At 53.7% G+C, this 115,343-nt stretch carries 111 protein-coding genes and 1 tRNA gene (1 of these 112 running past the window's edge); 46 read left to right on the top strand and 66 right to left on the bottom strand.

Annotated elements, in window-relative coordinates; genetic code table 11:
• Together AB4K05_RS01645 and argO are read right to left on the bottom strand one after the other, a co-directional pair.
• A protein-coding gene (locus tag AB4K05_RS01645; RefSeq protein ID WP_368478322.1) for an oxidative stress defense protein crosses the window boundary here: on the bottom strand, positions 1-508 show its 5' portion. 239 nt of this gene lie to the left of the window's left edge; 508 of the gene's 747 nt are visible here — the first part of the coding sequence; its start codon is at positions 506-508; its stop codon lies beyond the left edge, outside the window.
• An 86-nt stretch (positions 509-594) separates the two neighbouring features.
• Complete coding sequence (gene argO, locus AB4K05_RS01640; protein ID WP_368478321.1) at positions 595-1,230, bottom strand: arginine exporter ArgO; 636 nt, start codon at positions 1,228-1,230, stop codon at positions 595-597.
• Positions 1,231-1,505: 275 nt separating this feature from the next.
• Between argO and dctP the strand changes: the two genes are divergently transcribed.
• A complete protein-coding gene (gene dctP / locus AB4K05_RS01635; RefSeq protein WP_368478320.1) occupies positions 1,506-2,549 on the top strand; it encodes a TRAP transporter substrate-binding protein DctP in 1,044 nt (347 codons plus the stop codon).
• Between the two features lie 53 nt (positions 2,550-2,602).
• Here the strand turns inward: dctP and mscS are convergent, their stop codons facing one another.
• From mscS to epd, 9 genes are all read right to left on the bottom strand, one after another.
• The gene (gene mscS / locus AB4K05_RS01630) at positions 2,603-3,460 is read right to left on the bottom strand and encodes a small-conductance mechanosensitive channel MscS (protein WP_368478319.1); all 858 of its coding nucleotides are present in this window, start codon (positions 3,458-3,460) and stop codon (positions 2,603-2,605) included.
• Between the two features lie 183 nt (positions 3,461-3,643).
• A complete protein-coding gene (locus AB4K05_RS01625) occupies positions 3,644-4,186 on the bottom strand; it encodes a 4Fe-4S dicluster domain-containing protein (protein ID WP_368478318.1) in 543 nt (180 codons plus the stop codon).
• Positions 4,183-4,779: a molecular chaperone gene (locus AB4K05_RS01620; RefSeq protein WP_368478317.1), complete on the bottom strand. Its 597-nt coding sequence runs from the start codon at positions 4,777-4,779 to the stop codon at positions 4,183-4,185. The genes AB4K05_RS01625 and AB4K05_RS01620 overlap by 4 nt, the downstream gene beginning before the upstream one ends.
• A 44-nt stretch (positions 4,780-4,823) precedes the next feature.
• Entirely contained in the window at positions 4,824-5,597 is a 774-nt protein-coding gene (locus AB4K05_RS01615; protein WP_368478316.1) for a dimethyl sulfoxide reductase anchor subunit family protein, read from the bottom strand.
• Entirely contained in the window at positions 5,590-6,216 is a 627-nt protein-coding gene (locus AB4K05_RS01610; protein ID WP_368478315.1) for a DMSO/selenate family reductase complex B subunit, read from the bottom strand. Before AB4K05_RS01610 ends, AB4K05_RS01615 begins: the two co-directional genes overlap by 8 nt.
• A 12-nt stretch (positions 6,217-6,228) precedes the next feature.
• The gene (locus AB4K05_RS01605) at positions 6,229-8,652 is read right to left on the bottom strand and encodes a DMSO/selenate family reductase complex A subunit (RefSeq protein WP_368478314.1); all 2,424 of its coding nucleotides are present in this window, start codon (positions 8,650-8,652) and stop codon (positions 6,229-6,231) included.
• A gap of 424 nt (positions 8,653-9,076) precedes the next feature.
• Positions 9,077-10,156, bottom strand: coding sequence for a class II fructose-bisphosphate aldolase (gene fbaA / locus AB4K05_RS01600; RefSeq protein WP_368478313.1), 1,080 nt, complete (start codon positions 10,154-10,156; stop codon positions 9,077-9,079).
• Positions 10,157-10,243: 87 nt separating this feature from the next.
• Positions 10,244-11,407 (bottom strand): phosphoglycerate kinase, encoded by a 1,164-nt coding sequence (pgk, locus tag AB4K05_RS01595; protein WP_368478312.1) that lies wholly within the window; start codon positions 11,405-11,407, stop codon positions 10,244-10,246.
• Between the two features lie 21 nt (positions 11,408-11,428).
• Positions 11,429-12,475 carry an erythrose-4-phosphate dehydrogenase gene (gene epd / locus AB4K05_RS01590; protein ID WP_368478311.1) on the bottom strand — a complete coding sequence of 349 codons (1,047 nt, stop codon included), beginning with the start codon at positions 12,473-12,475 and terminating at the stop codon, positions 11,429-11,431.
• Positions 12,476-12,847: 372 nt separating this feature from the next.
• Between epd and AB4K05_RS01585 the strand changes: the two genes are divergently transcribed.
• The 5 genes from AB4K05_RS01585 to AB4K05_RS01565 are packed head-to-tail and all read left to right on the top strand — an operon-like array spanning position 12,848 to position 15,904.
• Entirely contained in the window at positions 12,848-13,267 is a 420-nt protein-coding gene (locus AB4K05_RS01585; RefSeq protein ID WP_368478310.1) for a PPC domain-containing DNA-binding protein, read from the top strand.
• Between the two features lie 23 nt (positions 13,268-13,290).
• Positions 13,291-13,869, top strand: coding sequence for an ECF transporter S component (locus AB4K05_RS01580; protein ID WP_368478309.1), 579 nt, complete (start codon positions 13,291-13,293; stop codon positions 13,867-13,869).
• A gap of 6 nt (positions 13,870-13,875) precedes the next feature.
• On the top strand, positions 13,876-14,583 hold the full coding sequence (locus AB4K05_RS01575) for an energy-coupling factor transporter transmembrane component T (RefSeq protein ID WP_368478308.1): 708 nt from the start codon (positions 13,876-13,878) through the stop codon (positions 14,581-14,583).
• Positions 14,571-15,248, top strand: coding sequence for an ABC transporter ATP-binding protein (locus AB4K05_RS01570; RefSeq protein ID WP_368478307.1), 678 nt, complete (start codon positions 14,571-14,573; stop codon positions 15,246-15,248). The genes AB4K05_RS01575 and AB4K05_RS01570 overlap by 13 nt, the downstream gene beginning before the upstream one ends.
• Entirely contained in the window at positions 15,242-15,904 is a 663-nt protein-coding gene (locus AB4K05_RS01565) for an ABC transporter ATP-binding protein (protein ID WP_368478306.1), read from the top strand. Before AB4K05_RS01570 ends, AB4K05_RS01565 begins: the two co-directional genes overlap by 7 nt.
• On the opposite strand, the gene AB4K05_RS01560 is transcribed toward AB4K05_RS01565, so the two are convergent.
• The 7 genes from AB4K05_RS01560 to tkt all read right to left on the bottom strand — a co-directional run bounded on the left by AB4K05_RS01560 (position 15,882) and on the right by tkt (position 23,583).
• Positions 15,882-16,634 (bottom strand): nucleoside/nucleotide kinase family protein, encoded by a 753-nt coding sequence (locus tag AB4K05_RS01560; RefSeq protein ID WP_368478305.1) that lies wholly within the window; start codon positions 16,632-16,634, stop codon positions 15,882-15,884. The genes AB4K05_RS01565 and AB4K05_RS01560 overlap by 23 nt on opposite strands.
• On the bottom strand, positions 16,631-17,140 hold the full coding sequence (locus AB4K05_RS01555) for an MltR family transcriptional regulator (RefSeq protein WP_368478304.1): 510 nt from the start codon (positions 17,138-17,140) through the stop codon (positions 16,631-16,633). Before AB4K05_RS01555 ends, AB4K05_RS01560 begins: the two co-directional genes overlap by 4 nt.
• A 15-nt stretch (positions 17,141-17,155) precedes the next feature.
• A complete protein-coding gene (gene glpX / locus AB4K05_RS01550; RefSeq protein ID WP_368478303.1) occupies positions 17,156-18,127 on the bottom strand; it encodes a class II fructose-bisphosphatase in 972 nt (323 codons plus the stop codon).
• Entirely contained in the window at positions 18,124-19,401 is a 1,278-nt protein-coding gene (locus AB4K05_RS01545; RefSeq protein WP_368478302.1) for a zinc-binding dehydrogenase, read from the bottom strand. Before AB4K05_RS01545 ends, glpX begins: the two co-directional genes overlap by 4 nt.
• A 23-nt stretch (positions 19,402-19,424) precedes the next feature.
• Positions 19,425-20,804: a PTS mannitol transporter subunit IICB gene (locus AB4K05_RS01540; protein ID WP_368478301.1), complete on the bottom strand. Its 1,380-nt coding sequence runs from the start codon at positions 20,802-20,804 to the stop codon at positions 19,425-19,427.
• Positions 20,805-20,831: 27 nt separating this feature from the next.
• Complete coding sequence (gene cmtB, locus AB4K05_RS01535) at positions 20,832-21,275, bottom strand: PTS mannitol transporter subunit IIA (protein ID WP_368478300.1); 444 nt, start codon at positions 21,273-21,275, stop codon at positions 20,832-20,834.
• Positions 21,276-21,591: 316 nt separating this feature from the next.
• Positions 21,592-23,583, bottom strand: a complete 1,992-nt coding sequence (tkt, locus tag AB4K05_RS01530) for a transketolase (protein WP_368478299.1) — start codon at positions 23,581-23,583, stop codon at positions 21,592-21,594.
• A 269-nt stretch (positions 23,584-23,852) separates the two neighbouring features.
• On the opposite strand from tkt, the gene AB4K05_RS01525 reads away from it, so the two are divergent.
• On the top strand, positions 23,853-24,611 hold the full coding sequence (locus tag AB4K05_RS01525; RefSeq protein ID WP_368478298.1) for a M48 family metallopeptidase: 759 nt from the start codon (positions 23,853-23,855) through the stop codon (positions 24,609-24,611).
• 388 nt (positions 24,612-24,999) lie between these two features.
• Positions 25,000-26,268: an OprD family outer membrane porin gene (locus AB4K05_RS01520; protein ID WP_368478297.1), complete on the top strand. Its 1,269-nt coding sequence runs from the start codon at positions 25,000-25,002 to the stop codon at positions 26,266-26,268.
• A 103-nt stretch (positions 26,269-26,371) separates the two neighbouring features.
• Here AB4K05_RS01520 and AB4K05_RS01515 read toward each other — a convergent pair whose 3' ends face one another.
• The 14 genes from AB4K05_RS01515 to AB4K05_RS01450 all read right to left on the bottom strand — a co-directional run bounded on the left by AB4K05_RS01515 (position 26,372) and on the right by AB4K05_RS01450 (position 39,079).
• Positions 26,372-28,012 (bottom strand): thiamine pyrophosphate-binding protein, encoded by a 1,641-nt coding sequence (locus AB4K05_RS01515; RefSeq protein ID WP_368478632.1) that lies wholly within the window; start codon positions 28,010-28,012, stop codon positions 26,372-26,374.
• 13 nt (positions 28,013-28,025) lie between these two features.
• Positions 28,026-29,495, bottom strand: a complete 1,470-nt coding sequence (locus AB4K05_RS01510; protein WP_368478296.1) for an aldehyde dehydrogenase — start codon at positions 29,493-29,495, stop codon at positions 28,026-28,028.
• 9 nt (positions 29,496-29,504) lie between these two features.
• The gene (locus tag AB4K05_RS01505; protein WP_368478295.1) at positions 29,505-30,275 is read right to left on the bottom strand and encodes an aspartate dehydrogenase; all 771 of its coding nucleotides are present in this window, start codon (positions 30,273-30,275) and stop codon (positions 29,505-29,507) included.
• A gap of 9 nt (positions 30,276-30,284) precedes the next feature.
• Positions 30,285-31,079, bottom strand: coding sequence for an SDR family oxidoreductase (locus AB4K05_RS01500; protein WP_368478294.1), 795 nt, complete (start codon positions 31,077-31,079; stop codon positions 30,285-30,287).
• Positions 31,063-31,833 carry an alpha/beta fold hydrolase gene (locus tag AB4K05_RS01495; RefSeq protein ID WP_368478631.1) on the bottom strand — a complete coding sequence of 257 codons (771 nt, stop codon included), beginning with the start codon at positions 31,831-31,833 and terminating at the stop codon, positions 31,063-31,065. Before AB4K05_RS01495 ends, AB4K05_RS01500 begins: the two co-directional genes overlap by 17 nt.
• A gap of 9 nt (positions 31,834-31,842) precedes the next feature.
• Entirely contained in the window at positions 31,843-32,373 is a 531-nt protein-coding gene (locus AB4K05_RS01490; protein WP_368478293.1) for a cupin domain-containing protein, read from the bottom strand.
• 10 nt (positions 32,374-32,383) lie between these two features.
• Positions 32,384-33,640, bottom strand: coding sequence for an MFS transporter (locus tag AB4K05_RS01485; protein ID WP_368478292.1), 1,257 nt, complete (start codon positions 33,638-33,640; stop codon positions 32,384-32,386).
• 26 nt (positions 33,641-33,666) lie between these two features.
• The gene (locus AB4K05_RS01480; protein WP_368478291.1) at positions 33,667-34,854 is read right to left on the bottom strand and encodes an NAD(P)/FAD-dependent oxidoreductase; all 1,188 of its coding nucleotides are present in this window, start codon (positions 34,852-34,854) and stop codon (positions 33,667-33,669) included.
• Positions 34,851-35,777 carry a VOC family protein gene (locus AB4K05_RS01475; RefSeq protein ID WP_368478290.1) on the bottom strand — a complete coding sequence of 309 codons (927 nt, stop codon included), beginning with the start codon at positions 35,775-35,777 and terminating at the stop codon, positions 34,851-34,853. The genes AB4K05_RS01480 and AB4K05_RS01475 overlap by 4 nt, the downstream gene beginning before the upstream one ends.
• Positions 35,778-35,865: 88 nt before the next feature.
• Positions 35,866-36,654, bottom strand: coding sequence for an IclR family transcriptional regulator (locus AB4K05_RS01470; RefSeq protein WP_368478289.1), 789 nt, complete (start codon positions 36,652-36,654; stop codon positions 35,866-35,868).
• A 14-nt stretch (positions 36,655-36,668) separates the two neighbouring features.
• Positions 36,669-37,418 carry an SDR family oxidoreductase gene (locus AB4K05_RS01465; protein ID WP_368478288.1) on the bottom strand — a complete coding sequence of 250 codons (750 nt, stop codon included), beginning with the start codon at positions 37,416-37,418 and terminating at the stop codon, positions 36,669-36,671.
• Positions 37,418-38,440 (bottom strand): Rieske 2Fe-2S domain-containing protein, encoded by a 1,023-nt coding sequence (locus tag AB4K05_RS01460; RefSeq protein ID WP_368478287.1) that lies wholly within the window; start codon positions 38,438-38,440, stop codon positions 37,418-37,420. The genes AB4K05_RS01465 and AB4K05_RS01460 overlap by 1 nt, the downstream gene beginning before the upstream one ends.
• 10 nt (positions 38,441-38,450) lie before the next feature.
• Positions 38,451-38,759, bottom strand: coding sequence for a recombinase-like helix-turn-helix domain-containing protein (locus AB4K05_RS01455; RefSeq protein ID WP_368478286.1), 309 nt, complete (start codon positions 38,757-38,759; stop codon positions 38,451-38,453).
• On the bottom strand, positions 38,756-39,079 hold the full coding sequence (locus AB4K05_RS01450; protein WP_368478285.1) for a Rieske (2Fe-2S) protein: 324 nt from the start codon (positions 39,077-39,079) through the stop codon (positions 38,756-38,758). Before AB4K05_RS01450 ends, AB4K05_RS01455 begins: the two co-directional genes overlap by 4 nt.
• Positions 39,080-39,497: 418 nt before the next feature.
• On the opposite strand from AB4K05_RS01450, the gene AB4K05_RS01445 reads away from it, so the two are divergent.
• Positions 39,498-40,709, top strand: coding sequence for an MFS transporter (locus AB4K05_RS01445; RefSeq protein WP_368478284.1), 1,212 nt, complete (start codon positions 39,498-39,500; stop codon positions 40,707-40,709).
• 3 nt (positions 40,710-40,712) lie between these two features.
• Here AB4K05_RS01445 and speB read toward each other — a convergent pair whose 3' ends face one another.
• From speB to yqgB, 3 genes are all read right to left on the bottom strand, one after another.
• Entirely contained in the window at positions 40,713-41,633 is a 921-nt protein-coding gene (gene speB, locus AB4K05_RS01440) for an agmatinase (protein WP_368478283.1), read from the bottom strand.
• A 215-nt stretch (positions 41,634-41,848) separates the two neighbouring features.
• Entirely contained in the window at positions 41,849-43,825 is a 1,977-nt protein-coding gene (speA, locus tag AB4K05_RS01435; RefSeq protein WP_368478282.1) for a biosynthetic arginine decarboxylase, read from the bottom strand.
• A gap of 8 nt (positions 43,826-43,833) precedes the next feature.
• On the bottom strand, positions 43,834-43,965 hold the full coding sequence (yqgB, locus tag AB4K05_RS01430) for an acid stress response protein YqgB (protein ID WP_368478630.1): 132 nt from the start codon (positions 43,963-43,965) through the stop codon (positions 43,834-43,836).
• A gap of 649 nt (positions 43,966-44,614) precedes the next feature.
• Here yqgB and metK point away from each other — a divergent pair.
• From metK to ruvX, 8 genes are all read left to right on the top strand, one after another.
• Complete coding sequence (metK, locus tag AB4K05_RS01425) at positions 44,615-45,769, top strand: methionine adenosyltransferase (RefSeq protein WP_368478281.1); 1,155 nt, start codon at positions 44,615-44,617, stop codon at positions 45,767-45,769.
• A 377-nt stretch (positions 45,770-46,146) separates the two neighbouring features.
• A complete protein-coding gene (locus AB4K05_RS01420; RefSeq protein ID WP_368478280.1) occupies positions 46,147-47,541 on the top strand; it encodes a sugar porter family MFS transporter in 1,395 nt (464 codons plus the stop codon).
• Between the two features lie 75 nt (positions 47,542-47,616).
• The gene (locus AB4K05_RS01415) at positions 47,617-48,117 is read left to right on the top strand and encodes a SprT family zinc-dependent metalloprotease (RefSeq protein WP_368478279.1); all 501 of its coding nucleotides are present in this window, start codon (positions 47,617-47,619) and stop codon (positions 48,115-48,117) included.
• A gap of 94 nt (positions 48,118-48,211) precedes the next feature.
• Positions 48,212-48,919, top strand: a complete 708-nt coding sequence (endA, locus tag AB4K05_RS01410; protein WP_368478278.1) for a deoxyribonuclease I — start codon at positions 48,212-48,214, stop codon at positions 48,917-48,919.
• A 77-nt stretch (positions 48,920-48,996) separates the two neighbouring features.
• Positions 48,997-49,728 carry a 16S rRNA (uracil(1498)-N(3))-methyltransferase gene (gene rsmE, locus AB4K05_RS01405; protein ID WP_368478629.1) on the top strand — a complete coding sequence of 244 codons (732 nt, stop codon included), beginning with the start codon at positions 48,997-48,999 and terminating at the stop codon, positions 49,726-49,728.
• Positions 49,729-49,740: 12 nt separating this feature from the next.
• Positions 49,741-50,688 (top strand): glutathione synthase, encoded by a 948-nt coding sequence (gene gshB, locus AB4K05_RS01400; protein ID WP_368478277.1) that lies wholly within the window; start codon positions 49,741-49,743, stop codon positions 50,686-50,688.
• Positions 50,689-50,834: 146 nt separating this feature from the next.
• Complete coding sequence (locus AB4K05_RS01395) at positions 50,835-51,398, top strand: YqgE/AlgH family protein (protein WP_368478276.1); 564 nt, start codon at positions 50,835-50,837, stop codon at positions 51,396-51,398.
• Positions 51,398-51,814: a Holliday junction resolvase RuvX gene (gene ruvX / locus AB4K05_RS01390; RefSeq protein WP_368478275.1), complete on the top strand. Its 417-nt coding sequence runs from the start codon at positions 51,398-51,400 to the stop codon at positions 51,812-51,814. Before AB4K05_RS01395 ends, ruvX begins: the two co-directional genes overlap by 1 nt.
• 52 nt (positions 51,815-51,866) lie before the next feature.
• Here ruvX and AB4K05_RS01385 read toward each other — a convergent pair whose 3' ends face one another.
• Together AB4K05_RS01385 and AB4K05_RS01380 are read right to left on the bottom strand one after the other, a co-directional pair.
• Entirely contained in the window at positions 51,867-52,520 is a 654-nt protein-coding gene (locus tag AB4K05_RS01385; protein WP_368478274.1) for a LuxR C-terminal-related transcriptional regulator, read from the bottom strand.
• A 512-nt stretch (positions 52,521-53,032) separates the two neighbouring features.
• Entirely contained in the window at positions 53,033-54,031 is a 999-nt protein-coding gene (locus AB4K05_RS01380; RefSeq protein ID WP_368478273.1) for a type IV pilus twitching motility protein PilT, read from the bottom strand.
• Between the two features lie 16 nt (positions 54,032-54,047).
• Between AB4K05_RS01380 and AB4K05_RS01375 the strand changes: the two genes are divergently transcribed.
• From AB4K05_RS01375 to AB4K05_RS01340, 8 genes are all read left to right on the top strand, one after another.
• On the top strand, positions 54,048-54,752 hold the full coding sequence (locus AB4K05_RS01375) for a YggS family pyridoxal phosphate-dependent enzyme (protein WP_368478272.1): 705 nt from the start codon (positions 54,048-54,050) through the stop codon (positions 54,750-54,752).
• 18 nt (positions 54,753-54,770) lie between these two features.
• Entirely contained in the window at positions 54,771-55,337 is a 567-nt protein-coding gene (locus tag AB4K05_RS01370; protein WP_368478271.1) for a YggT family protein, read from the top strand.
• Entirely contained in the window at positions 55,334-55,624 is a 291-nt protein-coding gene (gene yggU / locus AB4K05_RS01365; RefSeq protein WP_368478270.1) for a DUF167 family protein YggU, read from the top strand. Before AB4K05_RS01370 ends, yggU begins: the two co-directional genes overlap by 4 nt.
• Before the next feature lie 8 nt (positions 55,625-55,632).
• On the top strand, positions 55,633-56,226 hold the full coding sequence (locus tag AB4K05_RS01360; protein WP_368478269.1) for an XTP/dITP diphosphatase: 594 nt from the start codon (positions 55,633-55,635) through the stop codon (positions 56,224-56,226).
• Entirely contained in the window at positions 56,219-57,355 is a 1,137-nt protein-coding gene (hemW, locus tag AB4K05_RS01355; protein WP_368478268.1) for a radical SAM family heme chaperone HemW, read from the top strand. Before AB4K05_RS01360 ends, hemW begins: the two co-directional genes overlap by 8 nt.
• Before the next feature lie 310 nt (positions 57,356-57,665).
• Entirely contained in the window at positions 57,666-58,652 is a 987-nt protein-coding gene (locus AB4K05_RS01350) for a TRAP transporter substrate-binding protein (RefSeq protein ID WP_368478267.1), read from the top strand.
• Positions 58,653-58,699: 47 nt separating this feature from the next.
• Positions 58,700-59,203: a TRAP transporter small permease gene (locus tag AB4K05_RS01345; protein WP_368478266.1), complete on the top strand. Its 504-nt coding sequence runs from the start codon at positions 58,700-58,702 to the stop codon at positions 59,201-59,203.
• Positions 59,203-60,504 (top strand): TRAP transporter large permease, encoded by a 1,302-nt coding sequence (locus AB4K05_RS01340; protein ID WP_368478265.1) that lies wholly within the window; start codon positions 59,203-59,205, stop codon positions 60,502-60,504. Before AB4K05_RS01345 ends, AB4K05_RS01340 begins: the two co-directional genes overlap by 1 nt.
• 78 nt (positions 60,505-60,582) lie before the next feature.
• On the opposite strand, the gene AB4K05_RS01335 is transcribed toward AB4K05_RS01340, so the two are convergent.
• The 3 genes from AB4K05_RS01335 to trmB are packed head-to-tail and all read right to left on the bottom strand — an operon-like array spanning position 60,583 to position 62,401.
• Positions 60,583-61,302, bottom strand: coding sequence for a DUF2884 domain-containing protein (locus AB4K05_RS01335; protein ID WP_368478628.1), 720 nt, complete (start codon positions 61,300-61,302; stop codon positions 60,583-60,585).
• 52 nt (positions 61,303-61,354) lie between these two features.
• Complete coding sequence (locus AB4K05_RS01330) at positions 61,355-61,681, bottom strand: YggL family protein (protein WP_368478264.1); 327 nt, start codon at positions 61,679-61,681, stop codon at positions 61,355-61,357.
• Positions 61,682-62,401, bottom strand: a complete 720-nt coding sequence (gene trmB / locus AB4K05_RS01325; RefSeq protein ID WP_368478263.1) for a tRNA (guanosine(46)-N7)-methyltransferase TrmB — start codon at positions 62,399-62,401, stop codon at positions 61,682-61,684.
• Positions 62,402-62,556: 155 nt separating this feature from the next.
• Between trmB and mutY the strand changes: the two genes are divergently transcribed.
• The 4 genes from mutY (at position 62,557) to AB4K05_RS01305 (ending at position 66,532) form a co-directional block, all read left to right on the top strand.
• On the top strand, positions 62,557-63,609 hold the full coding sequence (gene mutY, locus AB4K05_RS01320; protein ID WP_368478262.1) for an A/G-specific adenine glycosylase: 1,053 nt from the start codon (positions 62,557-62,559) through the stop codon (positions 63,607-63,609).
• A gap of 26 nt (positions 63,610-63,635) precedes the next feature.
• On the top strand, positions 63,636-63,911 hold the full coding sequence (locus tag AB4K05_RS01315) for an oxidative damage protection protein (RefSeq protein ID WP_061283220.1): 276 nt from the start codon (positions 63,636-63,638) through the stop codon (positions 63,909-63,911).
• A gap of 47 nt (positions 63,912-63,958) precedes the next feature.
• Entirely contained in the window at positions 63,959-65,038 is a 1,080-nt protein-coding gene (mltC, locus tag AB4K05_RS01310) for a membrane-bound lytic murein transglycosylase MltC (protein ID WP_368478627.1), read from the top strand.
• A 237-nt stretch (positions 65,039-65,275) separates the two neighbouring features.
• On the top strand, positions 65,276-66,532 hold the full coding sequence (locus tag AB4K05_RS01305; RefSeq protein WP_368478261.1) for a nucleoside permease: 1,257 nt from the start codon (positions 65,276-65,278) through the stop codon (positions 66,530-66,532).
• A 61-nt stretch (positions 66,533-66,593) separates the two neighbouring features.
• Here the strand turns inward: AB4K05_RS01305 and AB4K05_RS01300 are convergent, their stop codons facing one another.
• Complete coding sequence (locus tag AB4K05_RS01300) at positions 66,594-68,729, bottom strand: ornithine decarboxylase (RefSeq protein WP_368478260.1); 2,136 nt, start codon at positions 68,727-68,729, stop codon at positions 66,594-66,596.
• 317 nt (positions 68,730-69,046) lie between these two features.
• Between AB4K05_RS01300 and AB4K05_RS01295 the strand changes: the two genes are divergently transcribed.
• The 4 genes from AB4K05_RS01295 (at position 69,047) to AB4K05_RS01280 (ending at position 72,464) form a co-directional block, all read left to right on the top strand.
• Positions 69,047-69,754 (top strand): DUF554 domain-containing protein, encoded by a 708-nt coding sequence (locus AB4K05_RS01295; RefSeq protein WP_368478259.1) that lies wholly within the window; start codon positions 69,047-69,049, stop codon positions 69,752-69,754.
• Positions 69,755-69,859: 105 nt separating this feature from the next.
• Positions 69,860-69,935 (top strand) — tRNA-Phe (locus AB4K05_RS01290).
• Positions 69,936-70,332: 397 nt separating this feature from the next.
• Positions 70,333-71,997: an S-type pyocin domain-containing protein gene (locus AB4K05_RS01285; protein WP_368478258.1), complete on the top strand. Its 1,665-nt coding sequence runs from the start codon at positions 70,333-70,335 to the stop codon at positions 71,995-71,997.
• Positions 71,997-72,464, top strand: a complete 468-nt coding sequence (locus AB4K05_RS01280) for a DUF6392 family protein (protein WP_368478257.1) — start codon at positions 71,997-71,999, stop codon at positions 72,462-72,464. Before AB4K05_RS01285 ends, AB4K05_RS01280 begins: the two co-directional genes overlap by 1 nt.
• A 295-nt stretch (positions 72,465-72,759) precedes the next feature.
• Here the strand turns inward: AB4K05_RS01280 and AB4K05_RS01275 are convergent, their stop codons facing one another.
• The 10 genes from AB4K05_RS01275 to gss form a co-directional block, all read right to left on the bottom strand.
• Positions 72,760-73,665, bottom strand: a complete 906-nt coding sequence (locus AB4K05_RS01275; protein ID WP_368478256.1) for a fimbrial protein — start codon at positions 73,663-73,665, stop codon at positions 72,760-72,762.
• 15 nt (positions 73,666-73,680) lie between these two features.
• Positions 73,681-74,184, bottom strand: a complete 504-nt coding sequence (locus AB4K05_RS01270) for a fimbrial protein (RefSeq protein ID WP_368478255.1) — start codon at positions 74,182-74,184, stop codon at positions 73,681-73,683.
• 12 nt (positions 74,185-74,196) lie between these two features.
• Entirely contained in the window at positions 74,197-74,724 is a 528-nt protein-coding gene (locus AB4K05_RS01265; RefSeq protein WP_368478254.1) for a fimbrial protein, read from the bottom strand.
• Between the two features lie 10 nt (positions 74,725-74,734).
• Positions 74,735-77,371, bottom strand: a complete 2,637-nt coding sequence (locus AB4K05_RS01260) for a fimbrial biogenesis usher protein (protein ID WP_368478253.1) — start codon at positions 77,369-77,371, stop codon at positions 74,735-74,737.
• 71 nt (positions 77,372-77,442) lie between these two features.
• Positions 77,443-78,147: a fimbria/pilus periplasmic chaperone gene (locus AB4K05_RS01255; RefSeq protein ID WP_368478252.1), complete on the bottom strand. Its 705-nt coding sequence runs from the start codon at positions 78,145-78,147 to the stop codon at positions 77,443-77,445.
• 56 nt (positions 78,148-78,203) lie between these two features.
• Positions 78,204-78,743, bottom strand: a complete 540-nt coding sequence (locus tag AB4K05_RS01250; protein WP_368478626.1) for a fimbrial protein — start codon at positions 78,741-78,743, stop codon at positions 78,204-78,206.
• A gap of 68 nt (positions 78,744-78,811) precedes the next feature.
• Entirely contained in the window at positions 78,812-79,363 is a 552-nt protein-coding gene (gene fimA, locus AB4K05_RS01245) for a type 1 fimbrial major subunit FimA (protein WP_368478251.1), read from the bottom strand.
• Between the two features lie 1,348 nt (positions 79,364-80,711).
• Complete coding sequence (locus AB4K05_RS01240) at positions 80,712-83,000, bottom strand: FdhF/YdeP family oxidoreductase (protein WP_368478250.1); 2,289 nt, start codon at positions 82,998-83,000, stop codon at positions 80,712-80,714.
• Positions 83,001-83,440: 440 nt separating this feature from the next.
• Complete coding sequence (locus AB4K05_RS01235; RefSeq protein ID WP_368478249.1) at positions 83,441-84,622, bottom strand: PLP-dependent aminotransferase family protein; 1,182 nt, start codon at positions 84,620-84,622, stop codon at positions 83,441-83,443.
• A gap of 180 nt (positions 84,623-84,802) precedes the next feature.
• Positions 84,803-86,668: a bifunctional glutathionylspermidine amidase/synthase gene (gene gss, locus AB4K05_RS01230; RefSeq protein WP_368478248.1), complete on the bottom strand. Its 1,866-nt coding sequence runs from the start codon at positions 86,666-86,668 to the stop codon at positions 84,803-84,805.
• Positions 86,669-86,966: 298 nt separating this feature from the next.
• Between gss and yghU the strand changes: the two genes are divergently transcribed.
• Complete coding sequence (yghU, locus tag AB4K05_RS01225; protein WP_368478247.1) at positions 86,967-87,833, top strand: glutathione-dependent disulfide-bond oxidoreductase; 867 nt, start codon at positions 86,967-86,969, stop codon at positions 87,831-87,833.
• Between the two features lie 31 nt (positions 87,834-87,864).
• Here yghU and AB4K05_RS01220 read toward each other — a convergent pair whose 3' ends face one another.
• Positions 87,865-88,155: a DUF2623 family protein gene (locus tag AB4K05_RS01220; RefSeq protein WP_368478246.1), complete on the bottom strand. Its 291-nt coding sequence runs from the start codon at positions 88,153-88,155 to the stop codon at positions 87,865-87,867.
• A 188-nt stretch (positions 88,156-88,343) separates the two neighbouring features.
• Here AB4K05_RS01220 and AB4K05_RS01215 point away from each other — a divergent pair, with 188 nt between their 5' ends.
• Positions 88,344-89,384: an aldo/keto reductase gene (locus tag AB4K05_RS01215; RefSeq protein ID WP_368478245.1), complete on the top strand. Its 1,041-nt coding sequence runs from the start codon at positions 88,344-88,346 to the stop codon at positions 89,382-89,384.
• Positions 89,385-89,520: 136 nt separating this feature from the next.
• Here AB4K05_RS01215 and AB4K05_RS01210 read toward each other — a convergent pair whose 3' ends face one another.
• Both AB4K05_RS01210 and AB4K05_RS01205 read right to left on the bottom strand, forming a co-directional pair.
• Positions 89,521-90,018, bottom strand: a complete 498-nt coding sequence (locus AB4K05_RS01210; RefSeq protein ID WP_368478244.1) for a TIGR00645 family protein — start codon at positions 90,016-90,018, stop codon at positions 89,521-89,523.
• A 71-nt stretch (positions 90,019-90,089) separates the two neighbouring features.
• Positions 90,090-90,599, bottom strand: coding sequence for an ESA_00282 family adhesion-associated protein (locus AB4K05_RS01205; RefSeq protein WP_368478243.1), 510 nt, complete (start codon positions 90,597-90,599; stop codon positions 90,090-90,092).
• A 103-nt stretch (positions 90,600-90,702) separates the two neighbouring features.
• Between AB4K05_RS01205 and AB4K05_RS01200 the strand changes: the two genes are divergently transcribed.
• Together AB4K05_RS01200 and AB4K05_RS01195 are read left to right on the top strand one after the other, a co-directional pair.
• Positions 90,703-91,098 (top strand): hypothetical protein, encoded by a 396-nt coding sequence (locus tag AB4K05_RS01200; RefSeq protein WP_368478242.1) that lies wholly within the window; start codon positions 90,703-90,705, stop codon positions 91,096-91,098.
• 1 nt (position 91,099) lies between these two features.
• Positions 91,100-91,543 carry a cytoplasmic protein gene (locus AB4K05_RS01195; protein WP_368478241.1) on the top strand — a complete coding sequence of 148 codons (444 nt, stop codon included), beginning with the start codon at positions 91,100-91,102 and terminating at the stop codon, positions 91,541-91,543.
• On the opposite strand, the gene AB4K05_RS01190 is transcribed toward AB4K05_RS01195, so the two are convergent.
• The 5 genes from AB4K05_RS01190 to exbB form a co-directional block, all read right to left on the bottom strand.
• Positions 91,516-93,048, bottom strand: a complete 1,533-nt coding sequence (locus tag AB4K05_RS01190; protein ID WP_368478625.1) for a glycoside hydrolase 43 family protein — start codon at positions 93,046-93,048, stop codon at positions 91,516-91,518. The two genes, AB4K05_RS01195 and AB4K05_RS01190, sit on opposite strands and share 28 nt — an antisense overlap.
• A 10-nt stretch (positions 93,049-93,058) precedes the next feature.
• A complete protein-coding gene (locus AB4K05_RS01185) occupies positions 93,059-94,486 on the bottom strand; it encodes a glycoside-pentoside-hexuronide (GPH):cation symporter (protein ID WP_368478240.1) in 1,428 nt (475 codons plus the stop codon).
• Positions 94,487-94,639: 153 nt separating this feature from the next.
• On the bottom strand, positions 94,640-96,091 hold the full coding sequence (locus AB4K05_RS01180; RefSeq protein ID WP_368478239.1) for a methyl-accepting chemotaxis protein: 1,452 nt from the start codon (positions 96,089-96,091) through the stop codon (positions 94,640-94,642).
• Between the two features lie 231 nt (positions 96,092-96,322).
• Positions 96,323-96,748 (bottom strand): TonB system transport protein ExbD, encoded by a 426-nt coding sequence (gene exbD / locus AB4K05_RS01175; protein WP_368478238.1) that lies wholly within the window; start codon positions 96,746-96,748, stop codon positions 96,323-96,325.
• Positions 96,749-96,754: 6 nt separating this feature from the next.
• Positions 96,755-97,486, bottom strand: coding sequence for a tol-pal system-associated acyl-CoA thioesterase (gene exbB / locus AB4K05_RS01170; RefSeq protein WP_368478237.1), 732 nt, complete (start codon positions 97,484-97,486; stop codon positions 96,755-96,757).
• Between the two features lie 251 nt (positions 97,487-97,737).
• Here exbB and metC point away from each other — a divergent pair, with 251 nt between their 5' ends.
• Positions 97,738-98,925: a cystathionine beta-lyase gene (metC, locus tag AB4K05_RS01165; RefSeq protein WP_368478236.1), complete on the top strand. Its 1,188-nt coding sequence runs from the start codon at positions 97,738-97,740 to the stop codon at positions 98,923-98,925.
• Between the two features lie 161 nt (positions 98,926-99,086).
• Entirely contained in the window at positions 99,087-99,746 is a 660-nt protein-coding gene (gene yghB / locus AB4K05_RS01160) for a DedA family general envelope maintenance protein YghB (RefSeq protein ID WP_368478235.1), read from the top strand.
• A gap of 107 nt (positions 99,747-99,853) precedes the next feature.
• Here yghB and AB4K05_RS01155 read toward each other — a convergent pair whose 3' ends face one another.
• Positions 99,854-100,744, bottom strand: coding sequence for an AraC family transcriptional regulator N-terminal domain-containing protein (locus AB4K05_RS01155; RefSeq protein ID WP_368478234.1), 891 nt, complete (start codon positions 100,742-100,744; stop codon positions 99,854-99,856).
• A 195-nt stretch (positions 100,745-100,939) separates the two neighbouring features.
• Here AB4K05_RS01155 and yqhD point away from each other — a divergent pair, with 195 nt between their 5' ends.
• The gene (gene yqhD / locus AB4K05_RS01150) at positions 100,940-102,103 is read left to right on the top strand and encodes an alcohol dehydrogenase (RefSeq protein ID WP_368478233.1); all 1,164 of its coding nucleotides are present in this window, start codon (positions 100,940-100,942) and stop codon (positions 102,101-102,103) included.
• Between the two features lie 103 nt (positions 102,104-102,206).
• Positions 102,207-103,034, top strand: a complete 828-nt coding sequence (gene dkgA, locus AB4K05_RS01145) for a 2,5-didehydrogluconate reductase DkgA (protein ID WP_368478232.1) — start codon at positions 102,207-102,209, stop codon at positions 103,032-103,034.
• Positions 103,035-103,083: 49 nt separating this feature from the next.
• Here the strand turns inward: dkgA and AB4K05_RS01140 are convergent, their stop codons facing one another.
• The 6 genes from AB4K05_RS01140 to AB4K05_RS01115 all read right to left on the bottom strand — a co-directional run bounded on the left by AB4K05_RS01140 (position 103,084) and on the right by AB4K05_RS01115 (position 111,614).
• Positions 103,084-105,261, bottom strand: a complete 2,178-nt coding sequence (locus AB4K05_RS01140; protein ID WP_368478231.1) for a YgiQ family radical SAM protein — start codon at positions 105,259-105,261, stop codon at positions 103,084-103,086.
• A gap of 174 nt (positions 105,262-105,435) precedes the next feature.
• A complete protein-coding gene (ftsP, locus tag AB4K05_RS01135) occupies positions 105,436-106,848 on the bottom strand; it encodes a cell division protein FtsP (protein WP_368478230.1) in 1,413 nt (470 codons plus the stop codon).
• 99 nt (positions 106,849-106,947) lie between these two features.
• Positions 106,948-107,685, bottom strand: coding sequence for a 1-acylglycerol-3-phosphate O-acyltransferase (locus AB4K05_RS01130; RefSeq protein ID WP_368478229.1), 738 nt, complete (start codon positions 107,683-107,685; stop codon positions 106,948-106,950).
• A 219-nt stretch (positions 107,686-107,904) separates the two neighbouring features.
• Positions 107,905-110,163 carry a DNA topoisomerase IV subunit A gene (gene parC / locus AB4K05_RS01125; protein WP_368478228.1) on the bottom strand — a complete coding sequence of 753 codons (2,259 nt, stop codon included), beginning with the start codon at positions 110,161-110,163 and terminating at the stop codon, positions 107,905-107,907.
• A 110-nt stretch (positions 110,164-110,273) separates the two neighbouring features.
• On the bottom strand, positions 110,274-111,140 hold the full coding sequence (locus AB4K05_RS01120) for a GyrI-like domain-containing protein (protein WP_368478227.1): 867 nt from the start codon (positions 111,138-111,140) through the stop codon (positions 110,274-110,276).
• Between the two features lie 75 nt (positions 111,141-111,215).
• Positions 111,216-111,614: a YgiW/YdeI family stress tolerance OB fold protein gene (locus AB4K05_RS01115; RefSeq protein WP_368478226.1), complete on the bottom strand. Its 399-nt coding sequence runs from the start codon at positions 111,612-111,614 to the stop codon at positions 111,216-111,218.
• Positions 111,615-111,763: 149 nt separating this feature from the next.
• Here AB4K05_RS01115 and qseB point away from each other — a divergent pair, with 149 nt between their 5' ends.
• The 5 genes from qseB to lysM all read left to right on the top strand — a co-directional run bounded on the left by qseB (position 111,764) and on the right by lysM (position 115,342).
• Positions 111,764-112,423, top strand: a complete 660-nt coding sequence (gene qseB / locus AB4K05_RS01110; RefSeq protein WP_368478225.1) for a quorum sensing response regulator transcription factor QseB — start codon at positions 111,764-111,766, stop codon at positions 112,421-112,423.
• Positions 112,420-113,769 (top strand): quorum sensing histidine kinase QseC, encoded by a 1,350-nt coding sequence (qseC, locus tag AB4K05_RS01105; RefSeq protein ID WP_368478224.1) that lies wholly within the window; start codon positions 112,420-112,422, stop codon positions 113,767-113,769. Before qseB ends, qseC begins: the two co-directional genes overlap by 4 nt.
• Before the next feature lie 106 nt (positions 113,770-113,875).
• The gene (locus AB4K05_RS01100) at positions 113,876-114,457 is read left to right on the top strand and encodes an NAD(P)H-dependent oxidoreductase (RefSeq protein WP_368478223.1); all 582 of its coding nucleotides are present in this window, start codon (positions 113,876-113,878) and stop codon (positions 114,455-114,457) included.
• 30 nt (positions 114,458-114,487) lie between these two features.
• Positions 114,488-114,802: a putative quinol monooxygenase gene (locus AB4K05_RS01095; protein WP_368478222.1), complete on the top strand. Its 315-nt coding sequence runs from the start codon at positions 114,488-114,490 to the stop codon at positions 114,800-114,802.
• A gap of 99 nt (positions 114,803-114,901) precedes the next feature.
• Positions 114,902-115,342 carry a peptidoglycan-binding protein LysM gene (gene lysM / locus AB4K05_RS01090; RefSeq protein ID WP_368478221.1) on the top strand — a complete coding sequence of 147 codons (441 nt, stop codon included), beginning with the start codon at positions 114,902-114,904 and terminating at the stop codon, positions 115,340-115,342.
• Position 115,343: the final 1 nt, after the last annotated feature.

The raw sequence follows: 115,343 nt of genomic DNA, 5'->3' as shown, positions 1-115,343 counted from the left end.
GCGCCTGGTGAATGGCATCTTCAATCGCGGCTTTACGCGCTTTGTCTTTGTACGCGTCCGGTTGCGCAACGCCAAGCGAAACGGAGCGAATTTCATTTAATCCAGCCTTCAACGCGCCGTCGAGCAGCGAATTGAGCTTATCCAACTGGCGCAGGGTCACTTCAACGGTACGCACTGCGCGATAGCCTTTCAGCACGCTCTTGCCATCTTGGTAGTCATAATCCGGTTGAGTTCGCAGATTGGCGGAGCTGATGTCTTTCTTATTGACGCCGTTTTGCTCAAGGAAAGAGAGATATTGCGCAACGCGCTGATCGGCCTGTTTCTTGGCACTCGCGGCATCCTTGGCGGCAATATTCACTTCGATGGCAAGCGTTGCGATATCCGGTACCGCATCGACGCTCGCGGTCCCTGATGTAACAATGTGTGGACCATCCGGCAATTCATTTGCCTGCACTGACATTGCGCCAAACCCAATTACTGCGGCCAGAGCCATCACTTTAAACTTCACTGTTGTATCTCCATGGTTATCACCCGACAACGGGGGTCTTGCCTGCAAGCTTAGCCGTTGTCAGATGAAAGTCCATCAGATGAGGCTTAGTTAATGAGAGCCTGTAGGTGTGCAACACCCTCTTTTGCCAACTGAAAAGCGATAAACCACATCACAATGCCGACCACCAAATTGATGATCCGCTGCGCCTTCGCGGTGCGTAAACGCGGTGCCAGCCAAGCCGCCAGCAGTGCCAGCGCGAAGAACCATAGGAATGAGGCGCTGACCGTGCCTAATGCAAACCAGCGCTTCGGCATAACATCCAACTGCCCGCCGAGACTGCCCAGCACCACAAATGTATCGATATAAACGTGCGGATTAAGCCAGGTCACTGCCAGCATGGTAGCGATAATTTTCCAGCGCCCCTGCTTCATCGCCTCGGCGCTCGCCAATTCAATATTGCTGCCCATGGCAGTTTTCAATGCGCCAAAACCGTACCACAACAGGAACGCCACGCCGCCCCACGTCACTAGCGCCAATAGCCACGGTGAAGCCATCAACAAAGCGCTACCGCCAAAAATTCCCGCGCAAATCAGCAGCAAATCGCTGATGGCACACAGCAGCGCAGTCATCAGATGATACTGGCGACGAATACCTTGGTTCATCACAAAAGCATTCTGCGGACCCAGCGGTAATATCATGGCTGCGCCAAGCGCAAGACCTTGAAAGTAATAAGATATCATGGCGTTTTTTCTTAATGTTGTTCAGCAATGGCGCTGACTATAACGCGATGTAATCATTAGATGAAATTGATATTTTTAATCATTAATAAGAATAGCTAATAATAAAAGACAATTTGTGCCATGCCAGCCTAGTACCTACATTTAGATAGCGCTTAAATGCGTATATTTCGCCATACTGGCATGGAATAAAACTCAAGTATATCATTAAGTTAAATGAATTAATCGTTACCATTATCATCCCCAATATTATCGCTCTCACGTCTAAAGGAATGGGCATGAAATTACATGTCGCTTTATGTTACGCGCTGGTTCTTGCCGCGCTCTCCTTTCTCACCTGCACCCAGGCAGACACTGTGCTGCGCTATACCGACCACGAGCCCTACGGCAATATGCGAACGCGGGCAATAAACGATATCTTCTTCGCCGCGATTGAGAAAGAATCACAGGGGCGCGTGCGCATTGAAGCGCACTGGAATGGCGAACTCTCCACCAGCTATAACGCCTTACATACGGTCCAAGTGGGTGAGAAAGCCGATATCGGTATCGTGGTCCCAGAATATACGCCCAAGCAGTTGCCGCTATACCAGATCTTCAAAAGCTTTCCCGTAGGCCCTGCAAGCGGGGAAAAGCAGGCTGCATTCTTTCAGCACGTGTTTCATGACGTTCCCGAATTCGAGGCTGAGCTGGCCAAGAATAATCTGATCAATCTGCAATTTTTCCTCGGCTACCCGGCCGCATTCTTTAGCACTTCCCCCGTAACGCCGCTGGGTAATTTACAGGGCACAACCTGGCGTACCGCAAGCTTCTGGCACCAGGCTTATCTGGAAAATGCGGGCGGCAAGGTCATTAAAATGCCGTGGAACGCGCAAATTACCGAAGCGTTAAACGCGGGTGCGTTGAATGGACTTCTGGTCAACCTTGATAGCGGTGACGATATTCAGGCGCAGAAGGCTGCTAAATATATCCAGCTCTCGCCACAGCTATGGTTGGGTCACGTTTATCTTCTGACCATCAATAAGGCACGCTGGGAGGCGCTTCCGGCTGAGGATAAAGCGGCAATCCAGCGCGCAGCGGCATCAACTCAGCGCAAAATCGGCCCGTTGCTCGATGCCAGCCTGCGCGATATGGCACATTCAATGCAGCAAAGCGGCGCCAGCATCACCTGGCTTTCTCCCACACAGCTACAGGCATGGCAGCAGGCCAGTCGCTATCAGCAGGTTCAGGAGCAATGGGTAGCTGAACAGGTTGGGCAAGGTGTCAGTGAGAGCGGCCACGTTCTGGCGCGCGTGACCACGCTGCTTCATGAGGCTATGCGCTAATAAAAAGGCCCGCCATATTCATGGCGAGCCTTTTATCTTTATCACTCAGGAGATTATTCTTGCGCGTCTTTCGGCGATTTCATATTCACGTCTAACTGCGGGTAGGGAAAACTGATGCCGTTCGCATCGAACTCACGCTTGATCTGCTCCAGCACATCCCAGTAAACGTTTTGCAGGTCGCCGCTCAGGCTCCACGCACGGACTACAAAATTCACCGATGACGGTGCCAGCTCATTTAAGCGTACAGTGATATCACGATCCTTCAGGATGCGGTTATCCGACTCCAGAATACGCGTCAGGATCTGCTTCACCTTATCAATATCCGCATCGTAGGAAACACCGATAATAAACTCATTGCGGCGAGCAGGTTCGCGGGAGAAGTTGATAATGTTCCCGGCGATAATTTTACCGTTTGGAATAACGACGATTTTGCCATCAACGGTGCGCATGGTGGTGGAGAAGATCTGCACGCTGAGCACGGTACCGGCCACGCCGCCGAGATCCACATATTCACCGGCACGGAATGGACGGAACATCACCAGCAACACACCGGCCGCCAGGTTGGAGAGCGACCCTTGCAGCGCAAGACCCACGGCTAAACCGGCGGCACCCAGGACGGCGATGACCGATGCAGTCTGCACACCGACGCGGCCAAGTGCTGCAATCAACGTGAAGGCAATCACCGCATAACGCACCAGCGCGGAGAGAAAGTCTGCCACGGTGGCATCGATTTTACGCGCCAGCATCAGGCGGTTAACGGTATTCGAAACAAGCCGTGCCACAATCATCCCCACGATGATGATAGCGATAGCCGCTACGATATTGACGGCATAGCTCAGCAGTAACTCCTGGTTGCGCACCAGCCATGTACCCGCGCCATTTATGCTATCGACAACGTTTAAATCTTCCATTCAACCTTCCTTTAAAGTGACAAGTCGTCAGATTTTGAGATCTGCTTCACGAAAACACCTTTAAGGTAATCAAAAACGGGCAAATATGCCATTTACAAGGCCAGCTCGGGCAAGAAATTGCAGAAAAAATAAGAGGATTCCGCAATGACTGCGGCAATTGTCACGGCGGCTATCCGCGAAAAACTACCCGGCCAGTTCAAGGCTCACCGCGCCTTGGCCGCACTGTACCAGACACTCACCGCAGCCATTACAGCGCTCTTGGTCAATCTCTGGAGCACCTGATTCGCCAATTAAGCAGGCTGCCTCCGGGCAGAGAGCCACACACTGATTACAGGCACGCAGCGAACTTACACAGCGACGGTCAAAAACGGGCCTTAACCCCGTATCGAAGCGAGCTTGGGGGCGAAGAGCCTTGTTCTCACAAGCGTTAATGCACAAACCGCAGCCGTCGCAGCTGGCGTATTCAATAATCAGCTGCGGGAAGCCATCTTCATGCTTGTTCAACACGCCCATCGGGCAAATATTAATGCAGGCATCGCAGCGAGTGCATTGCTGGCGAAACAGCGCATCAGGTAACGCGCCCGGCGGCAAAGGGTGCGCAGGCAATGCGGCGGGAACCTTCGGGGCAGCATTGCCTGCCGCTGTCACGAAGGCGCGAAACAGCCCCCTGCGGCTAATATGCCGATGGGCCATCAATTCCTGATAGTACGTTTCTGATTTACTCATGGGAGAAACAGGCGTTTAGGCACAACGTCCAACCCTCGCTGCTGTACAACATCCTGCAAATAGCGGGATGTGACGACTGCAAGCTGGGCATAAAACGGGCTTAGCCCATTACCCTGAAGCCGCTCAAGGTAGCGACATCCCCATGGCAGCAAATACACCTCCAGCAGCCGATCGGCCCCAGCGTTATTATTTGCCTCCAGCATGGCGCTGTAGGCCAGCAACATCAGGCCAAATTGATCCTCTGGCTCATTATGCCGTGCATCGAACACCATTCCCTGAGACTGCAAAAAGATCCGGTAGTCGGCGGTGGTTTCTCCCATCAGCAAATTGTCTTTTTCCAACCACACTGAGCCCCATGGTGGGATAGGCATTTCGCCCTGCCCTTCAAACAGCATCGAGAATTGCCAAGCGAGCGACGCATCATCGGGCAACGGCCACGAAGCGCAGAGCACTTCAAGTTGTTCGCGATCGCACCACGGAAAAAGATCGGCCAGCGTCGGCAAGCAGGACATCAGCGCCTTGACCTCCGGTTTTTCGGGGGAGTAGTAAAACAATGAGCCGAGAATACGCGGCAGTACAGCATAGGAAAACATCTCTGACACCTTCTGAAAACAGAGCGGCCGAGGCCGCTCACAGGTTACATCGGTAACGTCCACAGGTTGTAGAACGCAATTCGGCCCAACAGCTCAGCCGCAATCACCACCAACGCGACGACCGCTAGCACGGCATGATTCGATTTGATGCGCGTAAACGTTGCCGCCCCCGCAGCGCCCACGGCCAGCAGCACCGCCTGTGCGGTAAACCAGCTATCCTGCGCCGTGGTTAATGCGCCTTCGGCGTTCATCAACGTAGACATATAGCCGGGACGTAGGCAGAAACTGACCAGGATCGCCAATACGCTCATCGGCAGCCCTAAGCGACGAGCACCGAACAGTGCCGCCAGCGCGCCGCCGCCGATAAGCGGCGTCAGTACCATCATTGCCGTGGTGTAAGACGAGCGCCAGGTAGCAACGGTAGGCAGTTGATAAATCTGTGGAATCGCGAATATAAAGGCCACGCCCACCGCCGCCGCCAGCCAGGCCAGAACTTTGCTAAGCCCCACCATGCGATTAAGCAACAACCCGAGCGCTCCTAGACCGCCCAGCGCAGAGAACACCGCCGACAGTACAATTTCATTGCTCATCGGCGAGTGCCCAACGCGGAACAACATGTTCAGGGCCCGCAGCGGTTGGCCAACGTGGAAGATGCCAATTATCACGCCCAGCCCAAACAGGCACATCACCGCAAATAACCCAATGGCCTGGCGACGCGCATCAACCAGCCCCAATGCGCCGCCAATCAGCAGCAGGATAAACGCCCCCACTGCACTTTGGGTAAACACCGTAAAGAAAACCAGTGGCAACTCATGCATGGCGCACCTCCTGAATATTCATAATGGCGCCTTCCGTATCACCCGTAGGTCGCGCTTTTGGGTGGGGCTTAATAATGAGATTAGGATGGGTAAGCGATGAGGAAGGCAGTGGCGCAATCTGATTCTCGCTGCCGTATTTCGCGCGCAATTCGTCAATCGGGCCAAAATCTAGCGCTCGCTGTGGGCATGAGTCCACGCAGATAGGGCGCAGATTTTTTTCCAGCCTATCGAGGCAACCATCGCATTTGCGCATCACCTTCGCCTGCGCGTCGAACTGCGGCGCACCGTACGGACAGCGCATTTCGCAATACCGACAGCCCACACAGATCTCGTCATTCACCAGTACCAAACCGTCCTCTTCGCGCTTGTGCATCGCCCCAGTCGGGCAACCCGACACGCAGGTAGGATCATCGCAGTGGTTACAGGCGATGGACAAATAGTAGGTGAACGTATCGTGATGCCAGCTTTCGCCTTCCTTCACCCAACTGCCGCCACCGTATTCGTACACACGGCGGAATTTCAGCCCCACGTCCAAATCTTTATTATCCTTGCAGCTAACCTGGCAGGTTTTGCAGCCCGAGCAGCGCGAGGAGTCAACGTAAAAACCATACTGTTTCATTGTGCAAGCTCCTTATGCGCGCTTAATTTCGACCAAGTTGGTGTGCTGAGGATTGCCTTTCGCCAGCGGCGAAGGCAGATGGCTGGTCAGCGTGTTAATACAGCCACCCACGTCGACACCATTGCTGTCCAGGCGGGTCCATGCGCCCTGCGGCATCGCCACCACGCCGGGTAAAATACGCGGGGTAACCTTGCACGGCATTTCCACCACGCCGCGATCGTTAAACACGTGGACCCGGTCGCCAGAACTTAACTGCCGGGCGCTGGCATCCAGCGGGTTGATCCACACTTCATCAGGCACGGCTTCATGCAACATAAGCACGTTGGTGTAAGTCGAATGAGTATGGCCTTTGGTATGGAAGCCACTGAGCTGTAATGGGTACTTCGCGGTCAGTGTTTTATTGAGATGAGACTCCTTCACCACGCAAAATTCCGGCACCGCCGGGATGCGATCGCCTTCCGGCAGGATCCAGGTTTTGGCTAAGTCCGCCAGCGCCTGAGAGTAAATCTCAATTTTTCCCGTCGGCGTGTCGAGCGGGTTGGCCGTGGCATCAGAACGGAAATCAGCAAAAGCCAGACTTTGCTTCTCGGTGGCTATCTGTTGGTCAATCACTCCCATCTCTTTAGCGACCGTCCACTCCGGCAGATAAGTACGCTTTTCGCGGATTTGCTTATAGTGCAACTCGGCCCACTGCGCCTGGGTTCTGCCCTCGGTATATTGTTCACGCATACCAAGATGTCCGGCGATATCGGCGCAGATGTCGTAGGTGCTCCGAACTTCCCACATCGGTTTTATCGTTTTTTGGGTTGCGATCATGTAGTTATGGGAACCTGCGGCATAAGAGCTGTCCACCAAGTCCTCCGCTTCGAGATAGCTGGTTTCCGGCAGCAGGAGGTCCGCATACTTCGCGCTCGGCGTCATATGGTTCTCAATCACAATAATGGTTTCGCACAGCGTCTCATCGGCCAGTATTTTTCGCGTGCGGTTGATATCACCGTGCTGATTCAACAGCGCATTCCCCGCCTGATTAAAGAACAGCTTAATGCCGGTTTTCAGCTTATCCGCTCCTTTTACCCCCATCGTGGTGGCCGTCATTTTCTCGGGGCTTTGGATAGCATCTGTCCAGAGATAACACGGGATAGAGGTTTTTACCGCGTTGGTGCCGATAGGTAGCAGAGGCACACCGTATGGCGTACCGTAAGGCCAGTTGCCGTTGTTGGTGCCCGGCAGGCCAAACTGGCCGGTCAGCACCGGCAGAGTTTGAATTGCACGCACGGTCTGCTCGCCGTTGGCATGACGCTGTGGCCCCCATCCTTGGCAGATAAAACAGGCACGAGCGGAGGCGATTTCACGCGCCAACTGGCGAATGCGGATAGCGGGGATACCGCTGATATCCGCAGCCCATTCCGGCGTTTTCTCTATGCCATCATCACCGGTGCCCAACACATAATCTTTGTAGCTAGCGTTTGGCGCGGCCTGCCCCGGCAGCGTGCTGCGGTCATAGCCGACACTGTATCGATTAACCTGTGCTTCGTCGATCAACCCTTCGGTAATTAGCGTATGCGCCATCCCGGCGACCAGCGCGGCATCGGTTGTCGGACGAATCGGCAGCCATTCAGCGTGTTCGGTAATGACGGAGTCGGTATAACGCGGATCAATGATAATCACCCGCGCTTGGGATGCCTCAAGCGCCCGGCGCAACTCTTCCACCTGGCCGCCGCCTGACATTCGGGTTTCAGATAAATTAAGCCCGAATAAAACCACCAGGTCGGAATGGGCAATCTGGGTAAAGTGACTGCCTACATAGGTGCCATGAGTAAAGGGCGTCGCCGCACCAATTTGTGCGGTAGAGTAGGTATTATGATAATTAAGATAACCGCCGGTGAGATTTAACAGTCGCTTCCATGCCGGTGAGCCCTGAGTATGATAATAAGCGCCAGATTGATAATTATAATAAATAGCTTCCCGGCCATATTTTTCGGTGACGCGTTTCATCTCAGCAGCCACAAACACCGTGGCTTCATCCCAAGAAATACGTTTAAATTTACCTTCACCGCGTTTGCCTACCCGCTTCATAGGGTATTTAATGCGGTCCGGACTGTATACACGCCAGCGGCTGGAGCGCCCGCGTAAACAAGGGCGAATCTGATGTTCACCAAATACCGCGTCATCTTTCGCATCTTCAGGTTCAATACGTACAATCCGATCATCTTTAACGATGACCTTCAGCGGACAACGACTGCCGCAGTTGACTAGACAGGCGCTGTGTCTAACGATCTCGTCTGGAGCCACCGTTTCCGGGGCTGAGGCCTGTGCAGGGGTGGAGAACGGTAAGGCGATGGCATTAGTGAGCGCAACGGCCGCCCCTAATTTGGCGCTTACCGTTACCGCATCACGACGGGATATTTCTGTATTCAATAATTCTTTTATTTCCATATTTTATTTCTCACATCACATCCATAAACATTAATATGCAAACGGAAAATAATAAATAACTCCGCATAAGGGGAGTTGATTAGGATCAAACGGGTTCGGAGGAAAATAATGAGGAGAAAGGAATATGACGTGGTTACCATTTTCAAAATGGAAAATCGAAATTATTTAACTATACCTTATCTTTTTTAATACTTAGAAAAAGAATAATATAAATTCGCAATATAATTAATTATATACCGCATTGCGCGGCAATAGGAATTTTTAGCTCGTTTTTGGATTTATTTGAGGTACATCTATCAATATTTGTGACCCAGTTCAATATCCGCAAACCTATTCAATTCTCCCTGCAATTTGCTATTTCATTTTCCTATAGGCAAAAAAATGGCTTCCCGCAGGAAGCCATTTAATGCAGAGCGAAACTGAATTACAGAACGTCTTTCGCGTTCAGTTCAGTGAAAGCCTGTTCCAGACGGGCGATCATAGAAGTCTGAGCGGCGCGCAGCCATACGCGTGGATCGTAGTATTTCTTGTTCGGCTGGTCTTCGCCTTTCGGGTTGCCCAGCTGACCTTGCAGGTAAGCTTCGTTAGCTTTGTAGTAGCCCAGAATACCGTCCCAAGTTGCCCACTGGGTATCGGTATCGATGTTCATTTTGATAACACCGTAGCTTACGGAATCTTTGATTTCCTGAGCAGAAGAACCGGAACCGCCGTGGAAGACGAAGTTCAGGCTGTTGTGCGGCAGGTTATGTTTCTTAGAAACATAGTCCTGGGAATCGCGCAGGATAGTTGGAGTCAGAACCACGTTACCTGGTTTGTACACACCGTGTACGTTACCGAAGGAAGCCGCGATAGTGAAACGTGGGCTGATTTTGCTCAGCTCAGTGTAAGCGTAATCAACGTCTTCTGGCTGAGTGTACAGTGCAGAAGCGTCCATGTGGCTGTTGTCCACGCCGTCTTCTTCACCGCCGGTGCAACCCAGTTCGATTTCCAGAGTCATATCCATTTTGGACATGCGCGCCAGATATTTGGAGCAGATTTCGATGTTTTCGTGCAGGGACTCTTCGGACAGGTCGATCATGTGGGAAGAGAACAGTGGCTTACCGGTAGCAGCAAAGTGTTTTTCACCCGCATCCAGCAGACCGTCAATCCACGGCAGCAGTTTCTTCGCGCAGTGGTCGGTGTGCAGGATAACTGGAACACCGTAGTGCTCAGCCATCTGGTGAACGTGATGCGCGCCAGAGATAGCACCCAGAATTGCCGCGCCCTGAGGAACGTCAGTTTTCACGCCTTTACCTGCGATGAACGCAGCGCCACCGTTGGAGAACTGTACGATAACCGGTGCTTTAACTTTTGCTGCGGTTTCCAGTACGGCGTTGATGGAGTCGGTACCGACGCAGTTAACGGCTGGCAGAGCAAAGTTGTTTTCTTTTGCTACCTGGAAAACTTTCTGTACGTCATCACCAGTAATTACGCCTGGTTTTACGAAATCAAAAATTTTAGACATGTTACGAGTCCTGTATCTTCGGCCTTGGAAAGGAGCGCGCCCGTGAGCGCGTGAATAATCGGGCAGGTTTCCCTGCCCTAAAATGACTTACTTCTTAGCGCGCTCTTCGAGCATTGCTACAGCTGGCAGTACTTTGCCTTCCACGAATTCGAGGAATGCGCCGCCACCAGTAGAGATGTAGGAAATTTTGTCAGAAATACCGAACAGGTCGATAGCAGCCAGAGTATCGCCGCCGCCTGCGATGGAGAACGCTTCGCTATCGGCGATGGCGTTAGCCACGATTTCGGTACCTTTACGGAAGTTAGGGAATTCGAATACGCCAACCGGACCGTTCCACAGAATGGTTTTCGCATTTTTGAGGATTTCAGCCAGTTTCTGTGCAGAAACGTCGCCCAGATCCAGAATCTGCTCGTCATCTTTGATGTCGTTAACAGATTTCAGGGTCGCGGTTGCGGTTTCGGAGAACTCAGTTGCCACGCGAACATCAGTTGGTACTGGAATGTCGCAGGTCGTCAGCAGACGTTTTGCTTCGTCAACCAGGTCAGCTTCGTACAGGGATTTACCAACATTGTGGCCCTGAGCGGCAACGAAGGTGTTCGCGATGCCACCGCCAACGATCAGCTGGTCAGCGATTTTGGACAGAGAATCCAGAACGGTCAGTTTGGTAGAAACTTTAGAACCACCAACGATAGCAACCATTGGACGAGCAGGTTCTTTCAGGGCTTTACCCAGTGCTTCCAGCTCATTTGCCAGCAGAGGACCTGCACAAGCAACGTCGGAGAATTTACCGATACCGTGGGTAGAAGCCTGCGCACGGTGTGCAGTACCGAATGCATCCATCACGAATACGTCGCACAGCGCGGCATATTTTTTAGACAGGGTTTCGTCGTCTTTCTTTTCGCCTTTGTTAAAGCGAACGTTTTCCAGAACAACCAGTTCGCCTGCAGCAACTTCAACGCCGTCCAGGTAGTCTTTAACCAGACGTACCGGTGCAGACAGTTTGTCTTTCAGGTAATTAACAACCGGCAACAGAGAGAATTCTTCGTTGTACTCGCCTTCGGTCGGACGACCTAAGTGAGAAGTGACCATCACTTTTGCGCCCTGCTTCAGAGCCAGCTCAATGGTCGGCAGAGATGCACGGATACGCGCGTCGCTGGTTACTTTCCCTTCTTTAACTGGTACGTTTAGGTCCGCACGGATGAAAACGCGTTTACCAGCCAGATCCAGATCGGTCATCTTAATTACAGACATGGTGAATCCTCTCGTTGATACTTAAAGTTTTGTCGACGCTTGAGCGTCGAGCCTGAAACCAATAGCTGCCATTGCTAACGTCGTGTCGAGCATTCGGTTAGCAAAGCCCCATTCGTTATCACACCAGACCAGAGTTTTGATCAGATGTGCTCCACTTACCCGCGTCTGTGTGCCATCAACAATGGCACTATGCGGATCGTGATTAAAATCAGTCGAGACCAACGGTAATTCCGTATAGTCAACTATACCATGAAATGTACCCTGCGCTGCTTTTTGCAGCAACTGGTTGACTTCATGGGCTTTTACCGGCTTCTTCACCGTCACGCTCAGGTCAATTGCCGTGACGTTGATGGTCGGTACGCGCACCGCAATCGCTTCAAAATGGTCGCTAAACTTCGGAAAAATACGGGCAATACCCGCCGCAAGTTTAGTATCTACTGGAATGATCGATTGGCTTGCCGCGCGTGTACGGCGTAAGTCCGGGTGATAGGCGTCAATCACCTGCTGGTCATGCATCGCGGAGTGGATGGTCGTGACCGTACCGGATTCAATACCGTAGGCATCATCTAACAGTTTAATGACGGGAATGATGCAGTTGGTGGTGCAGGAGGCGTTGGAAACAATGCGGTGTTCTGCACGCAGCTCGTGCTGGTTAACGCCAAACACGATAGTGGCGTCGAGATCGTTGCTGCCAGGATGTGAAAAGAGCACCTTCTTCGCGCCTGCGGCGATATGGGCCTCACCGTCTTCACGGCTTCCGTACACACCGGTACAGTCCAGCACCACATCAACCGACAGTTCTCGCCAAGGGAGCGCGTCAATCGAACGTTCGTGCAGAAGACGGATAGTGTCATCGCCAACGTAGAGCTGCTCTCGCTCCTGACGGACATCCCAGGCGAAGCGCCCATGGCTGGTGTCATACTTCAACAAATGCGCAATGCCGGCAGCATCGGCCAGTTCGTTGATAGCCACCACGGTAATTTCCGCACGGCGTCCGGATTCATACAAAGCACGAACCACGTTACGTCCAATGCGACCGAAGCCATTAATCGCTACGCGTACGGTCATAGGTCTCCTGCAAGATTATCCCGATTCCTGATGGCTCACAGAGTAATGCAGCCACGAGTTCTGGGAAACCTTACCTGCCACAAACAGTGACTGATTGGTTAAATGTCGAACAAACTGCCAACTGAAACGCTTCAGCTAGAATAAGCGAAACAAGGAATAAAAGGAATGATTGTCCAGTTAGAGAAAGCGGTTATCTGACTTACATCACATTTTTGCGCCATGAGAAGGCCAATTTATTCCACATTCCAGAATTGGGCATAAGCGTAGCAAGATAATTTCGTTGCTGTGGCGTAAATCCTGATTTATATCAGAAAGCCTATTATCACGTGTCTATATTATCACCACACGTCCGAGTCTCGGAGTCCCCCAAACATGATTGTACCTCACTCATCACGCGCGCGTTTTTATGCGCTGCGCTTACTGCCAGGCCAAGAAGTTTTTGCCCAGCTCCACGCGTTTATCCAACAGCACTCGCTACAGGCCGCGTGGATTACCGGCTGCACCGGAAGCCTGACGGACGTCGCCCTGCGATATGCTGGCAATGACGATACCACCTTGCTCAGTGGAACGTTTGAAGTCATCTCCCTTAACGGCACGCTGGAGCTTACCGGCGAACATCTCCACCTTGCGGTTTCTGACCCAGCGGGAGCGATGCTTGGCGGTCATATGATGCCCGGCTGTACCGTACGCACCACCCTTGAACTGGTCATTGGCGAGCTTACCGAACTCGCATTTAGCCGCCAGCCGTGCGCGGTTTCTGGCTATGAAGAACTGGTTATCACTTCCCAATAACACGACACAAATAAGAGGTCTCTATGGCGCGTCGCCAATTTTCCAGTCAATCGCTGGCGCTGATTGTCATTGCTATCGCTATCAATATGGTCGGCGGTCAGCTCATCAGCATGTTGAAACTGCCCATTTTTCTCGACTCCATCGGCACCATCATTAGCGCAGTGCTGTTAGGCCCTGTCGTGGGCATGCTGACCGGTTTACTCACCAACCTGCTATGGGGAGTCCTGACCGATCCTATCGCCGCGGCCTTTGCCCCCGTCGCAATGGTTATTGGTCTCGTCGCCGGATGGCTGGCTCGCGCAGGATGGTTTCGCACCTTGCCTAAAGTGATTGCCAGCGGCGGCGTCATCACCCTCGGCGTGACAATTGTTGCGGTTCCTATTCGCACGACTCTCTTTGGCGGCGTCACCGGCAGCGGAGCCGATTTATTTGTCGCCTGGATGTACTCTGCCGGTCAGGACCTGATGGAGTCCGTCGCCATTACCGTTATCGGTGCCAATCTGGTGGATAAAATCCTAACGGCGTTGATCGTTTGGCTGCTGCTGCGTCAGCTGCCGTTACGCACTATGCGTCATTTCCCTACTATGTCTGCCGTGCGGTAGCGCTAAATGCATCCGTTTACCTCGCTCACGCTGTGGGCGCTTGCCGCCTGCACCACGTTACTGCTGCCGGGCGGCATCGTACTTAGCGTCTACAGTATGGCTGTATTCCTGCTCTTGCTGTGCCGGAGAGCTACGCGTCCCCGCGCAAAGTATGTTGTCTGGTTGATGGTGCCTTTGGGAATAGGCCTGTGGCTGGTCCACGGCGGCTGGCTGACGGAGTGGCTCAGTGGACAGCAGCGTGCGCCTGAGCGCTGGGCCGAAGCCGTCACCCTGTGGCTACGGATCTTGGCGATAGTATCAACATCGCAGCTGTGGATGCAGTATGTGCCGATATCGCGCTTCATCCGCGCCTTATTTGCCTCACGCCTACCGCCGGGCGTTTCCTATCTGTTTGCCGGTCCGTTGCTGATCGTCGAGCAGCTCAAGCGGCAGTTGTCGATTATTCACGAAGCCCAGCGCGCGCGTGGTGTTCCGCTGGATGAACGCGGGTATCAGCGCCTACGCGCGATGCCCGCACTGATACTCCCGCTGACGCATAATGCGCTCAACGATCTGGTGGTACGCGGTGCAGCGCTGGATATGCGGGCCTTTCGTCTGCATCGCAGGCGTACCACACTGTGGGCACCAGCGGACAGCACTTTACAACGCATCGCCCGCTACACCATGGTACTCGCTATGCTTGTCGAAATAGGGGTATGGATATGGTTACGCTAGAACAGTTTTGCTATCGCCCTACGCACCCCACGCGTCTCTCTGTTCCTCTCAGTTTTCATTGTGCAACTGACGGCATGGTGGCTATTTTTGGCGATAACGGCAGCGGCAAAAGCACGCTAGCGCAGCTCATGGCGGGCTGGTACCCGGATTTTCTGCCCGGCAGCATCGAGGGTACAGGGAGTCTGCTAGGCGCCCCCATTGGCCAAATCACGCTGGTAGAACAATCACAAACCATCCAGTTGGTTCAACAATCCCCTTACCTGCAGCTATCCGGTTGCACCTTCAGCGTGGAAGAAGAGGTCGCTTTTGGCCCGGAGAATCTCTGCCTTGCAGAAGACGAGATTCTGCGTCGAATCGATAACGCGCTCTCCTTGACGCAATGCCAGCCGCTGCGTCATCGACACCCGGCAACCCTCTCCGGCGGTGAAACCCAACGCGTGGTGATAGCCTGTGCGCTGGCGATGCAGCCGAAGATCTTAATCTTGGATGAAGCATTCAGTCGCCTGACCGCCCAAGCGACCGATCTGCTGCTAACGCGACTGCAAAATTGGGCGCAGCAGCAACAGTCGTTGGTTATCCTATTCGAGCGGCAGCCCGAGCCGTTCATTGCGCATTGCCAGCGAGCCTGGCAGCTGCACGACGGAGGTTTATCACCGCTATGCTGATATTAAATCAGGTGAATTTTCGCTGGCCCGGTGCGCCAGATGCCTGCCTTCATGATATTTCGCTGCAACTGCATGCAGGAGAATGGCTGGCGTTAACCGGCGATAATGGTGTGGGAAAATCCACCCTGTTAAGAGTGATGGCGGGCCTTCTCTCCCCTTCCTCCGGTGAAGTAATGCTGTGCAACAGAACTATTGCGCAATTCAAAAACCGCGAACGCGCAACGGTCATCGGCGTTTTGTTTCAGGAAGCGGAAAACCAGATCTTTCATAGCAATGTGGCAGATGAAGTGGCTTTTGGCCTGCGGCTGCAAAAACTGCCCGCCGAGGAAGTGGCGCAACGCACCATGGCCGCCCTGAAACTCTGTCAGCTAGACGACGTGGCAGACGCGCACCCACTGGATTTGCACACCGCGCAGCGTCGCATGGTTGCCGTTGCCAGCCTTGAGGCGATGGCACCAGCCATTCTCATGCTGGATGAACCGAGCCGTGATTTTGACGCCCATTGGCTGGCAGTCTTTGAAAACTGGCTTGATGTTTGCCGGAAGCGAGGAACCAGCATCGTCTCAATTAGCCATGACGCTGCTTTTACACAGCGTCATTTTCCACGCATTGTTCGGTTGCGAAATGGCACTCTCACGGAACGTCAGCGTGATTAAGGGTCTGAAGGGTCAAGCTCTCTGGGATCCGATACGCACCATCCTCTGTCATTTCTAATGTCAGATTAGCAGGCAGGCTGTTTTCGAGCACCCGTTGCACATTCGGGCCGTCTGTACGCAGATAAAAAGCATCGGCTTCGGCCTGCGATAGCCCTCCGGCCAGCTTGCGCCCTACCAAACGGTCTCGCAGAACATGCGCCGGAGCGTGAATAAATAGAGAAAAATCGCAGTATTTCGCTAAAGTTCGCCAACTGTCGTCGTCAAGCAGCAGCCAGTTGCCTTCCACAATCACCACCGGTGCCGTGACCTGAACCGCGCCTTCTTGTGGATCGTGCGTTTGCCTGTCGTACTGCGGCCATGTTCCATCGCCCTCGCGAATCCGCTGTAGATTCTGTGCAAGCTTCGCCACATCAAACGTCTCCGGCGCACCTTTATAAGGGCGCAGGTTGTGCGCATCCAGCCAACTGTTGTAGTGGTGGAAACCATCCATCGGTAACGTCTGAATCTCCGGCAGGTCGGCATCCCGACGGCAGAGGTGTTCCCAGAATGTCGTCAGGGTCGATTTTCCCGTGCCGGGTGGCGCACTCAAAAAGATGATGGTCCGCCGCGCAGGATTTGCGGCATGTAATTGCGCCAGTTTGCACAGTAAGGGTTTGTGAACTTTTTCTATTTCATCATCGTGGTAATGAGCCTCGATCTGTAGCCCATTCACTGTCAGCCAGATTTTCACGGCGTGAGTTCCTTTAAAATTGCCGTTACCGCCAGCGTCAGCGCCGTTTTGACCATTCCGGTAAAGCGCACCTCAGACCAAGCGGCAAAGTCGGCGAATTTCATCGATTCCAGCGCACCATAAAGGGTCGCATTCCGCGTAATACAGTTCACGTTACTGATAAAATCCCACGTCATATCGTCAGCGAATTTGGGGATGTCATCCTGCTCTTTGAGGTACTGATAAAACTGAGAAAAATGGGTAATGTCGGCATACAGCCATTTATCCATTTTTCCCAGCGCATAGATCAGTCGTAACGCCACATCAATATCGTCAAGCGGCCCGCTTTGCGCGAGTAACGGCTTCACTGCATATTCCACGATCTCTTCATCGTTATCGACAAACAGCGACGGCAGAAAGCGTTTAACGCCCAACAGCAAAATGTCATGTGCTGTCGCCATAAACGCAAGCATATCCTCCTGAGCATCCAGTTGCTCAAGCACCTCATCTTCTGTCAGCGTCGTCATCCGTCTCTCGATAAATCACCATGAATGCAGGGAGTCTATTATATTACACGTTCGGTCCGCGCCGCTGATCAGTAAAGTTTGAGTGCGCACACCATTCGCTACCTGTTGAATGCCATTTACCAGATCGCCGCCCGTTACACCGGTTGCGCTAAAGAGGATGTCGCGCCCTCGAACCAACTCCTCCAGCGAATAGATCCGGTTGACCTCTACGCCCATCTCAGCACAGCGTTTTCGTTCCTGTTGCGCGACCTGCTCATTTTCGGCGCTGTCACCTTTCGCCTGACAAAAGTCGATCAGTTCCGCCTGCATATCGCCACCCAGCGCTTTGACCGCGCAGGCGGAAATGACCCCTTCCGGCGCACCGCCAATGGTAAACATCACGTCATACAGATTATCCTGCTGGCAGGTCAACACGCTGGCTGCGACATCACCATCCGGCAGAGCGAAAACTTTCACTCCAAGCTGTGTGGCTTCGGCAATCATAGGCTGTAAGCGTGGCTTGTCCAAGGTCGCCATTCGCAGACGTTCCAGCGGTTTACCCAGTGCATGTGCCACATTGCGCAAATTCTCCGCCAGCGGCAGCGCCAAATTAATCGCCCCGGCCGCCTCCCGGTTAACAACCAGTTTTTTCATATACATATCAGGAGCATGGAGCAGACTGCCGCGCGGCGCAAACGCCATTACTGCCAGCGCGTTGCTCTGCCCCATCGCCACCATGCGGGTGCCTTCAATGGGATCGACGGCGATATCCACTTCCGGCCCGCTACCGCTCCCCACCTCTTCGCCAATCCACAGCATCGGCGCATGGTCAATTTCCCCCTCGCCAATCACGATTCGCCCACGGATAGCGGCCTCATTCAATGCCTGGCGCATGGCGGTGACCGCCAGCCCATCGATTCGATTCTTGTCACCGCATCCGGTTTGCGGCCAGGCAGCCAGCGCTGCCTGTTCCGTAATGCGAAAGAGCGGCCATGCTAGGGACATCATGCCGCAGCCTCCCCGATATCCACGCCGAAGTGAGCCAGCAGATGTTTTTCCGCCTGCTCATTCCAGATGCCGTGAGTCTGCGCCACCAGCCGCGCCAGTTCCCTGAACAGAGGATCGGTTTTGCCTTTTTCGGCAAAATCGGCAATCGCCGTCAGCGGCATCGTCACGCCGTTGTAGATAAGTTTTTTGCCGCCGGGAATATCCGGCAGATTGAGGACGGTATCTGGCACCGCGTCCAGCCCACCAATATGTGTCACCATGAACGACGGCTGAAGCTGACCGGTGGCACTCAGCGCAATCGCCTCATTCATATCATCCGTTGAACCACCGGATGTGCCGACCACATGCGTACTGTTGTAATGCACGTTATAAAAGTTGAACGGCACCTTGAATTGGCTATCGGTCGGCCCGGCAAAGAAATTCAGGCAACCGTCTTCCGCCAACAGATCGTCGGCCATCTCAATCACCGCTGGTACGGCGGCGTAGACAAAGACGTCATCAAAGCCTGCGCCATCGGTGAGTGCGCGAAGCTGTGTTGCGGGGTTGTCCATATCTCGGGTATTCACATAGATAAGTTCAATGCCTTTTTCCACTGCCAGTTCCACCGGCAACAGTTTTTTGGCTTGTGCTAGACGAGCGTCATCGATATCCACCACTACCACGCGTGATGGTTGAATGTTGCCATTTACCGCGTAATCGATCGCACCGATTCCCATCGGTCCGGCGCAGGCCAGCAGCGTAATATTGCCGCCGGGTTTTATCCCCATCCGGTGTTCGTAGACATACTGCGTCGTATGATAATTAGCGTTGTAAGCGCCAATAATGCAGCACATCGGTTCAGCCAGAGAAGCCGCCGCGAAATAGGAGCCGTGATATGGCAATACGCATCCCAAATTAATCGCGACTTCAGGAATAATCATGTACGTGGCATTGCCGCCAAAATATTCATAGCTGTATCCGGCGGAATATCCGCTGGGCAATCCCATCGCCGGTTGTAAAACAAAACGTTGCCCTTTTTTGTATTTGTCGGTCAGATTCTTCCCAACTTCGACAATAATCCCCGCGCATTCGTGACCGGTTATCACCGGATGGTTTTCCAGATCGTCGGGGACGCGTTTATGTTCGCTACCCAGGCACGCGGCTTTCCAAGTAGATAAACACACGCTGTCGGATATCACACTGACTAATAATTCATTTTCAGTAATCGCAGGCAATTCAAATTCACGGATACGGACATCCCGCTTGCCATAGATAGCAGCCACTTTCGTTTTCATTGTTACTCCAGAAAATATTAAGGCTAATGGGCGGTAATATGCTTAAAGAGCTCATCCAACAGCGGGTCGCCAATATAGTTTTTAATCAGCACCAACGGCTTATCCGTCGCCCGTTTTACGCGCCCTTCGAGACTGGCATGGGTCACAATAATATCGGCATCTTCCGGTACATTTTCGATGGCATAATGCTTAACCTCGATGGCCAAACCGGCTTTTTCCAGACGCTTACGGAAGGTGGTCGCCCCCATTGCGCTGGAGCCCATTCCGGCATCGCAGACAAAGGCGATGCGTTTCACGTCGCGATACGAAAACTTCCCTTCCTGTTTCATCACTTTTACCGCTTTAGCGGATTCGCTGAATGAATCTTCACCTTCCGTTTCACTATTTTTTTCCATTTTCAAAATGAAAGAGGTGATAACAAAAGTCACCAGCGTCCCTGCGGTTACACCCGCGATGGTCGCGAGGAAGGAACCTTTCGGGGTTAATGCTAAGTAGGCAAAAATCGAACCCGGACTTGGACCCGCGACCAAGCCGCCACCTAACAGGTTAAATACCCACGTTCCGCTCATGCCACCGGCAATCATGGCGATCAGCGTCAGCGGCTTCATCAGAACGTACGGGAAATACAGTTCATGAATCCCGCCCAAGAAATGGATGATCATCGCGCCCGGCGCTGACTTCTTCGCCATACCTTTGCCAAAAAAGGTGAAAGCCAGCAGTAAACCTAGGCCTGGACCGGGGTTAGAAGCGACCATAAAGAAGATGGATTTTCCCGTCTCCGAAGCCTGCTGCATCCCCAGTGGATAATAAACGCCCTGATCGATAGCATTGTTTAGAAAGAGAATTTTTGCCGGTTCATTAATCAGCGACAGCAGCGGCAAGTAGCCCGCATGGACCAGCGCTTCAATGCACTCTTTGACAAAGTTATTAGCGACAAGCACCGCCGGGCCAATAACCTCAAATCCCAGCAGGCAGAGAATCATCCCGGCAATACCGAGCGAGAAATTATTAATCACCATTTCAAAACCGGCAGGAATACGTTTTTCCAGCAGGCGGTCGATATGTTTGATGATTAAACCACCGAGTGGGCCAATGATCATGGAGCCGAGGAACATCGGGATATCCGCGCCCACGATGACGCCGATGGTTCCGATTCCCCCCATTACCGCACCGCGTTTACCTCCAACCAGAAAACCGCCGGTGGAACCAATCATTACCGGCAGCAAATAGGTAATCATCGGCCCAACGATTTTGGCGAAATGTTCATTCGGCATCCAACCGGTCGGAATAAATAATGCGGTAATAAAACCCCAAGCAATAAAAGCGCCAATATTGGGGATGACCATTGCAGTCAAAAATCCCCCAAAAGCCTGGACCTTTGCACGAGCAGACTTGTGTTCCATAATAATATCCTATAAAGGAGTAAATAATTATGCGCGGGCGATAATATCTGCCAGCTGTTTTTCTGATGTTGCCGCTAATAATTCGGCAAGTGTTTCTTCTTCACATAGCAGTTCGCTTAATACTTGGATAGCGTCGATATGTGAATCGGCATCGGCTGCTGATAGCCCAATTAATAATTTCACAGGCTCATCATCAGCGCTAAACTGGACGTTTTCCTTAAGTAGTGTTAACGACATTCCCGTTTTTAAAGCACCGCATTCCGGACGTGCATGGGGCATTGCCACACCGGACGCGAGAATATAATAGGGACCATTGCTTAACGTGGAGTCTTTAATAGCCTGCACATAAGCGGCATTGACATAATGGTTAGCGAGCAAAGAGGACATGGAAAAATCAATGGCTTCTTGCCAGTCATTTGCCGAGTTTATTATTGAGATCGATGCTTCGGGAAAATAATCAATCAACCGCATAAATTATCCTTATTTTATTTTTAAGGTACAGATTGCGTTAAAAACAAAATACTCGTGCGGCAAAGTGAAATCAATCGAGGGAGAATAGGTCGGGTTTTAACAGTGCATTTTTATGACGCGAGGAAAAACAATGAATTGCGAATCAATTCTTAAAATGCAACGTTAATTGTGTGATATCGGTTACAAATTAATAAAATAACAAAATATGCAATTTGTGATTAAAGTCACCATTTATATCTTGCCATAGCTAAAATAAATTAACCTAGTGATAAAAACGGGCCGCCTGAGCGACCCGTTTTTTAGCCGTAGTGGCTAATTACAGCAGTGCTTTCGCCTTCGCGACAACGTTGTCAACGGTGAAGCCGAACTCTTCAAACAGCAGCTCTGCCGGCGCAGACTCACCGAAGGTGGTCATACCGACGATAGCGCCATTCAGGCCAACATATTTGTACCAGTAATCAGCGATAGCAGCTTCTACAGCCACACGCGCAGAAACGGCTTTCGGCAGTACGGATTCACGGTAAGCCGCATCCTGCTTGTCGAATGCGTCGGTAGACGGCATGGAAACCACGCGCGCCTTCACGCCTTCGGCAGTCAGTTTTTCGTAAGCGGCAACCGCCAGCTCAACTTCGGAACCGGTCGCAATGAAGATAAGCTCAGGCTGACCTGCGCAATCTTTCAGTACATAGCCACCGCGAGCAACGTTTGCCAGCTGCTCTTCAGTACGTTCCTGCTGTGCCAGGTTCTGACGGGAGAGGATCAGCGCCGTTGGGCCGTCCTGACGCTCAACGCCATATTTCCACGCAATCGCGGATTCAACCTGGTCACATGGACGCCATGTGGACATGTTCGGAGTCACGCGCAGAGAAGCAATCTGCTCTACCGGCTGGTGAGTTGGGCCATCTTCACCCAGACCGATGGAGTCATGGGTATACACCATCACCTGACGTTTTTTCATCAGCGCGGCCATACGTACGGCATTACGTGCGTATTCCACAAACATCAGGAAGGTAGAGGTGTACGGCAGGAAACCACCGTGCAGCGAGATACCGTTAGCGATCGCGGTCATACCGAATTCACGTACACCGTAATGGATGTAGTTACCGGCGATGTCTTCGTTGATCGATTTAGAACCAGACCAGATAGTCAGGTTAGATGGCGCCAAGTCAGCAGAACCGCCAAGGAATTCTGGCAGCCATGGACCAAACGCTTCGATAGCGTTCTGAGAAGCTTTACGGCTAGCGATTTTGGACGGGTTCGCCTGCAGTTTAGCGATGAACTCGTTGGCTTTCGCATCGAAATCAGCTGGCATATCACCTTTCATACGACGGGTGAATTCTGCTGCTTCCTGCGGGAAGGCTTTCGCGTAAGCGGCAAACTTGTCGTTCCACGCGGCTTCTTTTGCCTGACCTGCAGTTTTCGCATCCCACTGCGCATAGATGTCAGCCGGGATTTCGAACGCGGCGTATTTCCAGCCCAGCGCTTCACGAGTCAGCGCCACTTCTGCTTCACCCAGCGGTGCGCCGTGGGAGTCGTGGGTGCCGGCTTTGTTTGGTGAACCGAAACCAATCACGGTTTTGCACATCAGCAGAGACGGTTTGTCCGTTACCGCACGCGCTTCTTCTACTGCGCGTTTGATTGCGTCCGCATCATGGCCGTCTATACCACGGATAACGTGCCAGTTATAGGCTTCGAAACGCTTCGCGGTGTCATCAGTGAACCAGCCTTCAACGTGGCCATCGATGGAGATGCCGTTGTCATCATAGAAGGCAACCAGTTTGCCCAGCTTCAGAGTACCGGCCAGGGAGCACACTTCGTGAGAAATGCCTTCCATCATGCAGCCGTCGCCCATAAACGCGTAGGTGAAGTGGTCAACGATGTCGTGGCCAGGACGGTTAAACTGCGCCGCCAGCGTTTTTTCAGCAATCGCCATGCCCACTGCGTTAGCAATACCCTGACCCAGTGGGCCAGTCGTGGTTTCAACACCAGCGGTATAACCGACTTCCGGGTGACCCGGAGTTTTAGAATGCAACTGACGGAAGTTCATCAGTTCGGACATTGGCAGGTCATAACCGGTGAGGTGCAGCAGGCTATAGATCAGCATGGAGCCGTGGCCGTTAGACAGCACAAAGCGGTCACGGTCAGCCCAGGACGGATTTTGTGGGTTATGGTTCATAAAATCGCGCCACAGGACTTCGGCAATGTCAGCCATACCCATAGGGGCACCCGGGTGACCGGATTTGGCTTTCTGTACTGCGTCCATGCTCAGCGCACGAATAGCATTAGCAAGCTCTTTACGTGAGGACATTTTGACTCCAGTTCGGACTGTTGAAGGCTTACCCTAAACGCCACGAGGCGCGCACGTTACGGGCGGTGCCAGAAAAAAGTGCCAACAATGTAACCTATGCGACAAAGCATGTACATGGAGCATCCTTTTGCCGATTCAGAAATCTCTGGAACAGGAGTTATCAAGATGTGATCTCCTCGCTTGCAACTCACGATATTCTTTATACTTAGCGAATCTCTGGCATCGTCATTGCAGGGCATTTTCAGATAAACGACTTTGGAAGCAATCTCATGAAAAAACGGGCGATGGTACTGGCTTTTGGTGCGACTTTACTGCTGAGTGGCTGCCAGAATATGGATTCTAACGGCTTATTAAATTCCGGAACGGGGGCGCTACAGGCCTTCTCCCTCAGCGATCAGCAGGTACAAGCCTTGAGCGATCAGGCCTGCAAGGATATGGACAGTAAGGCTACCATCGCGCCAGCGGGTAGCGACTACGTCAAGCGACTGAATAAAATTTCGGCAGCGCTGGGGGATAACATCAACGGCCAGCCGGTTAATTACAAAGTGTATGTGGCAAAAGACGTCAACGCCTTCGCGATGGCGAACGGCTGTATCCGCGTCTACAGCGGCCTGATGGATCTGATGAACGACAACGAAGTCGAAGCGGTAGTCGGTCATGAAATGGGCCACGTAGCGCTGGGTCACGTGAAGAAAGGTATGCAGGTGGCGATTGGCACCAACGCGCTGCGCGCTGCGGCGGCTTCAGCGGGCGGTATTGTCGGCAGCCTGTCGCAATCACAGCTAGGCGATCTTGGAGAAAAACTGGTGAACTCCCAGTTCTCACAGCGTCAAGAATCCGAAGCGGACGACTATTCCTACGATCTGCTGCGTAAACGCGGTATCAACCCAACCGGCCTTGCCACCAGCTTCGAGAAGCTGGCGAAACTGGAGGATGGACGTCAAAGCTCAATGTTTGACGATCACCCTGGCTCACAGGAACGTGCTCAGCATATCCGCGATCGTCTGAACGCGGACGGTATTAAATAATCATCAGCAAGGGGGCAACATTGCTCCCTTGCTATATTACGCAAAAGATATTAGAAATAACTTAACGGCATTATTTGATAAGTTAAGCGCACAAACCGTTAAATATGCGTAGAGATCAACCACGAAGAATATATAAGCAACAACCGCCAGGCTCGAACACTCATCCTAGATATGAAAATAAAAATGTATTATTTATCTTTCATTAAGCCCAAACGCCATATTTTCAAATCGTCTACACTCGCGAACAAAAACCAGCCATAGCAGGCCGTTCAAGCCTTCATCACCTTGAAAATGAGTCATACAGTTATTGCTTTTGACGCGCATTCAGGCGACTATCGAAATTGTAACAACACAATTCGACAGTTATATAAATAGAGAAGTTCCTGCCGTGAAAAATAAATTAGCCTTAATTGCTTTAAGTATTATTGCCTCTGCGCCTGCTTTCGCCAGCCAACAATCTGATAGCCAGGGATTTGTTGACGACAGCCATCTGGATCTGTTTTTACGCAATGCCTATATTAAACGCGACTATCGCGATGGCTTGCACGATAAAAGCGAATGGGGCCAAGGCATTATTGCCACCTTCGAATCAGGATTTACACAAGGCCCAATCGGCTTTGGTGTAGACGGTATTGCACAGTATGGCGTGCGCCTTGATGGCGGCCGCGGCAACAGCGGTGCAGGCGGCATTGACTTCTTTGCTCAGGATAACGATGGTCGCGCGAAGTCCGACCTCGCGAAGTTCGGCGCAACCGCCAAAATGCGTTTCTCCAACACCGTATTAAGCTACGGTAGCCAGCGTCCGACGCTGCCAATTATCACCGCCGATGAATCACGTCTGCTGTATGAAACTTACACCGGGGCCGCGCTGATCTCAAAAGAGATTACGGGTCTGGAAGTTAACGCCGGTTATCTGACCGACGAACAGCGCAAAAGCGATGACAGCCACAACAGCGGCCTGAAAAGTATCACCTACGGCGGCGCCAGCTATCAGTTCAACGACCAGTTGAGCGGCGCACTGTACGCTTCCCACGTAGAAGACGTGCTGAATAAACAGTACCTCGGGCTGAACTACGCCCAGCCGCTGGCCGCAGACCAGAAACTGGTCTTCGACTTCAACGGCTATAACTCGCGTCTGGATCAGGAATATGCCGACTCGCTGAATACGGGCCGCAGCAACAGCATCTGGAGCCTGGCGACCAGCTATATCTGGGATATCCATACCTTCAAAATTGCGTATCAACAGAGCAGCGGCAGCACCGGCTATAACTACGGCGGCTACCAGAACCAAGGCGGCGTTGGCGATGGCGGTAACACCATTTGGTTGGCGAACTCCTACTGGTCTGATTTTAACGCTGAAGATGAACGCTCATGGCAGGCGTCCTATGCGCTGGACTTCAGCGGTCTGGGCTTGCCGGGCTTGAGCTGGACCACCGCTTACGTTCGCGGCGACAACATCAAGACGGCGGAAACCAGCAACGGTAAAGAACACGAATGGTTCAACCAGGTACAGTACCAGGTGCAGAACGGCCCGGCGAAAGACCTGACGTTTAAAGTGCGCTACTCGGTGCTGCGCGTATCGAGCAATGCTAGCGACTACAACGTTAGCGGCAATGAAGTACGTGTCTACGTTGAGTATCCATTTAACGCGTTTTAATGCTTTCCCCTCACCCTAACCCTCTCCCCATAGGGGAGAGGGGATCGCCCGGTGCGGTATTTTCTCCCCCATGGGGAGAGGGCCGGGGTGAGGGGGTATCGCCTCAATACAACGTCTTCTGCGGCGGCCCGGCAAACTTCAGCGCGCCGATTTGCCCCATTTTCACCTCCACCACCGACGGCCCCGGCATCGCCAGCGCTTCGGTCATCACGGCATTAAAATCCTCCGCGCGCTCAACGCACCATGCCTGTAGGCCAATGGCCTGCGCCAGCAGGGTGAAATCCGGCGTGTGCAGCTCGTTATAATACTGACGCCCGCCGAAGTATTTATCCTGAATACCGCGCATCACGCCGTATCCCCCATCGTTCATGATGAGCAACGTCACGTTGGCTTTTTCCTGAGCCAGCGTCGCCAGTTCACCGAGATTAAGGCTCAGCCCGCCATCGCCAACCAGCCCCACCACCTTACGCTGCGGGTTGGCGACGGCAGTGCCGATGGCCATCGGCAGTCCCATCCCGATAGCGCCGGCGAGGGAGTGGATATTCATCAACGGGCCGTTAGCACGGAACAGTCGGCTGCCCCACAGGCTGCCAGACACGGTAATATCGCGAACCAGCAGGCCATCTTCCGGCAACGCCTGGGCAATAGCATCGTTGAGCTTCGCATATTCGCCGCACTGTTCGCGCAGCCCCTGCTCCGCCTTGGCTACCGCCCCACTCACCAACGCGTCCCACTGCGCATTGCCCCACTCACGGCCCTCGGCCTTTGCCGCCAGCGCGACCAGCAGCGCGTTGCAGTCAGCAATCACGGTGTTATCCATCAAATAGTTACGACTGGCCGCCGCCGGGTCGATATCAATCTGCACCCGCGGATGGGGCAACTCAAGCGTCCACGAACGCGTTTCATTGCTGCGCAGGCGTGACCCGGCCACCAGCGTAAAATCACAGGCGGCAATCACCGCTTCAACCGACGGCGAGTTGTGGAAGGCCCGCAGGCTAGCGCGATGGCTATCCGGCAGCACGCCGCGCGCATGGGTGCTGGAAATCACGGTAACTCCCGCATCGGCCAGCTTTCTGACCGCCTCTGAGCAGTCCAGCGCACCGCCGCCGAGCCACAGCAGCGGCAGCTTTGCCTGCTTCATCTGTGCCCACAGTTCATCAACCACGTGGCTATCTACGCAAGCCGCCGGGCGAGTTTGCAGCGCCGCCGTCACCAGCGACGCCGAAATTTTCGCGCTCTGAATATCAATCGGGATCTCGACCGATACCGGGCCACACGGCGGCGTTTGCGCCTCCTGAATCGCCTTATGCAAAATAGCCACTGCCTGATTGGCATTGCTGATGCGATAAGCGCGTTTTGAGCTGGCCTTCAGGAAGGTGAGTTGGTCGCGAGTTTCATGGATAAAACCGGTATCAGCATCCAGCCATGCTTTTTCAACCTGACCGGTTAAATGCAGCAGTGGCGTGCAGGCGTTCATCGCCTCGACCAGCGCGCCGACGGCGTTCCCCGCCCCCGCGCCGGTGCTGGTCAGCGCCACGCCAAGCCCGGAAAAGCGCCCGTGGGCATCGGCCATGGTGACCGAACCGGCCTCGCCACGTGCAGGCACAAAGCGGATATTGCCGCGTTGCCCCACCGCATCAGCGATTGGCAGGTTATGAATCGAGATAACGCCATAAATGGCTTCAACGTGATACTGTTCCAGCGTCCTGGCGATAGCCTCGCCAACGGTTATCATTTCGCTCATCGCTTGCCCTTTCTTAGTCGCACCAGTGGTTGACGCCATTACCCGTCGCCAGATAAATGCTCTTTTGTTGCATCCAAGCCTTTAAGCCCTGAATGCCCTTTTCGCGGCCCAGGCCGCTCTCTTTAAAGCCCCCAAACGGGGTCGAAATGGAGAAAACTTTGTAGGTATTGATCCAGATGGTGCCCACCTCCAGCGCCTCACTTAAGCGCAGCGCGCGTCCGGTATCGCGCGTCCAGATCCCCGCCGCCAGCCCATAAACGGAATCATTGGCGTCCGTGATAAGCGTTGCCTCATCGTCAAAAGGCATGGCTATCAGCACCGGTCCAAAAATCTCTTCTTGGCAGGCCCGTGCCTGATTGCTTAGCCCTTCAATAATTGTCGGCTGGAAGTAACTGCCCGCCGCCAACGCTGGATCGGCGGGAATTTCTCCCCCGCACAGCACACGGCCGCCTTCGCGCTTCGCCAGCGCCACGTAATCCAGTACGCTCTGGCGGTGCTTTTCATTGATAAGCGGCCCCATATGCGTGTCGCGGCTAAAGGGGTGTCCCACGCGCAACCCACCGGTCAGTTCCAGCAGGCGCGCCATCAGCGGCGCATAAACCTGCCGGTGGATAAACAGCCGTGAACCGGCAATACAGGCTTGTCCGGCAGAACTAAAGATGCCGTAGCAGATGCCGCGCGCGGCCTGTTCAATGTCGGCATCGTCCAGCACGATAGTGGGCGACTTGCCACCCAGCTCTAGGGAGGTTGGGATCAGCTTTTCCGCCGCCACGTGCGCCAAATGGCGCCCTGTTGTCGTACCGCCGGTAAACGATATTTTTCGCACCTTCGGGTGACGCGCCAGCGCATCGCCTATCACCGATCCTTTACCCGGCAGCACGCTCAGCAGGCCCGCCGGCAGCCCGGCCTGGTCAAAAATACGCGCCAGTTCCAGCGCCATCAGCGGCGTGGCTTCCGCAGGCTTGAGGATCACCGCATTACCGGCAGCAATCGCCGGAGCAACCTTTTGCATTTCGCTGGCAATCGGCGAATTCCACGGCGTGATGGCCGCCACCACGCCGAGCGGTTCATAGCGGCTCAGCGTCAGCAAATCGGGGTGTCTTGGCGTCGGCAGTTCGCCTTCTAGCAGCTCGCAGGCGGCGGCAAAATAACGCGCCGTACCCGCCGCGCTCATCACCAGCCCACGCGCTTCCGCCAGCGGTTTGCCGTTATCACGGCTTTGCATCCGCGCCAGTTCATCCACACGGGATTCAATATTGTCCGCCACCTTGTGCAGCAGCGCCGCCCGCTGGTGCGGCAGCGTCTGGCGCCACTGCGGATCGCGCCACGCTTGCTCCGCACACTCCACCGCCTCCTGCAAATCCGCAAGGCTTGCTGAATGCAGCGTGGCATTGATTGTCCCTTCTGCGGGGAAGAAACTTTGCATCAGCTCGCCGCCGCCGCGACGCCAACGTCCACCTATAAAAATCGGTAATGGTTCCATAGCAGCCTCTTAGCGCTGGGCCAGTTCACGGCAGGCGCGTACCGCGCTCAAAGCCGCCAGAGTGGACGTTTTTGGGTTGCTGGCAAGGGGCAACCCACTAAGTTCGAGATGGAATTCGCCGAACAATCCCTCCACGTGTAAGGTGTGGGTATTGCGCTGAGTTGTGGGATCCACCATCAGCTGCACGCGGGTGTCATCCATGCCAACGCCGCCGAGCGCCACGGTGGCCGCCACGTTGGCGTTCGCCGGGAACAGTCTTGCCGCCTCACGGGCGCTGCCCTCAAAAAAGACCTGCGCCTCAGACACGGCGTTGAGATCGATAAGCTGCTCGGCGTAGCTGCCGCGCCAGCTGGCCGGGCTTTTACGCGACCGATAGGTCACGCGCTCCAACCCGCCCTCTTTTGCCGCTGCCAGGCCATCAATGCCCGCGACCGCGCCGGATAGTAGCGTCAATTCGCCACCGGCATGGCGCAGACGTTGCTCCAGCACGCTGTCCGCCAGCGCGCCGGTAGAGATCACCGCCAGATGCCAACCGCGGCGTAAAATCGCTTCGCCATACTGCACCACCGCCTGCTGACTGGCGCACTCCAGCACCAAATCGGGCGTTTCAGCGCACGCCATCGGCGAGCTCAGTGCCACAACATCGCCGGCGAACTGCTCGCGAATGGCGGCGTGGTGAGATTCGCGCGCCACAATCCAGCCGATGGCAACCTGAGGCGGCAAGCGTTCAATTACCGCCTGCGCCATTGTGCCGTAGCCAATTAACATGATTTTTTTCATGACGCTTCCTCAAAGGTGACGGCAGAAGCCGCCGGAAACATCCAGCGCCGCGCCGGTAGTGAATGAAGCCAGCGGCGAAGCAAGGAATAACAGCGCCTGTGCAGGCTCCTGCGGCTTGCCAAGACGCGCCATCGGGATGCCGCGCTGCCGCGCAATCTCCGCCGTCCACTGCGGCCAGCTCTGGCTTTTATCGCTACGATTTTCGAAACGTCGCTGCCACTGCCCGGACTCCACCATCCCCAGCAGAATTGAGTTCACGCGAATGCCTTTACCCACCAGCTCTTTCGAAAGTGTCAGCGTCATATTCAGCAGTGCCGCACGAGCGGCCGAAGTGGCAATCATGTGCTCTTCGGGTTGCAGCGCCAGCAGCGAGTTCACGCAGGTAATCGAGGCGATGTCGGACTGCTCCAGCTGCGGCAGGAACGCCTGCACCGGGTTTATCACGCCGAACAGCTTCAGCTCTGCCTCATGCAGCCACGCCTCGCGCGGGGTATCAGCAAAATGCGCCACATAGCCCTGCCCGGCGTTGTTGATCAGCATATCTGCGGGGCCAAAATGCACGTTCACCGCCTTGGCAAATGCCTGCATCTCTTCGCCGTTCAGCACATCGCAGCGCCAGGAGAATATGTCGCCACCGGGATACTCGTTTTGCAACGTCGCATGCGCGCTGGCGAGTCGGTCCGGGTCGCGGCCGCAAAAGGCCACCTTTGCCCCCTCGCCCAGTAGCAGGCGCAGCGTTTCGAATCCAATACCTGAAGACCCGCCGGTAACCACCGCTACGCGCCCGTCAATTTGTGCATTCATCGCGCACCTCTTCTCCGATCCGTAAAAGCTGTTGATTGAAAAATGTCTCGTTGTCGAGATAGCTGGCGTGCCCGGCCTGTGGGATGGCGATAAACGGCATGCCGTAGCGCAGCGCCAGTCCCTGAACTCGCTCAGGTTGGGTGATGGCATCCTGCATTCCACACCACGCTTCGAACGCGCCGCCATACTGTCCCAGCCAGCCGTGAATATCGTCGTGCGCCAACATCCATGCGGCGGCAAGGTAACCTTCGGCATGCAGTTTGCGCATTCCGGCAGCCACGGTGGACACATCGCTTTCCCGCGCGCTAGGTCGCAACAGCTTCGCCGCACGCGTCTGCGCGAGGTGCTCCGCGCCCAGCGCCATTTGCTGCTGTCGGCTGCGCCAAACTTCTGCACGCTGTTCGACTGCGCTCTGGCCGTAGCCCTGCGCCGCATCGGCCAGCACCATATGCCGCACGCGATGCGGGTATTTCGCCGCAAAGGCGCAGGCCACCAGCGCGCCGAGCGAATGGCCCACCAGCACCGTTTGCTCGACGCCTGCGCGGTCGAGCATTGCTGCCAACGCCTCGGCGTAGTGCCCGGCATCGGGGTGCGTCACGGGGAGCATCGGACTTTCGCCATAGCCCGGCATATCCCACGCCAGTACGCGAAAACCGGTTAGCCGCATCTGCTTATGCCAGGACGCCGCGCCGGAGCTGATGCCATGCAGCAGCGTTAATGGCGTGCCGGTTCCCTGCTCACGAAAACCCGTCATCATGCCCCCTTAACCGCGCTTCACTTTGGAAAGCGGGTGATCGGCTGGGTAGGTTGGGATTTCCGGCTTATTCGTTCCCAGCATGACGCACATCAGCGCCTCTTCTTCGCCGTGGTTGAACAGCCCGCGATAGATCCCCGCAGGAACGGAAATAAGATCGCGCTCGCGCAGTACGGTTTCGGTGTAGTTATCGCCGTCCTGAATCATCAGGGTTATCTGCCCTTTGAGCATGAAGAACACTTCTTCGACATCGTCGTGCAGATGCAGTGGCCCTTCGCATTTCGACGGCAGCACCATGGTGGAAAACGTAAAATGGTCGGCCTGAACGGTATTGGTGTCGTTCGCCACGCCTGTCGCCCCGGTGCCGATATAGCGCATCTGGGCGCGGCGATATTTCGGGTCGTAATCGGCCTGGAACTTCAGCGCATTCCAGTCATATTTACGCCCCTCAAAACGCGCAATGCGCGATTCGACCCACTCTTCCATGGTCAGATGGTCAGGTTTGATACCAGGTTTTGCCGTTACGGTTGAATCAGTCATAGCTCTCTCCTCAATAACGTTTCAGTAGCGGCAGTAACAGTACGCAGCCCACCGCTGCCATTACCGCCAGAAAAATCAGCCCGGAATCCATGCTGTGGGTGAACGCGATCAGCGCGCCCATCACCGCGGGCGACAATGCCCCGGCAAAGTTCCCCAGCCCGTTGAAGATCCCGCCGGCGGTGGCGCTCACCCGTGGATGGGTCGCCTTCGCCAGCAGGGCAAAAATATTGGGCGCGCCGATGCCCCACATAAAGGTGCTAAAGCTCATCGCCGCGATGATGGCCAGCGGGGTGTTCAGGTGCATAACTACCGCCAGCCCCACCGCCGCGCCAGCCATCGAGATAAAGCAGGCGGCAGCGCGCTTATCGACCCGGTCTGACAGCCAGGCGCCAATTACCTCTCCCGCCAGCATGGCGATAAACGGCATCGACGACAGCCAGCCCGCGTGCTCCAAGTGAATGCCTTTGCCTTTAATCAGATAGCCCGGCAACCAGCCGTTAATGCCCCACAGATAGGTCAGGAAGGTGATATTAAAGATGCAGATGATCCAGAAGTGGGGGCTCACGAACAGCTCGCGCCGCGCCGCCCGCCGCTGTTCCTGCGACTCCTGCGCGGTAGCGGGTTTTGCCGCTAGGCGAATGCCCCGCAGACCAAGGCGCACAAAAACCAGCACCGGCACGGTCAGTATCGCCATGGCGAAGAAGGTACTCTGCCAGCCAAAGGTATTGAGCAGCCACAGGGAAAGTGGAAAACCAATCGCTGCGCCAACCGGCGTGCCGAGGAGCCACAGCATGGTGGCTCGCGCCTGCAAATGCTGCGGGAAGTTATGCCGGACGATGGCAAAGGCCAGCGGGAACAGCGGCCCCTCGGCCACACCGAGCAGAATGCGCAGCACGATCATCAGCGTATAGTTATGGGTAAAACCCATCGCCACCATCAACACGCACCATACCGCCATCATCCCGGTCAGCAGGCGCAGCGGCGCAATTTTGTCGCCCAGGCCGCTCAAAAAGACCGATGAAAAACCGTAGCTCAGTAAAAAAGCACTCATCAGAATGCCAAGCCGCGTGGTGTCGAAGTCGATGCCCATCGCCTGCTGGAAATGGCCATCGGAAAACAGCGCGGCAATGCTGATTTTGTCGAAGAATGCCAGCAGGACGCAGGCCAACAGCGACAGCGGAATGGCCCAGCGAACGGCTTTTTCGGGCGTGCAGATGCTCTCACCGCTCGCCTCAGTAGGCGCGGTGTTGGTCTCTAATGTGGTCATTTGTCCCCCCTAAGGGTGCGCTTGGGTTATCGCAACGACATCAGTGAAAAAGCAGGGTCGGCGAGCGGCACGTCGGATAGATCCCGCCCTGCTGCCATCCAGCGTTTTGCCAGCTTGACGGTGCGGGCGTCATTAAAGGCCACTAGTTGGCTCAGCCGCCCGCGCACGTCCAGCGAGAAAAAGAGCACATCGTCGCGAACAATCGTTTCACTTCCTTTTTGCGGGATGCCGAGGATCTGAATGTTGTACTGGTATTGATCCGACCAAAGCCACGGCACTTCGTCATAACCTGCGGCCTCAGGGCTGAGCATCGACTTCGCCGTGGCCACCGCTTGATTCTGCGCGAAGGCCCAAGACTGGATGCACAATCCATACTGGTGATGCTGGGCAACGTCACCCGCAGCGAAAATGGCCGGATCCGAGGTACGTCCTTGCGCATCGACAACAATCCCCTGCTCTGTGCGCAGACCGGCGGCCTGCGCCAGCTCCAAGTTCAGGCTGACGCCAATGCCTACCACTACCGCATCGAATGTTTCACGCTGGCCGTCGCAATGGATAACCGGCTGGCCGTTATCATCCTCCAGCTCCAGCGCACCACAGCCGCAGCGGATATCCACACCCTGCTGACGATGTATCTGCGCCAGCCGCTGTGAAACCTCGTGGCTCACCGAACGCATACACAGCGCCGGCTGCTGTTCAAACAGCGTCACCGCCACGCCGCTTTTGCGCGCCGAGGCAGCAATCTCCAAGCCAATCCAGCCGCCGCCGATAATCGCCAGACGCTGGCTCTGCGCCAGCCGATGCTTCAAACGCTGGGCATCCTGCCAGTGGCGTAAGGTATAGACCTGTGGGTGCGCGGCCCACGCCTCTCCCGGCCAGCGCGCGCGACCGCCGGTGGCGATCAGCAATTGGTCGTAGCCCAGCGACTCGCCGTTGCTTAAATGTACCGTTTTCGCCTCGCGGTCGAGCGCCACGGCGCGCAGCGGGCGATACCAGTTTAGATTCAGCGTCGCCTGCGACTCCTCGCTGAACAGGCGGGGCAGCGCTGCATCCGGTTCTAACAGGGAAGCCTTTGACAACGGCGGGCGCTCATAAAAATCCCACTCTTCCTCGGCAACCACGCAAATCTCACCGTCGAAGCCTTCATCACGCAGGGTTTTCGCCGCCCAGCCGCCCGCCTGGCCACCGCCGATAATGACAATTCGCGCCGTCATACCGCCTCCGATTTCTGCTGCTGGCGGCGGGTGTCATGGTCGATTCCGCCTTCTACCGCCCATTCGGTAAATGACACCAGCGAATGTTCCAGCTCGCGCGGCTGCCAGTTTTCCGTCAGGTAGTCATCGTTGGTGTAGTACTCAAATGCGCCGCCGGTGGGGCTGTTAACGTACCAGAAGTAGGCTGATGACACCGGATGACGGCCCGGGCCGATAAAGGTGCTCCAGTCATTTTTGTTCATGGCGATGCCACCGCCGATCACTTCATGGATATCACGAACGGTAAAGGCCACGTGGTTCAGCCCACGCTTGCGGTTTGGTAATTGCAGTAAGAAAAGGTTGTGATGGCCGCCGCGTGCGCCGCAGCGCAGGAACACGGCGCGGTTGATATAGCGGTCCGACACCTGGAAGCCAAGCACCTCGCGATAGAATTTTTCCACCGCCGCCAGTTCCTCAACAAAGAACACCACGTGGCCGACGTTAATTGGCTGAGCGCGGTCGTAAACCGGGCTAGGCGTATCAATGCGGCGTACATCGCCCCACTGATTGATAGGCTCAACGTTTAGCTCAACCGGCTTCTGCTGGCTCACCTGTACCCGCAGCGTCATGCCGTTTGGATCAAGGCATTCCAGCGCGTCGCCCACCACGCGAAATCCGGGCTGCTGTTCTAACTTCGGGCGTAGTGCATCAAGATCCTGCTGGGTGGCAACGGCCCACGTCATACGGCGCAAGGTGTTGCCCGTTTCGAACGCGGGCGGAAGATCCGGGCTGTCGGTCGCATTCAGCTCGACGCGCGCGCCGCTTAAAGTGGTAAAACGCTGGCCGCTAGCATCGCCCGTCAGGCCAAAATCCTGCATAAATTTGGCGCACTGGGTCAGGTTATCGACGCCGAATTCCAGCTTTTCAATTCCAATCACGCTCATCAAAGATTGCCTCATTTGCCGTTCATCGCCCAAATTTGGGCGTAGGACATGCCCGACGCCGTCAAGCGCCTGGAGTTAACTTACTGTTTTAGCTGGCCTTAGACAGATAGCCCAAGAAGCCGGAAATTTTATCCGCCGCCTGACACACTTCGCTTTGCAGGCGCTCGCGGTCGCTCTGCGGGATCTCTTCCGCAGGCACCAGAATGCTCACCACCGCCGCCACCCGACCGCTGCGGTCATAAACCGGATACACGATGGATGAGATGCCGTGACGGAAGAATGACTCGCCAATCACGTAGCCGCGCGCTTTGTCCTGCTGCACCATTTGCCACAGCGCCTCGCGCTCGTGAAGCTGCCCCGGCGTATTGCCCGGCAACCGCTCATGCGGGAACAGCTGTTCAAAATCGGCGCGCGACAGATCGGTCAGCAACATGCGACCCAGCGAGGTGCAGTGCACCGGCAGGCGCGTGCCAATGCTGACCTGATTGATGCGCGAACCGGCGGCGCTGACGCGGGCGATGTAGATAATGTCTCGCCCGTCGCGGATAGCCAGATGGCTGCTGCATTGGCTAGTATCACGCAGTTGCTCAATCACCGGCTGGCCAACCTGCGCCACATCCAGCGAAGCGATGTATTCAAAGCCCAGACGCAGCACATTCATGCCCAGAGAGAAAGTATTGGTGCGCGTATTGCGCTCCAGAAACCCCATATACTCTAGCGTCTGTACCACGCGGTAGGCGGTCGCCTTCGGCATATCCACCAGCCGGTGTAGCTCGGCAAAAGTCAGATCGCGATGCTGCTCGCCGAAAGCCAGCAGCAGCTGCAGGCCGCGTTCCAGACCCGGTACCAAATATTTCACTTCCTGATCGCTTGCCATATCGACTCCGCCACTCAGTTAAAGACAAAACCACCGTTGACCGGGATCAGTTGGCCGGTGATAAATGCCGACAGATCGCTGAGCAACCAGACTACGCTGCCGGTCACATCCTGCGGCTGCTGCACGCCCGTTAATGCACGACCGTTTTCATACAGTTGATGCCGTTCGGCTGGCACATATTCCGTCGCCTCAACGCGGGTCAGCCCCGGAGCGATAGCGTTGATACGGATGCGTTTTTCGCCCAACTCACGCGCCATCGAGCGCGTCATGGCGATCACCGCCCCTTTGCTGGCCACATAAGCCATCAGGCGCGGCGCGCCCCACAGCGCGGTATCGGAAGCTACATTGACGATCCCCGCCCCTTCGCGCAGCAGCGGCACCGCTGCGCGGGTGACAAGCCAGGTGCCTTTGACGTTGACGCTCATGACGCGATCCCACAGATCCGGATCGTAATCGAGCATATTCTTGCCGCCGACGCCGGTGGCCATCGCCGCGTTATTCACCAGCCCGTCGATCTGCCCCTGTTCACCAATCGCGCTGAACACACGCTCAATGGATTGCTGATCGGCCAGATCGATAACGTGAGACTCAACGACAAAACCCTGTTCGCGTAAACCATGCGCGCTCTCGGCCAGCTCGCCCTTTAGGATGTCGCACATCACCACGGCGGCACCCTGCTCGGCACAAGCTTTAGCAAAGTGATAGCCCAGCCCGCGCGCGGCACCGGTGATCACGATGCGTTTGCCATTTAGCAGCCCATTCATTAGGCGGCTCCCTGCTGTTCTTCACGCGTCGCCAACTGCTCTTTCGCCGCTTTTTGCATCATGCGGCGCAGACGAGAAAGGCCGACATCATGCTGATAGAGGTATTCATGCTCGCGCGCATTTGGTGCCAGGCTCTCCAGCACCACGCGATCCTGCTCCAGCACTTCCCAATGCAGTTTCTCCAGCCGATTACGATACATGAAGCGCCACATATCGCGCTGCCAGCCCTGCACCCGGCGAATGCGCCAGAAGAACACGCGGCAATGATCGTTATCCTCAGGCACCACCATGCCGACGATAAAGAAGTGCCCGCCTGGGCCAAATCGCTGCTTGTAGGGGATCGACAGGCGCATCCAGTAGGCGCCGCTGCTGCCGAGTTCAACCCAGTCAAAGTTGACGCCGCTCTGGCCCTTTTTCTCAAAAATAAAGCCGGTTTTCGTCGGCTGTAGCACCATGTCGGCTTTACGGTCGCCTTCCGCCATCGAATGCGAGGAGGAATGCAGGTAGGTGCCGTGCATCGGGTCCATCACGTTTTCCAGCGCGTACTGATAGTTGCAATCCCACGCGGCGGTGCAGAGGAAGTTGCTGTAGGACTCGCCGTCGGCCAGTTCCGCCGGGAAGGTCAGTTCATCGGGTTGTTGATCGGCGGTCACGCCGAACCACAGGAAAATGGCACCGTGTGCTTCCTCGACGTTGTAGCTACGTACGCACTGTTGGCCCACCAGCGGGCATTTGTCGACGGCAGGGACATCCTTAACTTCGCCATTTCCCGCCACCTCAACGCCGTGATACCAGCAGGCGATGCGATCGCCAAGATTCCAGCCCATCGACAGGCGCGCGCCACGGTGCGGACAGCGATCTTCCAGCGCCTGCACCTGGCCATCTTTGTTACGCCAGACCACAATCTGCTCGCCGAGGCGGGTAATGCCCACCGGCGCGGACTGCACTTCCCAACTGGACAACACCGGATACCACAGACCACGCAGGCCTTTATCGAGATAGTTTTGTACGCTAGTCGTCATCACATTGCCCTCAGTAACCGTTAACCTGTAAGAACGCTTGGAAGCTGGCTTCGCTCCATGGCTCGCCCTGTTGATCGTGCATGCGCACCGCGTTCAACCCGTTCACCAGTTCCGGCAAGGTTTCAGCCCCCTGTTCAAAGAGATCTTCCAGCGTGGCGATAAGGTTCAGCTCCCAGTTTTCCGGCACTCGGCTGCGGGTTTGCCAGATCAGGTTCTGGTAAGCACCCGGTTTATGGATAGCGCCGTTTCCGCCCTCTGCCGGGGGGGTAAACTGGCGGCTTTCCGGCAGTGCCGGGTTAAAATTCAGGGTGTCGCTCATGCCACGGTCTCCTCGATAAACGTAATCTGGATCTGGTTTTCAAATACCCGGACCGGGTAGCGATTGAGGCTCCGCCCGCCGGGGCCATGCAGGCACTGCCCGGTTTTGACATCAAAGACGGCTTCATGCAGCGGGCACTCCACCTTGCCATCCTCCACAAAGCCTTGGCTCAGCAGCGCATAAGCGTGGGGGCAGACGTCTTCCAGCGCGTAATATTCGCCGTCGATCAGGTAAACGCCGATCTCTTTGCCTTCGACGTTGCCGCTAAAAGGGAAATCTTCCTGTACTTGTTGTGCATCACATATGCCTATCCAGCTCATCGCGATCCTCCAGGCGTTTGTTTCATATATGAAACTCTGTTTCTTATTTAATACGGTCAATATAAAAGCGATCAGAGCCACGTCAAGCGACAATGTGACGAATTTGTTAATCAATCGACATTTAGTGGGCTAAGTGTGCAAACGATCACGAAAAAATGCAGTGATATGAAATTTTCATATTCATGAGCAGGCTAAATACGTTTTATTAATGACCGCTGTTTTATGAGAAATAGATATTGACTTATTCGACCATCACTCTCTAAAAACTATTAATCACAAACATTACGATGTTTCACCTATGAAACGATTATTTATATATTCTTTATAAAACAATAAGTTTCATATGTGAGACATTTTAGATACGTGATAGTCACCAGTAGAATAATATAAACAAATAAAAATCATTAAGGCGGAAGTCATGACGGCAAGATGGCAAGGCACAATCGCATTATTATTGTTAATTATTATTTCATACGTCGACCGGGTAAATATCTCGGTGATGATCCTCAACCCGGAATTCGCGGCATATTTCCAGTTAAATGAAAACAGAATGTTACAGGGAATGCTGATGACCTGTTTTCTTCTGGGCTATGGTTTTTCAGCCTTGCTATTAACTCCGGTTATTGAAAGCAGGCTCCATTACCGACAGGGACTGCTGGCCAGCATCGTGATTTGGGCCGTTGTTTGCGCGATATCACCGCTGCTGGGTTCACTGATGGGCATGCTGGTCGCCCGAGCGATCCTCGGTATCGCCGAGGGGCCGCTGTTCTCGCTAAAAACGCGCTTTATCAGCGAGCACTTCGCGGCGGATGAAATCGGTAAGCCCAACGCCGTTACCGCGCTCGGCGTCTCTTTGGGCCTAGCGGTCGGCTTCCCGCTGGTCACTTGGATGATGGCGCACCTCGGCTGGATGGGGTCGTTTTATGCCTTGGCAGCGGTGAATCTACTGCTCGGCGGCGGGCTTATCTGGCGTTTCCTTCCCGCACCTAGGCAGGCCGCTAAATGCTCCAGCGCCGGGTTTAAGCACACGTTCTCTCTCGCTTGGCAAACGCCGCTATTAGGCTGGATTTTATTGGTTGAGATCGCCACGCTCAGCTACCTATGGGGTAGCAGTGCATGGCTGCCGGCATGGCTGCGCGACGAGCACCACTTCTCTCTGAATGCCACCGGTCTGCTGGCGGCTATTCCTTTCTTGCTTAGCCTAGGGTCAAAATTGCTGGGCGGCGTGCTGCTGGACAAAATGCGCCCCGAGCAAGCGCCTTTCCTGTTCGTGGCTGGGGGGCTTATGACCGCGCTCTCGGTGATGGCCCTGATGTTGAGCCATCAGCCGGTGATGCTGGCGCTGTTTATGCTGTCGGCCAATATTTTCTGGGGATTACAGGGGGCGGCTATTCCTGCCGTTGTCCAGCACCATGCGGCGCGGGAAGCGGTGGGCAGCGCCTATGGCATTATCAATGGGATCGGTAATATCTGCGCGGCATTCATTCCGCTGCTGATGGGGATGGTGATGAAATCGGTAGGATCGGTCAGTTCAGGATTTTCGGTCCTAGTGGCGTCACAGATTATCACGCTGCTTGCCGGAGGGATGCTGCTGCTGCGCATGCGTCGCGCAGCAGCAGTGAGCGTCTAAGGCTTATTCGCCTTTTTTCGCCGCCTGGATGTAGAGCATTTCCAGCGCCAGAGTCGCCGCGGCCAGCGCGGTGATCTCGGACTGGTCGTAGGCCGGAGCCACTTCCACTACGTCCATGCCGACGATGTTCAGATCTTTCAGGCCGCGCACCAGTTTGATCGCGCGGTCAGAAGTCAGGCCACCGATCACCGGCGTGCCGGTACCAGGTGCAAACGCCGGATCCAAACAGTCGATGTCGAAGGTCAGGTAAACTGGCATGTCGCCGACAATTTGCTTCACCTGAGCGATGATGTCGTCGACGCTGCGATCGTTCACTTGGCACGCATCCAGCACGGTAAAGCCGTTGTCTTTATCGAACTCGGTACGAATACCGATCTGTACCGAGTGATTCGGATCGATCAGGCCTTCGTTCGGCGCGGTGTAGAACATGGTGCCGTGGTCAAACTCACAGCCGTTGGCGTAAGTATCGGTGTGCGCATCAAAGTGCACCAGCGCCATTTTGCCGAAGTGTTTCGCGTGCGCGCGCAGCAGCGGCAGAGTGACGAAGTGGTCACCGCCAAAGGACAGCATGCGTTTACCGGCGGCCAGCAGTTTTTCCGCGTGCGCCTGCAGTTTCTCGCTCATTTCACGAGCATCGCCGAACGCGTAAACCAGATCGCCACAGTCCACCACGTTCAGGCGCTCACGCATATCGAAGTTCCACGGGAAGCGGTTGTGCTCCCATGCGAGGTTGGTTGACACCTGACGGATCGCCGCCGGGCCGTGACGGCCACCGGCACGGCCAGAGGTTGCCATATCAAAAGGCACACCGGTAATGACCCAATCCGCATCGCTGTCGTATGGCATGAAGTTCATCGGCAGACGAAGAAAACCAAACGCGTTGGAAACTAAGGAGTTGTCGTATTGATGACCCAAGGTGCTCATGTGCTGACCTCTTTAAAATCATTGTAAAAAAAATCCCCTCCGCGTCGTTAGGCCCGACGAGGAAGGGATTGATTTGGTAACTGCATATTTGCGGCGGATTATCGCCGTTATTTTGTACGGATTCAAGCTGGCGTCGTAAATGCCGGATAGCGGCTTCGCCTTATCCGGCCTACACACGTAGACCCGGTAAGCGCAGCGCCACCGGGCAATCACCGTTACTCGTCTTCCAAATAAGTATAGCCGTACAGACCGGCTTCAAACTCTTCCAAGAACTGTTGCTGCAACGCCTCGTCCAGATCGGTGTTTTTCACCTGATCGCGGAACTGAGTGAGCAGCGTGTTCGGATCAAGCTGAACATACTGCAGCATGTCCGCCACGGTATCGCCTTCATCGGACAGTTCAACCTCAACGCTGCCGTCAGGGAAGACGAACACGTCAACCGCTTCGGTATCACCGAACAGGTTGTGCATGTTGCCGAGGATCTCCTGATACGCGCCAACCATAAAGAAGCCCAGTATCGGCGGGTTTTCCGGGTCGTATTCCGGCATCGGCATGGTGGTGGCAATACCGTCGCCATCCACGTAGTGATCGATTGCACCGTCAGAGTCACAGGTAATATCCAGCAGGACCGCGCGGCGCTCTGGTATCTGATTCAGACCTTCCAGCGGCATAACCGGGAACAGCTGATCAATACCCCATGCATCTGGCATCGACTGGAACAGGGAGAAGTTGACGTAAATCTTATCCGCCATACGCTCTTGCAGTTCGTCGATAATCGGACGGTGTGCACGGTTGCTTGGGTCTAGTTGCTTTTGCACTTCGTGGCACATGTTCAGATAGAGCTGCTCTGCCCACGCGCGCTCATGCAGACTAAAGGTGCCGGATGAGTAGCCAACATGGACATCGTGCAAATCCATCTGGCTGTCGTGCAGCCATTCACGCAGCGAGCGACGGTTGCCCGGCTCGTGCATCTCCTGCCAGGTTTCCCACATGCTTTGCAGCGCGCGTGGCGCATCATCGGCCGGTGGCGTGGCTTCAGTGTGTTCGCTACGCTCAACGCCGATAATGTTGGATACCAGCACCGTGTGATGCGCGGTGACCGCACGGCCAGATTCGGTAATCACCGTTGGGTGCGGCAGACCGTGCTCTTCACAGGCATCGCCGATAGCCCAGATGATGTTGTTCGCGTATTCGTTCAGCCCGTAGTTGACGGAGCAATCGGACTGGGAACGCGTCCCTTCGTAGTCCACGCCAAGGCCGCCGCCGACGTCGAAGCACTGGATATTCACGCCGAGCTTGTGCAGCTCAACGTAGAAACGGGCTGACTCACGCACGCCGGTGGCGATATCGCGAATGTTCGCCATCTGCGAACCGAGGTGGAAGTGCAGCAATTGAATGCTGTCCAGACGACCGCGTTCGCGCAGAATTTCCACCAGTTGCAGGACCTGGTTTGCAGCCAGACCAAACTTGGATTTTTCACCGCCGGAGGACTGCCATTTGCCAGAGCCTTGAGACGCCAGACGCGCACGTACGCCAAGGCGCGGCACCACGTTCAGACGTTCAGCTTCTTCCAGCACGATGGCGATTTCGGACATCTTCTCGATGACCAGATAGACCTTGTGGCCCATCTTCTCGCCCACCAGCGCCATACGGATGTATTCACGGTCTTTATAGCCGTTGCAGACGATCACGCTACGGGTCATGCCCGCGTGCGCCAGCACCGCCATCAATTCAGCTTTCGAGCCGGCCTCTAGACCCAGCGGTTCACCGGAGTGAATCAGGGATTCAATGACGCGACGATGCTGGTTAACCTTAATCGGGTAGACGAGGAAGTAATCGCCTTTATAGCCGTAGGATTCACGGGCGCGTTTGAATGCCGCGTTAATCGAACGCAGACGATGCTGCAGGATCTGCGGGAAGCAGAACAGTGCAGGCAGACGTTGCCCCTGTGCTTCACGGGCTTTGACCAACTGAGCGAGGTCAACGCGGGCGTCGGGAACATCCGGGTCAGGGCAGACGCTGATGTGGCCAAGCTCGTTGACGTCGTAGTAGTTATTGCCCCACCAGGCAATGTTGTATGTGCGTAGCATTTTGCTGGCTTCTTGGGAGCTCATCGCAACCTCCTGCATGGAACGTAGTACACCGCGTTCGCCTGCTGACGAAGGCGAATCCAATGAAATGTCGTCAGACATAGCGAACCTCAATTATTTATAACAAGTGTAAAACAGTTAACTACTATCGCAGCGTAACGTCGCGATAACAACCCATAAGCAGACGGATTAGCCAGCAGAACATGCTGGTACGCCGCCTGTGCGACCGGTTTCTTATTCATATCATTGTAAAACACGCATCTGAACCTGGTATGACGGTTCAACGAAACCACGAGAAAACCCTTGCCACAGCAAGAGCGCCCTTGTTCAGTCTTCAGTTACCTACCGGCTCTGGAGTCCTGAGAAGCGCCGAAATGGGTATAGCATCGGCTGGTATGCAAAGCAGAAATGGAGATTGCGAGGGGTATGTTCGCGCCAGAACGGCACGACAAAATCGGCAGAATACAACGGTTCATTATCTCGTATCACCTCCACGGCCGCCTCGAAAGACGAACCTTAAGCCAAAGCAAAGTTTTAGCCCGGCTGGAAGTGGCGACACGTAGAAAATGACGTGTGCTTATTGGTATGAGCCGCGCGCGGCGTTTTATACCGAGAAGATAGAAAAAAAGCAAAAGATAAATGTGTGCATTGACGGCAGTGTCAGGAAAAATTTCCAATCCATCGAGCAGCAGAATGAGAGGCATCTCAAAAAAAACTGGCAATGAGGTGAAGATGTGACCTAAAATAGCCATCCAGATGTTAATCCGTCTATACCGATTAACACTCAGACTGCCAGTGACAGAAACCTATCACTCCATGATAGAATCCACCACCGTGACTATGCAGCACAACAGTTTGAGCTAACCAAATTCCTATTGGGTGAAATTAAATATGGCAAAACACCTTTTTACGTCCGAGTCTGTATCCGAAGGGCATCCTGACAAAATTGCGGACCAAATTTCTGACGCCGTGCTGGACGCGATCCTAGAACAGGATCCGAAAGCTCGCGTAGCGTGCGAAACCTACGTCAAAACCGGTATGGTGCTGGTCGGCGGTGAAATCACCACCAGCGCGTGGGTTGATATCGAAGAGATCACCCGTCAGACCGTTCGCGAAATTGGCTATGTGCATTCGGATATGGGCTTTGATGCCAACTCCTGTGCGGTACTGAGCGCTATCGGTAAACAGTCTCCGGACATCAACCAGGGCGTTGACCGCGCCGACCCACTGGAACAAGGTGCGGGCGACCAGGGCCTGATGTTTGGTTATGCAACCAACGAAACCGACGTGCTGATGCCAGCGCCTGTGACCTACGCACACCGTCTGGTGCAGCGTCAGGCTGAAGTGCGCAAAAATGGCACCCTGCCTTGGCTGCGTCCGGATGCAAAATCTCAGGTCACCTTCCAGTACGACGACGGCAAAGTTGTCGGTATCGATGCGGTGGTTCTGTCCACTCAGCACGCTGAAAGCATCGACCAGAAATCGCTGCAGGAAGCGGTGATGGAAGAGATCATCAAGCCAACTCTGCCAACTGAATGGCTGAACGCGTCGACCAAATTCTTTATAAACCCAACGGGTCGTTTCGTTATCGGTGGCCCAATGGGCGACTGCGGCCTGACCGGTCGTAAAATCATCGTTGATACCTACGGCGGCATGGCTCGTCACGGCGGCGGTGCATTCTCTGGTAAAGATCCATCAAAAGTTGACCGTTCTGCAGCATACGCCGCACGCTATGTGGCGAAAAACATCGTTGCTGCAGGTCTGGCTGACCGCTGTGAGATCCAGGTTTCCTACGCTATCGGCGTAGCAGAGCCAACCTCCATCATGGTTGAAACTTTCGGCACCGAGAAAGTGCCTGCTGAACAGCTGATTGGTCTGGTACGCGAGTTCTTCGATCTGCGTCCATACGGCCTGATCCAGATGCTGGATCTGCTGCACCCGATCTACAAGGAGACCGCAGCATACGGTCACTTTGGTCGTGAACATTTCCCTTGGGAAAAAACCGACAAAGCCGCTCAACTGCGCGAAGCTGCTGGCCTGAAATAAGCCCAAGCTTCTCCCATAAAAGCCAGCCTCGCGCTGGCTTTTTTTATCCCCGAAATCCTCCCTTCTACGTATCAATTTACATTTATACACAAATTGATGTAAGCGATTACATAATCAGAGCCGCCACACTAAAGCCCTCACAACTCCCAATGAAACAGCTTTTCATCTTAATGCGTCATGTTTCAGGAAAGTCTTAATATTATTTTATTCCATCGCATAATCATTGATAAACCAATTGATTTAATTGAAAATTAACTCATTCATAACATCAATAGCAGTGTAAGCGATTACACTGCCGTGATTGTCATCACGTTTTTTTGCTGAGTACTCTCCTACCCTAAGCATCTACAAAACAAATAAATCCACTGGAGGGCATCATGCCTAGCAATAAAAAACAGGGCCGCTCTAACAAGACAATGACCTTCTTTGTCTGCTTCTTAGCGGCCCTAGCCGGACTGTTGTTCGGCCTTGATATCGGCGTTATTGCTGGTGCTCTGCCCTTTATCACTACCGATTTCCAACTCAGTGCCCATACGCAAGAGTGGGTGGTCAGCTCCATGATGTTTGGTGCCGCAGTCGGCGCCGTCGGCAGCGGCTGGCTCTCCTTCCGACTCGGTCGTAAGAAAAGCCTGATGATCGGCGCTATCTTGTTCGTCGCCGGTTCCCTGTTCTCCGCCGCCGCGCCAAACGTTGAGATCCTACTTATCTCCCGCGTCCTGCTCGGCCTTGCCGTTGGCGTCGCGTCCTACACCGCACCGCTGTACCTGTCCGAAATCGCGCCGGAAAAAATCCGTGGCAGCATGATTTCTATGTATCAGCTGATGATTACCATCGGTATTCTCGGTGCTTACTTGTCCGACACCGCTTTTAGCTACAGCGGCGCATGGCGCTGGATGCTGGGCGTCATTATCATCCCTGCTATCTTGTTGCTGATTGGCGTGTTCTTCCTGCCAGACAGCCCGCGCTGGTTTGCCGCAAAACGTCGCTTTAACGACGCAGAACGCGTCCTCCTGCGTCTGCGCGATACCAGCGCCGAAGCCAAGCGTGAGCTTGATGAAATCCGCGAAAGCCTGAAGGTGAAACAAAGCGGCTGGGCGCTGTTTAAAGAAAACAGCAACTTCCGTCGCGCGGTATTCCTCGGCATCTTGCTGCAGGTGATGCAGCAGTTCACCGGCATGAACGTCATCATGTACTACGCGCCAAAGATTTTTGAACTGGCGGGCTATGCCAATACCAACGAGCAGATGTGGGGCACGGTTATCGTTGGCCTGACCAACGTGCTGGCGACCTTTATTGCTATCGGCTTGGTTGACCGCTGGGGCCGTAAACCAACCCTGATTCTTGGCTTTATTGTGATGGCCGTGGGTATGGGCGTTCTGGGTACCATGATGCACGTCGGCATTCACTCTGCCGCTGCGCAGTACACTGCCGTACTGATGCTGCTGATGTTTATCGTAGGTTTTGCCATGAGTGCAGGTCCGCTGATTTGGGTTCTGTGTTCTGAAATCCAGCCGCTGAAAGGCCGTGATTTTGGTATCACCTGCTCCACCGCGACCAACTGGATTGCCAACATGATTGTCGGCGCAACCTTCCTGACCATGCTGAACTCGCTGGGCAGCGCCAACACCTTCTGGGTTTACGGTGGTCTGAACGTGCTGTTTATCTTCCTGACCCTGTGGCTGATTCCAGAAACCAAAAACGTGTCTCTGGAACACATCGAACGTAATCTGATGCAGGGCCGTCCGCTGCGCGAAATTGGTGCCCGCGACTAACCCTGATGACGCTTCCTCCTCCGGGGGGAAGCTTCCCCTTGCACCGCCCCGCGTCACGTTTTATTCTCAGCCGTTATGAAAACCCCTCGAATTCCTATCGCCATCCAGCAAAACATAATGCGTAGCCTGCGAGAAAAACTCGCCCAGGCCAATCTCGCGCTGGGTCGCAATTATCCAGAGCCAAAGCTTGTCTATCAGCAGCGCGGCACCTCCGCCGGCACAGCTTGGCTGCAGCAGTATGAAATTCGCTTGAACCCGGTACTGCTCGTCGAAAATCAGCAGGCCTTTATTGAAGAAGTGGTGCCGCATGAGCTGGCCCATCTGTTGGTGTGGAAACATTTTGGCCGTGTGCCGCCGCACGGCAAAGAGTGGAAGTGGATGATGGAGAGCGTACTTGGCGTAGCCGCTCGCCGCACGCACCAGTTTGAGCTGGAATCGGTGCGCCGCGAAACCTTTCCCTATCGATGTCGCTGCCAACTCCACCAACTGACCGTCCGGCGCCATAACCGCGTGCTGCGCGGCGAAGCCACCTACCGGTGCGTCCACTGCGGCGAACCATTGGTTGCAGAAATGTAACCATTGGAAATATCAGGAACTTTTCCGTTCTAACTGATTGCATCTGACAATCACATTGGGTACGTTGCGGGCTCGTTTTGAGATGGAGTTCGTGATGTACCGTAAATTGTCTTTTGCCACCGCGTTTCTGGCGGCGGCGCTCTCAGGCCAGGCGTTTGCCGAGGGTATCAATAGTTTTTCACAGGCTAAAACGGCAGGCGTGAAGGTCAATAGTGACGTCCCCGGCGATTTCTACTGCGGCTGTAAAATTAACTGGCAGGGCAAGAAAGGCGTTATCGATCTGGAATCGTGTGGCTATAAAGTACGTAAAAATGAGAATCGTGCTAGCCGCGTCGAATGGGAACACGTGGTTCCAGCATGGCAGTTTGGCCATCAGCGCCAGTGTTGGCAGGACGGCGGCAGAAAGAACTGCGCCAAAGATCCAGAATATCGCAAGATGGAAAGCGATATGCATAATCTGCAGCCCGCCGTCGGTGAGGTGAATGGCGATCGCGCCAACTTTATGTACGGTCAGTGGAACGGTGGCGAAGGCCAATACGGTCAGTGCGCCATGAAAGTCGATTTTAAAGGCAAAGTCGCCGAACCACCGGAGCGCTCACGCGGCGCGATTGCACGCACCTACTTCTATATGCGCGACCGTTACAGCCTGAACCTCTCCCGTCAGCAAACCCAACTGTTCAACGCTTGGGACAAAATGTATCCCGTCAGCAGTTGGGAGTGCCAGCGCGACGAACGCATCGCGAAAGTCCAAGGCAACCATAACCCATATGTGCTGCAAGCTTGCCAGGCACAAAAGAGCTAACCTACACTAGCGGCAATCGTTAATTAGCTCCGGCCCTCTCGACTTGAGAGGGCTAGCAACAGATGGAATTCAGACTTATGCGTATCCCCCGCATCTACCACCCGGAACCAGTCACCGTTGGCACACAGATCTCGCTGTGCGAAGACGCAGCCAACCACGTCGGCCGCGTTCTGCGGATGGGCAAAGGCCAAGAGATTCAGCTATTTGACGGCAGTAATCAGGTTTTTGACGCCATCATTACCGACGCCAGCAAGAAAAATGTGATGGTCGAGATCCAGCGTGGTGAGCTCGACGACCGTGAGTCTCCGGTCCATATTCACCTCGGCCAAGTGATGTCCCGGGGCGATAAAATGGAATTCACTATCCAGAAATCGATAGAACTGGGTGTAAGCCTCATTACGCCACTTTTTTCTGAGCGCTGCGGGGTTAAACTAGACGCCGAGCGTCTGAATAAGAAGCTCCAGCAATGGCAAAAAATCGCTATTGCCGCCTGCGAGCAGTGTGGCCGTAATGTGGTGCCGGAAATTCGCCCGGCAATGGATGTCGAAGACTGGTGTGCCGAGCAGGATGACGCGCTAAAGCTCAACCTGCACCCACGCGCCAGTGCCAGCATCAACACGCTGCCGCAGCCGGTTGAACGCGTACGTTTGCTGATTGGTCCAGAAGGCGGCCTATCGGCGGATGAAATTGCCATGACCGCACGTTACCAGTTTACTGATATTCTGTTGGGGCCTCGCGTTTTGCGTACAGAGACTACCGCACTCACCGCCATCACCGCACTGCAGGTGCGCTTTGGTGACCTGGGTTAAAGGAGAACAATAATGATCAAGCTCGGCATCGTGATGGATCCCATCGCAAGCATCAATATCAAAAAAGACACCAGCTTCGCTATGCTGCTAGAAGCGCAACGCCGCGGATACGAACTCCACTATATGGAGATGAACGATCTGTATCTGGAAAACGGCGTATCGTACGCCCGTACGCGCCTGCTAAGCGTTGAGCAGAATTACGACAAATGGTACGAATTTAACGGCGAGCAAGAGATTAAGCTGGCCGATCTCGACGTCATCCTGATGCGTAAAGATCCCCCGTTCGACACTGAGTTTATCTACGCGACCTACATTCTTGAGCGCGCAGAAGAGCAAGGGACGCTAATCGTCAACAAGCCGCAGAGTCTGCGCGACTGTAACGAGAAGCTGTTCACCGCTTGGTTCTCCGATCTCACGCCGGAAACACTGGTCACCCGTAATAAGGCGCAGCTGAAAGCGTTTTGGCAAAAACACGGTGACATCATTATGAAACCGCTGGACGGCATGGGCGGCGCGTCAATCTTCCGCGTGAAGGAAGGCGATCCGAACATTGGTGTTATAGCCGAAACGCTAACCGAGCTGGGCAGCCGCTACTGCATGGCGCAAAATTACCTGCCGGCTATCAAAGATGGCGACAAGCGCGTGCTGGTCATTGATGGCGAACCGGTGCCTTATTGCCTGGCTCGTATCCCGCAGGGTGGCGAAACGCGCGGTAACTTGGCTGCCGGTGGTCGTGGCGAACCGCGTCCGCTCAGCGAAAGCGACTGGGCTATCGCCCGTAAAGTCGGCCCGACGCTGAAAGCAAAAGGGTTGATCTTCGTAGGCCTCGATATCATTGGCGATCGCCTGACGGAAATTAACGTCACAAGCCCTACCTGTGTACGCGAAATTGAAGCGGAATATCCGATTTCTATCACCGGTATGCTGATGGACGCTATCGAAAAACGTCTGCAAAAATAAGGCGTTGAATTTAAACGGCGGGAGGGAACCCGCCGCTAGCTAGGCTTTTCGTCCCTTGTGTAAGCGGGTAAGCCTGGTGACAGCAGTGCGCTTTCCCCTCATACTGGGCGCTGCTGCTTTTTGAAACAGGACAAGAACCTCTGATAATGAATTTACAGCATCATTTTCTCATCGCTATGCCATCCCTACAGGATCCTATCTTCCGTCGTTCCGTGGTTTACATCTGCGAGTATAACGATGACGGAGCAATGGGGATCATCATCAATAAACCACTGGAAAACCTGCAGATCGAAGGGATCCTCGAAAAGCTGAAGATCACTCCCGATCCCCGCGACCCATCTATTCGCTTAGATAAACCAGTAATGCTGGGCGGCCCGCTGGCGGAAGATCGTGGCTTTATCGTGCATACGCCTCCGGCGTCGTTCTCCTCAAGCATTCGCATCTCGGACAACACCATTGTCACCACTTCGCGTGACGTGCTGGAAACGCTGGGTACCGAACGCCAGCCATCCGACGTGCTGGTCGCGTTAGGGTACGCGTCTTGGGAAAAAGGACAGCTCGAGCAGGAAATCCTCGATAACGCTTGGCTTACCGCCCCGGCAGATTTAAATATCCTGTTTAAAACGCCGATAAGCGATCGTTGGAAAGAGTCAGCTAAGCTAATTGGTATCAATATCCTGACCATGTCAGGTACTGCGGGGCACGCATAATGAGTGGAACACTGCTGGCATTCGACTTTGGTACGCGGAGCATTGGCGTGGCTATCGGCCAACGCATCACCGGTACCGCTCGCCCGCTGACGGCTATCAAAGCCCAAGACGGCACGCCGGATTGGAATATTATCGGTCGTCTGCTCAAAGAGTGGCAGCCGGAGTCGGTTATCGTAGGTTTGCCGCTCAATATGGACGGCACCGAGCAGCCGTTAACCGCGCGCGCACGTAATTTCGCCAATAAAATTCACGGCCGCTTTGGCGTGGCGATTAAGCTGCATGATGAAAGATTAAGTACCGTAGAAGCTCGTGCGGGGCTGTTTGAACGCGGTGGATTCCGCGCACTCGACAAAGGCAGCGTAGACTCAGCTTCTGCCGTGGTGATTTTAGAAAGCTATTTCGAGCAAGGTTTCTAGAAGGCGGCCCCGGGAATGACTTCCCGTAGGCTCACCTAATTCGCTCTATCGATTAGTGGCGCAGATTTTCATTCGCCCAGCTGACCGCCTGGGTTCTGTTTTTCACGCTCAGTTTGCGGAAAACATTATACAGGTGAGTACGCACGGTATTCTCACTAATGAACAAGGCGCGAGCAATATCCATATTGGTTGCACCATGGCGTAATTCGTTCAGAATTTCGCATTCACGTTCAGTCAGCGGTACGCTGTCATTCGTTTCAGGCGTTTGTTCAACGGCGTACATTGCTGGGTGCATCACGCTCAATTCAGCCGTCTGCTCGCCGTTTAAGACCGCTTTGACGCCCTCAATTAAGCGCGATTCATCGTCGTCATGACGGAACACGCCGTACAATGCTGGCCACTGCGCCATTTCATATAGTTCATACTTCTGCGCACTATTAATAATCAGCAGACGTGGCGAGTCAAACTGGGTACGAATAATATCACGCCAGATACCGTTCAGTTTTTTGTTAGATACAGCAATATCAAACAATACCACGGTCCCTTTGCTTACGCGCTGGACAAGGGGCTTGTTGATATTGTGAACATCGACAGAAACAGACAGTAAATCAGTAAGATAGTTTGCAAACGCGTTTGCTTGCACAGACGGATGGGTGATTAAAATAATCTTGCGGGAATTAGATACACTCTCAGTCACTTCAAACATTTCGAAACTCTCCATAGTTCATATCCACCATCATGGTGATTAAATAAGTCAAAGCAAAGGCAAACCTAATACCATTAATAATAAGAACCAACCAATATGTGAAACTTTATTTTATTAGATTAGTCCTAATTACACAAACAGGATAGAACGAAGACCTTAGAAGTGTCAAAACAATATCAACCTTTTTTTGTAAGTCTACGCAACACAATGTAATAAGCCAATTACATTACTCTCGTCTTAATGATTTACATAGTTACAATCATATTAAGACAAATGTCGTAGGAAGTTTTGTTTCCGCCTGTTGAAAAATCACCCTAGAATTACAAATAAATACATTAGCGCAACAGTGGCAAAAATAAAGTTTACAAGTTTCGATTAATCGCAAGATTATTATTTGAATATTATTGCCGAAACAAAACATTCATCACATTTCTGATGGTATCTCTATGCTAGAAACAAATTCGCTTGATTGAACCAATATTTCATTTTTCGGCCGTGGAATTGTTTAAAAGTTAGGCGCCATCATTTTTTCGCAGCATGCCCGCCTTGATACGCTGCTGGTAGCTTTGGCTAAAAGTCTGCATCCCGGACTGCAACCCCGTCTGCATCACCCCCGTAAGCTGGTGCGTTTTGCCTTCTCTGATTAGATTTCCAACCGCCGGCGTGTTGACCAGCATTTCAAACAATGCCACCCGTCGCCCTTCACCATCGGGCTGCAATTTTTGCGCAATCACCGCGGTCAGGCAGTTCGCCAGTTGGCTGCGTACCGGGTCTTTTTCCTGCGCGGGAAAAACATCGACTAGGCGCTCAATGGCCTGCGCTGCATCGCGAGTATGCAGGGTCGCCAGCACTAAATGCCCGGTCTCCGCCGCCGTAAGCGCCAGACGAATCGTTTCGCTGTCGCGTAGCTCGCCAAGCAGTATCACATCGGGATCCTGACGCAACGCCACCCGCAGAGCCTGGGCAAAAGACGGCGCATGTTGGCCCACTTCTCGCTGCGAGATCAGACAGCTTTTACTGGTATGGAGAAATTCCACCGGATCTTCCAACGTCAGAATGTGTCCGGAAAGATGGTGATTAAGGTAGTCAACCATCGCCGCCAGCGTGGTTGATTTCCCGCTACCTGTCGCCCCGGTAACCAGTATCAACCCGCTATCTTCGCGTAACAGTTCCAGCAGCGCTACTGGCGTATGTAACTCGGAAAGCGTTGGGCTACAGGTTGGCAACAGTCGCAGTACCAGCGAAATGCCGCCACAGTGGGCATAGGCGCTCGCACGCAGCCGCGGCCCATCTTGCACAGACACGGCAAAATCAAGCTGCCTGTGCTGCAACCACTCCTGTTGTTGTGCAGGCGTTAGCCAATTCGCCAATAATGTCTCCGGCTCCGGTGCCGTGAACGGTGCCATTTCCAGATTGCCGACAAGGCGCCAGCGCACAGCGCCGCCGCTACACAGGTGTAGATCCGACACATTATGCTTTACACTAAGCGCCACGATTTCTTGTATATCCATAGACCCACCAGAACATATGAACGATATTGCGCATAACCTGGCACAGGTCAGGGAAAAAATCTCTGTAGCATCAAAACGTTGCGGCCGAGATTCCGAAGAAGTTACGCTGCTTGCAGTGAGTAAAACTAAACCTGCGAGCGCCGTCGAAGAAGCGGTCACAGCTGGCCAAACGGCGTTTGGCGAAAACTATGTCCAGGAAGGGGTGGAAAAGATCCTCCACTTTCGAGAGAAGGGCGAAACCGGGCTGCAATGGCACTTTATCGGTCCATTGCAGTCCAACAAAAGTCGCCTCGTCGCCGAGCATTTTGACTGGTGCCATACCGTTGATCGCTTGAAGATTGCGGTGCGGCTTAGCGAACAGCGCCCGGCCGAGATGCCGCCGCTCAACGTGCTGATTCAAATAAACATCAGCGATGAGCAAAGCAAATCCGGTATTGCTCCTGACGCGCTGGATGCGCTGGCAGCCGAAGTTTCCGCGCTGCCAAACGTGTGCCTGCGCGGTCTGATGGCTATTCCAGCGCCAGAACATGAATATGAAAGTCAGTTTGCCGTCGCCCGCCAAATGGCTGTAGCATTTGCGCGGCTCAAAGCGAACTATCCAACCGTCGATACCCTCTCTTTGGGGATGTCTGACGACATGGAAGCCGCGATTGCGGCAGGTAGTACAATGGTACGCATCGGCACCGCAATTTTCGGTGCGCGTGATTACACAAAAAAATAAGGGACCTCAAGAAACGCCATGAAGACGTTGACCTTCCTGCTCTCCACAGTCTTAGAACTGTACACGATGGTACTGCTGCTGCGCGTCTGGATGCAGTGGGCGCGCTGTGACTTTTACAACCCGTTCTCTCAGTTCGTGGTGAAAATCACCCAGCCGGTGGTTGGGCCATTGCGTCGAATTATCCCGCCGATGGGGCCACTGGACAGTTCCTCAATGCTGCTGGCTTTCATACTGTGCGTGGCAAAAGCCATCGTGCTGTTTATGGTTATCACCTTCCAGCCGATTATCTGGCTCTCCGCGGTCCTCATCTTGCTGAAAACCATCGGCCTGCTGATCTTCTGGGTGCTGCTGTTGATGGCCATCATGAGCTGGGTCAGCCAAGGTCGTAGCCCGGTTGAGTTTGTGCTGATGCAGCTGGCCGAGCCGCTGCTGCGCCCTATTCGTCGTCTGCTCCCTTCAATGGGCGGCATCGACTTCTCACCAATGGTTCTGGTTCTGCTGTTGTACGTCATTAATATGGGCATCGCTGAGGTGCTTCAGGCCACCGGAAATATGCTACTGCCGGGGCTGTGGATGGCACTATGAGTGCCGTCACTTCCTGTGATGATGGGCTGGTACTGCGGCTGTATATTCAGCCAAAGGCCAGCCGCGATGCGATTGTTGGGGTACATGGCGACGAGTTAAAAGTCGCCATCACCGCCCCACCCGTTGATGGTCAGGCTAACGCTCATCTGGTGAAGTATCTTGCCAAACAGTTTAAGGTCGCCAAAAGCCAGGTCATTATCGAGAAAGGTGAACTGGGCCGACATAAACAGGTTAAAATTATTCATCCGCAACAGATCCCATCGGGCGTCGACGCCCTAATTAATTAGGATATCCCATGCAAAAAGTTGTTCTCGCTACCGGTAACGCCGGTAAAGTGCGCGAGCTCGCCTCGCTGCTCGCCGATTTTGGTTTGGATATCGTCGCCCAGACCGATCTTGGCGTCGAGTCGGCCGAGGAAACCGGTCTGACGTTTATCGAAAACGCCATTCTAAAGGCGCGTCATGCCGCGAAGATAACCGGCCTGCCGGCCATTGCCGATGACTCGGGCCTGGCAGTCGACACGCTTGGCGGCGCACCGGGGATCTACTCCGCGCGTTATTCCGGCGAGGACGCCAGCGACCAGCAGAATCTTGAAAAGCTGCTGGAGACCTTAAAAGAGGTTCCCGATGGGCAGCGCCAGGCGCAGTTCCACTGCGTGCTGGTCTATATGCGCCATGCGGATGATCCAACGCCGTTGGTGTGTCATGGAAGCTGGCCTGGTGTTATCGCCCGTACGCCTGTGGGTGTCGGTGGTTTTGGTTACGATCCAATTTTCTTCGTGCCGTCCGAGGGCAAAACGGCCGCCGAACTGACGCGTGAAGAAAAAATTGCCATCTCCCACCGTGGGCAAGCGCTGAAGTTGTTACTGGAAGCCCTTCGTAATGGTTAATCTGCCTCCGCTGAGTCTCTACATTCATATCCCGTGGTGCGTGCAGAAATGTCCGTACTGCGACTTCAACTCGCATGCGCTCAAGGGTGAAGTGCCGCATGATGACTATGTGCAGCATCTATTAAGCGATTTAGATGCCGACGTCGCCTATGCGCAGGGACGTGAAGTGAAGACCATTTTTATCGGCGGCGGTACGCCGAGCCTGCTTTCCGGCCCGGCAATGCAAACCCTGCTGGATGGCGTGCGCGCCCGTCTCACGCTGGCCGATGATGCAGAAATCACCATGGAAGCCAATCCGGGAACGGTAGAAGCTGACCGTTTTGTGGAGTATCAACGCGCGGGGGTGAATCGTATTTCCATCGGCGTGCAGAGCTTTAGTGAAACGAAACTCAAGCGCCTTGGTCGCATCCACGGGCCAGAAGAAGCCAAACGCGCCGCACATCTGGCAACCGGCCTTGGGCTGCGCAGCTTCAACCTTGATTTGATGCATGGCCTGCCGGATCAGTCGTTGGAAGAAGCGCTGGACGATCTACGCCAAGCCATTGAGCTGGCTCCGCCACATCTTTCCTGGTATCAGTTGACCATTGAACCAAATACCCTGTTCGGTTCGCGCCCGCCGGTGCTGCCGGATGATGATGATCTGTGGGATATTTTCGAGCAGGGTCACAAACTGCTGACCGCAGCAGGCTACCAGCAGTACGAAACGTCAGCCTATGCCAAGCCAGGCTACCAGTGCCAGCACAACCTCAACTACTGGCGCTTTGGCGACTACCTAGGCATCGGTTGCGGCGCACACGGCAAGGTCACGTTCCCAGACGGTCGTATTCTGCGTACGGCAAAAACTCGCCATCCGCGTGGGTATATGGAAGGACGCTATCTGGAACGTCAGCATGATGTGGAAAACAGCGATAAGCCGTTTGAGTTCTTTATGAACCGGTTCCGCCTGCTGGAGCCCGCGCCGCGCGCCGAATTTAGCCGTTACACCGGCCTCGATGAGAGCGTTATCCGTCCGCAGCTTGATGAAGCGCTGGCGCAAAACTATCTAACCGAGTGCGATCATTACTGGCAAATAACCGAACACGGCAAGTTGTTTTTAAACTCCCTGCTGGAATTATTTCTCAGCGAATAAACCGTCGTAATAATTCGCCATTACCGAGTAATCATAATGGCGAATTATATCACTCGACTTTACCGAAGTATCAGCAAAATACTTTCCGAATAATCCCTCAAAAAACAATCAGCGTAGATATTAATAGCTTATTACGCATGCTCAATTAATATAACCAAGCGCACAAAAATCGCATTAAACACGTAGATGAGGAGAAAATGTGAGGGTGATAGCGTAAAGTTGTCGGACAACCAGGATAATATGTCATACAGCAATACATATTATCCAGATAGATATATACCGACATCACCCATGTGCATGGAGCCAACTAATGAAACCTCTCTCTTTTACCAAAACGCTAATCTGCGCGTCTCTTCTTGCGCTGTTCTCAACCAGCGCTTCGGCGGCTGAAAAAGTCACGCTGAAGCTGGCGCATAACCTTGAGCGTAGCCACGTGGTGCACCAGGCCTTTGAAGAGATGGCGAAAGAAGTCAAACAGCAGTCCAACGGTAAAATGACCATTCGTATTTATCCCAGCAGTCAAATGGGCAGCGCGCGCGAAACCATGGAATTATTGCAAAACGGTGCGCTAGACATAACGAAAGGGTCAGCCAGCGATCTGGAATCGTTTGATAATATTTATGCTATTTATAATTTACCGTTCTTATTTAATGACCAAGCTCATTTTAATAAAGTGGTATTCGGTGAAGTCGGTAAAGAGATTATGGAGTCCACTAAAGATAAAGGTTTCTTTGCCCTTTCCGCTTACGTTGCCGGTACTCGTAGTTTCTATGCCAAAAAACCAATTACCAAGCCAGAAGATTTAAAAGGTTTAAAAATTCGCGTTCAAGCAAGCCCAACCACGATTAAAATGGTTGAATTAATGGGTGGCTCTCCTACACCTATTTCATTCGGTGAAGTTTATACCGCAATGCAGCAAGGCGTGGTCGATGGCGCAGAAAATAATGTCCCATCCTGGGTACAAACCCGTCATATCGAAATTGCTAAAGTCTTTTCTGAAGATGAACATGCGTCCATCCCTGACTTCATGGTTATCTCCACCAAAACTTGGAATAAGCTGACCCCAGAACAACAGCAGATCCTCGCCAAAGCGGCCAAAGCTTCAGAAGCCTATCAGCAGACGCTGTGGGATAAAATTGACGCTGACACCCGCGCCCAGGCTAAAGCGATGGGCGGCGAGATCGTCAAAGTCGAAAAAGCACCGTTCCGCGCGGCCGTCCAGCCGCTGTTTGATGATTTCAGCAAAGATCCAAAACAGGCCGCGCTGCTGGCCAAATTTGAAGCGGCTGCACAGTAAAAATCGCTTTCGGGCCAGCTTCTGGCCCGCTTTCACCAGGATATCTCATGAGACTTTTTTCCCGCATTAAACAAGCGGTGGACAGCCTGATCGCCGCATTCTCGGTTGCGGTCATGGTGGCGCTAGTTGTCTGCGTCGTCTGGCAGGTTTTCAGTCGCTACGTGTTAAACCAGCCCAGCACCCTTACCGACGAATTGGCGCGTTTTCTGATGATCTGGGTTGGCCTTCTAGGCGCGGCCTACACCGTCGGTGCCCAGCGTCATCTAGCTATCGACCTGTTGGCGATGTCAATTAACCAGCGCAAACAACAGTTGCTCAGCGTGGTGATTAATCTGCTTATTTTTGCCTTCTCCGGCCTAGTGATTGTGACCGGCGGTGTGAAGCTGATTACTAAAACGCTAGCAACCTCTCAGGTCTCTGCCGCGATGCAGATCCCAATGGGCTACGTCTATCTTATTCTGCCCCTGACCGGAATCGTCATGATGTTTTACGCATTATGGTTTATTACCAACGGCTTACGTAGCCTGAAACAGTCCGAGGGAGCCTGCTGATGGACGGGTATATTGCATTAACGCTGTTTGGTTCTTTCTTCGTACTGGTATTTATCGGCGTGCCCATCTCATTTTCTATCGGTATTGCCACCTTTGCATCGATGCTGTTGATGTTCCCGTGGGATGTTGCCGTCATCACCGTTTCCCAGCGCTTGGCGAACGGTCTTGATAACTTCGCCCTACTAGCAATTCCGTTCTTTATTTTCGCCGGTACGTTGATGAACAGCGGGGGGATTGCGATACGCCTGATAAACCTCGCACAGGTGATGGTTGGCCGCGTTCCCGGTTCGCTCGGTCACGTTAACGTCCTCGCCAACATGATGTTTGGCTCCATTTCCGGCTCTGCTGTTGCCGCAGCCGCTGCGGTCGGCGGCACCCTGCACCCGATTCAGACCAAGAAAGGCTACGATCCGGCGTTTTCCACGGCGGTCAACGTCTCGTCGTGTATCACCGGGCTGCTAATCCCGCCCTCTAACGTGCTGATCGTCTTCTCACTCACCGCCGGCGGCGTGTCGGTCGCGTCGCTGTTTATGGCCGGCTACCTGCCGGGCCTACTGATGGGTCTGGCGATTATGGTAGTGTGCGCCATTATCGCTAAACGCCGTGGCTACCCTGTTTCCGAGCGCCCAACCTGCGCTCAGGCGGCAAAAGCATTTCTAGACGCGCTGCCGAGCCTGCTGCTGGTGATTATCGTAATGGGCGGCATTCTGGGTGGGATCTTCACCGCCACTGAAGCCTCTGCCATTGCGGTTGTGTACACCTTCATTCTGTCGGTGATGATTTATCGCGAAGTGAAGTGGCGAGACCTGCCAAAGCTGATTCTGGAGTCGGTAGTTACCACCTCCATCGTCCTGCTGCTGATCGGTTTTTCTGTGGGGATGTCGTGGGCGATGACCAATGCCGATATTCCGTACATCATCAGCGATACATTGATGAGCATCTCAGAAAATCCGATGGTTATCCTGCTGCTTATCAACATCGCCCTGCTGATTGTCGGCATCTTTATGGATATGACGCCAGCAGTGCTGATCTTTACGCCGATCTTCCTGCCTATCGCCGAAGAGCTGGGAATGAACCCGGTGCATTTTGGCATCATGATGGTCGCTAACCTGTGCATCGGGCTGCTTACGCCGCCGGTCGGTAGCGCGCTATTTGTGGGCTGTTCAATTTCCGGGGTGAAGATCCAGCAGTTGATTAGACCGCTACTGCCGTTCTACTTTGCGCTGCTGGTCGCGCTGATGATGATTGCCTATATCCCGCAGATTTCACTGTTCCTTCCGCAGGTGCTGGGGCTGATGTAACGCCCGCGCCGGGATATGCCGGATGGCGCTACGCTTATCCGGCCTACGAATCGACGCCGTAGGCCGGATAGGGCTCGCTTACTTGAGCGTGCCGACCAGCGTTTTACGGCTGTCTTCTAAAGACACCACGCGGCTGCACACATCTTTGCCAAAGGCTTGGAAATCGGCCTCTTGGTTTTTCCACTCATTCTGAATGGCGGTTTGCAGGCCGCCTAAGCTGCCCAACACGCCTTGCAACGGATTGCCGCCGCCTTTGAGCACGGCTTTCGCACCCATTTCATTGATGCTGTCCTGCAAAATGCCGCCCATCGCTTGGTTCACCAGCTGCTGCCCATCGGCACGTACCTGATCGATGGCTTTGTAGTGGAAGGTTAAACCATCCGTACGATGTTCAATAATGCGATTCATCTGCTGTTTGAGCTGGGCATCAAGCTTGGTCAAACGACCGCGCATATTGCTGCTTTCGCCGACCTCTTTAGCAATGATTTTATCCAGCGCCACGCGGCCTTTTTCTACGCGATTGCGGGCACCGTCATCTATCCAAGGCAGCGCGCTGCGCAGCTCGGTCTGGTAATCTTTCGCCTGCTCGCGCTGGGCGGCTGTCAGCGTATACACCTTACCGTTAAAGGTAACGTCACCGTTTGGGGTAATGACCAGATTGCCGTTCTCGCCTTTCACCTGCACCGTTTGCGGGTTAAGGACAACATCATCACGGGGGGTTACGCTGCACTGATAGTCAGCATGGGCGGCCATCGTCGTCAATGTAAGAACTGCCGTCAGCAGCGTTTTACGCATCATCATTTTCCCTTAATACAAATCGGGCCAGCAAATGCTGGCCCCGTATACGGTATTAGTCCCACCAAACGTCGAAAAGTTCGCTAGTGCGGACTTCTTCAAACTTGCGGTCTTCCAACCATTTACGTACCTGAGCTTGGTGCTCTTCAGTGCACTTGCCGATTTCCTGGGTGCAAATTAGACCTTCCCATGCCAGATAGCCGCTGCCGTCAAACGCCAGCTTGTTTGGCTCGATAACTTCATCAATAAAGCTATCGACGATCTGGTCGATCTGCTCTTCGCTGGTCCCTTCAGGGAAACGCCATGCTACCGAGAAACCGATTTCCTGAAATTCATCGATGTGCATTTTTTTACGCAAACGACGGCTACGATTCTTTGCCATTTATTTCACCCTCTCGAACATTAAGTCCCATACGCCGTGGCCAAGACGATGACCACGTTGTTCAAATTTGGTTACCGGGCGCGATTCCGGGCGCGGCACATAATCCTTACTCTCAGACAGGTTCAGATATCCGTCCATTGAGGACATCACTTCCAGCATGTGTTCCGCATAAGCTTCCCAGTCGGTCGCCATATGGAACACACCGCCTAGCTTCAGCTTGCTTTTCACGAGCTCAGCAAAAGGCACCTGAACGATACGGCGCTTATTATGACGCGCTTTGTGCCACGGGTCAGGGAAAAAGAGCTGAACCATGTTCAGTGAGTTATCAGGGATCATCTTATGCAGCACTTCGACCGCATCGTGACACATCACGCGCAGGTTATCGACACCCTCTTCATGCGCTGACGCAAGGCAAGCGCCAACCCCTGGGGAGTGAACTTCAATACCGAGGAAGTTTTGATCCGGGCGTGCTTTAGCCATCGCCACCAGCGATGCCCCCATACCAAAACCAATCTCCAGCGTGGTCGGTGCTTCACGACCAAACAGCGCTGCAAAATCCACAGGCTCTTCGCTGAACTCAACGCCCATCACCGGCCAGTAGTTTTCCAGCGCGTGCTCCTGCCCTTTAGTCAGTCGCCCCTGGCGACGAACAAAACTACGAATACGGCGCTGCGGGCGGCCGTTCTCATCAAAATCCGGTGAAATGACGTCGTTCTTCATAAAAATAAGTCTGCTTGTGAGAGTGTTCGGGAAACGGGCATTATCCAAAGTTAGTTGCCGGATGCAAGCACCGGAAAGTTCCTGTTTACAGCATAATGCCTCTGTGCTGCAATTTGTCCCCTAAATAGAACAATATCGGAACTCCTGCTTTGAGCATGCAAGCCACACAATTTTCAGCCCAGGTGCTGGACTGGTACGACAAATACGGACGTAAAACTCTGCCCTGGCAAATTGAAAAGACGCCGTACAAAGTATGGCTGTCTGAGGTGATGTTGCAACAAACGCAGGTTGCCACAGTTATCCCCTATTTTGAACGGTTCATGTCACGCTTTCCAACCGTTACCGATCTCGCCAATGCGCCGCTAGACGATGTGCTACATCTTTGGACCGGGCTCGGTTATTACGCCCGCGCACGTAACCTGCATAAGGCCGCACAGCAAGTTGCCACGCTCCATCACGGGCGTTTCCCGGAAACCTTTGAGGAAGTAGCGGCGCTGCCCGGCGTAGGCCGCTCTACCGCCGGCGCTATTTTATCGCTGTCGCTTGGTAAACATTTCCCCATTCTCGACGGCAACGTTAAGCGTGTGCTGGCCCGCTGCTATGCCGTAGAGGGCTGGCCGGGTAAAAAAGAGGTCGAAAAACGACTGTGGGAATTGAGTGAACGCGTCACGCCGGCCGAAGGAGTGTCGCGCTTTAACCAAGCGATGATGGATTTAGGCGCGATGGTATGTACCCGCTCAAAGCCCAAATGTTCCCTTTGCCCGTTGGATAACGGCTGCATCTCGTCGGCAAACGCTAGCTGGGCACAGTATCCGGGCAAAAAACCAAAGCAGACAATCCCGGAACGAACCGGTTATTTTCTGATGATGCAGCACGACCGCGAGGTGTTTTTACAACAACGTCCGCCAAGTGGTCTGTGGGGCGGTCTATACTGTTTCCCGCAGTTTACCGATGAAGACGCGCTGCGCGATTGGTTAGCCGAACGACAAATTCCGGCGACGACGCTGACCCAGCTCACCGCATTTCGCCATACTTTCAGCCATTTCCATCTGGACATTGTGCCAATGTGGCTTACTGTGTCCTCATTCGCGTCATGCATGGATGAAGGCAACGCTCTCTGGTATAACTTAGCGCAGCCACCTTCCGTGGGGCTGGCCGCACCGGTTGAGCGCCTGTTGCAGCAGTTACGCGCCGATTCACTCGTTTAGATTTCGGCGCCATAAGAGGATTGATTATGAGCAGAACGATTTTTTGTACTTACCTGCAGCAAGATGCCGAAGGGCAAGATTTCCAACTTTACCCGGGCGAACTGGGTAAACGCATTTATAACGAGATTTCCAAAGAAGCTTGGAAACAGTGGCAGCACAAGCAAACCATGCTCATCAATGAAAAGAAACTCAATATGATGAACGTGGAACATCGCAAACTGCTGGAAGAGGAAATGGTCAATTTCCTGTTCGAAGGCAAAGATGTGCACATCGAAGGCTACACGCCGCCTGAAAAGCAGTAAGGGCCTAACGGCCCTTTAAGACCACAACAACACGCGCTCCCGGAATGATGAAAAAACTATTTGCTCTGGCGTTGATAGCGCCGCTGCTTGTTTCCTGTTCCTCGAATAAAAAAGGCGATGCCTATAACGAGGCTTGGGTAAAAGACACCAACGGTTTTGATATATTGATGGGGCAGTTCGCCCATAATATTGAAAATATTTGGGGTTTTAACGAGGTTTTGATAGCCGGTCCGAAGGACTACGTTAAGTATACCGACGGCTATCAAACCCGTAGCCACATCAACTTCGACGACGGTACCATCACCGTTGAGACTATCGCCGGTACCGAACCTGCCGCGCGTCTGCGTCAGGCCATTATCACCACGCTGTTAATGGGCGACGATCCGGGGTCGGTTGACCTGTATTCTGATGCCGATGATATTCAGATCTCCAAAGAACCATTCCTCTATGGACAGGTCGTCGATAACAACGGCGAAGCCATTCGCTGGCAGTGGCGCGCGGAGCGTTTTGCTGACTATCTGCTGCAAACTCGGTTGAAAAAGCGCAGCAGTGGTCTGCACATCATCTATAGCGTCACCCTCAACTTGGTGCCGAACCACCTCGATAAACGTGCGCATAAATATTTAGGCATGGTCCGTCAGGCTTCGCGTAAATATGGCATTGATGAATCGCTGATTCTGGCAATTATGCAGACCGAATCTTCATTCAACCCATATGCAGTGAGTCGTTCCGATGCCATGGGTCTGATGCAGGTGGTGCAACACACCGCCGGGAAAGACGTCTTCCGCTCGCAGGGGAAATCCGGCACGCCAAGCCGCAGCTTCCTGTTTGATCCGGCCAGCAATATCGACACCGGTACCGCCTATCTGGCGATCCTTAACAATGTCTATCTTGGCGGGATCAATAACCCAACGTCACGTCGTTACGCGGTGATCACCGCCTATAACGGCGGCGCGGGCAGCGTACTGCGCGTCTTCTCGAACGATAAGGTGCAGGCGGCAAATATCATCAACAACATGGCGCCGGGTGACGTTTATCAGACGTTAACCACCCGCCATCCGTCAGCGGAATCGCGCCGCTATCTCTATAAGGTGAATTCCGCCCAAAAGGGCTATCGCCGCAAGTAACATTTGTCACAAACCCAGACCATCTGGCCATCGGCTTGCCGGTACAGGTGGTCTCCCCTTCTTTACCCGCACGAAAACGTTACTCACGTCACCGTTCTGTTATGCAAAGTGAAAATAATTACAATTTTATGCGGCACTTAACAATGTCTCATCACTGCCATTGCTAGAATCGGCACAAATATCACCCAAAATGTTATTAAAAAAACATAACCCGGTCATTCTTGTGAGGAAAACAACATGAATTTAAAGCTGCAGCTTAAGATATTGTCGTTCCTGCAGTTCTGTCTTTGGGGGAGCTGGCTAACCACGCTGGGCTCATACATGTTTGTTACACTGAAGTTTGACGGGGCGTCTATCGGTGCGGTTTATAGCTCGCTGGGGATTGCGGCGGTCTTTATGCCGACGCTTCTTGGCATCGTTGCGGATAAGTGGGTCAGCGCGAAATGGGTCTATGCCATTTGCCACTTGGTGGGCGCGGGCACGCTGTTTATGGCGGCTGAAGTCACCACCCCAGGCGCGATGTTCATGATTATCCTGCTGAACTCGCTAGCCTATATGCCGACGCTTGGTCTGATTAACACTATCTCCTACTACCGCCTGAAATCAGCCGGTATGGATATCGTAAACGACTTCCCGCCTATCCGTATCTGGGGCACCATCGGCTTTATTCTGGCGATGTGGGCGGTCAGCTTCTCCGGCTTCGAATTAAGCCACATGCAGCTCTATATTGGTGCCGCGCTGTCCGTGGTGCTGGCGCTGTTTACCCTGACTCTGCCGCATATTCCGGTATCGAATCAGCAGCAAAATATGAGCTGGAGCAGCATGCTGGGCCTAGATGCCTTCGCGTTGTTTAAAAATAAGCGCATGGCTATCTTCTTTATCTTCTCCATGCTGCTGGGTGCAGAGCTGCAAATCACCAACATGTTTGGCAACACCTTCCTGCACAGCTTCGATAAAGATCCGCTGTTTGCCACCAGCTTTATCGTGCAGCACGCCTCGGTGATGATGTCGATTTCGCAGATTTCCGAAACGCTGTTCATCCTGACTATCCCGTTCTTCCTGAGCCGTTATGGTATTAAGAACGTGATGTTAATCAGTATCTTTGCGTGGATGCTGCGCTTTGGTCTCTTTGCCTATGGCGATCCGTCGGCGTTCGGTACCGTGCTGCTGGTGCTGTCGATGATTGTCTACGGCTGCGCCTTCGACTTCTTCAACATCTCCGGTTCTGTATTCGTCGAAAAAGAAGTTAAACCAGAAATCCGTGCCAGCGCACAGGGCATGTTCCTGATGATGACCAATGGCTTCGGCTGTATCCTCGGCGGCATGGTGAGCGGTAAGGTGGTTGAGATGTACACCGTTGACGGCATGACTGACTGGCAGAGCGTCTGGCTGATTTTCGCCGGTTACTCTCTGGTACTGGCGGTAGCGTTTGTTGGTTTGTTCAAATACAAACACGAGCGCGTAGCTCCTGGCGCACAGCCTATCGCACACTAATAACACATTATCCGGCCTACAAATGGACACCTGTAGGCCGGATAACGCCCCTAACCGCCGTCTATTTCAGCACGTAGCCATAGAGCCGACTAATACCATCGGTATCCTTCTCGCTGTATACCCCCTGCAACTCCGGCGAAAAACCGGGCAGCAGGTTAACGCCCTCTTCCAACGCGAGGAAGTAGCGCTGAACCGCGCCACCCCACACTTCTCCTGGCACCACGCACAGCACCCCTGGCGGGTACGGTAGCGCGCCTTCGGCGGCAATCCGCCCCTGCGCTTCGCTAATACGCACCAGCTCAACGTTGCCGCGAATAAACTCGCTGTTGGCATCCTGCGGATTCATCACCACCTGCGGCAGACTCTCTTTGCGGAACATCGCCTTTTGCAAATCCTTAACGTCAAAGCTGACGTACAGATCGTGCATTTCTTGGCACAGTTCACGCAGCGTGTAGTCGCGGTAGCGCACCGGGTATTTGTTGTAGATGGTCGGCAGCACGTCCGCCAGCGGCGTATCGTCTTCAATGTGTTGCTCAAATTGCCCCAGCATCGCAACCAACTGTGCCAGCTTCTCCGGTGTTTCCGCAGGCGTTAGCAGGAACAGGATCGAGTTAAGATCGCACTTCTCCGGAACAATGCCGTTTTCACGCAGATAATGGGCAAGGATCGTCGCCGGAATACCGAACTCGCTATAACGTCCGGTTTCAGCATCGATCCCCGGCGTGGTTAGCAGCAGCTTGCAGGGATCGACAAAGTACTGATCCTGCGCATAGCCATCAAAACCGTGCCAACGTGCGCCCGGTGCAAAACTAAAGAAGCGACGGGCGCTGGCGATAGTTTCAGTCGGATGATCCTGCCATGGACGTCCGTCGATGATCGGCGGGATAAACGGCTGGATCATTTTGCAATTCGCCACAATCGCTTTACGCGCTTCAATCCCTAGTGCCACGCACTCAGCCCACAGGCGACGACCACTCTCCCCTTCGTGAATCTTGGCGTTGATATCCAACGCCGCAAACAGCGGATAGAACGGGCTAGTTGAAGCGTGCAGCATAAAGGCGTTGTTCAGACGCTTATGCGGGCAAAAACGCGCCTGGCCGCGAATATGGTTATCTTTTTTGTGGATCTGCGAGGTCTGTGAAAAACCAGCCTGCTGTTTGTGCACCGACTGCGTGACAAAAATTCCCGGATCGTTTTCATTGAGATCCAGCAGCAGCGGCGAAGTATCGGCCATCATATCGATAAACTGCTCATAGCCGACCCACGCGGAGTCAAACAGTATGTAGTCACACAGATGACCGATTTTATCCACCACCTGACGCGCGTTATAGATAGTGCCGTCGTAGGTGCCAAGTTGAATAATCGCTAAGCGGAATGGGCGCGCGGCATCGGCTTTTTGCGGGGCCACTTCACGAATGAGCTCACGCAGATAAGCGTCATCAAAACAGTGCTCATCAATGCCGCCGATAAAGCCAAACGGGTTGCGCGCGGCTTCCAGATAAACCGGCGTCGCCCCGGCCTGAATCAACGCGCCATGATGGTTTGATTTGTGGTTGTTGCGGTCAAACAGCACAAGATCACCGCGAGTCAGCAACGCGTTGGTCACGACCTTGTTGGCCGCCGAAGTGCCGTTTAAGACGAAGTAGGTTTTATCGGCGTTGAACACCTTCGCGGCAAACTTCTGCGCGTGCTTGGCGGAGCCTTCATGGATCAGCAAATCGCCCAGCTTGACGTCGGCATTACACATGTCGGCACGAAATACGTTCTCACCAAAAAATTCGTAAAATTGTCGGCCCGCTGGATGTTTTTTAAAGAATGCGCCGTGCTGATGCCCGGGACAAGCAAAGGTGCTGTTACCCATCTCGACATACTGAGTTAGGGTGTCGAAAAACGGCGGCAGGAGGTCTTCTTCATAGCGGCAGGCTGCGGCTTCCAGCTCCAGCCACTCCTGTTCTTTACCGCTCATAACCATATCGACACCTTCTGGGCTATCAATACGTTCTGACGTCAGTACAAATACCGGCAGTTGAAACCCTGTACGTTTGAGTAAAGCCAGAATACCGCTGTGGCTATCTGCCACCGTAATGACGACTGCTGCCACATTGGTAAAGTCGGTGCTATCCAGCGCTACCACGCCGCGATGGGTGGAAAGACGAGAGACCAGCTCACGGCTGGCAGCAATATTCATTGATTTCATAAGCGCAACTACCCGCTGAGGGAGAGTAAAAAACCCCGGGCAAAGCATCAGGCTTTGCCCCACGAAGCGTCTGGGTGCAGCTGGGTCACAGCTCCGACCGCCAGACATCAGTAAAAGCAGACGTGGTCTAATTTTACTGATGTCCTGCTATGAGCGTGTGATGCTCAGGAGAGGAGAAAATTCGCGCAATCATGGCAGCTTTAACCAGAGGGCGCAAGACGAAATCTTTATGCATTCGCACGAGGGAAAAATCAGCACTGAACCGATTAATCAGTCCATAATAATGCAGTATCACGCGATAAATAATGGGAGTGAATGTGGCAATTGGACCTTTTATTAATGCCGGAGCGGTGCTGGTTGGCGGGTTAATCGGCGCGCTGCTGAGTCAGCGTTTACCGGAACGTATCCGCGTTTCCATGACCTCAATTTTTGGCCTAGCGTCGCTGGGCATTGGCCTGCTGCTGGTCATCAAATGCGCCAATATGCCGGTCATGGTACTGGCCACGCTGGTCGGCGCGCTGATTGGCGAGTTTTGCTTTTTAGAAAAAGGCATCAATAACGCGGTTTCCCGCGTTCAAAAACGGATGCTCAAGCCCGGAAAAACCAGCCAGCATGAGAATTTTATTCAGAGCTTTGTCGCAATCATCGTGCTGTTTTGCGCCAGCGGTACCGGAATTTTCGGCTCGATGCATGAAGGGATGACCGGCGATCCAACCATTCTAATCGCCAAGTCATTCCTCGATTTTTTTACCGCCATGATCTTTGCCTGTTCGTTGGGTTTTGCCGTCTGTGCCATCAGCGTGCCCATGTTAGTTATCCAACTGTCTCTGGCATTTTGCGCCTTTTTGATTCTTCCGCTCACCACCCCGGCGATGATGGCCGATTTTACCGCCGTAGGCGGCCTGCTGCTGCTGGCAACGGGTCTGCGCATCTGTGGGATAAAAATGTTTGCGGTGGTCAACATGCTGCCTGCACTGCTGCTGGCGATGCCGATTTCCGCGGCCTGGACGGCATTTTTTGCCTGAAGCGGTGTGCAAATGAGCAACGGTGATGATAGATTGTGCAACTCGCCGCAAATTTTATAAATTTCGTTGACGAGTCGAGGCGATTACGGTTTAATGCGGCCCGTTGCCCGGATAGCTCAGTCGGTAGAGCAGGGGATTGAAAATCCCCGTGTCCTTGGTTCGATTCCGAGTCCGGGCACCACTAATTAAAAGAAACCAGCCTAAGGGCTGGTTTTTTGCTTTCTGGGGTTCCGGTAGATTTCTGGTCGTGCTGACCGCAAAAGTGGTTACCCTGCTTATTCCATCCAACAAGAGTATTTCTCGTAAGCAACTACCAACTCCTCTGGTCACTGTGACCTTGCCTTTCAGACTTCAAACTCCCATTAGATACATTGCCACATGAGTACCTAGCTGAAGGATTAATGACTACAAGGTCAAATCTGGTCTTTGTCCGGTCAGAGGCTAAACGCAAGCTCCCTGCTCTGAGGCCCTCCTCAATAATCCCCATTTCAAATCGAACGTTTTTCAATCTTATTGATTTAGCTTTAGTCGCCTTTTGAGTATTATGCCTTCGATATCAATATGATTCATGAGGGATTATGAGCAGAGCGCTGGTTAGGCTTGGAGACAAGACCACGAGCGGCGGGGAGGTGATATCAGCCTCCTCGACGATTATCGAAGGCCGGAATGTTGCCCTTAATGGCGATATGGCGTGGTGCCCGAAAGACACCTGCAACGGCCCCTTTCAGATCAATGGCACAGCGTATCACTTTGCGGAAAACAAGCCCTGCGTTGCCACTGGCGATCGAGTGCTTTGCAACTGCAAAAACAATCAGGTACTGGGCAGTACAACACTCTGGGTGGAAGACAGCCCCGGCAACCCTTTTGAGGGACATCCTAAGCGGGCAGCAGAATGGCCCACGACCCAAATGACTGTCACTGCCGCTGTAGCCGCTACCCCTGTGTTCGCAAAGTCTGTCCTCCGTGGTACTGGCAATACTGACGCCGGAACGGCAGAAGAGCCGCAGGGCAACATCGGGGAAATGAGTTTCTATCTGTCCACTCCATCGCAGCCCACCCCGGAGCCGGAACAGCACGCTCAGGCGGCGAAGAAGAAAGAACCACCTACCCCACCGTCGAAGAAATCACTTTTCGATGAAGTCACAGGTTTTTTCTTTGGTGAAGCGGAAGCTATGCCCTTGCCTCCGCCGCCTGTCATGGCAGGAACCGCCGAAGCCGGGATGGCAGCCTCAGCCGGAGGTGCAACCGCCAAAGCCAGTCAGGACGCCGCTACAGCATTAACCCATACCATGAAACGCCTCTCCGGCCCCGAAGTCTGGAGCGGGCGGCTGGCGATGAATCTGCCATTTGTGGTCATGGGGGCAATCATTCAGTCGAATATCAAAGGTGAGCAGAGTGACTTGTTAACGACTCAAAACCTGCTGGAAGTGGCTCACAGCAAGGGCACCGTCCCTAGCCGCGTCCGCTATAACTGGATCACCGACGAGGAAAGTTGGCGGCTGAAAGCGGTTGGCTATCACACCGCTGCCGCCAATGGCCGTGATCAGGTGCGCGTCAGGATGCTGGAGAAGCAGACCGATGGCAGCTATGAATTCTGGGGCGATGAACGAAGCGATAGACCGCTCATCACATGGACGCCAGCGAATACACCGGGTACTCAGACGGGCTGGAACACCGGGAACAACAGCCCACAGGCCGGAACAGTAACCATTCCGGGTCTTGAGCATCCTGATATTCAGAACGTGACCATCACCACCACGCCACCGCCTGAGGAAAAGGATTTCCGGGATTACATTCTGGTGTTTCCGGGCAACGTCCACCCGCCGATCTACATCTATCTCAGCAAGCCTCCTGTAGAACTGCTGGAAGTTGATTTATATAGCAACTTCAGTGGTAGGGCACGAAACGGCACTCATGCTGATCACATGCCCTCAGCCGCAGCAGTGCGAGCCTACTTACGACGCGAATTCCCAGATGCAAAACCTGCGGAAATTGACCTTATGGCGAAAGACGTTGCGTCTATCATCATCCCCGCTGATATTCATCAAAAACTCAGTGCCACTTATGGCGGCAGAAATAGCCCAGCACAAATACAGCAAGACTCCAGAGATTTACGATCGGCCGTAGAACGCGACATTGAGACCATACGCTCCGAGCTGAAAAAGCGTGGCGTAACAGATAGTCAAATTGATGAAGCCAAAGCTAAGATGCATCAATTAAATCAGGAACAGGGATTATACTAATGACCGTTAATGTCGAAGCATTGATTCACTGCTTAGGTAAGTCGTATCAGGACATTTTTGATGCTGGGTTGATTCCCTACAAGACCAAGCCGACAGGCTACCCGGGAGATCCTGACCTCACGTTAAGTATGATAAATGAAGGGCTTTACTTAGCCTTTAAGCGAGAAGGCACAATGCTTTTTTCCATTGAGCTTTTTTTACAAAATGAGAAGAAAGCGAATTATCAATTCCCGAATGAGCTGCCATCCCCGCTTCAACCTGAAATGGTGCGATCTTGGGTTCATAGACAATTTGGCCCTCCTGACAGGTTCTTGCCCCCCCGGAAGCGACTACGCCAAGAGATTGGCTACACTGATTTGTTCACCGTGATGGATTTCCATATCCCTATTAGCATGCAGGTTGATTACGACTTACAAGAACGTGTCAAAGAGGTTGCATTCATAGCAACATCAGAACTCCGCTGGTAGCAACCATAACGGCTCCATTCGGGGCCGCTTCCAGCACCACTAATTAAAAAAACCAGCCTTCAGGCTAATGCTGACCAGTTAAGGCGTTGAATTCAGAAGAACGGTAGGCCGGATAAGGCGTTTACGCCGCCATCCGGCAATCAGTGCGCAGTGTGCCGGATGGCGCTTTGCTTATCCGGCCTACGAATTTAGCTTAACTGATTGGCATTAAGCCTACAGGCTGGTTTTTCGCTTTCTATCGCCCCCAAAGACATCTCCTGCCTTTAAGTTATCTCATCTCAGCTAACCTGCCCCATTACTGATACACAAACGTCACCCCAATAATCGACTGCACATTACCCGCTGTGACCTGCCCCTGAGTTCGCGCATAGTTCGCCGTTAGCCCAAGACTTACCGCCGAGGTGCTCACCGTACCCAGCGACACGGTGCTGTTTGCTGGCAGGATGCCGCCATTGCGCGTCAACTGCACACCAACTCCCTGCGCTGGTGATGCTGAGGCCGTATTGGCAAAGATAGAATTCGCGGAATCTGCCGTGGTGCCAGAAATGTAATAAGCCAGCTTCTGGCTTTGGGCGCAGTAGACCGTCAGCGGAATAGCCATGGAGCCGGGGTAGTCCGGTAGCGTCACCGTCACGTTACGCGCAGAAACATCGCAGCCACCGGTTGGCACCACCACATTATTATTGGCATAAATGTTCCACACGAACTGGAAGTCATCGCTATTTTTGTTGTTGGTCTGACGTAGGATCAGCACCGCAATCAGCGTGCCTGCGCTAATCGCCACACCACCAGCAGAACTTATCGGCGTGAGATACAGCGCCGTCGGCCACGGCTTATCGGTCTTCGAGTTGTAGATGATACGTGCAGTTTCCGTGGTAGTCGGGAAAGGGTAGCTGACGCCATTGTATTTCACCGTACCGGAAAAACTCGACAAGATGCCGCCATAGGCTGAACCGCGCTGGAGCGTCACGTAGTCGGTGATCGTTTCCGGATAGTCGTTGTGACAGAAGATCTGCGTTGAAAGATCAACCACCAGGTTTTGCCCGACGTTCACCGCGGGTGCTAAATCGACGTATACATTGGCGCTGCCGCCGCCGATGGGAATCGTTGCCCCACCCGCCGTTTTGCACGCAAAGGACCAGGCATTAATCGACCAGCCCAAGAGCAACAGCGTAGTCAGCAGGGTTATCATTTTTTTCATCAATTTTTCTCCTGATCAGGCATAGGTGTAGGTGACATTAATCACGGCCTGAATGGTTCCCTGGGTCGCACCGCCGTTGACCGACAACGCTCTGACCTGCAATGGAAAATGCGCAGACTGCGATGACTCATCAACCTGCACCGACGTTGACGAGCCGGTGTTCAAGGTGTTGCCGCTGTCGTCCTGCAATTCCAGTTGGATATTGGTGGCGGTGCCCTGATTTTTGTAATATCCGGTACTGTCAGACGTGCCGCTGAAGCTCGCGGTCACTCGTGATGTGCCTACCGGGCAGTTGCTTAGAAAGAGCCCAACGGTATGCCATGATGATGTAGCGCCGGCTTGGGTAAAGCTGAAGGTATAGAGATCGCCAAGCTCCACGTTGGCGTTAACGGTGGATACCGTACAAGGTTTCGCAACCACCTTGCCGTTAACGGTGATGGTCACGTCCGCCGCCCGTAGCGTTGGGGATAACGCGGCAAGCATTGTCGCGAAGATCCAGCCGATGTGGGTCCGATTCATCAAAGCCTCTGCTTACTGAAACTCAAGTGTAAAGATGGCCGTGGCGTTCACATGCCCCGGCGTCACCGGCAGCTTTGTCGCCATCAGGCGGGCATAAAAGTTGAGTGAATTGCTTTGGCCCGCCGTTAGCGTGGTCCACGGAATTGACGATTGTCCGGCGTTGATAGGCAGCGTGGTTTGCTGCCCGTTTAAGATCTCAATCCCCATTCCCGCCGCGGCTGAAGCACCGCCGTCCAGTTTTAATAAGCGGGTGTTATCGTTATCGCTCACCCCGATAAAACCCACCTTCACCGCCGTCACCGAGTTACCACACGGTGAAAGCACAATCCGAAACGGCACCGCCGGGGTCGTCGCCCCGATGGTGCTAAACTGCTTCGCCGCGTTTTCCATCAGATCGACGGTAAAATCTTTCGATTCACCCGCCACGGCGCAGCCGTTGTCTTTGACATAGCCGCTGATGGTAATGGTGCTATCGGCGGCGTTGGCGTTTGCCGCTGCCAGCACAAGCATCGCGCCCAGCAGGGAACCGGTTTTACTCATGATCATGTCCTTAGTGACACACTGCTGAAAGCAGGGTTAGCAGCTGTTGCTGGCTTTCGGCTGGCACACGGTAGTCCGCCGTACAGCTGGCCGACTCACCTTCCCCCCATTTCACCCGCACTTTGCCCGCAGGAGGCATGCCGCTTAAATAGACCTGGCCGTTATCGGCAACGATGCTGCTGTTTTGGTTATTGTCGGCGGTGACCATCGCGCCAAATGGCACCGGTTTGCCATTACGGGTTAGCGTCATCAGCAGTTTCATCCCGACATGCGCTTTGAAATCCGCGCGCACAATCGCCCCATGGGTCGGCACGACGGTGACCACGGCATCGTCGAGATCGACGTTGTCGGCAAGGGAGTTGGTATTTAGCGCCACGCGGTTTTCCCGGTATTCAGTGGCATACGGCAGCACGGCATAGCCGCGCCAATCGGTATGCACCCCGGTTTGGTTTTCAACTTTCGTCCCTTCGGCACCCGGCGCTTTAATCAGCACAACGGTGTCATTGAGCGGCTGACTTAACGTCACACCATTAGCATGAGCCAGCACGCCGCCGCTCATCCCGTAGTAGAGCTGCTTAATGCCGTCGCTGTGGCTATAGCCGACGTTGGCATTGCCGTAGCCACCACGATAGTTCAGCGCCGCATAACCCGAACCACCGCTGTTGCCCTCACCGCCACCCGAGTACCCGGTCTGGACGCTGTAGCTCAGGTTGTTGTCTTCCAGTAATGTGCCGTACAGACCCGCTAGATTTGTCATCCGGCCTTTTAGATCATTAGACATGCTGTAGCTGGCGCTAGCTTGTCGCCAGACGGAAGGATTGTCGGATCGCATCCAGTGGCTGAACGGGATATTCACGTTGACCGCCAACATCTGGTCACGGCCATCCTGCCAAGCGCTTCGGGTCAGGCTGTAGTTAAACGTCCAGTTGATATCATCGACGGCGGTATTCAGCCCAATCTGTAGCTGCTCATCGGCATTGCTGCTGCCCCAATAGGTCTGGTGGCTGCCGCTAAGATAGAGCGTCGCGGTTCGCCCGAGCTGCTGTGTAATACTCATCTGCACCTTGCCACGTTTGCTATAGGCGAGGTTGTAGTAGTCAGTGAATTTCGGCTCCACGCGGACCACCCCATCCTGCGTTTCAACGTTATAGCCGCTCATCCGCCGGTAAGCGGTATCGGCAAAACTGAAATAGCCGCGCGTGGAGTATCGATACCCCACTAATTGGATGTTGGTGCCAAGCTCGCTTAGCGATTTGTTATACAGAAAGCGTACCGACTGCCCCTGATGCTTGCTGTCATCGGGCAGCGTCGCGTTGGCTTGGGTGACATCCATCGACAACGCCCCCCAGTCACCCATGTTTTTCCCCAGCCCCATATTGAACGCGCGATAGCGATCCGCCAGCTGAGTACCACCGTACAAAGTCCATCCCGCCGGAAGCCCATGCAGCAAAGTGCTTTGAAAGAAAGAAGGCTCCTCTTGCAGATCGTTGCCGCTACGATATTCGCCAGCGGTTATGGCATAGCGAGTGCGGCCTTCGCGCTGCAATACCGGCACCGAGGAATAAGGGACGTTGAAATTCTGGCTACTGCCGTCAGCTTCCTTGATAGAAACCTGTAAGTCGCCCCCGTTGCCTGCGGCATAGAGATCGTTAATGGTGAAGGGACCAGGCGGAACCGTACTGTGATAGATCTCGTAGCCGTTTTGTTTCACCGATACCTGCGCCGTACCGCGCGCAATGCCGTGAATGACCGGGGCAAACCCTTTCTGACTATCCGGCAGCATATTGTCATCAGAGGCCAACTGCGCGCCGCGGAAGTTAATACCGTCAAAAATATCGCCGTTGGTATAGCTATCCCCTAATGTGAGTCGCGAGCGTAGCGGCGTGATGTCACGCTCAAGCCAGGTGTTGACGTGCTGCCACTTGTTTTCATTGCTCGAGGAACTGCCGCCACTGGTGTAACTCCAGGTTGAGTTATCACGCAGACGCCAAGCGCCGAGATTCAATCCGCTTTGCAAATTCAGGTAGGCATATTGGCTGCTGCCGCCGACGTCATTCTCGACATTGTTGCCGGTGAAGTTGTAGTTAAGCAGTCCAGCGTTGATGCCGCTATCCCACATTTCAGGAGGTATATAGCCACGCGCTTGGTTTCCCATAAAGGCTTGAGGAATCGTCAGATACAGCCTCTGCTGGCCAACATCCAAACTCAGAGTGGAATCCTTAATCATCTGCGTTATCGGTACGCAGGCCTCAACGTCCAGAGCATTAATTTCACTCACGGCTGCCGCGTTAAGCCCCATGCTGACAAGCTGCCCGCGCGTCAGACACGGCATCAACCCATGACCATTTTCACCCGCGCTGAAAGTCACATCGCGAGTCGTCATGTAGCCGTTATTCAAGTAGATATCGACGCGATAAGTCCCCGGAGGCAGCTCCTGCCCTTTTTCAAAACTGGACAGATCGGCAACCGCCGCCGGATCGTCGCCCAGAAAGCGCGGGTTAAAGTAGAGCTCGGCCAGCGCCGGAAAGGTTGATACCGCCAATAAAAAAACGAGGGCGCTCTGTGCCGCTACGCCAGCCGAACGTGGAACAAAGCGCCGTAAGCGCCGGGACTCCAACGGGTCGAGTCCAAATTTTAGATATGACATAGTCCCTCCGGCTCGAAAACGCCCGGCTGTCAGTGCTTATTTTATGCGTGGGGAATGCGAGGTTCCCTTCGTTATTGCACGATGCCTTTCATACGAGGGGTAAGCGCGCCATAGTCATTGATGGTCTTATAAGTAATCTCGCTACCCGCATCGGCTGGCAATTTCACCTGGGCTTCGCCCATCGGTGGAACCAGAGCATTTTCCAGCACTCGTGTGCCAGCATTAAGTTCGGTCACCGTCAGGTAATAGGGAGTTGGGTTGACCAGCGTGAGCGTGCCGGCGCTGCGACGAAACGTCAGTTTTTCAGCGGCCTGATCCGACGACAGCGCCAGTTTGGCTGGGCGGTAATACAGCTTGATACGGCTGATAATGGCTAATTGCAGGGTGTTATCACCGAGCTTTGATTTATCCATCGACGGGATTGCTTTGACGTTCATCCAGAACAGACTTTCCCGATCCTGTGGCAGCTGATTATTGGTGGCATCCAAAATACGTAAAGTGTTCTCTTTTTTCCCCTGCATAGCGAAAAGCGGCGGCGTCACCACAAAGCGCCCATCTTTAACACCATCAGCATTTTCAACCCATGACTGGATAAGATAGGTGCTGTTGTCATCGTTATTGGTCACCGCCAAAGGAACCTGCTTTTGCCCAGCGGGATAAATCACGCGGGTTGCGCCCAGCGCAACGCCAGCTTCGGCACGTGGAGTCATTCCGATGGCGGCAATCATCATGACCCCAGCCAGCAAACTGCGCGCCATTGCCCATGTTGTATTCATGTTTACCCTTGTTGTACTCACCGTTATTTCCTGTCTTCGGTTTGAATGCTGATGTGTTACTGGTAGGTCAACGAAAACCAAGCCTGCGCGTTGGCAGTGCCACCGGTGACCTGACGCTCCGTGGAGCGATATTTCGCCACAAAGTGCAGCGTGGTGGGGCCGTCATAAATCTTCGCCCAACTGATGGGATCACCGTTTAACGGGATCTGGCTGCCGTCGCTATCAAACAGAGCGACACCGATACCGGTGGCGATCCCCGCCCCTTCTCCTACCGAGAGCACGTCGGGGTCTTTGCCATCGGCTGCGCCGTGAAAACTCACGCCAACGTGTTGGCTAACCGCCGTGCTGCAATCCAACAGATGGATGTCAAAAGGGACTGGGCTGGCGTCTTCCCCTGCCGCGTGAAATCGCTGGCTACTGATTTGCCCCATATTCACCGTCATCAGGCGATCGCCCGCATCAACGCTGCAGGCCTCAGCAATAATCTCGCCCTGAAAACGCATTCCGCCGCCGGGCACCGTTACGTTCCAGCGATTGCCCGCCAGCGCAGCCGTTGGCAGCAGCAGCAATATCAGCCCCAGCTTTACCTTTTGCATTGTTGTCATCTCCGTTCCATCGCGGATAACGAGCCGTCCTGGCTCACAGGGCTTCCATGCCAAAGGTATTACTCGTATTGCACTTTGAAGGTCGCGTCGGCGTTAGCGGTACCCGCTGTTGCTGCGCCTGTAGCAAAGTAGCGCGCCTGGAACGGAATGACGTTAGTGCCATCGTTCAAGGTTGTCGCGGCGCTAAAGGTTGCGCCGTCCAGTGCCAGAGGGGTGCCTTTGTTATCGAGGATCTGTACACCAACGTTGGTTGCGCTGCCCGCGGCAGAACCCTGCAGAGCCAGAACGGTATTGTTGGTGGTGTCCACAGCGTTACCGGAGAACGCCACGGATGCTTTAGTCGACACGCTGGTGTCACAATCATCCAACTGAATGTTGAAACCAACAGACGAGCTAGTGCTACCCGCCGTGGCCAGTTTTGCCGAGCGAACCTGGCCCATCTGTACGGTTTGATCGACAGAACCCGCATCAACCGCACAGGCTGCGTTCACCACTTCACCTTTAAAATGCACCGTACCGCCGTTAACCGTGGTGGTATCCGCCGCCAATGCCGCCGTCGAAGCCAAAGACAGAGCAGAGAAAACCACTAATGCGGCTTTATTAATTCCCATGAAACTAACTCCTTATTAATTGAGAATGTCATTCTCATCTTGTTAAAAGCAATGCTGGCCCCTGACGCCAGATAAATTATCTGCCGTACACGAGTCGTTAATGCCAAGGCCAACGCGCCGCAATAGCAATTAGATCTCGCTATCAGCCAGTAGAATCACCATCTCCGGTTTAACTTGGAGATATCTAGATAAAATGACATTGTGGCTGCGTTATTTCCCCGAAGACCAAACATCTTTTTCGTTTTTTGCCTTAGATAATAGATATGCTTCTCATTGAATCCCGCCATTTCATTTATTTGTGATACGGAATATCCTTCACAGAAATAACGAAAGACAATAAGCTCCCGCTCAGAGAATTCTCTCTGATTGAAAATAGATTCACTTGCCTCATAGAGGCATGAGTACAGCTCCGTAAAGCCTATCTTCTCTGGGATGAGCCATGGGAATGGCCCCTGAAAAACATATCCAGAAGAAACATCCATCTTGTATAACAGTATGATCCGGCAGTGAGAATTAGGCGAAGCTAACAAACTCAATACACGGTGCCTTTCTACAACGTCAGAAATATAAAGTACAATCACATCGCTTGCCGATGTTCGCAAGTAACACTGCGACTGTAATTGCCAGGAGTGGATTATTGAAACGTTACCATCCTGGATAACTTCATCATCTTGTAACGCTAAAAGGAAAAAGCTGTTATCCGAGATAATACATTGCCTCATATATTACCCCAACATCCTGGTCAGATTTTATTTAGCACCACATTCCATAATGCTAAAACCCTATCACCGAAACGCCCGAGGATTATATACACAGCTTCAATAAATCGTCAAAATCGATCAATTATACACTACTGATAGTTATCATCTATTAATTTAATGGATATAGATCGCCTTGATCGATCAATTATTTATTAAAAACAGGTAGATCAAGCAAATAGACAATTTAATTTTAGGATTTTTCCAATAATAGAAATTTACTAGCATTACTAAATTCCGCTGAAAATTTGTAATGTTATGTAAAGATTATGCTCAGACTCATAATTTAACTTAATTGTTACACATTGGTTAATTGATTTAAATCAATTAACGTGGTTCTACGTAAAATATACAAATTGATCTCAATGGTAATGACGGCAATAAACTAGCCATTCAGAGGTAATAATTTGGTCGAACGGATGCGCCATTGGGGGTATAAATAACGCCCAACGGCAATGTTGTCAGCCAAGGCGGGGATGAGAAAGGGAAAGCGGGCCATGCCCTATGCGTGGAAGCAGAGAAAACTGTTAACAATCATTCTGCGAGCCCATTCACTTTTAACATGGCCACGCAGAATGATGCATTGTGATTTACGCTTTGCTGATGATAACCGGGACGCTCTTATAGGCTGGGGTCAGGCTTTGCACATCCACCGCATCCAGCGACAGCAATACGTTAGCCTCCGGCAGATAGGCGCCAATTGATCCGGCAGCCATGCTGTAAACCACGACCGTCAGTCCGTACATGGCGCGCTTAGCGTCGGGTTGACCATTGCCATCCAGCGCCTGAAGATGAACGACGTCCCCTTCAACCAAACCGCGCGCATCGGTTTCGGTCTTGCTTAAGAACACCACGTCACGACGCCCAGTTACGCCGCGATAGCGATCGTTCATGCCATAGATCGTCGTGTTGTACTGATCGTGGCTACGCAGCGTCGCCAGCACCAGCGCATCGGCAGGATGCTTGTCGCGTTCAACGGCACGTTGGCCGCTGACCACAAAGTTGGCCTTACCGGTTGCGGTGTGCCATTCGCGCCGTGAAGCCGGTGTATCCATGCGAAAACCGCCGGGCTTATCAATGCGCGCATTGTAATGGGCAAACGCTGGGATCACCTCGGCAATTGCGTCACGAATTAAATCATAGTTACCGGACATTGCCTCCCACTCGATAGGCGAGTGCGGCAAGGTGGCTCGCGCCATGGCAGCGACAATCTGTGGCTCAGATTTCAGCCACGGCGAGGCCGGTTTTAGCGCCCCGCAGGAGGCATGAACCATCGACATCGCGTCTTCAACGGTGACGGACTGGATCCCCGTCACCTGGATGTCGCGTTCAGTTCGACCCAGCGCTGGCAGGATATAGTTGTGCTTTGCCAGCAGCAGGTGCGAACGGTTGAGCTTGGTGGCGACATGGACCTGCAGATCAAGCTTTCTCATCGCCTCGAAGGTACGCTGTGGCTGCGGCATCGCAACCGCGAGGTTGCCACCCATACAGATAAGCGCTTGCGATTCGCCCCTTTCAATAGCGCGAATGCTCTCGACGCTTGAACGGCCATGTTTGCGCGACACTCGAATATTAAAATGCGCTTCCAAGCGCTGGAGAAACGCTTCCGGCGCGGCTTCATTAATCCCCACAGAACGGTCGCCCTGCACATTAGAATGGCCGCGCAGAGGACAAATACCGGCTCCGCGTTTTCCGATATTGCCTTTGAGCAACAACAGATTAATCAGCTGCTGAACGTTGTCAGTGCCGTTTTTGTGTTGGGTGATCCCCAGACCGTAGCAAACGATCGTCGCATTCGATTTATCATAGCGGTACGCCAGATCTTCCATCTGGCTGCGCGTAAGCCCCGAATCCTGCTCCAGATCAGCCCAGCGGCACTGATGCAGCGAGTCATACAACGCCGGGAAGCCCTGAGTATGATCGGCCAAAAACGCGCGATCGAGACAAGGCTCCTGGCCCAGCAGCATTCTTGCTTCATCCATCTCGATCAACGCTTTCATTATCCCTTTGAGCAGCGCGCTGTCACCGCCAATTTTGACCTGGTAGTAATCGTTGCTGAGAACGGTGGATTGGCCTTTAAGCATGTCGGTTGGGCTTTGCGGGAAGCTAAATCGCTCAAGCCCACGCTCGGCCAGCGGGTTGATGGAAATAATACGTGCGCCGCGCTGCGCCACTTCCCGGAGCGTGGTCAGCATACGCGGGTGATTAGTTCCTGGATTATGACCGATACAAATCACCAGATCGCAATGCGCGAAATCATCTAGCTCGACGGTCCCTTTCCCCATCCCGATAGATTGAGTCAATCCGACGCTGGTTGGCCCGTGGCACATGTTGGAACAGTCAGGGAAGTTATTGCTGCCGTATTCCCGGGCGAACAGTTGATAGAGAAAGGCCGCTTCGTTGGAGGTACGTCCGGAGGTATAAAATTCTACCCGTTCCGGAGAATCATAACTGCGCAGACGCGCGCCGATTTCCGCAAAAGCCACCCGCCACTCCACCGCCTGCCAGCGGTCAGTGACGCTGTCATACTTCATCGGATGCGTCAGACGGCCAATATTCTCCAGCTCGAAATCACTGTATTTCCAAAGCTCCGCGACCGAATGCTGACGAAAAAATTCCGGCGACGCCTTCTTACTGGTGGTCTCCCAGGAAACCGCCTTGACGCCGTTTTCGCATAACTCCATCGATGAACGATGCTCAGGGTCAGGCCACGCGCAGCCTGGACAGTCAAAACCTTTGACTTGGTTCATCCTGAACATGGCGATAATATCGCGCGCAACGGCCTTTTGTGAAAACACCGACGCAGTAACGGCTTTTACCGCGCCCCATCCACCCGCAGGCCCTTGATAGCCGTTTATCCCCTGAACACCATTATTCATTATTGCCGCTTATTCTGTAGGCTGTTTCAATAACGAATACGGTAGCAATTTCCCTGTGATAATGATTTCCCCTTCACGAGGTACAGCGCGTCTACACTCAACGGGTTAGGCCATTGCGCTCTGCAGGTGGCATATCGTTTGCGGAAAGTAGCATGCACCACAAAAAAAATGGGGTTGATCTGATACGCACAAACTTTTATGTTCATCGCTGTTTTTTTTACTGGGCCCTACGATGTCGACGATGAATAAAGCGAAGACGTTAATGAGCCGCAGAATAAAAAGAAGAATCAGCTGAGGAATTTCTTATGTGGTTATTTATTGGCGCCACCGCTGTCGCCATTCTGACGTCGCTGATGCTGGTCTGGCTTGACGATAAAATTGCCGAACCGGAGTAAAAAAGGATAGCGTTCCGCGCCGAGAATGGCGCGGAACATGAAGAATTACAGCGACTTCGCCAGACGTTCCACGGCAGTCATCAACCCTTCCTGCGACACGGTCGAGTAGGATAAACGCAGCGTGCGGGTATCCGGATTGTCGTTATAGAACGCTTCACCCGGTACATACACCACGCCATTCTCCAGCGTCTTATTCAACCACTGCATCGTATCGAACGGATAGCGGAAACGCGCCCACAAGAACATGCCCCCTTTTGGCCGGCTGAACTCCAGATGTTCGCCCAAGCGGCTTTCCAGCGCGTTCGCTAGCGCATCGCACTTCTTGCGGTAGTCTTCACGAATCAGCGCTATCTGGTTTTCCAGACGGTTCATGCCGAGATACTCAGTGGTGATCACCTGCGACAGCATGTTGGTATGCAGGTCAGCGGCTTGCTTGACGATAACCGTCTGCTGCGCCAGCCAGTCCGGCATCACTATCCAACCAATGCGCATTCCTGGTGCGAGGATCTTGGAGAACGTCGAGGTATAAACCACCTGATCTTCACAACCCAACTCAACGGCGTGCTGATACAGCGGACGCTGAATTTCATCCGTAAAGCTGATTTCACCGTACGGATCGTCTTCGATGATCACGAAGTCATGCTGCTTTGCCAGCTCCACCAAGCGACGGCGACGATCGTCACTCAGGGTTTTACCGCCTGGGTTACCAAACGTCGGCACCAGATACACAGCCTTTACGGTGGTAGTGGTCAGCAGCTCGGCGAGTTGTTCCACCAGCATGCCGTTGTCGTCGGTGTCGACGCTGAGAATATTGGCCTGTGCCAGCTGGAACACTTGCAGCGCCGCCAGATAGGTCGGACGCTCAACCACAATGGCATCACCCGGATCGAGTAGCGTGCGGGCCACGATATCCAGTGACTGCTGTGAGCCAGAGGTAATGTAGACATGACTTGCCTGACAGGCCACGCCGCGCGCTTGGCACAGCTCACTGACCGCTTGGCGCAACGGTGGGTAGCCTTCGGTCAGACCGTACTGGAATGCGTCGTTGAAGCGTTCGCTCATCACCTTCTGCACCGCCAGCTCTAGCCCTTCGGTATCAAAAAGCTCCGGGGCCGGAATGCCGCCACCAAGAGAAATCACGCCGGGCAATTTACTGTGTTTTAAGAGTTCGCGGACAGCGGAGGGTTTGAGTTCCCCCGCACGGACGGCGAGGCGCCTGTCGTGCATAGTATTTTCCTTTTCTGTCTTGTTGTTGTGTTTGTTGCAGGCTTTCTTTTAACGTAGACCTGATAAGCGCAGCGCCATCAGGCGCCGCAGAGCTGATTGCCGGATGGCGCTACGCTTATCCGGCCTACATAGCTGCCGGATGGCGGCGTTGCCTTATCCGGCCTACAGGGCTACTCGCCTTTATTCTTTATCTCTTACCACCACAAGCGGTTCGATATCGCTCTCTTTTTTAATCACCAGAGAGTCATCGCCACGCAGGCAGGTGCCAGCGTAGTTACCGCCAACGGTAAAGGTACATACCTGAATATATTTTCCCGCCACGTTTGGCAAGCACCAAAGTTGCTGGTAAATATTTTTCCGGTCGACAAATTTGCCGCTGGTCTTATCGAGCAGCTGATCATGACCGCTAACCAGATCGATATTGCTACCGCAGCGACCGGAAATCGGTTTGATGGCATAGCCGGTTTTCGCCAGGTGTTCGCTCACCTCAAAGTCGGTATCCAGCAGGTACGGATGATTCGGGAACAGCGACCACAGCACTGGCAGAATGGCTTTGTTGCCAGGAATAACGGTCCATAACGGCTCAAAGACCATCACTTCCGGGCGCAGCAGTACGTCAATCAGACGGACTTCATTATCCGGATGGCCGGTACGAATCGGCACCGCTGCGTACTCATCCTCGCTCACTTCGCGAACCTGTTCGATGGCGGTTTCCCACGCCCACGTTTTCCACACGCAGTTGACCAAACGCCCATCGCCATCCGTCAGCTGTCCGGCGGCATCCCAACGCAACTCGTCAAGGCCGTAGAGAATTTTGCATTCAAAGCCCGCCTGGGTCAGCGCACGCTGCATAAACTGCGCGTGATAGTTCTCCTCAAGATCTTTGTCCTGCATGATGTGCACGAATGGCCTTGCCAGACTGTGCTTCCACGCGCCCACCAGCTCGCCCAACAGATCTTCTGCCGGGTTATGGCCAGTACCGCGATAGCCGGTTTTCAGCCACTGTTCGAGGATAAGCCCGCCTTCCGTATGGCAGGAAGCGGAGTCGGCGTTGTACTCATAGACCTTGAGCCCGCGCTCATCCATGCAGAAATCCATCCGACCGGTGATCATGTCGTGGCGACGGCGTTGCCATGACAGACGTAAACGCGGCCAGAGAATTTTCGGGATATCAAACAGCGCCAGCAGGTTGTCGTCACGCATGACTTTGTCGGTGGCGTGGAGATACATCAAGTGCATCTCGTTGGTCGCCTTAATCAGCTCCTGCTCCGCGCTCTCCGTCATGGTGAAATACTGATAGGGGTCACGGTTGATGACGTGACCATTGGCGGCAACGTACGCCTTTTGCAGCGTGTCGCGTTCGTCCAACCATTCGCCATCAAACTGGCCGTGATTATCAAGACGCGCGCCGCTAAGTTTCAGAGCCTCACCGGCAATGGCCGGCTGTGGCAGACCAAAACGTGCATCGTCGGTCTGGATCATCCAGCCCAAAATAGTGGTGTCATCGAAGGTGTCATGCAGGGTGTAATGACCATTGTTGACTTCAAGAGTCAGCTCACGGGTCCACTGTTGCCCTGCGGGCAGCGGCGAGTGCAGCACGTTTTGTTCCGCAATACGGACCTTGTTGCCGAGCAGTTGGGTGATGACCGCGACGTGGCCGGTTTCATTAAATTCACCGCCCTTTTGCCAGATGAGCAACGAGCCGACGAGCGGCGGGCGACGGGAGCCGTTGGCGAAAGCCTGCAGCGGGAGAATGGCGTCGTTCACCACCTGGCGCAGATAGCGGAGCGAGAAGATTTCGTAGGCCATGCCCACGTCGGTGAAGACAAATCCGTAGGTGATAAACAAGAAGCGGCGGGCGAACTCGACGCACTGCCACTTGTGGCCCATATATTCGTTGTCGATGTAGCTGCGAAACGATGCGTCGTCAGGCATGTCACCTGGCTTTAAACTGCTGTAATTCGAAGAGTAAATGGCAACGCCTCCCGGCGCATACCCCAACAACGTGCCAAATGGGGCGTCACTATTGGTACTTCCCGTATTCATGAACCTTCCTCAAACATCCCGTGCGGTTTAAACGCCTGAACGTTGAAATTTATCCGACAAAAGTGGATTAATCATACACCCGAGTGATGGCAACGTCAGCGTTCAGGCAGCGCGGATTTTTGTCTGGGGCTGCGATACCCTAAATAATTCGAGTTGCAGGAAGGCGGCAAGCGAATGAATCCCGATGAGCTTACTTGAGTAAGTGATTCGGGTGAACGAGCGCCGCCAACGCGCCTGCAACTTGAAGTATGACGGGTATAAACTACTTCACTACATCATCAAAATAAGGCGAGCGATTATGTCAGAGAACACCTATCAGCCACCCAAAGTCTGGGAGTGGACGCAAAGCAGCGGCGGCGCATTCGCCAACATTAACCGCCCAATCTCCGGTGCAACCCATGAACAGGCGCTACCGGTCGGCAAGCATCCGCTGCAGCTCTATTCTTTGGGAACGCCAAACGGCCAGAAAGTCACCATCATGCTGGAAGAGCTGCTAGCAGCTGGCGTTAAAGAGGCGGAATACGACGCGTGGTTAATCCGCATTGGCGAAGGCGATCAGTTCTCCAGCGGCTTTGTCGAAGTGAATCCAAACTCAAAAATTCCGGCAATGAGCGACCACTCCACCGCGGCGCCAACCCGCGTGTTTGAGTCCGGCAACATTCTGCTGTATTTGGCGGAGAAATTTGGTCACTTCCTGCCAAAAGATCCGGCTGGGCGTACCGAAACGCTAAACTGGTTGTTCTGGCTACAGGGCTCTGCCCCGTTCCTTGGCGGCGGATTCGGCCACTTCTATAACTATGCGCCGGTGAAAATCGAGTACGCTATTAACCGCTTCACGATGGAAGCTAAACGTCAGCTCGACGTGCTGGATAAACAACTGGGGCGCGGTCGCTATGTTGCCGGTGAGGAGTACACCATCGCTGATATGGCTATTTGGCCGTGGTATGGCAACGTCGTGCTGGGCAACGTGTACGGCGCGGATGAATTCCTTGACGCAAAGAGCTACAAAAACGTGATGCGCTGGGCGCAGGATGTCGCCAGCCGCGAGGGGGTGAAGCGCGGTCGTATCGTCAACCGCACCAATGGCCCGTTAAACGAGCAGTTGCATGAGCGTCATGATGCCAGCGATTTTGACAACAACACTGAAGATAAACGTCAGCAGTGATCCTGTTCAGCCGGGTGCTTAGCGCCCGGTTTTACTGCCCTTCCAGCCGGTAACCCGCCATAAAATAGCGTACGGTGGTGCTGGAATCGTTCTCTTTAAAGAAGTCCATCACCATCTCTTTATCCAGCCCATAGCGGCGCGTCAAAATCCCCGCCTCCCAGGCACTCAGTTGGCGGTCGCCGGTTTTTTCAAACATACGGTGCGAAAAGCCTAGCACAAAGCCGCGTTTATAATCGGTACAAAAACCGACAACTTTCTGCGCGCTGTCTGCATAGGGAGCTTTCATCCCCGCAATAAGCCCCTTACCAAAATGGTTGTCCATCGTACACTCCCTCAATCGTTATATATAAAATTATATAGCGATATTTTGAGCGATGGCTAGCGCTATTTGCCAGCTACCCATAAAGAGGCACAAAGCGGACTTTTTCTCCCCGTGTGATCTCTCCAACGGGCAGGAAAGCAGAAACGTCGTATTGTGGAAACAGCGTTTCAAAAATGAAAGGAGATGTTATGGCCTGGCAACCAAACCCAGCCCGTTATGAAAATATGCAGTATCGCTACTGTGGCCGCAGCGGCCTACAGCTTCCCGCACTGTCACTCGGTCTATGGCACAGCTTCGGCCACATTCAGGCTCTCGACGAGCAGCGCGCCTTGCTGCGTAAAGCTTTCGACTGCGGAATAACCCACTTCGATCTCGCCAACAACTACGGCCCACCGCCGGGCAGCGCCGAAGAGAACTTTGGTCGTCTGTTGCGAGAAGATTTTGCCGGTTATCGCGACGAGTTGATTATCTCCACCAAAGCGGGCTACGACATGTGGGCTGGGCCTTACGGTTCTGGCGGTTCGCGTAAGTATCTGCTGGCCAGTCTCGACCAAAGCCTTAAGCGTATGGGGCTTGATTACGTCGATATCTTCTACTCTCACCGAGTCGATGAGAAAACGCCAATGGAAGAGACCGCGAGCGCTTTGGCACAGGCAGTGCAAAGCGGTAAAGCGCTGTACATTGGCATCTCGTCTTACTCAACGGAACGCACCCAGGCGATGGTTGAGCTGCTGCGCGAGTGGAAAATTCCGCTGCTAATTCATCAGCCTTCCTACAACCTGCTTAACCGCTGGGTTGATAAGAGCGGCCTGCTGGACACCCTTGAGCATCATGGCGTCGGCTGCATCGCCTTTACGCCTCTGGCGCAGGGTCTGTTGACCGGTAAATACCTAAACGGTATTCCAGACGGCTCACGGATGCAGACCGAAGGCAAAAAGGCGCGTGGTCTGACGGAAAATATGCTGAGCGAAAGCAATCTGCACAGCCTGCGGCTACTTCACGAGATGGCGCAGCAGCGCGGGCAGTCGATGGCGCAGATGGCGCTGAGCTGGCTGCTAAAAGATAACCGCGTGACGTCGGTGCTGATTGGCGCAAGCCGCCCTGAGCAAATTGCCGAGAACGTACAGGCGCTGGGTAATTTGCATTTCTCCGCTGAGGAACATGCGCAGATTGATAAACACGTGGCGGACGGACAGTTGAATCTGTGGCAGGCGTCGTCGGATAAGTAAGGCGCACGGAAGAAGATGCCTGATGGCGCTGCGCTTATCAGGCCTACGATATGCGATATGCGATATGCGATATGCGATATGCGACGTGATTGTAGGCCCGATAAGGCATCGCCGCCATCGGGCATCAAAGACGGACTCAGTGCTTCTTCGCGCGCGTCAGGCTATCAAGATAACCCATGACAAACGCCGAAAGCACGAAGGTCAGGTGAATAATGACGTACCACATCAGCTTATTGTCTGGGACGTTTTTAGCATCCATAAACACGCGCAGCAGGTGGATGGAGGAGATAGCCACAATCGACGCCGCCACCTTATTTTTCAGCGAAGTGGCATCCATCTTGCCCAGCCAGTTGAGCTTCTCTTTGCCCTCGTTGATATCCATCTGCGAGACGAAGTTTTCATAGCCCGAGAACATCACCATCACCAAGAGTCCGCCGACCAGCGTCATGTCCACCAGCGACAGCAGGGTCAAAATCAGGTCCGCTTCTGCCAGACTCAGAATGTTAGGCAGAATATGAAAGATCTCCTGAAAGAACTTGATTGCTAAAGCCAGCAGCGCCAGCGAAAGGCCAAAATAAACCGGGGCCAAGATCCAGCGCGATGCGTACATCAGATTTTCAAGAAAGCGTTCCACAAAATGTCCTGTTTGAAGTCAAATTCGCGCCATTATATCGCAACCCTGCAACATAATATCAACAGCAAAAATCACACATCATGGGGACGGATAAACGGTCGATGGTAGTCTGGCCAAACCAATGCAACCAGCTCAGGATAGGCTTCTTGAGCAAACTCTTGGTAACACTGCTGGAGGCTTGTCACCACCGGATCGCCCAAGGTTACCTGCTCGCCCTTCAGACAACGTCGTTTAATCTCGTCGTAATACTCGTAGACCGCGCCATTGAGATCGCGGCAACGCTCCTGCGCTTCAAATAGGCCTGGGGTTTCTTTTAATTCATCAATCGACATGCGCTTAATCGTAGACTGGAGAAAATCGATATACTCATGATTAATACGCCAATACCATGGCGGGGTAATGGTGCTCATCAATCCGGCGAAATGATTTTCACCTTCGTCTTTGCTCAGCGGTGTGGCGACAGCCGGAGTAGCCGTTTCATTATCAGTATCAGATGTTTCGTTATTTTGACCATACATAAAAAATAAAATAATGACGGTGAGCAACAGCAACATCATCACAAAATAAATAATACCGCTCATGGTTTTCTCCACTTTTTTTGATTTTAAAAGTGCTCCATGATAATGTCAACGAACCTCACTATAATAAAAATCACGCACCAGCCAATCGAATGATGACGCCTATATGATAGCTGAAACTCTTATCCCAGCCCGCTTTTGTATCTCAGCCGTAGACGCTGAGAGCACTGATGTGAAGGCGCTTCAGGCAGTCGAGCCGGAGAAGCTCTCGCTTGCCGATTGGCAGGATGAGATATTGATAAGCGGCGGTCAATCCCGTAATCCATTGCTGGAAGAGCGCGATCGTCATATTAAAGATAGATTATATCGGGTGGCTAAAATTGAAGCTTTTGCCCTTATGCTAAATAACCTGGTGGTTCAGGGGGAGATCTCTGCGCTGGAGTTAAGTCAAATTATAGAGTTAAAAACCCAAGACATTAATGAAGACGGTAATAAAATTTGGCTTAATTTAATGACCCAAGAAAGAGTTACACCGCTGTTTTATAATCTGACGGATAAGTAGTATGAAACTTGTCGATGTTACTGAGGCTAATATAACGTTAAGCCCACAGATAAGTGATGAGACGCTTCTTCAGCGGAATCTACAGGCACTGCGTGATGAAAAAAATGCCGAAGGCCGCCGGATATCCAGCCCTGCCGCCCCCATTCCGGCCACACTGGTCAAAATGAAGTGGCAAAATCGCCGTGAAATCTACGCCTATCAGGTCAAAGAGGAAATCTTTGGTTCCGCACTGTGCGAGGTGATGGCGCGTTATCCCCACCTGCGGGACAAAATTCTGGCGCACACGGAAGCCTGCTATCAGCACGTTCTCAGCCGGGAAACCGCGACCCTTGAAATCAGTCGCGGTCTGGCCGATGGTGATTTTCGAACCGCTAACGTCATCCTGAAAGTGGAAAAGGGAGACGAGAAACTTCCCGATCAGCCAATCATCTCTAGAGCAAAATGATCGAACGCGCACGACCCACGTGACGCCGTTGATGTCAGTGAAACCGCCAGCAGCCCGACTTTTGCTCCCACCCATTTCCCTTTTCCGGCGGCAAAGGACTGTGGAACAACCAACCAATCTCCCCCCGACTGACGCCAGCTAAAGCGACAAATTCCCCCGAAGGAAACATCGACTTTCATTGCACAGACGGTGGCATCCACATACGCTATCGCCTCCCGGCTCTCGCGTACTACACCCGTATCACTCATCCAGCCCGTCACCCACAAAAGACGCTGCCTCTCGCCCACGCTTTCCAGCAACAGCGTGGCATAGCGCTCACCGTAGATAATCAATCCTCCAGCATCGCCAGGCATCGCCGCATCCAGTGTCAGCAAGGTCTGGGCGGTGAATTGCCATGCTGGGAATTTCTGCGCCAACAGATTCGGTAACCAGTAGAAATTGTGTTTCTCTGGCAACTGCGGTAACGCACAGCAACGAAGATTTAGCTGCCCCTGCCCCGGTAATCGCCAAGCAGGATCCGGGTTAGCCTGCCACTGCCATTGCAAGCCAGGTTTCCCTTCGACAAAATCATCACTGGTTTGCGGCAAAGTACGCGGTGACGGCTTCAGGCTTGCCGGGCGCGGCCAGCGCATCACCGGCTGCCCTTCGCCGTTTTCTCCCAGCGGCTCACCAATACGCGGCCAGCCGTCAACCTCCCAGCGCATCGGCTGTAAATGCACAACACGCCCATACAGATGCGCATCTTGGAAATGGACAAACCAGCATTCACCATCATCAAGCTCCACCCAGCCGCCTTGATGCGGGCCGTTCACCGGCGTATTTCCTTGGAACAGAACGTTTTTCGCCACCCAAGGGCCGGTCATGCGCTTGGAACGCAGCACCGTTTCCCAGCCGGTTTCCACGCTGCCCGCCGGCGCGAAAATGTAATACCACTCACCACGCTTATAGACTTTTGGCCCTTCCAGCGTGGGCTGGTCGCAGCTCCCGTCATAGATAATGCGCCCTTCACCCAACAGTGATACCCCATCGGGCGACATAGCAAACAGCTGGAGCTGATGTTTATTCCCGCTACGACTGTGGGCGAACGCGTGTACCAACCAAGCTTCGCCGTTGTCGTCCCAGAATGGGCAAGGATCGATCCAGCCCTTTGCCGATTTCACACAGTGCGGCACACTCCATTCCCCCCAAGGATCGGCGGTGTGGCACATAAAAATACCTTCGTCTGGAGTGCTGAAAAACACCCACAATTTATTATCATGCCAACGAATCGACGGTGCCCAAACGCCTTTTCCCGGCTGATATTCATCAAACCCGGCCAGCGGTAACACATCAAAAACATGATTAATAATCTTCCAACTCACTAAGTCCGTCGAATGCAATATCGGCAAGGCTGGCATATGGTTAAAGCTGGAAGAGACCATAAAGAAATCGTCGCCCACCCGCACAATATCCGGATCGGAGTAATCAGCGCAAAGGATGGGATTCTGATAGTTATTTGATGTCATCATGCCCTCCTTAGGCTTTATGCAGAACACCGGTCACGGTTTCCGGGTCGGCGATTATCGCCGTTGAATTAGCCTGCTGGCGAGCAGACAGGTCGCGTTGAATCACCAGCATCGCCTGATCATCGAGTTTATAGAAACGCGACAGCCACCACAGCACCAGATAAGAGAGCGACGGCCCCAGTGTCAGCAGCCCCACGATGCCCATCGTTGCCATCGGCGTTTGAACTGACACACCTGCCTGATAGCCAAACAACCCCAGCGAGAAGCCCACAACCGCCCCGGCAACCGCCATTCCCATCTTCAGCGCAAACAGGTTGCCTGAATAAGACAGCCCAGTAATACGTCGACCAAACTTCCACTCACCGTAGTCTGCCGCGTTGGCCATCATGTTCCATTTAAACGGTTGATACATCTGGTGGAAGAAGCCCACAAGGAAGTACAGCGGGAACACCACCGGCAGCCAAGTTGGCGGAACGAAGAACATCACCACACCAACAACCACGAGCAGCAGGTTGATATTTTTAAACAGCGATACTGCGCGATAGCGTTTCGCCAGCCAGCCTGCGGCGATGCTGCCGATAATGGTGCCGACCACACTGGTGGAAATAAACGCCGACTTCATCGCCGTCCCAGCCACCGACTCAACGCCCCCCATCATCAGATAGGTGGCATAGTACAGCGTTGCCGCACCACGCATCACTCCGGCCATACTGGAGAAGAAGGTGATGATCGCCACGATTCGCCATTGATCGTTTGCCAGCAGCGAGCGAAGATCTTCCCGAATACTATTTTGCTGTTCAACCGCCGGTGCCACGCGCTCCTTCGTCGAGAAAAAGCAGTACACCAGCATCATAATGGCGATCGCACCCATGATCCCCATGGTGGCTTGGAAGCCGAACTGCTTATCGTCTTTCCCGAGGTAATCAACGAGGAATAACGTCGCTACGGAAACCATCAGTCCGGCAATGGAGGAAATCGTGAAGCGATAGGATTGCGCTGACAGGCGCTCTTTTTCATCGCGGGTAATCACACCACCTAGCGCACAGTAGGGAATGTTGATAAAGGTGTAACACAGCATAAGCAAGGTGTATGTCAGGTAGGCATATACCAGCTTGCCAGACTCACTAAAAGCCGGTGTGGTGAACGTCATCACCGCCAGTACAGCATAAGGAATGGCGAACCAGATAAGCCATGGACGGAAGTGGCCCCAACGGGTTTTTACCCTATCGGCGACGATGCCGGTGAGCGGGTCGGTTATCGCATCCAGCACACGGGTTACTAAAAACATTACCCCCACCGCCGCCGCGGAGAGGCCATATATATCAGTGTAAAACCAAGTCAAAAACATCGTTACCGAAGAGTAGACGATGCCGCAAGCGGCGTCGCCCATGCCATATCCCAGCTTTTCTGAAATAGACAATTTTGTGTCGTTTGCCACGTGGTAATCCCCCCTAATTGATGAGGTTTCAATGTAGGAGGTTGAAAAAAACAATCCTATTGTCTTTTTTCGTACTGGTATTACGTTTTATAGCAACTGCGGAAGATGTCACACATCTTGATGATTTATCATACACCTTCCATTTTTGTGACATTACACCAAACGGAATACCGAAATTGCCGACTGCAGTTCGCCAGTATGCTCTTGCTGCTGATGCGCCACCTGAATAGTCTGCGCCACGTGCTGTACGTTTTCCTGCACGCTGGCATCAATATGGGCGATGCTGCCTTTCATCTGCAATACGCTGGTACGCTGCTGGTCGCTCATGGATGACAGCACGTCGACGCATGCTTGTAGGCTGTCGATATTGTCGATAATCGCCGCCATCGTCTCCCCCGCGCGTTCCACCTGTTCGGCCCCTTGATGCGTGCGTTCAACCGAGGTCGCAATCAGCTGACGAATATCCCGCGCCGCCCCTTCACAGCGCAGCGCCAGCGTACGGACCTCCGCAGCAACCACGGCGAAGCCCTTACCGTGCGCTCCTGCTCGTGCAGCCTCTACTGACGCATTCAGCGATAGAATATTCGTCTGGAAGGCGATGCCGTCGATAAGCTCAAGTATTCCGTTTATTTTCAAGGACTCGTCGCGGATATGCGCCATCGACGCCATTGCTGAGCGGATATTATCGCCGCCCTGCTGGGCCACATCGCTGGCCTGTACAGCCAACAGGCGAGCCTCGCTGGCCTTCTCACTGGTGAGCGACGCCGCACCAACCAGTTGCTCCATGGCGCTGGCGGTGACCGCCAGTGAGCGCGCCTGATTGTCAGTACGTTCGGATAGCGCGGTATTGCGCTGCAGCAGCGTCTGCGAAGCTTCGAGCAGTTGTGAAACGTTGCCGCTAACCTGCTCCAGCGTATTGCGCATCGCGTCCAGCGTCAGGCTAAAGGTGCGCGCAAACGGGGAGCGGCTGGTTTTTCCGTCACGGGCCAGCGTTAAGTAGCCGGACTCGCGGTTAATCACCGCCGCCAGCTTCGCCACTTCGCTGGCCGAACGGGCATCTTGTTCCATGCGCACCGCAAGAAATACCAGAAATACGGTCTGCGCAACCACATACAGCCCATGCATAATCACCATATGCAAGCCGGTATGCATAAAGACGGTAATATTGAACAGATCGTATTCTTGCAGATAATTAAATACTAGGTGGTGAACGGCAATCACCCCAGCGCCCATAATTAATGGCCGCCAGTCGCGCCATGCCAGTAAAGCTGAGAGCAAAACAAAAACTGAAAAATGGTATTCAGTTTCTCCCTGGCCAAGCTGTATCAACAGTGCGGAATAGGCCATAAGAATAAAAGCATAGATAAGCCTAGTCACCAGCATGCCGGAAAAAAGCCATGTGATTACCGAAGCCAGCGCTGACAGCGCCGTTGCAACCAGCAGCGCCAGATGGAGGCCGCCATTCATCATACCTACGCCTAGCGATACGCCCCACATCACCCAGACCAGCACCAGTAAAAGCCGGTCGGCCCTTTTGCGGATTGAGGATAATGAAAACAAATCGCGATGCAGTTCATCGGTATCCCGCAAAGTCGTTATGGTCATAATACCCTCCGCCCGCTGCAGCTACATATATTATTGTTAGCGTTAAGAATTAAGCGTAGGAAGGTTATTTAAGACTAGCCACTACAATGCTAAAAATATATCCAGCATATTAAGTGATACTAAATGATATTTAATTTTTGATTTGAATTAGAAGAGGAATATAAGACTTAAGGGAAATATTGGTTGCCGGAGGGAATAAACGCGAATGGCGCTAAGCGCCATTCGGGATCTTTACTTTTTAGCGACGGTTTCTTCGCCGACCAGGCCAATCTTCAGATAGCCTGCCTGATGTAAGGAGTCCATCACCTTCATCATCGTTTCATAGTCGACGGTTTTGTCAGCACGGAAGAAAACGGTGGTGTCTTTCTTGCCTTCCGTCAGCGCTTCCAGCGCGGTGACCATGTTGTCTTCGGTAATAGGTTCATTGCCGAGGAACATTGATTTATCCGCTTTCACTGACAGATAGACCGGCTTTTCCGGACGCGGCTGTGGCTGACTCGACGACGCCGGCAAATTGACTTTAACATCAACTGTCGCCAGCGGCGCGGCAACCATAAAGATAATCAGCAAAACCAACATAACGTCGATAAACGGCGTTACGTTGATGTCATGCATTTCGCCGGTATCGTCCAGATTTTCATTAAGACGCATAGCCATGGGGCATTAACCTACTCGTAATTTCTGGGCGGTACGAACCGGATGAACGCCACTGGCGCTGAGATCCAGATCGCGGCTCTGCAGCAGCAGCACTTGGGCTGCAACGTCGCTGAGATTCGCTTTAAAGCCGCCGATAAGACGAGCAAAGACGTTATAGATAACCACAGCGGGGATTGCGGCAAACAGGCCAATTGCGGTCGCCAGCAGCGCTTCTGCAATACCTGGGGCCACGACTGCGAGGTTGGTGGTTTGCGTCTGGGCGATACCAATGAAGCTGTTCATGATGCCCCAAACGGTACCGAACAGGCCGACGAACGGGGAGATAGCACCGATGGTTGCCAGGAAGCCATTACCGCGCCCCATATGACGGCCAACCGCCGCGACGCGACGCTCAAGACGGAAACCGGTACGCTCTTTAATACCTTCGTTATCTTCGGAGCCCGCAGAGAGTTCCAACTCGTTCTGCGCTTCGTTGATTAACTGACTGCTCAAGCTGCGGGCATCAAATGCACTCGCCACTTCACTCGCTTGGTTCAGAGAACGTACGTCACCTAACAGCTTTTGTTCGCGCTTGAGGCGGCGCTTATGGGCGAGAAGCTCAGCGCCCTTACTAAAGAAAATAGCCCAGGTGACGACGGATGCCAAAATCAGGCCGATCATGACCACTTTCACCACGATGTCGGCATGTTGATACATACCCCAAACGGAGAGATCCGCCTGCATCAAATTATTACCCACTGTGTATCTCCAGGACATAAATCACAAAATCTGAGCACAATAATATCAAAAAAACGTCGAATTGATAGTAGTTCTCATTAGTATTTGCATATTGACCTAAATCACACTTATTTTCCTTGCGCTTACGCAGTAAAAAAGTTTTCTCCTGCCAATCCAGCAAAATTTTCTGCTGTATACGTAGGAAAGGGTACACCCTGCTAGCAATCGTGTTAGTTTAGACGTCCAGACGTATAAAAACAGGTTTAACAGACATGGCAGATAAGCACCTCGATACCGCGCTGGTTAATGCCGGACGCAGTAAAAAATACACACAAGGTTCGGTAAATAGCGTGATTCAGCGCGCCTCTTCACTGGTCTTCGAGACCGTCGCCGCCAAAAAACACGCCACCCATAACCGCGCCAACGGCGAGCTATTTTATGGTCGTCGCGGCACGCTGACCCACTTCTCTTTGCAAGAAGCGATGTGTGAACTGGAAGGCGGCGCCGGCTGTGCGCTTTTCCCATGTGGTGCGGCGGCGGTCGCCAATACCATTCTGGCGTTTGTTGAACAGGGCGACCACGTGTTGGTCACCAACACGTCCTACGAACCGACGCAGGACTTTTGCACCAAAATTCTCGGCAAGCTGGGCGTCACCACCAGCTGGTTTGACCCGCTTGTCGGCGATGGGATTGCTGCCCTCATTCAGCCCAATACCAAGGTGGTGTTTCTCGAATCACCCGGCTCCATCACCATGGAAGTCCACGATGTTCCGGCAATCGTGGCTGCCGTACGCCGCGTCGCGCCGGATGCCATCATCATGATCGACAATACTTGGGCGGCAGGCATCCTGTTTAAAGCGCTGGATTTCGGCATTGATATCTCCATTCAGGCGGGCACCAAATACCTGATTGGCCACTCTGACGCTATGGTTGGTACAGCGGTGTCGAATGAGCGCTGCTGGCCGCAGTTGCGCGAGAACGCCTACCTGATGGGCCAAATGCTCGATGCCGATACCGCCTATATGACCAGCCGTGGCCTGCGTACGCTCGGCGTGCGTTTACGCCAGCACCATGAAAGCAGCCTCAAAGTGGCCGAGTGGCTGGCACAACAACCGCAGGTCGAGCGCGTTAACCATCCCGCTCTACCGGGAAGCAAAGGGCATGAATTCTGGAAACGTGACTTTACCGGCAGCAGCGGCCTGTTCTCTTTCGTGCTGAAAAAACACCTGAGCCCCGATGAGCTGGCAAACTACCTCGATAATTTCTCGCTGTTCAGCATGGCCTATTCGTGGGGAGGCTTTGAATCACTGATTCTGGCCAACCAACCCGAGGAGTTGGCAAGCATTCGTCCGGACGGCAAAATTGATTTCAGCGGCACGTTAATTCGCGTCCATATCGGTTTAGAAGACGTTAACGATCTGATTGACGATTTAGCGGCAGGATTTTCCCGCATCGTGTAACATATCCCGAGCCCGGCATCGTCTGGTGTCGGGCGTAAACAAATGCCACGTTGTTGTCAGTAAATCAGAACAACACCACCTCATTTGTTGCGTACGCGATCAAGGTGTTCTTCATCTTTCAAGCGTACAATGTGTGAAAATGCTGTTCCACGGGAATGTTCATGGTCGTTATTCAAGAGATTGTCGCCGCACTTTGGCAGCACGATTTTGCTGCATTGGCGAATCCGCACGTCGTGGGGATCGTTTATCTGGTCATGTTTACCACATTATTTTTGGAAAATGGCCTGCTTCCCGCTTCATTTCTGCCCGGCGATAGCCTGCTGCTATTGGCGGGAGCGCTCATTGCCAAGGGCGTGATGGGCTTCGTCCCTACCCTTGTGATCCTGACAACGGCGGCCAGCCTCGGCTGCTGGCTGAGCTATATTCAAGGACGCTGGCTTGGCAATACCCGGGTGGTAAAAGGCTGGCTGTCGCAGCTGCCGGATAAATATCATCAGCGGGCAACCTGTATGTTCGACCGCCATGGCTTGCTGGCCTTACTGGCCGGGCGTTTCTTGGCGTTTGTGCGCACGCTTTTGCCCACCATGGCGGGTATTTCCGGCCTGCCAAACCGCCGTTTCCAGTTGTTTAATTGGTTAAGCGCGCTGTTGTGGGTGGGTGTTGTGACCAGCTTAGGGTATGCGTTGAGCATGATCCCATTCGTTAAGCGCCATGAAGATCAGGTCATGACCTTCCTGATGATTCTGCCAATTTTCCTACTCGTTGCTGGCCTGCTCGGCACGGTTATCGTGGTGATTAAGAAGAAGTACTGCAACGCCTAATGGCAGGTTATCCGTAGGCCGGATAAGGCGTTTGCGCCGCCATCCGGCAACGTGCTCGGGGATTGCCTGATGGCGCTACGCTTATCAGGCCTACTTGAGTCACTCGGCTACATTCCGCGCAGCCGCGCGGCATCCTCTCCCGGCGTCATGCCAAAATAGCGCTTAAACTCCCGGCTAAACTGCGATGCGCTCTCATAGCCCACCTGCATTGCCGCAGCGCTGGCCTTCAAACCATCATGCACCATCATCATGCGCGCTTTATGCAAGCGGTAGGCTTTCAAATACTGCAGCGGAGAAGTGCTGGTAACCGACTTAAAATTATGGTGAAACGCCGACAGGCTCATATTGGCTTCAGCTGCCAGCTGGTCAACGCTCAAGGTTTCGGTGTACTGGCTCTCAATACGCTTCAGCACTCGGCTAATCTGGCTGAAGTGAGTTTGACGGCTAACCAGCGCTATCAGCGCGCCACCGCGTGGCCCGAGCAGCACGTGATAGAGCATTTCGCGGATAATTTGTTTGCCCAAAATACGTGCGTCCAGCGGCCTTTCCATAACGTCCAGCAGGCGTTCAGCGGCACAGAGGATCTCTTCTGATAACGTCGCGGAATTAATGCCACTTTCCGCCATCGATGGGCGAAACAGCGTGTCTTCGCCAATCTCCATCAGCAGTTCCTGCAACTGTAATATGTCGACGTCCAACCGAAATCCGGCCAGCGGTGCGTCTTCGGTCGCAAAAGTTTCACATTCAAAGGGTAAAGGTACTGTGAGCAGCAGATATTCATTCGCGTCATAGCGGAATGTGCGCTCATTGATATAACCGATTTTATAACCGGAAAAGAGAAACACGATGCCCGGACGATACATCACCGGCGTACGCCCGTTGGGTTGCGTACCGTAGATAAGCTGAATATCAGGCAGTAGGGCTCTTAGGTTTTGTTCATTATTTTTCAGTTGCTTAGTTTTCTCTGTTAGCAACGCACAGATCTCTTCACGGTTCATCAACGGACGCTCCAGGTACCTTTTCTGACGTCATCATTGTGGCGATGATTAATGCATTTCTCCAGCCTTATGGAGAAATGGGCAAGACAATCGCAGAAATGTGCATTGAGAGCTACGGCGACGAAGACCACAATGATGTCATTCGGCAGCGAGCTTCGCCGCCTTGTCTTCAATCTACAAAGAAGGGAACGAGCAATGTTTAATTTCGATCTTCACACCCCGACCCGCATTCTGTTCGGTAAAGGCGCAATTGAAAATCTGCGCGCTCAAATCCCCGCTGACGCCCGTGTTCTGGTGACCTACGGCGGCGGCAGTGTGAAAAAAACCGGCGTACTGGATCAGGTTCTCAATGCGCTGAAAGGTCTGGACGTACTGGAATTCGGCGGTATTGAGCCAAACCCATCCTACGAAACGCTGATGAACGCAGTCAAAATCGCCCGCGAGCAGAAAGTGACCTTCCTGCTTGCCGTCGGCGGCGGCTCTGTTTTAGATGGCACCAAATTTATCGCCGCAGCAGCCCACTATGATGAAAGCATCGATCCATGGGAAATTCTGGAAACCTACGGTAACAACGTCACTAGCGCTATCCCGATGGGCTCCGTACTGACCCTGCCAGCGACCGGTTCTGAATCCAACAAAGGGGCCGTCGTTTCACGTAAAACCACCGGTGACAAACGCGCCTTTATGTCTGCGCACGTGCAGCCAGTCTTCGCCATTCTCGACCCGGTTTACACCTACACCCTGCCACCGCGCCAAGTAGCGAACGGGGTTGTTGACGCCTTCGTGCATACCGTAGAACAGTACGTCACCTACCCGGTTGACGGCAAAATTCAGGATCGCTTCGCGGAAGGCATTTTGCTGACGCTGATTGAAGACGGCCCGAAAGCGCTGAAAGAACCGGAAAACTACGATGTTCGCGCCAACATCATGTGGGCAGCCACTCAGGCGCTGAACGGCCTGATTGGTGCAGGTGTGCCGCAGGATTGGGCTACCCACATGCTGGGCCACGAGCTGACCGCAATGCATGGTCTGGATCACGCACAGACGCTGGCTATCGTTTTACCGTCTCTGTGGAATGAGCAGCGCGCAACCAAGCGTGCAAAACTGCTGCAGTACGCCGAACGTGTGTGGAACATTACCGAAGGTTCTGACGATGCGCGTATCGACGCTGCTATCGCCGCAACCCGTAGCTTCTTCGAACAGATGGGCGTTCCAACCCGCTTGTCCGACTATGGTCTGGACGGCAGCTCCATCCCGGCGCTGCTGAAAAAACTCGAAGAGCACGGTATGACCAAACTGGGCGAAAATCAGGACATTACCCTTGAGGTAAGCCGCCGCATTTACGAAGCCGCCCGTTAATCCAAGCGCATTTTATCTTTCGTTTTTGCATATTTCGACCAGACTTGATCCTACAAACCTTATCGGGGCAATGCCCCGATAAGTTCGTAAAAAGGAGAAATGCATGACACATCCAACCGTGATTAAACTGCACGATGGCAATGTAATGCCGCAGCTAGGCCTAGGCGTATGGCAGGCTAGCAACGAAGAGGTCGTCACCGCGATACATAAGGCTATCGAGGTGGGCTACCGGTCTATTGATACCGCCGCCGCATACAAAAACGAGTCGGGGGTCGGTAAAGCTATCAACAGCGCAGGGGTTCCTCGCGAAGATCTGTTTATCACCTCTAAGCTGTGGAATGACGCGCATCAGCGCCCGGCAGAAGCGCTGCAGGAGAGTCTGGAGCACCTCCAACTGGACTACCTCGATTTGTATCTCATCCACTGGCCGGTTCCCGCCATCGACCATTACATCGAAGCGTGGAAAGGGCTGATTGAGCTACAAAAGCAGGGGCTGGTCAAAAGTATCGGCGTATGCAACTTCCAGATCCCGCACCTACAGCGGCTGATTGATGAAACCGGCGTCGCGCCGGTGATTAACCAGATTGAGCTTCACCCGCTGTTGCAGCAGCGCCCGCTCAATACCTGGAACGCAATGCATAAGATCCAGACTGAATCTTGGAGCCCGCTGGCTCAGGGTGGCGAAGGGGTTTTCGATCAGAAACTGATTCGCGATCTGGCGGATAAATACGGCAAAACGCCGGCCCAGATTGTCATTCGTTGGCATCTGGACAGCGGTCTCGTGGTGATCCCGAAATCGGTGACACCATCGCGCATTGCCGAGAATTTCGCAGTCTGGGATTTCCGTCTGGATAAAGACGAATTGGCGGCGATCGCAAAACTGGATCAGGGCAAGCGTTTAGGCCCGGACCCGGATCAGTTCGGGGGTTAAGTGCCCTCTGCGCAATAACAAAAATGCCCGGCTTTCGCCGGGCATTTTTTTAGCGTGAGACCGGTTTAGGCCGCTTTTTCGCACCGTTGCCCGCAGGCGTCTGGCGCTGATGCGCCACCGGCGTATGCTTGGTTAGCGCCGGGCGGGTGTTGCGGTTTTGACGGCGCGCTTCGCGCATTTCGTCAATCGTCGGTGCCGGTACTAAGCAATCACGACGGCTGCCGATTAGGTGTTTTTTACCCATCGTTTCCAGCGCCTGGCGGATCAGCGGCCAGTTAGCCGGATCGTGGTAACGCAGCAGCGCCTTATGCAGACGGCGCTGTTTATCCCCTTTCGGGATCACCACGTCTTCACTCTTATAGCCAATTTTCCCCAGCGGGTTTTTGCCGGTGTAATACATGGTGGTGGAGTTAGCGAGCGGTGACGGATAGAAGTTCTGCACCTGATCAAGGCGGAAACGACGCTGCTTGAGCCAAAGCGCCAAGTTCACCATATCTTCATCACGCGTACCTGGGTGCGCCGAGATAAAGTAAGGGATCAGATACTGCTCTTTACCTGCCTGCTTCGAATAGGTATCAAACAGTTCTTTGAAGCGGTCATAGCTACCCATGCCCGGCTTCATCATTTTAGACAGCGGCCCTTCTTCAGTATGTTCCGGCGCAATCTTCAGGTAGCCACCAACGTGGTGCGTTGCCAGCTCTTTGATATAGCGCGGATCTTCAACCGCAATGTCATAACGTACGCCGGATGCGATCAGGATTTTCTTGATGCCTTTCAAATCACGGGCGCGACGATAGAGATTGATCGTCGGTTCGTGGTTGGTATCCATGTGCGAACAAATGTCCGGATAAACGCATGACAGGCGGCGACAGGTTTGCTCCGCACGCGGAGATTTGCAACGCAACATATACATGTTGGCGGTTGGGCCGCCGAGGTCGGAGATAATACCGGTAAAGCCGGGAACCGTGTCGCGAATCGCTTCGATTTCATTGACTATCGAATCTTCCGAACGGCTTTGAATGATGCGCCCTTCATGCTCGGTGATGGAACAGAATGAACAGCCACCGAAACAGCCACGCATAATGTTAATCGAGAAGCGGATCATCTCGTACGCGGGAATGCGGGCATCGCCGTATGACGGATGCGGAATACGCTGATACGGCAGCGCAAACACGCTATCCATCTCTTCGGTAGAAAGCGGGATAGCCGGTGGGTTAATCCAGATATAGCGCTCGCCGTGTTTTTGCATCAGCGCACGGGCGCAGCCCGGGTTGGTTTCATGATGCAGAATACGTGATGCGTGCGCGTAGAGAACTTTGTCCCCTTTCACCTTCTCAAAAGATGGCAGTAAAACGTAGGTCTTTTCCCACGGCTTTGGACGCGGTGGCTGCACGGTGACGCGCTTGGCTTCTTGCTTTGGTGGCGCAACGGTTTTGTTATCGGCACACGGCAGGTCTTCACCATATGGATGCGGGATCGGATCGATTTTACCCGGCGTGTCCAGGCGCGTGGAATCCACGCCGCTCCAGCCCGGCAGCGCTTCTTTCACCATGATAGCGGTATTACGCACGTCACGGATTTGAGCGATAGGTTCACCGGCAGCCAAACGGTGCGCCACTTCAACCAACGGACGCTCGCCGTTGCCGAACATCAGCATGTCGGCTTTCGAGTCAACCAGCACGGAACGACGAACGATATCAGACCAGTAGTCGTAGTGCGCGGAACGACGCAGGCTCGCTTCAATCCCGCCCAGAATAACCGGTACGTCTTTCCACGCTTCTTTACAGCGCTGGGTATACACCAGCGTCGCGCGGTCTGGACGCTTGCCCGCCACATTGTCCGGAGTGTAAGCGTCGTCATGACGCAGCTTACGGTCTGCGGTATAGCGGTTAATCATCGAGTCCATGTTACCGGCGGTGACGCCGAAGAACAGATTCGGTTTGCCCAGACGCATAAATTCGTCTTTGCTGTTCCAGTCCGGCTGGGCAATGATCCCCACGCGGAAGCCCTGTGCCTCCAGCATGCGGCCGCAAATCGCCATCCCGAAGCTCGGGTGGTCAATGTAGGCGTCGCCGGTTACCAGAATGATGTCGCAGCTATCCCAGCCCAGTTGATCCATCTCTTCACGCGACATCGGCAAAAATGGTGCCGGCCCAAAGCAGGCGGCCCAGTACTGCGGCCAGGAGAAAAGGTCTCTGTCCGGTTGGATCAGGGATATTGCGCTCATAATGCTTCCAAAAAGAAAAGTGGTAAAAAAATAATCAAAGGCCGGGGATTATAAGCCCGAAAGCCCTATGAATGAAGCGGGAATATTGGGGAATTGTTCGCGTGGGCAACACAATGCGCTACCCAGAGGTCAAGTGCGTGGCGGTAATTACCTCTACCACGCACTTTTTGTTATTTACGGCGCGGGGTTAACCAAAATCTGACCAATCGAGCCACGGTCAGCTAGTTCCAACGTCTGGCTAGCATACTGGAATGGGAAATGCGGCCATGATGGCTGCGAGTAATAGACCAGCAGCTCAACCTGGCCGTCAATCCATACCGTATCCTTCCAGCCCCGGTCTTCCGGCATTGGCGTCGCACCGTTAACGTTACGAACCTGGAACATAACGCCTTCAATATGGAATGACTGCGGCGCATCGGCGCGAACGGTCCAGCGCTCCCACGTTCCCTGCTGCGCGGTAATATCAATCCGTTGCGGGTCCCAACGCTGGCCGTTGATGCCCGGATCGTCACCCAACCGGATGTCGCGGCTGCGAATAGGGGTGCCACCCAGCGTTTCTGCCGGCAGTATGCGCATCGGTAAGTTATCGGTCACTAACGGCAGAAGCCCCGTAGGACGCAGGGTCAGGACCAGAGTGGAAATTAGAATACTCGATGGTTCGAAGAAGCCGCGGATGCGCTCCATGATGCTGGCCGACTCTCCGCAGGTAATCGACACTTCGTCACCGTTGGTCATATCCACGAGGATTTCCCGGCGCTCGCCCGGCGCCAGCGAAATCTGAGTTGCCGAAACGGGAGCTGGCAGGAAGCCCTGATCGCTGGAGATAACGTGTAGCGGGCGGCCATCGCTCATCTGCAGCAAATAGCGGCGCGAGTTGGAGGCATTCAGCAGGCGTAAACGCACCCAGCCGCGCGAGACTTCCACGTACGGCCCTTGTACGCCGTTCACCAGCAGCGTGTCGCCAACAAATCCACCGCTGCCCGGCTCGTCGTAAACCGGCGTGCCGAAATTATCCAGACGTTTGTCTTGGATAATCACCGGAAAATCATCGACCCCATAATGATTCGGGAATGGTAAGGACTTACTAACTTCATCTTCCACCAGCCACATGCCGGCCAAGCCGTTATAGACCTGCTGCGCCATATGGTTCGGCGTATTGGCCTGATACCAAAGCGTCGCGGCGTTCTGACGAATCGGCAGCACGGGCGCCCAGTCGGCGTTTGGCGTCATCATGCGCGCGGCACCGCCGATTAATGGCCCCGGCACCTGCAAACCACGAACCGTCATCGAGACGTTTTCAGTCAGCCGATTGCTGTAGATAAGCTTAACGTCATCGCCTTTCCAAACGCGGATCGTCGGCCCAAGATAGCGACCGTTAATGCCCCAGACGTTCGCGCGCGTGCCTTGGGTAAAGGACCAGTGCGCACGCTGCATCGTTAAGAAAAGCGGCTGTCCACGGCGAGACTCCACCAAAGGAGGTACGGGCAATGGGAGTTGCTTTCCAGCAGCCTGCGCTCTCAGCGGCACGGTTCCCGCACAAAGCGCAACGCCCGAAGCCTGAATAAACTGACGCCGACTGAGTGACATATAAGCTCCATCAAAACTGACAAATCAAAAATGGGAAATCATTTTCCCAACAGCAAAACGGCAAACGATGCAGGCGAAAGCCTACATCGTGACGCAATGTTACACTTTACCGGTAGACTCACGCTGAGCAACTTCACGGTCTAGCTCATCAATTTTTGCCTGCATAACGTCACGGCAATGCTTCGCTAAATCACGCACCTGCTCTTTACTCCACGCGCTGGTATCGATAGGCGGCAGCATTTCCACAATCACTAAACCATTATTCCAGCGATTGAGTTTGATCTTATTCGACGTATTTGAAACGCAGACCGGAATAATCGGTACGCCCGCCGCAATCGCGGCATGAAACGCGCCCGTTTTAAACGGTAACAGGCCGCGCCCACGGCTGCGGGTGCCTTCCGGGAACATCCAGAAAGAAATTTTGCGGGTATTAAACGATTTAACTACTTCCGCGATGGTGCTATGCGCGGCGGCACGGTTATTACGGTCAATCAGTAAGTTACCCGTCAACCAGTAAATCTGCCCGAAGAATGGGATCCATAGCAGACTCTTTTTACCAACGGTCACCGTCGGCGGCTGCACGATATTCGCTGCCGTCACCATATCGTAGTTATTCTGGTGGTTAGCAATATAGATAGCGTTGCCGTAGCTTTCGGCATCAGCGGGTTTACGGGTTTCGACCTTCAGACCAAAAACCGGCGCCATACGGCCAAACATGCGACCAAAAGTCGAAACATGTTTTGGATTGCGCGGGCTGAACAGGCAATAGATACAGCCAAAGATACAGACCAAAATACAATAAATGACAACAATAATGACACGTAAAATGAATAGCATAGCGTCCTCTGAACCCTGAACCGCTTGGAATTATACCCGTCATCGTGTTGCTGGCAGATACGTGGTTTGCACGCATGCGCCAGACATCAGACGGGGTACATATACCGGACAGGGCTTTGTTACTTGCAGGCCCCTGCAAAAAGGTATTGTTAATCGCAATGGTTGAATTAACAACGGTTTTGCAGCAATTTTTCCCCCGCCCGACGGCGGGGGAAAAAGTTACTCTTCGCTGTCACCCGTCTGAGCGCGCTGCGGCGAATCAATTTCCACACGGTCAATTTTTTGCAGGCCGCGCATCAGCGTCCCGCGGCGACCACGTTCGCCGGTTATTTTCTGCAACTCTTCCGGACGCAGCTTGATCTTACGTTTGCCAACGTGGAAGGTCAGCGTACTTTGCGGCGGTAAAATGTAGAGATGCGCCAGGCTATCAACCCCGCTTGCGGCCTCAGCCGACGGAATGTTGATAATCTTGTTGCCCTTCCCTTTCGACAGCTGTGGCAGATCGCTGACTGGGAACATCAGCATACGTCCCGCGCTGGTGATGGCCAGCAGCATGTCCGACTCATCTGTAACCACCTGTGGCGGCAGGACATGCGCGTTATCCGGCAACGAAATCAGCGCTTTACCTGCACGGTTACGGGCGATCAGATCGTTGAACGTACACAGGAAACCGTAGCCAGCATCGGAGGCCATCAACAGTTTCGTTTCTTCGCCTTCCATCAGCATGTGTTCGACCGTGGCACCCGGCGGCAGCGTCAGCTTGCCGGTGAGCGGCTCACCTTGCCCACGCGCCGACGGCAGCGTGATCGGATCGATGGCATAGCTGCGTCCGGTCGTATCGACAAACACCACCGGCTGGTTGCTCTTGCCTTTGACCGCTGAATGGAAGCTATCGCCAGACTTATAGCTCAAGCCCTGCGCGTCGATATCGTGGCCTTTGGCGCTACGTACCCAGCCCATCTGCGACAGCACAATAGTCACCGGCTCTGATGGCAGCATGTCATGATCATTCATGGCCTTCGCTTCTTCGCGCTCGCGCAGCGGAGAACGACGGTCATCGCCGAAGGCATCGGAGTCAGCCTGCAGCTCTTTCTTCAGCAGATTGCTCATTTTGCGCTCGGAAGCGAGAATGGCCTGCAGCTGATCGCGCTCTTTCGCCAAATCGTCCTGCTCACCGCGGATTTTCACCTCTTCAAGCTTGGCGAGATGACGTAATTTCAGCTCAAGGATCGCTTCCGCCTGGGTTTCGCTGATACCAAATCGCGACATCAATGCCGGTTTTGGCTCATCTTCAGTGCGGATTATCTCAATCACTTCATCAATGTTGAGGAACGCCACCAGCAAACCTTCAAGGATATGCAGGCGTTTGAGCACTTTTTCCAGACGGTAGTTTAGGCGACGACGCACGGTATCACGACGGAATGCCAGCCATTCGGTGAGGATCTCCAGCAGGTTTTTCACCGCCGGGCGACCATCAAGGCCGATCATGTTCAGGTTGATACGGTAGCTTTTTTCAAGATCGGTAGTAACGAACAGGTGATTCATCACCGGTTCCATATCCACACGATTAGAGCGCGGCACAATCACCAGACGCGTCGGGTTTTCGTGGTCAGACTCGTCGCGCAGGTCGTCCACCATCGGCAGCTTTTTATTGCGCATCTGCGCCGCAATCTGCTCCAGCACTTTCGCGCCGGACACCTGATGCGGCAGCGCGGTAATCACCACCGCGCCGTCTTCTTTGTGCCACACCGCACGCATACGTACGGAGCCGCGACCGTTCTGGTAGATTTTGCGGATTTCCGCGCGCGGGGTAATGATTTCCGCTTCCGTCGGGTAATCCGGCCCCTGCACGATATCCAACACTTCATCAAGCGTGGTCTGCGGTTTTTCAATCAAGGTGATTGCCGCTTTAGCCACTTCGCGCAGGTTGTGCGGAGGAATATCCGTGGCCATGCCGACGGCAATGCCGGTGGTGCCGTTCAGCAAAATATTCGGCATACGCGCAGGCAGCATTTTCGGCTCTTGCATCGTGCCATCGAAGTTAGGTGCCCAATCGGCTGTGCCTTGGCCCAGCTCGCTTAGCAACAGTTCGGCATATTTTGACAGTCGGGATTCTGTGTAACGCATGGCGGCGAACGATTTCGGGTCATCCGGCGCCCCCCAGTTCCCCTGACCATCAACCAGCGGATAGCGGTAAGAGAACGGCTGCGCCATCAGCACCATCGCTTCATAACAGGCGCTGTCGCCGTGCGGATGGTACTTACCTAATACGTCGCCGACGGTACGGGCGGATTTTTTAAATTTGGCGCTGGCATTAAGCCCCAGCTCCGACATCGCATAAACGATGCGGCGCTGTACCGGCTTTAAGCCATCGCCAATAAACGGCAACGCGCGGTCCATGATGACGTACATGGAATAGTTTAAGTAGGCGTTTTCCGTGAATTCATGTAGCGCAAGGCGCTCTGCCATATCGCTCATTAACTGGGGATCCTCAATCTGCATGCTGACCGTACGGACGGCAATATTGCCGCAGATAATAACCTATCTCACGTTCTGAGTCACAGGCCGTGAGATAGGTTGCAGGATGGTTAACGCAGCGGCAGAAAGATATCCGTTTCCAGTTCATGTTCCGCGACTTCATGAACAAAATTGCGGTACAGGAAAAAGACCGGGAAATCCCGTGTCGTTTCGCCGCTGGTCGGTAGCCATTCACGGAATAAATACCAAACGCTGTCGGAGAGGGAATCCAGCGAACCATGATGGCGGACTACCGCGCAGCGACCGGCGGGGATTTCACCGTTGATGACGCCGACATCATTGTGCGGAATCGGCCGTTCTACGCTGCCGCAAATATCAAAACGGAAGGTTTCCGGCGGCGTCGTGTCGGGATCGTGCCAGGCAATACCAAACGTCTGACTGCTTGCCACCGGCGACAGCCCCGTCGTTCGCCGCCATTCTATAAATTTTGCTGCGCTCTCATTCACTCTATCGGGCGCCCCCAGATGGCTCAACATCGCCACCTGCGTGTGAGGAAACGAAACAATTTTCACATCCATTACGTGCTGCTCCTGTAAAACCAGTTTAGGTACACGTTGATGCCAAGCCGCCCAGTCTGCTCTTTTTCGGAACTGGCGCGGGCTTTGACCAAACGCGGTTTTGAAAGCACGTGTGAACGACTCAGGGTTTTGAAATCCGGCATCCAGCGCAATATCGATAACCTTATCCCGTGGGTTGAACGCCAGCCGCCAAGATGCCCGGCGTAAACGCAACCACTGGATATAGCGATACAGCGGTAGACCGCTCCAGGCGGTAAACTGCCGGTGAAAATGAAACGGCGAGCTGTGCGCCATCCGGCTTAATATCTCAAGCGAGAGGGGTTCATCCAGATGGCGCTCAATATATTCACACACGCGCCGCAGACGTGCGGAATAGGTCACGCTCAATGGGTCATTCATCACGGCCTCCTTGTGGGACATTCTGCCCACCGGACCATCGGGAATCCTGACCGATCTTGCGCATTACCGGAGGATTTATGGATTCACTTTGCGAATCTGCTTCACGTCAATTTCGACAGAGTTCCAGTCTTTGTCAACTTCACCTTGAATTTCAACTACATCCTGCGGAGTGATGGTCTGGCCGTTCCAGCGTTTGTGGTCGATATCCACATTTACCGTGCCGCTCGCATCTTTAAAAATATACAGATCATCAGAGATGCGCTCGATGATGTTACCGCGCAGAGTCACCCAAGTGTCGTCACGCATTGATTTCGCGTTCGCCGACGTGGTTACCGTGCCGTTAGGTCCAACAAAGCCACCGGCTTGTGAGGTCGTAGTGGTGCTCGTTGGGCCGGAAAAACCGCCCTGATTAGCGGCAAAAGCGGGGGCCGAGGCCAGTGCAAAAATCGCGGCGATGACAGCAAGTTTCTTCATGATATGTTCTCCCTTTTTGGTTTCTGATGCCTATTTCACAGGGTAATTCTTAACAACTTCTTAAGGGGAAAAAATATTTATTTTTGCTGTACAGCGCGCGTAAAGGCGCGGTTTACTTGATCTATACGGTAGCGGGCAAGGAGCGGCAAATGCGTATTTTATTGGTGGAAGATGACAAACTCATTGGCGATGGCATCAAAACCGGGCTCGGTAAAATGGGTTTTAGCATCGACTGGTTTACCCGTGGTGAAGAGGGAAAAATTGCGCTCTATAGCGCCCCGTACGATGCGGTGATCCTCGATCTCACCCTACCCGGCATCGACGGGCTGGATATTTTGCGCGAGTGGCGCGAAAAGTCCCACCGCGAACCGGTGCTGATCCTGACCGCACGCGACGCACTGAGCCAGCGCGTGGAAGGGCTGCGCCTCGGCGCCGACGACTACCTGTGTAAACCGTTCGCCCTGATTGAAGTCGCCGCACGGTTGGAAGCATTGATTCGCCGTGCGCACGGGCAAACCAGCAGCATTCTGCGCCACGGCGAGGTCGAGCTTGATCCTGGTAAACTGGTGGCCAGCCTCAGCGGTGCTCCGTTGATGCTTAAACCGAAAGAGTTCGCGCTGCTGGAACTTTTGTTACGCAACGCCGGACGCGTATTGCCGCGTAAACTGATAGAAGAGAAGCTCTATAGCTGGGATGAAGAGGTCAGTAGCAACGCCATCGAAGTCCACGTCCACCATCTGCGCCGTAAGCTCGGCAGCCATTTTATCCGCACCGTTCACGGTATCGGTTATACCCTAGGTGACCAATGAATCTGCTCCGCCGCCTGAGTCTGCGCTTTCGCCTGACGCTTCTGTTTATGCTGCTCGCCGCCGTAGCGTGGTGCTTTGCCAGCGTCATTGCCTGGAAGCAGACGACCCATAAGCTCGATAAGCTATTCGACACCCAGCAAATGCTCTTTGCAAAACGCATCAGCGCGATGGATTTCGCCGACCTGCCGACATCGCGACAGTGGATCCGCGCACCGAAAAAGGTCAAGCATGGTCACCTAGATGATGACGCGCTGGCCTTCGCCATTTATACCGTCGATGGCAAAATGGTGCTGCATGATGGCGAGAACGGTCCCTATATTCCCTACCATTATCGTCGTGAAGGTTTTGACGACGGTCATCTGAGCAACGATGACGACGGCTGGCGTTTCCTCTGGCTCACCACCGCCGATAAGAAATACCGCATCGTGGTCGGCCAGGAGTGGGACTACCGCCGGGAGATGGCGCTCGATATCATCACCGGCCAGCTCACGCCGTGGCTTATTGCCCTACCGGTGATGTTTTTGCTGCTGATATTGCTGTTAAGCCGCGAGCTGGCGCCGTTGAAAAAACTAACCCGCACCCTGCGCCAGCGCGATCCGGACTCTGGCTGTCCGCTCGCCACCGACGGCGTGCCAAGCGAGGTACGCCCGCTGCTCGACGCCCTGAACCAGCTATTTCGCCGCACCCATGACATGATGTCCCGCGAACGCCGCTTCACTTCCGACGCGGCCCATGAGCTGCGCAGCCCGCTGACCGCGCTGCGAGTGCAGGCCGAAGTGGCGCAAATGTCACAAGACGATCCGCAAAGCCAGAGCAAGGCACTGAGCCAGTTGCATGCCGGTATCGATCGTGCAACCCGGCTGGTAGAGCAATTGCTGACCCTCTCCCGTCTCGACTCGTTGGAGCAACTGGCCGATGTGCAGTCAGTCAGCCTCGACGATCTGCTGCAATCTTCAGTGATGGATATCTACCACTCGGCACAAAAAGCCAATATTGAGATCCGCTTGCACCTACACGCCCAGCAGGTCAGCCGAGTCGCTCAGCCGCTGCTATTGAGCCTGCTGGTGCGCAATCTGTTGGACAACGCCGTGCGCTATAGCCCCGCTGGCAGCGTGGTAGACGTTACCCTTGAACGCAACGGTTTTAGCGTGCGCGATAACGGGCCGGGGATAAGTCCGCAGGCGCTGGAACGCATCGGCGAGCGTTTTTATCGCCCTCCCGGGCAAGATGAAACCGGCAGCGGGCTTGGGTTATCTATCGTGCAGCGCATCGCCGCGCTGCACCAGATGTCGGTTGCTTTCAGTAATGCGCCGGGTGGCGGCTTCCAGGTCATGATTCGCTGGTAGTTAAATTATTGCGTTTACAGCAAAAGACTTTGCACATTTTGTACATTTAACCACTTTGCTGGGCCGAGTATCATGGCTGACAAACGCATTTTCTTGAGGACAAATAATGAGCAACATTCTGATTGTTAACGGCGCAAAAAAATTCGGCCACTCCAACGGTCAACTCAACGACACCATGACTGAAGTCGCGGAGACCTATCTGCGCGACCTCGGGCATGATGTTAAGGTCGTTCGCGCCGATGGCGACTATGACGTCAAAGCGGAAGTTCAAAACTTCCTGTGGGCCGATACCGTTATCTGGCAGATGCCGGGTTGGTGGATGGGCGCACCGTGGACGGTGAAAAAATATATCGATGACGTCTTCACCGAAGGTCACGGTTCTCTGTACGCCAGCGATGGTCGTACCCGTTCTGATGCCAGCAAAAAATATGGTTCCGGCGGTTTGATTCAGGGTAAAACCTACATGCTGTCTCTGACCTGGAACGCCCCGATGGAAGCCTTTACCGATAAAGATCAGTTCTTCCATGGCGTCGGCGTTGACGGTGTTTATCTGCCGTTCCATAAAGCCAACCAGTTCCTGGGGATGGAAGCGCTGCCGACCTTTATCACCAACGACGTGATTAAAATGCCAGACGTTCCACGCTATGTTGCAGAATACCGCGAGCATCTTGCGAAGATTTTTGCTTAACTGGGACGCTGGAATTAGAAGGAGTTAATCATGTTGACAGTTATTGCTGAAATCCGTACTCGTCCAGGGCAACACCACCGTCAGGCGGTACTGGAACAGTTTACAAAAATCATCCCAACCGTACTGCAAGAAGACGGCTGCCACGGTTACGCGCCGCTGGTCGATCACGCGGCTGACGTGAGCTTCCAGACCACCGCTCCTGACTCTATCGTTATGGTAGAAGTGTGGGAAAGCGTTGCGCACCTAGAAGCACACCTGCAAACCCCGCACATGAAAGCGTGGGGCGAAGCGGTGAAAGGCGATGTTTTAGACACCACTATTCGTATTTTACAGCCAGGCGTTTAATCTTCTCCCCGCCCCTCGCCTTTGCGCTGAGGGGCTCATCACCGCACTCTCCCTCACCTGCTATGCTTATTCAGTCTTCATGTTCAACAGGAGAATGGAATGGGTATTTTTAACTTTGTAAAAGAAGCCGGTGAAAAACTCTGGGACAGTCTGACTGACCATAAAGGACAGGGCGACAAGGCCGCCGAGCATCTCAAGAAACTGAATATTCCCGGCGCGGATAAAGTGCAGGTCAGTATCACCGATGGCAAAGCCAGCGTGACTGGCGATGGGCTGACGCAGGAAGAGAAAGAAAAAATTCAGGTGGCGGTGGGCAATATCGCTGGAGTTAGCGAGGTTGAAAACAATATCACAACCACCGACGCCCACGATGAAGCGACCTATTACACGGTAAAATCTGGCGATACGCTCAGTGCCATTTCCAAAACGGTTTACGGTAACGCCAATCTGTACAACAAAATCTTCGAAGCTAACCGCCCTATGCTGTCCAGCCCGGATAAAATCTATCCCGGCCAGACGTTGCGTATTCCAAAAGCCTGAT

It is taken from the genome of Kluyvera sp. STS39-E (genome assembly GCF_040932435.1).
GTDB lineage: Bacteria > Pseudomonadota > Gammaproteobacteria > Enterobacterales > Enterobacteriaceae > Kluyvera.
This window is presented reverse-complemented; position numbering and strand designations above follow the sequence as displayed.

Bases quoted from the DNA above. Each gene is read 5' to 3' on its own strand.
- AB4K05_RS01385 (WP_368478274.1), bottom strand. From the start codon at position 52,520: ATGTTTGAAGTGACTGAGAGTGTATCTAATTCCCGCAAGATTATTTTA.
- AB4K05_RS01215 (WP_368478245.1), top strand. From the start codon at position 88,344: ATGGCCTGGCAACCAAACCCAGCCCGTTATGAAAATATGCAGTATCGC.
- AB4K05_RS01335 (WP_368478628.1), bottom strand. From the start codon at position 61,302: ATGATGCGTAAAACGCTGCTGACGGCAGTTCTTACATTGACGACGATG.
- AB4K05_RS01460 (WP_368478287.1), bottom strand. From the start codon at position 38,440: ATGACGACTAGCGTACAAAACTATCTCGATAAAGGCCTGCGTGGTCTG.
- AB4K05_RS01340 (WP_368478265.1), top strand. From the start codon at position 59,203: ATGGACGGGTATATTGCATTAACGCTGTTTGGTTCTTTCTTCGTACTG.
- AB4K05_RS01100 (WP_368478223.1), top strand. From the start codon at position 113,876: ATGAGCAACATTCTGATTGTTAACGGCGCAAAAAAATTCGGCCACTCC.
- AB4K05_RS01250 (WP_368478626.1), bottom strand. From the start codon at position 78,743: ATGCAAAAGGTAAAGCTGGGGCTGATATTGCTGCTGCTGCCAACGGCT.
- AB4K05_RS01240 (WP_368478250.1), bottom strand. From the start codon at position 83,000: ATGAATAATGGTGTTCAGGGGATAAACGGCTATCAAGGGCCTGCGGGT.
- yqgB (WP_368478630.1), bottom strand. From the start codon at position 43,965: ATGAATAAGAAACCGGTCGCACAGGCGGCGTACCAGCATGTTCTGCTG.
- AB4K05_RS01575 (WP_368478308.1), top strand. From the start codon at position 13,876: ATGCATCCGTTTACCTCGCTCACGCTGTGGGCGCTTGCCGCCTGCACC.
- AB4K05_RS01445 (WP_368478284.1), top strand. From the start codon at position 39,498: ATGACGGCAAGATGGCAAGGCACAATCGCATTATTATTGTTAATTATT.
- glpX (WP_368478303.1), bottom strand. From the start codon at position 18,127: ATGATGTCCCTAGCATGGCCGCTCTTTCGCATTACGGAACAGGCAGCG.
- AB4K05_RS01130 (WP_368478229.1), bottom strand. From the start codon at position 107,685: ATGCTATTCATTTTACGTGTCATTATTGTTGTCATTTATTGTATTTTG.
- AB4K05_RS01415 (WP_368478279.1), top strand. From the start codon at position 47,617: ATGAAAACCCCTCGAATTCCTATCGCCATCCAGCAAAACATAATGCGT.
- AB4K05_RS01395 (WP_368478276.1), top strand. From the start codon at position 50,835: ATGAATTTACAGCATCATTTTCTCATCGCTATGCCATCCCTACAGGAT.
- AB4K05_RS01500 (WP_368478294.1), bottom strand. From the start codon at position 31,079: ATGAATGCACAAATTGACGGGCGCGTAGCGGTGGTTACCGGCGGGTCT.
- exbD (WP_368478238.1), bottom strand. From the start codon at position 96,748: ATGGCTATGCGTCTTAATGAAAATCTGGACGATACCGGCGAAATGCAT.
- yqhD (WP_368478233.1), top strand. From the start codon at position 100,940: ATGTTTAATTTCGATCTTCACACCCCGACCCGCATTCTGTTCGGTAAA.
- AB4K05_RS01455 (WP_368478286.1), bottom strand. From the start codon at position 38,759: ATGAGCGACACCCTGAATTTTAACCCGGCACTGCCGGAAAGCCGCCAG.
- qseB (WP_368478225.1), top strand. From the start codon at position 111,764: ATGCGTATTTTATTGGTGGAAGATGACAAACTCATTGGCGATGGCATC.
- AB4K05_RS01095 (WP_368478222.1), top strand. From the start codon at position 114,488: ATGTTGACAGTTATTGCTGAAATCCGTACTCGTCCAGGGCAACACCAC.
- AB4K05_RS01545 (WP_368478302.1), bottom strand. From the start codon at position 19,401: ATGAAAACGAAAGTGGCTGCTATCTATGGCAAGCGGGATGTCCGTATC.
- AB4K05_RS01115 (WP_368478226.1), bottom strand. From the start codon at position 111,614: ATGAAGAAACTTGCTGTCATCGCCGCGATTTTTGCACTGGCCTCGGCC.
- speB (WP_368478283.1), bottom strand. From the start codon at position 41,633: ATGAGCACCTTGGGTCATCAATACGACAACTCCTTAGTTTCCAACGCG.
- AB4K05_RS01255 (WP_368478252.1), bottom strand. From the start codon at position 78,147: ATGAATACAACATGGGCAATGGCGCGCAGTTTGCTGGCTGGGGTCATG.
- AB4K05_RS01490 (WP_368478293.1), bottom strand. From the start codon at position 32,373: ATGACTGATTCAACCGTAACGGCAAAACCTGGTATCAAACCTGACCAT.
- endA (WP_368478278.1), top strand. From the start codon at position 48,212: ATGTACCGTAAATTGTCTTTTGCCACCGCGTTTCTGGCGGCGGCGCTC.
- yghU (WP_368478247.1), top strand. From the start codon at position 86,967: ATGTCAGAGAACACCTATCAGCCACCCAAAGTCTGGGAGTGGACGCAA.
- AB4K05_RS01610 (WP_368478315.1), bottom strand. From the start codon at position 6,216: ATGAAACAGTATGGTTTTTACGTTGACTCCTCGCGCTGCTCGGGCTGC.
- AB4K05_RS01270 (WP_368478255.1), bottom strand. From the start codon at position 74,184: ATGAATCGGACCCACATCGGCTGGATCTTCGCGACAATGCTTGCCGCG.
- AB4K05_RS01360 (WP_368478269.1), top strand. From the start codon at position 55,633: ATGCAAAAAGTTGTTCTCGCTACCGGTAACGCCGGTAAAGTGCGCGAG.
- fimA (WP_368478251.1), bottom strand. From the start codon at position 79,363: ATGGGAATTAATAAAGCCGCATTAGTGGTTTTCTCTGCTCTGTCTTTG.
- AB4K05_RS01300 (WP_368478260.1), bottom strand. From the start codon at position 68,729: ATGAAATCAATGAATATTGCTGCCAGCCGTGAGCTGGTCTCTCGTCTT.
- trmB (WP_368478263.1), bottom strand. From the start codon at position 62,401: ATGAAGAACGACGTCATTTCACCGGATTTTGATGAGAACGGCCGCCCG.
- AB4K05_RS01605 (WP_368478314.1), bottom strand. From the start codon at position 8,652: ATGGAAATAAAAGAATTATTGAATACAGAAATATCCCGTCGTGATGCG.
- AB4K05_RS01505 (WP_368478295.1), bottom strand. From the start codon at position 30,275: ATGAAAAAAATCATGTTAATTGGCTACGGCACAATGGCGCAGGCGGTA.
- AB4K05_RS01475 (WP_368478290.1), bottom strand. From the start codon at position 35,777: ATGAGCGTGATTGGAATTGAAAAGCTGGAATTCGGCGTCGATAACCTG.
- AB4K05_RS01540 (WP_368478301.1), bottom strand. From the start codon at position 20,804: ATGGAACACAAGTCTGCTCGTGCAAAGGTCCAGGCTTTTGGGGGATTT.
- gss (WP_368478248.1), bottom strand. From the start codon at position 86,668: ATGAATACGGGAAGTACCAATAGTGACGCCCCATTTGGCACGTTGTTG.
- AB4K05_RS01330 (WP_368478264.1), bottom strand. From the start codon at position 61,681: ATGGCAAAGAATCGTAGCCGTCGTTTGCGTAAAAAAATGCACATCGAT.
- AB4K05_RS01625 (WP_368478318.1), bottom strand. From the start codon at position 4,186: ATGAGTAAATCAGAAACGTACTATCAGGAATTGATGGCCCATCGGCAT.
- AB4K05_RS01615 (WP_368478316.1), bottom strand. From the start codon at position 5,597: ATGCATGAGTTGCCACTGGTTTTCTTTACGGTGTTTACCCAAAGTGCA.
- AB4K05_RS01565 (WP_368478306.1), top strand. From the start codon at position 15,242: ATGCTGATATTAAATCAGGTGAATTTTCGCTGGCCCGGTGCGCCAGAT.
- AB4K05_RS01375 (WP_368478272.1), top strand. From the start codon at position 54,048: ATGAACGATATTGCGCATAACCTGGCACAGGTCAGGGAAAAAATCTCT.
- AB4K05_RS01235 (WP_368478249.1), bottom strand. From the start codon at position 84,622: ATGCACGACAGGCGCCTCGCCGTCCGTGCGGGGGAACTCAAACCCTCC.
- AB4K05_RS01120 (WP_368478227.1), bottom strand. From the start codon at position 111,140: ATGAATGACCCATTGAGCGTGACCTATTCCGCACGTCTGCGGCGCGTG.
- AB4K05_RS01345 (WP_368478266.1), top strand. From the start codon at position 58,700: ATGAGACTTTTTTCCCGCATTAAACAAGCGGTGGACAGCCTGATCGCC.
- AB4K05_RS01420 (WP_368478280.1), top strand. From the start codon at position 46,147: ATGCCTAGCAATAAAAAACAGGGCCGCTCTAACAAGACAATGACCTTC.
- yggU (WP_368478270.1), top strand. From the start codon at position 55,334: ATGAGTGCCGTCACTTCCTGTGATGATGGGCTGGTACTGCGGCTGTAT.
- mltC (WP_368478627.1), top strand. From the start codon at position 63,959: ATGAAAAAACTATTTGCTCTGGCGTTGATAGCGCCGCTGCTTGTTTCC.
- AB4K05_RS01585 (WP_368478310.1), top strand. From the start codon at position 12,848: ATGATTGTACCTCACTCATCACGCGCGCGTTTTTATGCGCTGCGCTTA.
- AB4K05_RS01485 (WP_368478292.1), bottom strand. From the start codon at position 33,640: ATGACCACATTAGAGACCAACACCGCGCCTACTGAGGCGAGCGGTGAG.
- AB4K05_RS01370 (WP_368478271.1), top strand. From the start codon at position 54,771: ATGAAGACGTTGACCTTCCTGCTCTCCACAGTCTTAGAACTGTACACG.
- epd (WP_368478311.1), bottom strand. From the start codon at position 12,475: ATGACCGTACGCGTAGCGATTAATGGCTTCGGTCGCATTGGACGTAAC.
- AB4K05_RS01620 (WP_368478317.1), bottom strand. From the start codon at position 4,779: ATGTTTTCCTATGCTGTACTGCCGCGTATTCTCGGCTCATTGTTTTAC.
- AB4K05_RS01350 (WP_368478267.1), top strand. From the start codon at position 57,666: ATGAAACCTCTCTCTTTTACCAAAACGCTAATCTGCGCGTCTCTTCTT.
- AB4K05_RS01510 (WP_368478296.1), bottom strand. From the start codon at position 29,495: ATGGAACCATTACCGATTTTTATAGGTGGACGTTGGCGTCGCGGCGGC.
- yghB (WP_368478235.1), top strand. From the start codon at position 99,087: ATGGTCGTTATTCAAGAGATTGTCGCCGCACTTTGGCAGCACGATTTT.
- pgk (WP_368478312.1), bottom strand. From the start codon at position 11,407: ATGTCTGTAATTAAGATGACCGATCTGGATCTGGCTGGTAAACGCGTT.
- AB4K05_RS01470 (WP_368478289.1), bottom strand. From the start codon at position 36,654: ATGGCAAGCGATCAGGAAGTGAAATATTTGGTACCGGGTCTGGAACGC.
- AB4K05_RS01525 (WP_368478298.1), top strand. From the start codon at position 23,853: ATGAAAAAACGGGCGATGGTACTGGCTTTTGGTGCGACTTTACTGCTG.
- dkgA (WP_368478232.1), top strand. From the start codon at position 102,207: ATGACACATCCAACCGTGATTAAACTGCACGATGGCAATGTAATGCCG.
- parC (WP_368478228.1), bottom strand. From the start codon at position 110,163: ATGAGCGATATGGCAGAGCGCCTTGCGCTACATGAATTCACGGAAAAC.
- AB4K05_RS01155 (WP_368478234.1), bottom strand. From the start codon at position 100,744: ATGAACCGTGAAGAGATCTGTGCGTTGCTAACAGAGAAAACTAAGCAA.
- speA (WP_368478282.1), bottom strand. From the start codon at position 43,825: ATGTCTGACGACATTTCATTGGATTCGCCTTCGTCAGCAGGCGAACGC.
- AB4K05_RS01260 (WP_368478253.1), bottom strand. From the start codon at position 77,371: ATGTCATATCTAAAATTTGGACTCGACCCGTTGGAGTCCCGGCGCTTA.
- metK (WP_368478281.1), top strand. From the start codon at position 44,615: ATGGCAAAACACCTTTTTACGTCCGAGTCTGTATCCGAAGGGCATCCT.
- AB4K05_RS01570 (WP_368478307.1), top strand. From the start codon at position 14,571: ATGGTTACGCTAGAACAGTTTTGCTATCGCCCTACGCACCCCACGCGT.
- AB4K05_RS01305 (WP_368478261.1), top strand. From the start codon at position 65,276: ATGAATTTAAAGCTGCAGCTTAAGATATTGTCGTTCCTGCAGTTCTGT.
- AB4K05_RS01265 (WP_368478254.1), bottom strand. From the start codon at position 74,724: ATGAGTAAAACCGGTTCCCTGCTGGGCGCGATGCTTGTGCTGGCAGCG.
- mscS (WP_368478319.1), bottom strand. From the start codon at position 3,460: ATGGAAGATTTAAACGTTGTCGATAGCATAAATGGCGCGGGTACATGG.
- AB4K05_RS01495 (WP_368478631.1), bottom strand. From the start codon at position 31,833: ATGACGGGTTTTCGTGAGCAGGGAACCGGCACGCCATTAACGCTGCTG.
- tkt (WP_368478299.1), bottom strand. From the start codon at position 23,583: ATGTCCTCACGTAAAGAGCTTGCTAATGCTATTCGTGCGCTGAGCATG.
- argO (WP_368478321.1), bottom strand. From the start codon at position 1,230: ATGATATCTTATTACTTTCAAGGTCTTGCGCTTGGCGCAGCCATGATA.
- AB4K05_RS01220 (WP_368478246.1), bottom strand. From the start codon at position 88,155: ATGGACAACCATTTTGGTAAGGGGCTTATTGCGGGGATGAAAGCTCCC.
- dctP (WP_368478320.1), top strand. From the start codon at position 1,506: ATGAAATTACATGTCGCTTTATGTTACGCGCTGGTTCTTGCCGCGCTC.
- AB4K05_RS01195 (WP_368478241.1), top strand. From the start codon at position 91,100: ATGAAACTTGTCGATGTTACTGAGGCTAATATAACGTTAAGCCCACAG.
- AB4K05_RS01140 (WP_368478231.1), bottom strand. From the start codon at position 105,261: ATGAGCGCAATATCCCTGATCCAACCGGACAGAGACCTTTTCTCCTGG.
- AB4K05_RS01465 (WP_368478288.1), bottom strand. From the start codon at position 37,418: ATGAATGGGCTGCTAAATGGCAAACGCATCGTGATCACCGGTGCCGCG.
- ftsP (WP_368478230.1), bottom strand. From the start codon at position 106,848: ATGTCACTCAGTCGGCGTCAGTTTATTCAGGCTTCGGGCGTTGCGCTT.
- mutY (WP_368478262.1), top strand. From the start codon at position 62,557: ATGCAAGCCACACAATTTTCAGCCCAGGTGCTGGACTGGTACGACAAA.
- ruvX (WP_368478275.1), top strand. From the start codon at position 51,398: ATGAGTGGAACACTGCTGGCATTCGACTTTGGTACGCGGAGCATTGGC.
- AB4K05_RS01315 (WP_061283220.1), top strand. From the start codon at position 63,636: ATGAGCAGAACGATTTTTTGTACTTACCTGCAGCAAGATGCCGAAGGG.
- AB4K05_RS01205 (WP_368478243.1), bottom strand. From the start codon at position 90,599: ATGAGCGGTATTATTTATTTTGTGATGATGTTGCTGTTGCTCACCGTC.
- AB4K05_RS01555 (WP_368478304.1), bottom strand. From the start codon at position 17,140: ATGACGACGCTGACAGAAGATGAGGTGCTTGAGCAACTGGATGCTCAG.
- AB4K05_RS01190 (WP_368478625.1), bottom strand. From the start codon at position 93,048: ATGACATCAAATAACTATCAGAATCCCATCCTTTGCGCTGATTACTCC.
- AB4K05_RS01450 (WP_368478285.1), bottom strand. From the start codon at position 39,079: ATGAGCTGGATAGGCATATGTGATGCACAACAAGTACAGGAAGATTTC.
- gshB (WP_368478277.1), top strand. From the start codon at position 49,741: ATGATCAAGCTCGGCATCGTGATGGATCCCATCGCAAGCATCAATATC.
- AB4K05_RS01180 (WP_368478239.1), bottom strand. From the start codon at position 96,091: ATGACCATAACGACTTTGCGGGATACCGATGAACTGCATCGCGATTTG.
- cmtB (WP_368478300.1), bottom strand. From the start codon at position 21,275: ATGCGGTTGATTGATTATTTTCCCGAAGCATCGATCTCAATAATAAAC.
- AB4K05_RS01285 (WP_368478258.1), top strand. From the start codon at position 70,333: ATGAGCAGAGCGCTGGTTAGGCTTGGAGACAAGACCACGAGCGGCGGG.
- hemW (WP_368478268.1), top strand. From the start codon at position 56,219: ATGGTTAATCTGCCTCCGCTGAGTCTCTACATTCATATCCCGTGGTGC.
- lysM (WP_368478221.1), top strand. From the start codon at position 114,902: ATGGGTATTTTTAACTTTGTAAAAGAAGCCGGTGAAAAACTCTGGGAC.
- AB4K05_RS01380 (WP_368478273.1), bottom strand. From the start codon at position 54,031: ATGGATATACAAGAAATCGTGGCGCTTAGTGTAAAGCATAATGTGTCG.
- metC (WP_368478236.1), top strand. From the start codon at position 97,738: ATGGCAGATAAGCACCTCGATACCGCGCTGGTTAATGCCGGACGCAGT.
- fbaA (WP_368478313.1), bottom strand. From the start codon at position 10,156: ATGTCTAAAATTTTTGATTTCGTAAAACCAGGCGTAATTACTGGTGAT.
- AB4K05_RS01200 (WP_368478242.1), top strand. From the start codon at position 90,703: ATGATAGCTGAAACTCTTATCCCAGCCCGCTTTTGTATCTCAGCCGTA.
- qseC (WP_368478224.1), top strand. From the start codon at position 112,420: ATGAATCTGCTCCGCCGCCTGAGTCTGCGCTTTCGCCTGACGCTTCTG.
- AB4K05_RS01580 (WP_368478309.1), top strand. From the start codon at position 13,291: ATGGCGCGTCGCCAATTTTCCAGTCAATCGCTGGCGCTGATTGTCATT.
- AB4K05_RS01280 (WP_368478257.1), top strand. From the start codon at position 71,997: ATGACCGTTAATGTCGAAGCATTGATTCACTGCTTAGGTAAGTCGTAT.
- AB4K05_RS01480 (WP_368478291.1), bottom strand. From the start codon at position 34,854: ATGACGGCGCGAATTGTCATTATCGGCGGTGGCCAGGCGGGCGGCTGG.
- AB4K05_RS01515 (WP_368478632.1), bottom strand. From the start codon at position 28,012: ATGAGCGAAATGATAACCGTTGGCGAGGCTATCGCCAGGACGCTGGAA.
- rsmE (WP_368478629.1), top strand. From the start codon at position 48,997: ATGCGTATCCCCCGCATCTACCACCCGGAACCAGTCACCGTTGGCACA.
- AB4K05_RS01275 (WP_368478256.1), bottom strand. From the start codon at position 73,665: ATGAAAAAAATGATAACCCTGCTGACTACGCTGTTGCTCTTGGGCTGG.